We start from the raw sequence: 115,343 nt of genomic DNA on the forward strand, positions 1-115,343 counted from the left end.
ACGACGTTTTGGATGCATACCTATTCGGGTCTATAATGGAGGTAAATGCAATGGCTTATGAGTGGCAAATCGATTACAACAGTAATCATCCGCACACATCTTTAAATGGACTTAGTCCTTGGCTATATGCTAAAGAATCTTTAGTCAATTAGAAGGGATTTTATATTTATTAACTGTTTGAAAAAAGGTAAGTCTTCAAAAAAGGTAAGTCTTCAAAAAAGGTAAGTCTTCAAAAACAGGGAAGTTTACCATTCGTTTCATATCTAAGTTTATATTATTTGGTTTTTTCTAATTTCTAAGCTTTTCGGATGCCGCTCATCTAAAATTAGCATTTATTCATTTAACAATCAAACATTTAAACCAAAACAACTACTCAAAGTAATGCTTTCTTAATATTTTTAAATATTTTTTATTTTTCACACAACCATTGTATTTATTTAAAAATATTTTAATTAATTTTGATTTACTATCAAATTTTTAATTGAATCTATATGAAAAATCTAAAAAAACTAAGAAAAGACCAATTGAAAGGGATTTCAGGAGGTGCTAATGTTCCTGTTATTGAATATTGTATGTATTATTGTAGTGGTACTATTATTTGTGCAGCTTGCACAGAGGATTTTAAGTGCCCGGTTACCTCTGAGGAAATGTAAGATCTATCACCAAAATGTAATGATACCGTTTCTCAGGAAACGGTATTTTTATTGCCAGGCATCCAGCCCTAAGACTGAAATAAAAAACTCAAAAACAAACACTTAACTAATTTTTCATATCTTTATTGAAACCAAATTCAAACGATATGAAAAATTTACAAAAATTAAGCAAAGGCAAATTGAAAACCATTTCCGGAGGGATAAGCTTTCCTTATAATGGAGAATGTTTTTATGTCTGTAGTGACGGAATACAGTATAAAGCATTATGCAGACTAGAATTCATCTGCCCAGATGGAGAACAGCCTATTATTTACTAAAACAAAAAACGCTTCTTTAGGAGCGTTTTTTACTCTATTTAATCAAACAATCTCAGTTGCTGATCCTTAGCTCCCGTAAAGTTGGCTGTTGATAATTTGGGAAACTCTTTGCCTTCAAAAAACTTCTTTCTGCCTATTTTAAAGGTGGTATGAATCATTTCAGCGATATTCCCCTCTCCCCTCTGTCTTTCAAAATATCTTTTATCACCCAGCTTTCCGCCTCGCATAGATCGGATAAGATTCAATACCTTTTGAGCCCTGTCTGGGAAATGAGATTCAATCCAATTAACAAAAACAGGTTCTACCGTATCATTTAAACGGACTAAAGTATACCCAAATCCCAATGCGCCTGCATCAGAAATCGATTTTAGAATATTTAAAGGTTCATCACTGTTCAGCCCAGGAATAATAGGTGCCACCATAACATGAACAGGAATCTTATTTTCGGACAGGATTTCGATGGCTTTTAATTTATTGGGCGCAGAACTTGTTCTTGGCTCCATTTTCCGCCTCAGCTCTTCATTAATGGTAGGAATACTCAGAGAAACAGAAACAAGATTCTGTTCTGCCATCGGTTTAAGAATATCCAAATCCCTCAATACCAATGCATTTTTTGTCAGAATATTGACAGGATGTCTGTAATCAAGACAAACTTGCAGGAGTTTTCTGGTTATCTCAAATTGTCTTTCAGCAGGCTGGTAGCAATCGGTGTTTCCAGAGAGCAAAATAGGAGCAGCTTTATAGCCTCTTTTCTGAAAAAACTTCTCCAGCAATTCAGGAGCATTTTTTTTCACCATGATCTTCCTTTCAAAATCAATTCCGGCACTATATCCCCAATATTCATGGGTAGGTCTTGCGAAGCAATAGGAGCAGCCATGCTCACAACCCTGATAAGGATTCATAGAATATTCCATCGGAAGATCTTCGCTTTTCACCTGATTTACAATTGTTTTCGGAAAAACTTCGGTAAATGACGTTTTTATCGTTTCGAAATCTTCATCCTCAGGTTCATAGGTATACCTGTCGAAACGGTTGATAACGTTTCGCTGAGCTCCCTGACCTTTTATGAAATTTTCGTTTGACATTCTGATGTAAAATTAGAATGGTTTTTTTATAAAATAATGAACTTTAACATTTAAGTTTTCCACAAAAAAATCCAACACTTTCAAAAGCGTTGGATTTAAACATAATTTAATATATTTTTTTACTACTTCAGCGCGTAAAATTCCACTCCGTGTGTTTCGTCGTCGTGGCTCTTTTCATCAAAGTGTCTGTGATAATCTGAATAACTATCACTATATTTTTTATCTTTTTTAGTCAATATTTTTTTGATACTTATTAAACTTAATACTGCCAAAAGACCAACTCCCCCTGCCAGTAAAACTCCAACTTCTTTTTTCATATTTTCTTTGATTTATTGTGATGACTATTGCAAAAAGTGTACCTATTTTATTTTTCTGAATTATAAATTTTGTTAACATTAAACTATATTTTTAAGAAAATTATAATCAGCTATTTTTCTTACCTTTAGAAAAGCAATGGTTTAATTATTGTACTTAAAAACAAAAATATTATTATGGAAAATCCTGAAAACATCGACCAAATGACCACTTTAAGCCAAGTCATGAAAAAACTCTCTGAGAGAGGTATTCAAAGGGAATTCAGAATGAATGAGAGCTGTGAAATGAAGTTTGAAAACTCCGAAAAAGTGTATCAGCCTTCCGAGCTTATCATTATAAAAACCTATCGTTTTGAAGGAGACAGCAATCCGGATGACAATGCGGTCTTATATGTTGTAAAAGATGATGCAGGAAACCGTGGAATGATCATCGACTCTTATGGAGCAGACAGCAATTATCCTGGTGAAAAATTTGATGCATTTCTGAGAGACATTCCTATCCTGGAAAGTGATGAATTCAATTTTTAAGACTTACCACCAAATATTAATTTTTTAAACCATTAAGGTTATTTTGATTAAAATAAAATTAGTTTCAAGATCAACGTATTTTCGCCCCTCAATGGTTTAAAAAATTACTTCTCTTCGGTATTCTTATCTTTCTTTTTAAAGATATTATTTAGAAATCCCTTCTTTTCTTTTTTCTCTTCCTGAGGTGAAGAGCTTTCTTTTTTATTTCTGATCTCCTGCTTGATTTCCTTTACCGATTGTTTCATTTCTTTCACATTCGAAACAGCTTTTTTAACTGTTTTCTCAGTCTTCTCTACGTTTTTACCAATCAAAGTTTTCTTCAATCCCTGCTCAATTCCCTTCCAGAAAAGATTAAAGAACGATTTGGTAGGATCACGTTCTACATTTTCTACCGTTACAGATTCCGGATAACTCCCAGAGTTTGATTTCAGAAAAACATTCGCTACAGCCGTTAAAAAGCCTTTCTTTTCATGGTTTTCTTTATTTAAAACGGCTATCTTTAAATCTTTATGCTTTAAATTAAATGTTCCGTGCAACCCCGCCGGATTTCCTTTAAAATTAAATAACATTTCCTGAATCGTTCCGCCAGTTGCTGTCACATGTAGATAAGGTCTTATAAAAGGATTAATTCCATTGGCCGGAAGGTTGGACGTTTTTCCTGAAATGGCAAAATTATCATGCTGATCAGCAACATCGAAACTCCAATTCACCGAAAGTGGTGATAAATTCATGAATGAACAATGAATAGCAATATCAACCTTGGTAGGCTTTCCTTTTGCCTTCGCTGAGTTCAGGTTTTTGACATTCATCGTAAAGTTACTGAATGTAAGTTTTCCCGGCCCCATACTTTCAGGTGTATCCTCTTCATAGACCAAAATGGAATTCTTCAGATCCAGATTACTGACATTCATTGGAATTTTGATCGAACGAAGCATCTTGGAATACAAGGCTTTTATCTTCGGATCATCTTTAGGAATTTTACTTCTGAAAATATTGGCATCTGCAGACTGAATCACTACATGAGACGCATTGATGAACTTATGATCAGAAAATAATTCCCACTCCCCTTCCGCAGTGATCTGACCAGCCTTCAGGTCGTAGAGATCCCTCTCCACAGGAATCATTTTGATAAACTGGCTTCTCGAAACGAGAGGTTTCATTGCAAAATTGTTGACCTGTATTTTATTTTTATTCAACTTTAAAAGCCCAAGACTGAGATTGTAAAATTGAGTTTTATAAGCAAAATTTCGGGTGGTAAGGAAATAATCTTTTATCTTAAAAGAAAGTCCTTGAGAATTCTCTTTTTGTCCTATTTCAATACCATTTACTGTAGCATTCAAATCGTGGAATTCCAGAGGCTGTTTTCCTTTATCATACATAAGATTAGAATTCTTTAAAGAAACTTTTCTTACGATGACAGATTGTATAATTCCTGAACTGGTATTTTTCTTGGCTTTATTTTCGCCTGCTCTTATTATTCCGTTTGCATTTTCCACAAGAATATCTTTGACATCCAGATTCAGCTTTTTGTTGAGAAATTCCAGCTTATTAATAGTAAAAGCTATGTGATTGGATTTTAAATCCATTGTTGTTTTCTCATGAGTCTGAGTACCTGGCGTTAATGAAAGATTACGTATTTCTCCGTTGGTAGGCTTTAATGCAATACTTCCAATAGCAATATTCTGATGATCAGTATACACGATGTTTTTCCCTGAAAACGTAAAATCCTTGTAAGCCACTGGAATTATCTGTTCAGAAGTTTCTTTATTGAATACTAGCTTATTGATATTCAAGTTCAGATTTCCAGCAGATAAAAGTCTGTTTCCATCGGGTTTATTAATTTGAGCAACAGCATTTTTAAGCTTTATATTCTCCAAATTAACTTCAAAATCGGATATTTTCTTTTCTTTCTTAGTCTTTTTTACGCCCGTATTATAAACCGTAAGAATTGGATTTTGGAGCTCAGTGTCTGCAAGAGAAATTTTATTTTTACTTAAAAGAATATCCTTGAATTCCATTTTAGGAACGGTAAATTCTAACAGCTGAGCTTTTTGAGGATAAAACTTTCTAAACTGTGTAAACGATAATAACGGAATAAGTTTGAAGTTCTCAACAGACATCTGCCCGTCCATTGTATTGATAGAACGAATGGTCATGGCATAAACATTATCCGGTCTGAAAAAAAAATTCTGCCCTTTAATACTGTATCTATCAAAAACAACAGGGAGTTTATCTTCTACCGATTCTTCTGTCAGCTGCAGATTTTCAACAAACAGATCGAGTTGCTGTACAGATACAAACTTCTGTTTGGTAGATTTGAAAACGGCAATCTTTCCTTTATTGATTCTAATGTTTTCAAATAAAAAAGGGCTTCCTTTCTTTCCTGTTTTCTGATCAACAGGCTTTGCCAGAATGACGTTCAGATTAGGTTTTGCCAGCAACAAATCGGAAGAGCTGATTCTTTTATTAAAAATGGCATCATAAATTCCGAAACGACTAATTTTTAAAGTATCAACAGTTCCCTGAAGTCCTATAACATTGATATTTTGAGGATCTTTACTGTTGACAGAAATTCCTGTCACCAGAATATTTCCGGTACCAAGATCTACATTTAAACTTTTATAGGAGACTTTATAATCGGTATTCTTTTTTATATATTCTGGAAGCTGGGTTTTAAGCCAAAAATTTAGTCCAAAATTAGCAGCAAGAAGAAGTCCTGCCAGGATTCCGAAACTGATTAATAGTCTTTTAACCCATTTATTCATACTTACATATTTTGGTGTTCAGTATTCTTTTTATATTCTTTCTGAGAAATTTCTTTTATAATTTTCCCTGTTAAGGTTATTTTATAAAACTTATTATCTTTTTTAGAGTAAATCCTGTCATTATCTTTACTATATCCAATCCCAAAAAAGTACCCAGGCCTAATCTCATCAAAAATAAAAGGGCAAATTTCCTTATTATTAATATCTAAAATACCTGACTTTCCATTTCTGTGAGCAAAAATCACATCTCTTCTTTGAATAAACTTATCATAAACTGGTGGAATTACAATCCTGAATGTTTCATTTTCTATTAATCCATGTTTACCCTTTTTAACGATAAAATGTCTTTTTTCCGGCCCATATTCTACCCAATTTGATATTTCATCATATTCTAAAGGCAGTAATATTTTATTTTTAACATCAACAATTCCGTACTTTTTATTTTTAGATACAATAAACCTCTGACTATTATAATAAATTGGTGTAATACGGTCATATCCAAATAGTATTGGTTTGTTATCCAAATCTATAATTTTATTATCTGCAATAAATAACTGGTCATTATCATCCAACCCATATAGACTTTTATATTCAAAAGGGATTCTTAGTCTTCCGTTTTTATCAAGAATTCCAACTTTCCCATTCTTTTTTCCCAGAAAGAGATCTTGATTCAGTTTTTCAAGCTCATTATATTCAAAAGGAATTACAATACTTCCGGTCGAATTCACCATTCCATATTGCCCTTTCAAGTTTTTAAATATTAAATTCTGTGTAGAAACTGAAAAATCATTTGAAACCGGTTCATATGATTCTCCTATTTTTTTCAGATCCTTATTATAAATATGGAATATCTTTCCTTTTTTTGCATTATAATATTCTGACGAATTGTGATTTGTATCAAAATAACCTACCCAATCATACTCTATAGGAACTTTGGCAACCCCATCCGGTTTTATAATTCCATATTTACCATTTCTTTTAACAATAGCATTTTTATAAGTATCAAATACAGAAGCAGAATCAAATTTATTTTCATGAAAAGCAGGTCTTATTTTTTCATTAAGAAATTCATATTTCTTCTCTTTTAATGTTAAAACAGCACCATTTTGAAAATAAGTGGTAACTTCACTGATATTCGAGGGAGGGGGTATATTTGCATTATAACCACTAAAAACCTTATCATATATAAAGTCTGATAATTGTTTTCCTTTAGAATCAAAAAAGGCCCATTTTCTATTTTCAGAAACAACCACAATAGAATCTGCATGTGTTTTATCTGCCGCATCATATACTATAGGAATAATGACCTTTCCTTTCCGATCAATAAACCCATATTTTTTATTTTTTGAAACAATGCATAAGCCTTGACTGAAAAAACCAGCACCATCATATATCATTGGAATTATTAAATCACCTTGAATATTTAGAAAACCACACTTCCCTTTTCTTTTGGCACTGAGCATACCTTCAGAAAACAGACCCAATTCATCATAATCAGAAGGAATAATAACTTTTCCTTCTTTATTTATATAAAATTCCTTGCCCTTATCTTTCACATAAGCTAATCCATTTTCATCAAATGGGTTTATAAAATCATATATAAAAGGAATTATGGTAGCGGTATCTTTATCAACGAATCCCCATTTCCCGTTTTTATGATGTATTCTAAACAAGTTTGCGTGTTTATCTTTTTCAAAATAATCAATATCTTTTCTTGTTATTTTGGAGTTATTTTGAATACATGATATAAAAAAAATTAGTGATAAATATTTGAGCATTTCTTAGTTTTTAATCTCCAATTCTATCACATATCCTTCATGCCCTCTTACATTAATAAAATTTCCGCCTTCAAATCCAAGATACTGTCCTTTGATCCCTGTAAGTTTCCCTGTAAATTCTGGCTTCTTATCTAGAGTAAATGAAGTTACTTTTTCAGGTTTTTCAAACGGATAATCGAATGCCCAAAGTTCTTCTCCTTCACTGTAGAACTTCTGGAAATCCTCTGGAAAATATTCTTTGATCTTTTGTCTGAAATCTGCAAGATCAACTTCTCCTTCAAAGTCGTCCTGAAGCATCTTTCTCCAGTTTGTTTTATCTGCTAAATGCTCTTTTAAGGCAACTTCTATCATTCCCGCTTCATAACGGTTTTCAGTTCTTGCAATAGGCAGTGCAAAAGTGGCTCCCTGATCAATCCATCTTGTAGGAATCTGAGTATTTCTCGTCACTCCAACTTTTACATCTCCGGTATAAGCCAGATATACGGTGTGAGGCTGAAGCTGAATTTCCTTTTCTACTTCAAGATCACGTTCTGCCACCCCTAAATGGGCTGTTGAAAGCTCCGGACGAATGATTGTATCACTCGCATAAGGACTTTCAAAAAAGCAGCTTTTACAGAAACCCATTCTATAAATAGGCTTATTTTCACCACAGTTTACACACTGAAACCCTACATGCTTAATGCTTAATTCCCTTCCAAACAATTCATTAAGGTGGATCAGATCCCCTGAAAGATTGAGATAATATTGGATGGGTTTAGCATCATAGCTTATCATTTTTAAAATTTGCCCTTGAAACTGCATATTATATTTATATTACTTTTTTAAGTAAATTTAATGATTATATTTTTCAAAAAGTAAAATTTATATTTTTGTATTCATAAAAAACCACTGATGATTTATCTTGTAACAGGCGGTAGCGGCTTTATTGGTTCCCATTTAATTGAACAATTATTAAGAAATGGACATTCTGTCATAAACGTTGACAATTTTGATGATTTTTACAGCTATCAGATAAAAATTAAAAATACTTTAGAGTCTATTGATACAATTTCGGATTTTGAATTCTCTGATAAAGAGAGTGATATTCAACATCTGGTTTCTCTCTCTCATTCTGATCAATATTCCCTTTACTATCAGGATATCAGAGATAAAGAGGGGCTTGAAGAAATTTTCAAAAAACACTCCATCGATATGGTTATCCATTTGGCTGCATTAGCTGGTGTTCGTCCTTCTATTGAAAGGCCATTGGAGTATGAAGAAGTAAATGTTCGCGGAACAATGAACCTTTGGGAGTTGTGTAAAGATTTCAATATTAAAAAGTTCATTTGCGCCTCTTCATCAAGCGTTTATGGAAATAATGAAAAAGTTCCTTTTGCAGAAACTGATAATGTAGACAACCCTATTTCACCTTATGCAGCAACAAAAAAATGCGGAGAAATTCTAGGACACGTATACCACAATCTTTACCATATTGATATGATTCAATTAAGGTTCTTCACCGTATATGGCCCAAGACAGCGTCCTGATCTTGCCATCCATAAGTTTACAAAGCTTATTTCAGAGGGTGTAGAAATTCCTTTTTATGGAGATGGCACAACTGCCAGAGATTATACGTATATTGATGACATCATTGATGGAATAATCAAGTCTATTTCTTACCTGGAAAATAATTCCAAAGTGTATGAAATCCTTAATTTAGGGGAAAATCAGGTAGTCACTTTAACAGAGATGGTAGCCACCATAGAAGATGCCCTGAAAATGACAGCCGAGAGAAAAATTCTGCCAATGCAGCCTGGAGATGTCACAAAAACGAATGCCGATATTACCAAAGCAAAGACTTTAATAGGGTATAAACCTGACACAGACTTCCAAAATGGCATAAAAAAATTTGTGGAATGGTTTTTGAGAAAACGACAATAGTAAATTGCTGACACGGCTGCCATGCAGTTGATGACAGACATTTACAAGAAAATATTATAAAAAGAATTGAAAATCAAGTATAAAAAAGTTTATTATACAACCTATTTTTATACTTTTGCAAAAAATTAGAAAATTATGTACTGGACATTAGAATTAGCTTCATATCTAAGTGACGCACCTTGGCCAATGACAAAAGCAGAGCTTATTGACTACGCAATCAGAACTGGTGCACCTATGGAAGTAGTTGAAAACCTTCAGGCCATTGAGGATGAAGGAGAAATTTATGAATCTATCGAGGAGGTTTGGAGCGATTATCCAACAGACGAAGATTTCCTTTGGAACGAGGACGAATATTAATAAAGCGATAAGCTTTAGGCTACAAGCTTAGAGCTTTTTTGCCCTTTTTTATATATTAACTTACACGATAAGCGTGTCATTAAAACGCTTAAAGCATCTTGCATTAAGCATAAAGCAAAAAATTTATGAGTTTTTTAAACAAAGTTCTTAAAGGGTTTTTGGGAGACAAAAAAGCGCAGGACCTAAAAGAAGTAAAAAAAGTTGTAACAAAAATCAAGGCTGTAGAACCTAACATCCAACAATTGTCGGATGATGGACTGAGACAAAAAACTGCTGAGTTTAAAGCAAATATTAAAGATGCTACCAGCAAGATCACAGCTCAAATAGAACAGATTAAAGAGCAGATAAAAAATTCAACAAACGTTGATGAGAAAGAAGCTCTTTTCTCAAAAATTGAGTCTTTAAAGAAAGAATCATACGAAATTGAAGAAAAAGTTCTAGTTCAGGTTCTTCCGGAAGCTTTTGCATTGATCAAAGAGACCGCAAGAAGATGGGCTCAGAATGGAGAAATCCGTGTAACAGCAAGTGACTGGGATAGAGAACTGGCTGCTGCAGGGAAGGATTTCGTTTCGATCCAAGGAGACCAAGCTGTTTGGAAAAACTCATGGGACGCTGCCGGAACTCCTGTAGTTTGGGATATGGTCCATTATGATGTTCAGTTTATCGGAGGTATTATTCTTCATAGTGGTAAAATTGCCGAAATGGCAACCGGTGAAGGTAAAACTTTAGTAGGAACATTACCTATTTACTTAAATTCACTTCCGGAAAGAGGGGTTCACGTTGTAACGGTGAACGACTATCTTGCGAAAAGAGACTCGGCTTGGATGGGTCCATTGTATCAGTTCCACGGAATGTCTATCGATTGTATCGATAACCACCAACCGAACTCAGACGGAAGAAGAAAAGCATACAACTCAGATATTACTTACGGAACGAATAACGAATTCGGTTTCGATTATCTAAGAGACAACATGGTAACTTCACCTTCAGAATTGGTGCAAAGAGAATTGAACTTTGCGATCGTGGATGAGGTGGATTCAGTATTGGTAGATGATGCAAGAACACCATTGATTATTTCAGGTCCGGTTCCTCAGGGAGACAGACAGGAATTTGACGTTCTTAAACCTTCTATCGACAGAATCGTTGAAGTTCAGAAAAAAACAGTTTCTGCCATTTTCAATGAAGCGAAAAAACTAATCGCAGCAGGAAACACTAAAGAAGGAGGATTCAAATTGCTTCAGGCATACAGAGGTCTTCCTAAAAACAGACAATTAATCAAATTCTTATCGGAAAGCGGAAACAGAGCATTGCTTCAGAAAGTTGAGGCTCAATACATGCAAGACAACAACCGTGATATGCCGATCGTAGATAAAGATCTTTACTTCGTAATCGAGGAGAAAAATAATCAGGTAGACCTTACAGACAAAGGTGTTGAATACATGTCTCAGGGGAACTCTGATGCCAATTTCTTCGTACTTCCTGATATTGGAACTGAGATTGCCGAAGTAGAAGCTAAAAACCTTTCTAAAGAGGAAGAGTTTGAAGCAAAAGAAAGACTTTTTGCTGATTTTGCTGAAAAATCTGAAAGAGTTCACACGATGAGCCAGCTATTGAAAGCCTACACATTATTTGAAAAAGATGATGAGTATGTAGTTATTGATGGTGAAGTAAAAATCGTTGATGAGCAGACAGGTCGTATCATGGAAGGAAGACGTTATTCTGACGGTCTTCACCAGGCGATCGAAGCGAAGGAAAATGTAAAAATTGAGGCTGCTACTCAAACTTTTGCAACCATTACGCTTCAGAACTATTTCCGTATGTACAACAAGCTTGCGGGGATGACTGGTACTGCTGAAACAGAGGCCGGTGAGCTTTGGGAAATCTACAAATTAGATGTTGTAGTAATTCCAACCAACCGTCCTATCTTAAGACATGACAGACAAGATTTAGTTTTCAAAACTAACAGAGAAAAATATAACGCTGTAATTGAAGAAATTGAAAGATTAACAGCAGAAAAGAGACCTGTACTTGTAGGTACAACTTCTGTTGAGATTTCTCAGTTGCTTTCAAAAGCGCTTCAATTAAGAAAGATTCCACACCAGGTATTGAACGCGAAGCTTCACAAAAAAGAAGCAGAAATTGTTGCAGGAGCTGGGCAACCAGGAGTTGTAACGATTGCAACAAACATGGCAGGACGTGGTACCGACATTAAGCTTTCGAAAGAAGTAAAAGATGCTGGAGGTTTAGCTATTATTGGTACTGAAAGACACGATTCTAGACGTGTTGACAGACAGCTAAGAGGTAGAGCTGGTCGTCAGGGAGATCCGGGAAGTTCTCAGTTCTATGTGTCTCTTGAAGATAACTTAATGCGTTTATTCGGTTCTGAAAGAATCGCTAAGATGATGGACAGAATGGGTCATAAAGAGGGTGAAGTTATTCAGCACTCTATGATCAGTAAGTCTATTGAAAGAGCTCAGAAAAAAGTAGAAGAGAACAACTTCGGAACAAGAAAGAGACTTCTTGAGTATGATGACGTAATGAACAAACAACGTGACGTAATCTACAAGAGAAGAAAGAATGCTCTATTCGGAGATCACTTGAAATATGACATCACGAATATGATTTTCGATGTTGCTAATTCTATCGTTGCGAAAGGAAAAGCTACAGGAAACTTTAAAGATTTCGAATTTGATATCATTAAAACATTTACAATGGAATCTCCGGTTTCACAAAATGATTTTAATAATAAAAACATTCAGGATCTTACGAATATCTTATTCAAAGCTGCTCAGGAAGATTATCAGATGAAATTGAACCTATTGAAGGAAAAATCATTCCCAATCATTGAGAATGTATACCAAAACCAAGGTTCAATGTTTAAAATGATTCAGGTTCCTTTCACAGACGGACATAAAACGATGACTATTGTGGCTGACCTTAAGGAAGCTTATGATACTCAGTGTGAAAGCTTAATCAACGATTTTGAAAAGAATATCACTTTATCTATCATTGATGAAAACTGGAAGCTTCACCTTCGTGAAATGGACGACTTAAGAAGATCTTCTCAAGGAGCTGTTTATGAGCAGAAAGATCCACTTGTAATCTACAAACAGGAATCTTTCCACTTATTCAGTGAAATGATCGAGAAATTGAACAAAGAGATTATTTCTTTCTTATACAAAGGAGAAATTCCTGCATAAGAAATCATTAATGATATTATAAAAAAACCGCTCTGGCATTGACCTGAGCGGTTTTTTGTTATTAATTGTATAATAATTTTATGACAAATATCAATATTATTGTTTATTTAGAATAGTTAAAAACAATATATTTGCATAAAATTTGACTTTCATGAAAAATGTACTGATTTGTGCTTCTGCACTGGGAACAATGCTGGTTTCTGCCCAAAAAAAAGATTCATTAACCACAAAAAGCATTGACGAAGTAGTTATCAGTACATATGTAAAGAAAGACAGCGATTACTCCAACAAAATGCCTTTAAAAGCCATAGAAGATCCACAAGTTTATTCTTCTATTGGCAAAGGAGTCTTAGAAAATCAATTATTATTCACCGTAGATGATGCTTTCAGAAACGTAGCTGGAGCGCAGAAAATGTGGAGTGCAACCAACAGAGCAGGAGATGGTGGAATTTTCCTTAATTTAAGAGGATTTGTAGCCGGAAATTCTATAAGAAACGGAATGGTAGCCCCAATTACCACTTCAATGGATGCAATTAATATCGAAAGAATTGAAATTCTAAAAGGCCCTTCTGCAACCCTATTCGGAAGTAATGTAACTTCTTATGGAGGAGTGGTCAACAGAATCACTAAAAAACCATATGAAACATTTGGGGGAGCTGTATCTTTAGCGGGCGGAAGCTATAATTATTACAGAGTACAGGCAGATGTAAATGCCCCTGTTACCAATGACAAAAAATTATTGTTTAGGTTAAATACAGCCTATACCAATCAGGGAACATTCCAGAAAACCAATGCTAAAAATTCTTTTTATGCATTTACTCCTTCCCTTACCTATCGTCCTACAGAAAACCTAGAGATTAATGCAGAATTAGAAATGTTTGAAACCAATGCCTATCCAGAACCGGCATTTTTCTTCTATTCATCAACTGCAGCTCTTGGAGCAGATAACATGAATAAAATGAAGGATCTTGGTTACGATTACAAACAGACTTATGCTGGTGATGGTCTTAAAACAACGGCCAAAGCAAGGAATTTTTTCGGACAGGTTAATTATAAAATAAACGATTTTATTAAATCATCAACAAATGTAAGTACTTCATATTCTTATTCTGATGGTTTCAATCCATACTATTACTTTTCACCCAACCCAACCAATCCATCAGAAATTGGGGTTTCAAGAGCTGACCAGTCTACCAAGGACAGCAAAAGAACTTATTTCCAGTTACAACAGAATTTCAATGCTGATTTTAAAATCGGAAATGTAAGAAACAGAACAGTTGCAGGATTCGATTATATGAGGATGAATGATAATCAGTTCTTCATGTTCACTGATTTTGACTGGGTTCCATTTAATGCTGCCAATTATGCTAACATGAACGGTGAAACTTTGGCTGCAAAGTATAAAAGTTTGCAAAGTGATCCGAACTTTGACCGCAATAACACCTATATAAGCACAGGAAAAAAAGATGTCTACAGCGGATATATTTCCAATGTTATTACCCCTGTAACAGGCCTTAATATCCTTACCTCTTTACGATACGAGAGTGTTGATTTTAAAGGTGGACAAACCGGACAAAATCCAACTCCTGCCTATACTCAGGGGGCCTGGTCTCCCAAATTAGGAATTGTGTATCAGATTATTCAGGATAAAGTATCTGTTTTCGGAAATTATCAAAATAGTTTCACAAGCAATGGATACTATATTTCAGATGCAAATTCTAATGTAACGCTTTCCGATCCTGAAAGAGCTAATCAATTTGAGGGAGGTTTCAAAGCAAGCCTTGTCAAAGGAAGAATTAGCACAACATTAAGTTATTATAATATCAAAGTAAAGAATACTCTTCTTAATGTTGGGTATACGGCCCAGGGAAGAGCCATTCAAAGACAGGCTGGTTCTTTAACAAGCCACGGTGTTGAATTGGAAGCAAATGCTTACTTAATCAAAGGATTCTCTGTAATTGCCGGAGTAAGCTATAATGATATGAAATACACTGAAGCTGATGAAACGGTTATGGGAAGAAGACCTGCAACAGCTTCATCTCCATGGTTGGTTAACTTTAATGCAAGCTATCAATTCCTGGATGGAAACTTAAAAGGTTTAGGATTCGGTGTTGGAGGAAATTATGCCAGTGATAACAAAATCGTTAATTCCACAACAATGGGGACATTTATCCTTCCAAAATATCTTGTTATGAATGCCAATGTATTCTATGATACGGCAAAATTCAGAATCGGAGTAAAAGTAGACAACTTCACCAATGAATATTACTGGAACGGATATACTACTGCCAATGCACAGCCACTTGCTAATGTCGTAGGAAGCTTTACTTATAAATTCTAAACTGTTACAATAAATTACTACCCCTTATAAACAATGAAAAAACTGACGATAGGAGCAGCATTATTAACTTCCATGTTAACATTTGCTCAGGAAAAAAAAGACACCATCAAATCCAATAATATTGAAGAAGTAGTTGTTAACGGAAGGTATTATCAGAAATACAAACTGAACGAAGTCTCAGGTTCATTAAGAATCCAGACTCCTATTCTTGAACTTCCCCAGAATGTACAATCGGTAAGCTCTCAGGTTTTGTCGGATCAACTTACCCTAAACATGTCTGAAGGAATTGTCCGAAACGTAAGTGGGGCAAGAAAAGTAGAACACTGGGATAATGTATATTCTAATGTTTATATGAGAGGAGCGAGTATTGCCACTTTCATGAACGGAATGAATGTGTCTTCCACATGGGGCCCGATCAATCCTGATGCCTCTATTATAGACAGAATAGAGTTTGTAAAAGGCCCTGCCGGATTTATGGGTTCTATGGGAGATCCTGCGGGATTCTATAATGTTGTTACTAAAAAACCAACAGGAAAATTCGCCAATAGTGTACGTTTCACTACAGGAAGCTACAATCTTTTCAGAGGTGAAGCAGACCTGGATGGAGTTCTTGTGAAAAACGGAGTTTTAGATTACAGAATTAACCTAATGGGTAGTTCGAATAAATCATGGGTGGAAAATGATAAAACAAGCAAAATTATTGTTGCTCCCTCTATTACTTTCAGACCTACAAAGACGACTACCTTTACAGCACAGTACAATTATCAGTATTTAAAATTCAATCAGCCCGGAGCTTATCTGATGTCTAATGACGGATATGCTTCACTAAATGTACATACCAACTTTAATGATCCCAACTTCAAACAAACCGAAGTAAAAGATCAGAGTTTATTCTTAAGCTTAGACCAGAAACTTTTCAAAGATTGGGTTTGGAGCACACAATATGCTTATATGGACTTGAACTATGATGGAGGCTCATGGTGGGGATCCTTTGACCCCGCTAATAAAAATGTGTTAAACAGGACATTAAGCAACTGGCAGGCAATAGGAAAAAACCACATTTTTCAGACTTATGTAAGAGGTACACTTAATACAGGAAATATTGTTCATAAAATTATTGCAGGATTCGATTATGGAGACAGAAAATATCAGGCAGACTTTTCTTCCTATTCAAAAATTGTGGACGGTAAAGAAACCTTACAATTCCCCGTTGATATTTACAATGTAAACTATGGAGTAGATCCTTCAAGACTACCTTCTTCTGATTTTTATACATTAAATACTTCTGCCCTTTTCTATAATGATCAAGGCGTAAAATATACTTCTTATTATGCTCAGGATCAGATTGAAATGTTTGATAATAAATTAAGATTAACATTAGCAGGAAGATATACAAGCGGTAAAACCTACTCTGGTTATCCCAATATTATCCCGGGAGTCAAAACCCCTATAGTAGAAGATAAAGCTGGTGAATTTACACCAAGAGTAGGAGTAAGTTATTCTATTAACGAAAACTTTTCCGCTTACGGGATTTATGATAAAACCTTTGTGCCACAATCCGCAACAGGAATCAATAAAACATTGATTACAGACCCTTTCAAGGGACAAAACATTGAGTTTGGATTGAAGAAAGACTGGTTTGGAGGAAGATGGAATACAACCTTAGCGGTATATGAAATCAGAAGAAAAAATATTCTTGTAGGAGGAAATTCAAACGAAAACGGTGGAGTTCCTTTTCAGGTTGCGACTGGTGAACAAAGAGCTAGAGGTTTTGAAACCGATATCAAAGGGGAAATCATCAAGGGATTGAACATTATCATCAATTATGCTTATACAGATGCAAAGACCATCAAAGACTCAGATGTAACAAGAATTGGAATGCAGTCACCCGGAAATGCTAAAAATGTGCAAAATACCTGGGTAAACTATAGGTTTGGACATGGCCTTATGAAAGGTTTTGGAATTTCCGCAGGGTATCAATATCAAGGGGGAAGACAATCCTGGTACGGAGTAAATGCTAAAAAAGATCAAAGATTACCGGATTATTTCGATACCAATTTCGGAGTTTCCTATGTTGCTAAGAAATTCGATGTCAATCTGATGCTGAATAATGTTCTTAACAAAAAACTTTATAGCGGCTACAGAGGAGATGCAGGAGAATATGCATGGATCTACAATGCACCACGTAACTGGAGATTATCAATCGGATATAAATTCTAAAAATTAAAGGTTAACCCCTCGAGGGTTAGCTTTTTTCTATGAAAAAAAAGCATCATCATAAAAAGAAAATTTCTCCAACGAAGAAATGGTCTGCCAAACTGCATTTGTGGTTTGGTTTATCTGTTGGTATCATTGTATTTATAGTCTCTCTTACAGGGACTTTGTACGTTTTTAAGGACGAAGTACAGAATATAATCCGCAAAGAAGCCATCTATGTAAAAAAGGAAGATCGTAGTAAAAAACCTCTATCTATTCATACACTTCGTGAGAAAGTAAACCTGGAGCTCAATGAAAAGTATCCGATAAATTCTGTTGAAGTATCACTAGATAAAGGAAAATCTTACCGATTCTTATATTACGAAAAAAATAAGAAGGGCTGGAATTATTTCCAGGAAGTGCTTATCAATAAACAGGTCTATGTCAATCAATATACAGGGGAAATTCTTGCGGTCTACAACGAGAAGTACGATTTCTTCAATATTTTAAAATACATCCATTGGGGTCTTCTTCTCAACTCTGAGTGGGGAAAATATGTCGTAGGAATTCCAACTGTCCTTTTTATTTTTATGCTTATTACAGGAATCATTCTTTGGTGGCCTAAAAATAAAAATGCAAGAAAAGGACGTTTCTGGTTCAGCTGGGAAAATGTAAAAACCTGGAAACGTAAAAACTACGACCTCCACAATGTATTGGGCTTTTATGCCTCGTTCATTGCTTTATTGATGAGCATCACGGGGATCTATTTTGCATATCCTTATGTAAAAAACGCTTTCAATTATACTTTATCCGGTTCTCTGGAACTTCCCAAAGAAAAACAGATTAAATCTCCGGACTCATTGATGGCAAAAAGAACTGATATTTTTGATATCACCGCCCAGCAAGCCGAAAAATTGTATGCAGGATCATCCAGCTACAGAATTAGCTTCAACGGAAAAAATAAGAAAGGAAAGGAACTGAAGAATCTTCCCATCACCATCTATGGACAGGAAGGACAATTCAGTGAAAGAAGCATTCTGACCTTTGATAAATACTCTGGAAAACTACTAACCAACAAACCTCATCAACAACTGAGTAACGCCGAAAAATATGCCAATGCCAACTATGATATCCATACAGGATCTTGTTTTGGATTATTTGGAAAAATAATCTGGTTTATGGCCGGCCTTATATGCACCTCACTTCCTGTTACCGGCTTCTTGATCTGGTGGGGAAAAAGAAAGAAACAAGGAAAGAAAATATAATGAAAAAAGCGCTTTTATCAGCTGCATGCCTGGGAACAATTACAACTTTTGCTCAGGTCAAAGATTCTTTAAAAACTCAAAAAGTTGAAGAAGTTGTCATGACTGCTTCCAGGAAGAAGGAAAATATTAAGGAAGTTCCAAGCTCCATTACGGTTGTCGGGGAAAAACAGATCCAGTCTCAATTGACGGTCAATTCTGATATTACAAGTATCCTCCAATACACTGTTCCCAGTTTAGGAACCAACTCCGGGCAGACTTCCAATACCGGACAAACTTTAAGAGGCCGTCAGGTACTGGTTTTAATAGACGGTATTCCACAATCTACTCCACTCAGAAATGGAGCAAGAGATTTAAGAGTGATAGATCCGTCAGCTATTGAAAGAATTGAGGTCATCAAAGGAGCCTCATCCATCTATGGAAATGGAGCAGATGGGGGGATCATCAATTATATTACAAAAAGAAACAAAACCAATAAAACCATTTCCGGAATTTCTCAAATTGGTCTTACCGGACAGTTTTCCGGAGGAACTTTAGGAGTAAGAGCAAGTCAGCTTTTATCTGGAAAGATCAATAAATTCGATTATACCCTTTCTTTAGCCTATGAAAGAACAGGTTATATGAAAGATGCCGATAAAGTTTATTTAAGCCCAACATACAGTACAGCAAAAATGGATAATTACAACGGTATGTTGAAATTAGGCTATGACATCAACGAAAACCAAAGAATTGAAGCTTCATATATTGGGTATTCATCAAAATCAAACTTGAACCTTGGATTACATACAGGAACCTATGGTATCGATCCTACCATTGGTGAAGGATTAGGAAAAGGATTAGAAACTACTCCTCAGGGAACGCCAAGAAATCATAATATCAGAATAAGTTATGATAATAAAAACTTATTTAAAGGAACATCCTTGAATGTGAATCTTTATTATCAGGACTTTAAAACCGTATACGGATATAGCGATACTTTCTTCAATGGCGGCCAGTCTAATGTTCTTTCTAAAAAAGCAGGGGCAAGATTCAATTTTGATACCCAGCTTTGGAATTCTCAAAATTCACAGGGAGAAATTATCTATGGAGCTGACATATTGAATGATGAAACAGTACAGAAGTTAGAAGACGGCCGTTTCTGGACTCCCAATATGAATATGACCAATATTGCCCCTTTTTTATTGGCAAAAATTGATCTGTTTAAAAAATTAACCATCAAAGGAGGTCTTCGATATGAAAACATCAAGGTAAATGTAGATGATTTCACCACCCTTTCTGTTCTTAATAATAAAGGAACATTTACACAAAGCATTCCTGTAACAGGAGGAAAATTAAGCTATAATGCATTGGTTGGAAATATTGGGGTACGGTACAATATTGAGCCATTCATTAACCTTTTCGGAAGCTTTTCACAAGCCTACTCGATCAATGAACTGGGACGAATACTGAGAACCTCAACTTCCGAAACTATTAAACAACTTGAAACAAAGCCTATCATTGTTAACAATTACGAATTGGGTGCTACAGGACAAGTTTCCAGCTGGATGAATTATGAGCTAACCTCTTATGTAAGTACTTCTAAATTAGGTGCAACATTTGTTCAGGGAGCAGACAGAGCTTTAACCATTAAAAGAGCACCTGAAATTATCTATGGGGTAGAAGGATTCTTACATTTCACTCCTGTGAAATGGCTTCAGTTCGGTGGTAGCTATAGCTGGATGGAAGGCATCACTTCGCCGGATGATAACGGAAATTACTCAGCAAAAATCAATAACAGCAGAATTTCTGCACCAAAGGTTCTTGCCTATGTACAGGTGAAACCAATTCCACAAGCCTTCATTGGTATTGACATGCTTCATTCTTTTCAACAAAACAGATTTCAACCCGATGCTAAAAAACAATTTACATATGGGGAGGGATTCGTTCCTGACTACACCGTATTTAATGTAAAATTAGGGGGTGACATCAACAAGAACTGGAAAGTATCATTAGGAGTTGAAAACCTTTTTAACAGGCTATATCAACCTTCTATTGCATGGTGGTCTGCCAGAGACAATGAATTCGTCAACTCATTGGGAACGAGAGGAACATTCATTCTTGAATATAAATTTTAATTAATCTAAATAAAAAGTAAAGTTTATCTTTGCAAAACTTTAACTGTTTATATGAAGAAAAATCATCATCACAAGAAGAAACCGGGATTCTTTAAGAAATGGTCTGCAAAACTCCATTTATGGTTTGGGCTGGTTATTGGATTTTTAATCTTTATTATCTCTATTACCGGAGCATTGTATGTCTTTAAAGATGAAGTGGAAAATTATACCCGAAAGGATGTTATCTATCATCATGAACAGAATATAGAGCAAAAGCAGGTACTACCCATCAGGGTTATGGAAAAAGCTGTTGCTGATCAGGTAAAAGAAAAATATCCCATCCATTGGGTGAATATCCCAATCGACAAAAAGATGTCCTATATGTTCTTCTGGTATGAGCATAACACGGATGCCTGGAATTATTTTGATGAATTTCCTATCTATAAACAAGCCTACGTAAACCCTTACACCGGAAAGGTTCTGCGAGTATATGATGAGAAAAATGGTTTTTTCAATATTGTAAAAATGATTCACTGGAGTTATTTGTTGAAACAGGATTGGGGAACTTATGTGGTGGGAATACCGGTTATCATTTTCATCATTATGCTCATTACCGGAATTGTTTTATGGTGGCCTAAAAATAAAGCAGCAAGAAAACAGCGTTTCTCTTTTAAATGGAAAAACATTAAAAGCTGGAAAAGGAAGAACTATGACCTTCATAATGTTCTCGGCTTTTATGCCTCAATCTTTGCTCTTATCTTTTCAATTACAGGATTATTTTATGCCTTCTTTATAGTTCAGGCGATGATCTATGTAGTATTTTCCGGTGGAGAAACTCAATATCCGGATTTCTCCCACATCAAGACAAAAGCTCCAATAGAGATGAGAACCGAGACCACTCTGGATAAGATCATCAGTACTGTTGAGAAAAAATACCCTGATTCCAATGGTTTTGCCATAGATCTTGGACATGAGCACATGGATGATCATGAGCACCCTAACTTTGAAGTATATGTAAAGCACCTTTCTTATTCTTATCACAAAAGCAGCAGTCTTATTTTTGATGAAAATTCAGGAGAATTATTGCATACCCATGATCCCAAGGATAAAAATTTTGGTGAAAAGGTGGTAAGCGCCAATTACGACATTCACGTAGGAGCTATTTTAGGGCTTCCTACAAAGATAATCGCGTTTATTGTAAGTCTTATCTGTGCTTCACTTCCGGTAACAGGTTTTATGATCTGGTGGGGACGAAGAAAGAAAAAAACAGTAAAAACAGCTTAATCTTTTAAATAATACCAGGTTAATAATCCATTAATACAATCTTTTTTATAATTTTAGCCCTTAGAATTTAATAATAGAAATGTCATTAATAGATTTATCAAAACAGGTTGCCCTTGGAGTTGACATCGGCGGAACCAATACCAAATTCGGAATTGTAAACCACCGTGGAGAAGTTCTGGATAAAGGAAACCTTAAAACCGATGCCTATGATAAAGTAGAAGATTTCATCGATGCTTTATATGAACATGTATATCCTTTAATGGAAAAGCATGGTGCTGAAAAGCACTTCGACGGAATTGGTGTAGGAGCACCTAACGCCAACTATTATAAAGGAACAATAGAATTAGCCCCCAACTTACCTTGGAAAGGTGTAATTCCTTTTGCTGAACTGATGACCGCAAAATTCAATTTACCGTGTACGGTAACCAATGATGCAAATGCTGCAGCTTTGGGTGAAATGCTTTTCGGAGCAGCGCGCGGAATGAAGGATTTTATCATGATTACTTTAGGAACAGGTGTAGGAAGCGGAATTATCGCCAATGGAAACCTCATCTACGGACATGATGGCTTTGCCGGAGAACTGGGACATACTATTGTAAAACCAGGGGGAAGAAAGCACTGGAGTACAGGATCTGAAGGAAGTTTAGAAGCCTATGCTTCTGCTACAGGAATCACTATTACAGCTAAGAAAATGAGAGCCGAGTTCCCAGAATCTATGCTGAACCAATATCCTGAAGATGAGATCAATTCTAAAACCGTATATGAATGTGCGATGAAAGAAGATCCAATTGCTATTGAAGTTTTCAGATATACAGGACAAAAGCTGGGTGAAGCACTGGCAAATTTTGTGATGTTTTCTTCACCACAAGCAATTCTTTTATTTGGAGGAGTAATCAAGGCCGGAGATTTTATCTTAAAGCCTGCCAAACTCCACATGGAAAGGAATCTATTGCCGATCTTTAGAAATAAAGTAAAACTGGTATTCAGTGAGCTGGACGAAGCCGATGCTGCTATTTTAGGAGCCAGTGCTTTGGTTTGGGAAAAATAACTGATACACATCAAATATATAAAGCGATCTCAATGAGAGATCGCTTTTTTGTTTTGCTACCGATGTACCCATGATTTTATAAATGCATTCGTGACAAAAAATAAATCTTCTATACAGACCGGCAATTCTCTTTTATCATTAGCATTATCTATGAAAACAATTCATGAGATCCGTATCAAAATCCATGAAGTTTTTCTTACTTTTGATTAGCATTTTCTGCACCTTTCTAGGATGAGTGGAAATGCTTTAAAAACAATATAATTACCAACAAATGGATAACAATAATTTAGAAACCATCGTTTTCGGTGGCGGATGTTTCTGGTGTGTAGAAAGCTGTTTTAATCTCTTGAAAGGTGTTGAATCTGCCATTTCAGGATATTCAGGAGGACATAAAGAAAACCCAACCTATCAGGAAGTATGTACAGGCGAAACAGGCCATGCGGAAGTAGTACAAATTACTTATAATCCTTCCATAACTTCTTATGAGCAATTAATGGATGTTTTCTTCTTCCTTCACGATCCTACTCAGCTTAATAGACAAGGAAATGATATCGGAACTCAATACCGTTCTGTCATTTATTATAAAGATGATGCGGAAAAAGCAAAAGCTGAAGAAGCCATCAAAGTATCTCAGGAATCAGGAAGATGGACAGGAACTTATGTGACAGAATTAACAAAATTCGACACATTCTGGCCTGCTGAACAATATCACCAAGGATATTATAATGAAAATCCTACACAACCTTATTGCAGTGCTGTAGTAGGCCCTAAAATCCAAAAATTTAAAAAATATTTTGGAGAACTGGGAATGCTGAATGCAGAGTAAATACAATAATTTAACTAGTAAGGGCAATGCTACCAAGACAATAAAGTCTTATCATAACAAAAGCGGGATATTTTATCCCGCTTTTTTATTGATCAATAGCCTGCATATTTATCTATAATATACTCTGTAGAGGCTCTTAATTCTCGTCCTGTATCAGGATCTACTCCATCCATAGTAAAAAACTCAACATGCCCATTGTACTTTGAATACCAGGTCTTCCCCAAAGCATTATTTACAGTAAGGGTATCCTTTCTTGTAATCCTTTTAAAATACTTCAGCTGAATGGTATCTTTTGGTATAAGACTGCGTCGAGGATTTTTATCTTCACAATTGGCCAACTTATACTCATTGTCTTCCCAAAACATACAATTTCTATTATCAAATAAAGTTATTGGCATACTAATTTTACCTTTTGATGAATAATAATTCCCTATTAAAACACTTATAATAAGAAAGGCTCCTGCTATGCCTAATCCGTTCTGCTTTACAAATTCCGGCATATTGAAATAAGGAGTATTTGTATTACTAATAGTTATATTAATTATTCTAGCTAATTTTTCAGGAAATGACTCATCATCTTCGTCTACCTTTATCTTTACTGTTGTTTTACTGGCATCTTCATTCTTTTTGACAAATGTCTTACAAAAATCATCAAAATTTTCATATTCTAAATACCGACTAAGTTGGTCAAGTATCTCTCCATCTCTTATATCAGGTTCCTTGTTGTTTATTATACAAATATTATAATACCTCACGAAAGTTCTTTCATTAATGATGAAGTTCCATTTTTCCTCAAAATGGTTAGATAGCTCCAAAGCTAAACCACTTTTTGCAGTCTTTTTTGGAAAGTCTTCTCGAGCCTTATTAAATACCTCATGAATTAGTAGTTTTTTCTTGGACATATATAGTTTTTTGAGTCTTTACAAAATAGATGATTATCAATCATTCCACATTACGGATTCCCATAAAGCCTGCATTGTCCATTTCGTGTCCATCAATGTCCAAAACGTGACTTAGTAATGCGTCACGCATTGTCGCATCTTTGCTTCAGAAAATCAGTGAAAAACAAAACATTACAAAAACAAATTTACAAAACTGATTTCAAAATCACCAGATAAAACGGAGGAAAACTCCGGGTTGGGAAGCAGATGTTTCTCCTCCGTTTTTGAAGGTTCACTTCCCAAAAAATTTAGAAGCGCTTCGAAATTTTAACTGTGTACTGCCCGAGATAAAAATGTCTCGGGAGGAAGAAAAACAATTTCAAACGAAAAAAATTTTAAGGAAATGATCCAGTTTTTTATGATGCTACTTTTAGCATTTACTAATAATGTCAATACAACACACTATAATGACAATCAAAAGTCAAATATCACAACTCTAAGTGCCAAAGAAGACCCAGAAACGGAAACGGGTGATGGACATGGCGGTGGCGGCAATACCACAGGAAATACGGGACAGACTCCCCCTCCTTTTTCATTGCCATAATAAATAAACAAAGGATAGATTGTAAAAATCTATCCTTTTTGTTATTTTGCACTTTAAACTGCAACCATGAAAAGGAATCTTTTATTTATTGTTGTAATAACAACCCTTTTTTCCTGCTATAAAAAAAGGTCTGAAACAAAAATAGCTCATATCCAAAATGCTTTTTATCAAAAAGCAAGGGAGTTCAGAGACAAAAAAATCTCTGATTCTGCATTCTACTACTACAACCTTGCTAAAGACGAATATTTAAAAGGCAGTGATTCCATTGGAGCCGCAGAGTCATTGATAAATATGGCCATTATCCAGACTTACTATGGTGATTTTTACGGAAGTATAGAATCTTCGTTAGAAGCTAATAAATTTCTAAAAGATGAGAAAGATAGCATCACCAGAAGAGATCTGGCTTCCAGTTACAACAATATGGGAATTGCTTCTGCATTTTTATACAATCATGATCGTGCTATTACTTTTTACCAAAATGCATTGAAATATAATGATGACGATGATAAAAAGTATATCTACTATAACAACCTTGGAAATGCATTTATCAACCAGAAAAACTACAGGCTCGCTAAAAAATATCTTAGCTACGCTACTCAATCTAAAGATCATGAAAACCAGGCAAGAGCTATTAATAATCTGGCAAATGCAAAATACCTTTCAGATAAAAGCTACGACCCTTTACCAGAGTTTCAACGCGCACTGGATATCAGAGAAAAATATAATAATCTTGAAGGACTCAATTCCAGCTTTGCCACATTAGCGGATTATTTCGTTTTAAAAGATCAGGAAAAATCTCTTATGTATGCTAAAAAAATGCTACAAACAGCCACAACAATAAATAACCCGGAGGATAAGCTACAAGCATTACAAAAGATTATTATCATTGATAAAAATGACTATAAAAAATATTTTGACAAATTTCAGTCCATTAATGATAGTGTACAGATATCCAGAAATAAGGCTAAAAATCAGTTTGCATATTTCCGATATGGTCTTGAAAAGCAAAAAACGGAAAATCAAACTTTAAAATTTCAAAAAGCAAAAAAAGAAGTACAGCTGCTGCAACAAAATATTGGGCTGGGAGCTCTATCTCTACTCATTATAGGAGGTATCGTATGGTATAAAAAAAGAAAGAAAGAAGTACAACGCGAAAACGAATTAAAGATCAAAGAAAACGAACTTAGACTCTCCAAAAAAGTACATGATGTGGTGGCCAACGGAATCTATCAGGTAATGACCAAAATTGAAAATCAGGCAGACTTCGATAAGGATAAAGCCTTAGATGAATTGGAATTTGTCTACGAAAAATCCAGAGATATCTCCTATGAAAAACCAGAACTAGAAAGCATCATGGAGTTTCATGATAAAATATCTACTCTTGTTGGATCTTTTAAAAATGATACAGTGAATACCTTCCTTGCTGGAAACGGAGTAAATATCTGGGCAGGTCTTAGTTATTCCGTACAGGATGAGGTTTATCAAATCATCCGTGAACTTTTAGTTAATATGAAAAAACATAGTGAAGCCACTTTTGTAACTTTTAAATTTGAAAGAAATAATAACCTTATCCATATTCAGTATAAAGACAATGGTATCGGTATCCCAGGAAATATTATTCATGGAAATGGGTTAACGAATACGGTTTCCCGTATTGAAAAAATAAAGGGGTCAATTATTTTTGACAATAAAACAGAAAAGGGGCTGAAAATCTATATATCATTCCCCACTTCTTAAAATGAAAAAGAAATGTTCAAAAAAATTTTAATAGCCGAAGACCACGAAAGCAGTAGTATTTCTGTACAAAGAACCCTTGAAGATCTTAATATTACCAATACAGACTATGTGTATTATTGTGATGATGCAGTAGCCAAAGTACAAAAATCTATTAGAGAGAATGATTTATATGATTTACTAATTACGGATCTCTCTTTTGAAGAAGATCATCGTGAACAAAAAATTAAAGATGGGAAAGAACTTATTAAAACCGTAAAAGAATTACATCCTTCTCTGAAAACAATTGTTTTCTCTGCAGAACATAAATCCGGTATTATCAATTCTCTTTTTACAGAATATGGAGCTAATGGATTTGTTCGTAAAGCCAGAAATGATGCTAAAGAACTTAAAAAAGCCATTGCCTCAGTATTTGAAGGTAACAATTATCTATCCCTTGATCTTAAACAGGAAGTGAAGAAACTCAACAATTATGAGTTTTCAGAATATGATATCACCCTTGTCTCTCTTTTGTCACAAGGAGTGCTACAAAAGAATATTCCTGTGTATCTTCAAAACAACAACATTAAGCCCAATAGTCTGAGCAGCGTAGAAAAAAAGCTAAACAGCCTTAAAGAAGAACTTGGAATCACCAATAATGAACAACTTGTTGCTTTTTGTAAAGATCTAGGGATTATCTAGACTAGAACAAAACCTATCATTTTATACAACCTTTCAACTTTTTGAAAGGTTTTTTGTTTTTACGGTTTCCCGTAAGGATTGGAAATTAAACGATCTTACTTTTGGGATATAAAAAAAATAATCATGGATCTTAAGATTAAACTTGAGCAATTACAACAAAAAGTCACAGCATTAAAAGATCATATTGCGACCGAAGAAGCAACTAAAAATGCTTTTGTAATGCCTTTCATACAAATTCTGGGTTATGACATCTTCAATCCTACAGAAGTTATTCCTGAACATATTTGTGATATTGGAACTAAAAAAGGTGAAAAGGTAGACTATGTAATTAAAAACAATGACGAACCTATTTTCATAATTGAATGCAAGCATTGGAAAGAAAATGCTGATGCTCATAATTCTCAACTACATAGATATTATCACGTTTCCAAAACAAGGTTTGGAGTTCTTACTAACGGTATTATTTATAATTTTTATACTGACCTTGAAAAACCTAATATTATGGATGAAAAACCATTTTTCACTATCAATATTGAGGACTTAAAAGACAGTTCTATAAAAATTCTCGAAAGTTTTACCAAAAAAGACTATAATCTTGAAAGCATTTTAGATTCTGCTGAGGCTCTAAAGTACATTAAGGCTATCAGAAAGGAGTTTGAAAAGGAGATAGAATCCCCTTCTGATGAAATTGTTAAACTTTTAGTAAACAGATTTTTTGATAAACCCATTACAGCAAATAGATTAGTTTCTTTTAAAGAATATACTAAAAAGGCATTAACAACTTCTATCAATGAGTCCATTAGCTATAGGCTTAAGTCTGCTTTAAGCATTAATGAACAAATTGAAAAACAAGATGATGATATAAAACCACCCCCATCTATTGATGAAAATAATGATTCTAAAATTGTTACTACTGAAGAAGAACTTGAAGGGTTTCAAATTGTAAAAGCTATAATGAGAGAGAAGATTCCTTCTACACGTATAGCTTATAGAGATACATTATCCTATTTTGGAATCCTATTGGACGACAATAACAGAAAGCCACTTTGTAGACTCCATTTTAACACATCCAACAAGTATATCGAAACATTTCATAATGGGAAAGATTCTGGTGAAAAGGTCTTGCTAAACAGCCTTGACGAAATATACAATTTCAGAAATGAGCTTCATAAAACGCTTGAACATTATTAATCTATATCAAATAAAATACTTGCCATAACCATGAAAACATATATATAAAAACTAAAAAACAAATATTATGAAAAAACTACTTTTCACAGGTCTTCTGGGACTTGGTCTTTTATTACCCGCTAACATTTCCGCATCTACAGCCAGCACATCTTCATCCAAGGAATCTTTCGAAAAGCCAAGAAAGGGGAAAACTAAAACCAGCAGAAAAAGCAAATCAACAAGATCTAGCTATTCTTCACCAAGATCCTATTCAAGCTCAACCAGTAGAGGATGTACTTACAACGGAAATCAGTTGTACGTCGGATCACGAGGAGGCTGCTATTATTACTCCGGAAATACTAAGCAGTATGTAGATAGATCTTATTGTGCTGGCTGTAATTAAAATATAAAGCTAATAACCATGAATTTTAAGTAATTCAAAAAAAAACACTCAACATATAACCATCATTAAAAAGCGAAGATTCATCTTCGCTTTTTTGACGCATTCAGGCTTTAAAAACTGATAATTGCCATGATAGATGTTTATTATTATTTAAGCATTCCAACTTAATTCTAATATAGAGCTTTATTCGCAACACAAATCTAAAACCATGAAAATCAGATAGAAATAAATTACACATTTTTATATTTTTCAGCTAACTATTATAATTTTTTGTACTTTAGTATAACACCAAAAAACATTTAACTGATGAATAAAAAAATATTTTTTTTATTGCTCCCCTTCCTTGGATATGGACAATATAACTTAGTGAACGTTACGAATTACTGTGGGAATACCAATCCATCCCGTTCAAACAGATATACTCATATATTTGAAAAAACAGAAAATTTTCTGGTCTATAAATTCTATAAAGACTGCCAAGCATCAGGACAGGATAACACTTTTTCAGTTTGGGCTTATGACGGACAAAATCCTCCTTATAAACTAAAATATGATAATGGCAATGAGGTAAATGATACCTCAAACCTTTGGGCGGGGGAACTAGTAAATAGTAATAATAAAATCTTTTATACTAAACCTCAAATTCCAAATAGCAATAATGTAGACACTCATAAAGAACTTTGGTATTTTGATGAAACCATTTCAAAGACCTTGGTTCATCAAGTAAATACAGGCTCTTTTCCCTCTGGCTGCAAAACTTTTGAAAACCTTACCCCATTTTTGGGTGGATTCTACTATACTGGTGATATCAACAATACTTGTTATATAGACCAAAATATAAATACAACATATCAATTTACAGCTAATAGATATAAAAATTACTGGAACCCTCCATTCATTTTTAGCAACATAGAGCACAATGGAAGTTTATTCTATAAAACATGGAAGGATAATACAACAATAAGCAATACTATTAAAAAATACAATCCCACAAACAATCAGATAACAAGCATCGTTTCATCTGAAAATGATCAATTTGGTGCTTATCCAAACTATTTAACAAAATTCAAAAACAAACTGTTTTTTATCAATCGAACAACTCAATATGGAATTGAAATTTATTATTACGATGATACATCCAATAGTATAACCTGCTTAGATGTAACACCAGGAAACAGCTCTTCAAATCCTTCTTTCTTAACAGTCTATAATGATAATTTATACTTTTATAATATAGCAAATAACAAATATTATATCTATAAATATGACGGAATCAACTCTCCTACCATAATTCATCAAGAAAATATTACCACGCCGGGAGGAAATTATGATTATACTGGTATATGTGGATATAATGGGAAGATATATTTTGTAAGAACAACCTCATTATTAGGAGGAGATCAGAATAACTTCACAACAGAATTGTTTGAATATGCAGGTTCCGGTAATGCTCAATTAGTCGCATCTTTTCCCGAATTCAGAGTTCTTCCTTATGGCCCTATAAATAACACCCTCGTTAATTACCTTCCTCAGTTTAACAGTTCCGGAAGAAGTTCTATATTCTCTTTTAAAAATAGCTTGTACATTGTAGGATTTCAAAAATATGGCAGCAATTTTACTGGGGAAGACCTATGGAAGATCTCACCAAACACTACCTTATCTGCCAGAGACACTGATACACAGCAAAGAATAGATGTTATAGTATACCCTAACCCCACCAATGATGAGGTTAGTCTAAAGTTCACAAAGAGCCCTACAACTGTAAAAGTTGAGATTTATAATGCAGCATCACAATTGATGAAAACAATAGATTTTAATGATAAAGACGAACTCAGGTTTAAGATGCCTGACTCTAAAGGAACATATTTGCTAAGAATCATTAGCGATCAAAAAAGTATAGTTACTAAAGTGACAAAAAAATAACATTGTACTACTACAAAATTCAGAATCTATAAAATAAAAAAGCGAAGATTGTCTTCGCTTTTTTATTTTATCATCATTTCCGTATGCGGAATATCGTCTTCTAAATATTTCTTTCCGGTATCCTCAAAACCAAAATCTCCGTAGAATTTCAACAGATAATCTTGCGCTGAAATCCTGATTTCTGAAGTGTGAAAACGATTTTCTATCGTATCAACTGCATACTTAATCAAAAGCTGTACAAATAAAGGATGCTAATGCAGGTACAAGGAAGATATTCCCAAACATATTTTAAAAAACAGGCTGCATGTTTTTTAGCAGCCTATTTTTATAGATTCTAAAGCATTATCTTAAGTTCAAAGAATATTAAACAATATTTCCTGATGCATCTACCCAACTATTTCCATTAAACCAGATCGGCTTTAATAAATCTGTATCAAAAATCATCGAGCCGACGGAATTATTCTGAGGTCTTTGTGATGAACTTAAATGTATAGTTGAATTATATTTATTAGGAATATATGCACCAAGGTTCTTATCCCTCACATTTTGGATTGTGGTCATTTTTCCATTATCAATAATACCTGCACTTGGTAATCCAAAATATTTAATGGTTACATTTTCTATTTTTGTAGCTTCAGCAGAATTATCAATCTGTAATTCCTGCCAAAATCCTCCTAAAACGGTTGCTCCCTGACCTTGAAACCAGGCTTTTTTGGATGCATAGCAATTAATATAAACCGTATGAATTCCGTCATCAAGAATATCTGCAATCGAATGATCATTTTCAAAAGCACTTCCAATAAACGTATTGTATCGGCTTTCTCTGCTTACCATTACACCATATTTTGTACAGGACTCCGGAGTTCCACTATAAAAAGTATTTTGATCACCTTGAAAAATATTGACTCCAAAAGGCATTCCCTCCATTTTAATATCATAAAAAGAATTGTTACTACAATTTCCAATTCCCTTTAATACCTCTACTATTACTTCTTTTCCGTCTTTTATCTTTTTTTCTTTTTCTATTCTATGCCCATGATCCAGTTTTAATCCCTGATAAGGAATATTTTTATTACCTGTTTTCATAACAGTATCAACATCAGAACTACATTGTAAATTTTTGAAACCGGAAAGCATAACTCCCTTAAAATGAAAACCAATTCCTAAGTCTTTATCAGCTTCCCGTACAGCAACATTCTCCCAATTACAATGAGCTATTCCTTGGGCTAAGATCAATACTTCTGTATTATACTGCCCTTCTACAACAATATTGTTAAGGTTTAAGTTTTTACAAAACGGTGGCGAATCATTATTATCCTTAAAGGCATTCATCTCCAATGCAATACCTCCCTTCATGCATTTCAAAACAACACCTCTAAAAGTTTCTCCTTTAATAGTCAGGTTCTCTATTTTTATATTCCCAATATCAGTATATCGATAAATACCATTAGGAAAATAAATAGTGATCGCTTTGTCAAATTGATGGTACATTGCACCATTTTCAGGTATTATTCTCTCTTTTCTGTAATTTTCACAAAACGCCAAAGCCTTTTTAATCGCAGCACTATTATCTGTAAAATCATCTCCCTTAGCTCCAAATCTTTGGATATTTAATTGTCCACTGGTCAAAAAGTTAATATCCACATAAAAATCATTTCCTTTTTTTCTGTAAACGACTCCATCATCAGTTACTGCTGCAGAACCTGTATATTTTTGATAGTTCACATTTTCCTTGGTAAAACTATCCACTAACTGAACTACATCATCTGAAGGATATGCACTCGTTGGGCTAAAAAAATCTTCTGTAAAAATCATAATAATCTATTGTTTAAGGTTAACATGACGAAGATATCAAGAGACAGCGCCAAAACTTGACATATCATAAAAAAGAATCAAGGTAAAAAAAGCATCCCATTATTGAGATGCTTTCTATTTTATTTTCTAATCATTTCCGTATGCGGAATATCGTCTTCTAAATATTTCTTTCCTGTATCCTCAAAACCAAAATCTCCGTAGAATTTCAACAGATAATCTTGCGCTGAAATCCTGATTTCTGAAGTGTGAAAACGATTTTCTATCGTATCAACAGCATACTTGATCAATACCTTTCCTAAGCTCTTTCCCCTAGCCTGTTCTGTGGTGAGAACCCTACCAATAGAAGTTTCATCATATTTTATTCCTTTATCGAAAATACGGCAATACGCAAGTACTTCCCCTTTTTCTTCCGCCCAGATATGAACCGCTTTCTGGTCATAATTATCCAGGTCAGGGTAAGGACAATTTTGTTCAATCACAAAAACATCAATACGAGCCTTTAAAACAGCATATAATTCAGAAACTGTAAACTCTTCAAAAGTCTTAATTTTCCAAATAATATTATTCATCGAAGCTTACACCATTTTGAGTTAAAAAATCATTTGTCTTAGATATAAAATCTAAAATAGCATCTCCTCCTTCTTTCTTTTCAGCTGAGGTAATATATAACTCTGGAAGATCTTCCCATGTTTTATGCAGTTCTAATTTATAGTCTTCAACATTCTTGATCACAGCATTAGGTTTTAGCTTGTCTGCTTTTGTAAATACAATTGAAAACGGAACACCACTTTCTCCACACCATTGCATAAAATCAAGATCAATGGCCTGAGGTTTATGTCTTATATCTACCAATACAAAAAGGTTCACCAGGTTTCTTCGGTTCAGGATATAATTAGTAATCAGCTTTTCAAAATCCTTTCTCTGAACCTTTGAAACTTTTGCATATCCATATCCCGGTAAATCGGTAAGATACCAGTCCTCATTAACTAAGAAATGATTGATCAGCTGAGTTTTTCCCGGAGTCTGTGACGTTTTAGCAAGATCCTTATGATTCATCATGGCATTAATCAATGATGATTTTCCTACATTAGATCTTCCGATAAAAGCATACTCAGGAATATTCGGTTCAGGACATTCCTGCCATTTTCCACTACTTTTTACAAACGTTGCTGTCTTAATAATCATTTTTGAATATATTTTAGAAAAATAAACCATTAAGAAAAGCTCTTAATGGTCATTTATTATGTTTTAAACTTTATCTTTTATCCAGCTATACAGGATTTCACAAAACTCATCCGGTTTTTCCATCATGGCGGCGTGGCCACAATGATCGATCCAGAATAGTTCTGAATTAGGAATAAACTTATGCATATCTTCAGCCACTTCAGGCGGAGTTACATTGTCCTGTTTTCCCCAGATCAGACAAGTAGGTGTTTGAATCTTTGGAAGATCATTCAACATATTGTGTTTGATGGCACTTCTTGCCAACATTACCGTTTTTATTCCTTTCATTCTGTCATTCACCACTGAGAAAACTTCGTCAACAAGATCTTCAGTGGCGATCTTAGGATCGTAGAATACCTCTTCTGTTTTCTTTCTGATATATGATCGGTCATTCTTTCTTGGAAAACTATCCCCGAAAGTTCTCTCATACAAACCTGAGCTCCCAGTTAGAACCAAGTTCTTTACCAGATCAGGTCTCGCCAAGGTCAAAATAAGCCCTACATGCCCGCCCATAGAGTTTCCCACAATGGTAACAGGCCCTGAAATATGACTTTCAATAAACTTGATGATATATTTTGCTATAGTGGTAAGATTCGTATTGAGTACCGGCAAATCATAGATCGGCAGCTGAGGAACATATACTTTGAATCCTCTGTCTGAAAAAAAATCTACCATTTTATCGAAATTGCTCAAACCACCCATTAATCCGTGCAACAGCACTAATGGATGTCCTTCCCCCGCCTCTACATAGGAATATTTCTTTTCTTTTTTCGTACTAAATATCATATAATGCCTTAATAAAGCCCTGCAAAAATACAAATTAAACCTCAAAAATATTTTGATTATCCTAATTTAAGATAAAAATAATACAATATTCTGCTTTTTAACTTTTTTTTTCAAAACCCCTTTATTATGGCTTAAATAACAGTTTTAACAACCATCTACATATCAATGAATTACATTCTTGGAACTCAATCTTTAATAAAACTTATTAACATTGAGTCAAAAAGTGGGAAAAAGTGGGAAATTTTGGAAATTATTATATAAATTTGTCCCAAATGAAAAATTTCATTGGAACATATGAGTGTAAAATTGACGACAAAGGCCGCTTAAAAGTTCCTTCATCTTTAATCAAACAGATGGAAAACTTCGAAGACAAGGCATTTGTAGTCAAAAGATCTGTGTTCCAACCTTGTCTGGAGGTCTATCCAATGAATGCATGGGATAAACTGATGGGCAAAATTAATAAACTGAACAGATTCATAAAAAAGAATGCTGATTTCATACGAATGTTTACGGCAGGAGTAAAAACAGTAGAATTGGATAACGCAGGCAGACTACAGATTTCAAAAGACCTGATGAGTTTCGCAAATCTTCAGAAAGATATTGTGATTACCAGTGCAGGAGAGCTCTTCGAAATTTGGGACAAAGATGCTTACGAACAGGTAATTTCCACCAATGAAATTGATTTTGCCAGCCTAGCCGAAGATGTAATGGGCTCTTTTGACGAAGAATAACTGTAGTTATTAAGGATTTTATTAATAAAAAACACAATTAAGCATGTATCATAACCCCGTTTTGTTGAAGCAGAGTGTAGATGATTTGGTGACGAATCCTGACGGAATCTACGTGGACTGCACCTTTGGAGGTGGAGGCCACTCGAGGGAGATTTTGAGCAGACTTTCTGATAAAGGAAAACTGTTCAGCTTTGACCAGGATCTGGATGCGCTTAAAAATACAATTGATGACCCTAGATTTACATTGGTAAATCAGAATTTCAGATTTCTGGAAAACTCATTACTAATGTATGGAATATCACAAATTGATGGGGTGTTGGCAGACTTAGGTGTTTCATCTCACCAGTTTGATGAAGCAGACCGTGGGTTCTCTACAAGAAGCAATGCTCCTTTGGATATGAGAATGAACGTAATGCAAAACCTTGATGCCAAAAGAGTGATTAATGAATATGGAGAAGAAGAGTTGGCAGATATCTTCTATCACTATGGAGAATTAAGAGAAGCAAGAAAACTGGCTAGAGATATTGTTCACCATAGAAAAACAAAAAGTATAGAAACCACTGAGGATTTGAAAAAGCTTTTCAGCTACCTTCCACCTCATAAAGTGAATAAATTCTATGCACAACTTTTCCAGGCCGTAAGAATAGAAGTTAATCAAGAGCTTGAAGTATTAAAGGAAATGCTGGTTCAGGCTTTCAATGTTTTAAAACCGGAAGGAAGATTAGTCGTTATTTCTTACCATTCTTTAGAAGACCGTTTGGTAAAAAGATTCCTGAAAAACGGAATGTTCGAAGGAGAACCGGAAAGAGATATCTACGGAAATTATAAAAAAGCATTTGAGCTAGTAAAGAGCAAAGCAATCATCCCGGATGATAAGGAGATTGAAGAAAACTCAAGAGCAAGAAGTGCTAAAATGAGAACAGGAATAAAAGTTTAAAAGTGAATGAATAAACCGTCAATAGTAAATTTTAAAAAATTAGATTGACCATTGACAACCAAGTGAATTCACGACAAAACAAATTGATTGAATTAAAGTGGCAAAAAGAACAACAAATCGCCCCCAGAAAAGACTCACTTTTATAGATATTATAAAAGGAAACTTTCTGAATCGTGATGAGATCAAAATACATTACAAGTATTTTCTCTTGTTGTTTGTCCTGATGATGGCTATGATTTACAGTAACCATCTCGTCAATAAAAAAATAAAAATTGTAAACGCCTTAAAGGAAGAAACAGAAGAATATAAATCGAGAAACGCTTACGCCCAGAGTAAGCTGATCAAGGTAAAAATGGAATCAGAGCTGGGGAAAGAGGTTGCAAGGGACTCATTGATGACCCTCGAAAACCACCCTCATAAATTGCTAATAAAACTGGACAGTACAGATGCAAAAGCAAAATGAATACGATAATAAACGTAAAAAAACGTTACGATGGGGCTACCTCTTTGCAGTGGTAGCTTTGTGCGTGTTTGTAATGTTCTTGGCAAGGATTGTAATCCTTCAGAATACCAATGTTCAGGAAATTAAGGATGATTACATTAATAAAAATTATCGTGAAGCCACTTTAAAAGCTGCCCGCGGTAATCTATTTGCCTCCGATGGATCTATTTTGGCAACAACAGTGATGCGCTACGACATCTATCTTGACTTCAAAACGATGAAAGATACGATCTACAGCAACAATATCGGGGCATTAACGGATTCTCTGAGCAAAATGTTCGGAAAATCCAGAGGAGAGTTCAGACAAAAATTTGACGAACAAAAGAAAAAGAAAAACCAATATTATACTCTGGTAAAAGGTCTTGATTTTGACCAATACGACAGAATCAGACAGTTTCCGATTTTCAAAAGAGGTAAAAACAAAGGCGGTTTTATCGTAGACAGAAACTACAAAAGAGAGCTTGCTACTTCAGAAATTGGTGCAGGAACCATCGGTATAGATAATGGTGAGCTTAAATCCGGATTAGAAGGAGCTTTCTCTAAACACTTAACCGGTACTGACGGAAAAAGATTAGAGCAAAGAATCAATTCATCCCAATGGAAACCAATTGACTTCTGGAAAGTTCAGGAACCGGTAGATGGAGAAGATGTATACACCACTTTAGACCTTAGAATTCAAGACATTGCACATTCCGCGTTAGAGAAGCAGCTGATGCACTACGAAGCAAAACACGGAACTGTAATTGTCATGGAAGTGGAAACCGGAAAAGTACGTGCATTAGTTAATTTAAGAAAAACAGAATCAGGAGATTATGAAGACTCTTACAACTATGCACTAAAAGATAATATCGAACCCGGTTCAACCTTCAAAACCATTTCGCTTTTAGCAGCAATGGATGATGGATTCATCGATGAAAACACAACGGTAAATGTAGGAAACGGAGTTTGGACGTATGCAAAACAAAGAATTTCTGACGGTCATGGAGGAGGAACATACGATATTAGTGATGTTTTAGCCAAATCCAGTAACGTAGGAACAGCTAAACTGATCACAAAATATTACGCTGAAAAACCTCAGATCTTCCTTGACCACTTAAAACGTTGGAAATTATTTGACAAAATGGACATCGAGCTTCCGGGAATCACAAAACCAAAGATCGTAACTCCGGAAAATAAAAGATGGAATGCAGCTACACTAGCTTCTATTTCATTCGGATACTCTTCCAATGTTAACCTGCTTCAGCTGGCAACCTTCTACAACGGAGTCGCTAACGGTGGTAAAATGCTTAAACCATTATTCATTGATAAGATCATGAAAGATGGAAAAGTAATGTACAAGGCGAAACCCGAAGTAATGGTAAACAAAATGGCATCTGAGAAGGCCATCAAAATGATGACCAATGCATTAACCAAAGCCGTAGAAAAAGGAACAGGGCGAAGCATCTTTACCCCTAACCTGAAAATGGCAGGGAAAACAGGAACGGCAAGGTTTGAATACTGGCTTCCTGGCCCGATGAAATACCGTGCATCATTCGCAGGGTTCTATCCGGCAGATGCACCCAAATATACATGCTACGTAATGGTAAGTGAGCCCAATACTTCAATTGGATTTTATGGAGGCCCTGTAGCAGCACCGGTGTTTAAAGAAATTGCAGGAAAAACATTCCTGAAAACACCACAAAATATTGAAAAAGAAATGCTCGTAGACAAAAAGGTAAACCTTAACAAAATGGTGGAACCTAATGTGAAAGTAGCAGTCAATGATAAGCAAATGCCCAATGTAGTAGGACTGATTGGTAAAAACGTCATCCCACAATTGGAAAACTTAGGATATCGTGTCGATTTTAAAGGCGTTGGAAGAATCAAAGAACAATTCCCATTAGAAGGCACAACGATCAGTAAGAATCAGAGAATATATTTATCTCTGCAGAATTAAAAAGAAACAGAGTCCCGAAGGGACGACTTAACAAAAAATAGGATAAAGTCCTATTGATAAAAGATGATAATAACAGAATTAGTAAACAGAATCCCAGTAATAGAAATCCACGGTGACAACAACCGTGAGGTATCAGAACTGGTGTTCGACAGCAGAAAGGTTACAGAAAACTCTCTTTACATTGCAATGAGAGGAACAGTGGTGGATGGACACTCATTCATTGCATCTTCTATTGAAAAAGGAGCAACAACAATCGTTTGTGAAGAATTCCCTGAAACACTGGCAGAAAATGTAACTTATATTAAAGTGAAAGATTCTGCTAAAGCTTTAGGTCATCTTGCTTCAAACTTCTATGGAAACCCGTCTAAAAAGCTAAAACTGATCGGAGTTACCGGAACCAACGGAAAAACCTCTGTTTCTACCCTGCTTTTTGATGTTTTCAAGAATTTAGGATATGATTCTGCTTTATTATCAACTGTTGAAATAAGAATTGGAGAAGAAATTATTCCAGCTACTCATACCACTCCGGATGTTATTACCATTAATAAAATCTTAGCTGAAGCAGTGGAAAAGGGATGTGAATTCGCTTTCATGGAAGTAAGTTCTCACGGAATTGCTCAAAACAGAATTGAGGGGTTACACTTCAAAGTAGCAGGATTTACCAACCTTACTCACGATCATTTAGATTATCATAAAACCTTCGAAGAATATTTAAAAACCAAAAAAAGATTCTTTGATGAATTAGAAGATACAGCCATTGCCATCACCAATATAGATGACAAAAACGGTAGTGTAATGCTTCAAAATACAAAGGCTACAAAGAAGTCTTACGCTCTGAAAACAATGGCAGACTACCACGGAAAACTACTGGAAGTTGATTTCAATGGAATGCTGCTGAACTTCAATGGGAAAGAATTCTGGACTACATTAACAGGAAAGTTCAATGTATACAACCTATTACTGGTTTTCGGAATTGCAGAAGAACTTGGATTTGCACAGGATGAAATTCTTCAGGCCATCAGTAAGCTAAAAAGAGTTTCCGGAAGATTTGAAACCATGAAATCAGACGGTGGAATTTTCTTTATCGTAGACTATGCACACACGCCGGATGCCTTAGAAAACATTCTGGACAGCATCAATGATATCAGAACCAAAAACGAAAGATTAATCACCGTTTTCGGTTGCGGAGGAGACAGAGATCACTCGAAAAGACCTGAAATGGGAAATATTGCCACTAAAAAATCAACATTGGCAATCATCACTTCAGATAATCCGAGAACAGAAGATCCGGGACAGATTATCAAGGAAATTGAAGCAGGCGTTGAACCTCAGAACTTCAGCAAATACACTTCAATTCCGGACAGAAAAGAAGCCATCAAAATGGCGATAAAGTTTGCAGAACCTAAAGATATTATTCTCGTAGCCGGAAAAGGACACGAAAATTATCAGGAGATAAATGGCGTAAAACACCATTTTGATGACAAAGAAGTAATTAATGAGCTTTGGAAATTAATGTCCAAGTAAATTGAAAGATTGAATTCATTTAAATGATTTAAAAATTTGATTATGACGAAGAATTTTGAAAATTTTCCAGTATATATCAAAAGTTTAGATCTTATTGAAAAAGTTTATTCATTTCTTCAAAGTCAAAGTTTTGAAAAAGAATTTGAATTTAATAACCAGATAAAAAGAGCGAGTTTTTCAATTAGCAACAATATTGCAGAAGGCTCAGAATATAATAATAACAGACAATTTATTAAATATTTAAAAATTGCAAAAGGCAGCTGCGCTGAAGTAAGAAGTATGCTAATTGTAAGTAAAAGATTAAAATTAGGTGATCAAAATAAAGCAGAAGAAATCATTACCCTTTCGAGAGAAGTTTCTTCAAACATATCAAACTTTATTAAGTATTTAAGTGAAAATATTGAAAAACCCAATCTTTAAATCTTTAAATAAATTAAATTTTTAAATAATAAAAAACAGAAACATGCTATACTATCTATACGAATATCTAACCGACCATGGAATTCACGTTCCGGGATTAGGAATGTTGAAATACATCTCCTTCCGTGCCGGAATGGCTGTGCTATTCTCTTTAATTATTGCTCTTGTCTACGGAAAAAGAGTGATCAATTACCTGAGAACAAAACAAATGGGTGAATTAGTCCGTGATCTTGGATTGGACGGCCAAAAGCAAAAAGAAGGAACTCCTACCATGGGAGGTCTTATCATCATTTTGGCTACCATTATTCCTGTATTGTTGTTTACAAGAATAACAAACGTATACATTGTCTTACTGCTGGTTTCAATGTTTTGGATGGGAGCTATCGGGTTCCTTGATGATTATTTAAAGAAAATCAAGAAAAATAAAGACGGATTAAGCGGTAAATTCAAAATTGTAGGACAAGTTGGTTTAGGCTTAATTGTCGGAATCACAATGTATTTCCACCCAGACATTACCGTTAAAAGAAAATATGCTGATGCAAAAGTGGTTAATAGAAACAACGTAGAGCAAAACTTCATGCCTACAGAAAAAATCACAGTTTCTACAGTACCATTCGCGAAAAACAATGAGTTTGATTACAGCGGAATCCTGTTTTGGATGAATGAAAAAGATGCCCATGAGTGGGCATGGATTGTCTTTATCCCTATCGTGATCTTCATTGTAACAGCCGTTTCCAATGGAGCCAATATCACAGACGGAATAGACGGTCTCGCCGCAGGAACCAGTGCCATCATACTGCTCACCCTTGCGCTTTTCGCCTACCTTTCAGGGAACATCATCTTCGCAGACTATCTGAATATCATGTTCCTGCCGAATATGGGAGAAACCACCATTTTCGCAGTCGCAATGGTAGGTGCCGTCATTGGATTCTTCTGGTATAACACCTATCCTGCCCAGGTTTTCATGGGAGATACAGGAAGTTTGATGCTGGGCGGAGTAATTGCCGTTTTAGCCATTATTTTAAGAAAAGAATTACTGATTCCTGTTTTATGCGGAATCTTCCTGATTGAGAATCTATCTGTAATGCTTCAGGTAATCGTTTTCAAATACAGAAAGAAAAAATACGGGCTGGAATATGCTCAAAACAATAGACTATTCAAAATGTCACCATTACACCACCATTATCAGAAAGAAGGATTTCACGAAAGTAAAATCGTAAACAGAATGATTATCATTGGAGTAATACTGGCAATTGTTTGTCTGATCACCTTAAAAATGAGATAAAATTAAAAGCTGTAAGCAATAAGCTTAAAGCTTAAAGCCTATAGCATAAAGCTTTTATAATATGAAAATAGTTGTTTTAGGAGGAGGAGAAAGCGGATGTGGAGCTGCTTATTTGGCCAAAAAGAAAGGTCTGGAAGTATTTCTTTCAGATAAAGGAGCCATTAAAGATAACTATAAGCAGTTTCTTACCGAAAATGGAATTGAATTTGAAGAAGGAAACCACGATGAAGAAAGGATTTTAAATGCCGATTGGATCGTAAAAAGCCCGGGAATCCCGAAAAAAGCAGAGATCATCCACAAAATTCATGAAAAAGGAATAAGACTTTCCTCTGAAATTGAATTCGCTTCTGAATTTACAGATGCTAAGATCATTGCCATTACAGGAAGCAACGGAAAAACAACCACCACTTCATTGATCTATTATATCCTGAAAAACGATGGATTAAACGTAGGCTTAGGAGGAAACATTGGATATAGCTTTGCAAAACAGGTTGCAGATGAAAACCATGAATATTATGTACTGGAAGTAAGTTCTTTTCAGTTAGATGATATTCAGAATTTCAGACCTTATATTTCTTTATTGTTGAATCTGTCTCAGGATCACCTGGATCAGTATAACTACAACTATGAAGAATATGCATTGGCAAAATTCAGAATCACTGAAAACCAGGAAAATGATAACTTCTTCATCTACAATAAAGATGACGAAATGAGCAAAAACCTGCTTGAAAAGTTAGAAATAAAAGCGAAGATGATTCCTTTCTCCACAAAGGAACAGCTTCCTGAAGGAGGTTTTGTAAGTGACGATCAGATTGTGGTAAAATTGAAGGATGAATTCTCCATGAAAGTTGAAGAATTATCCCTACTTGGGAACCATAATGTTGCCAATAGCTTAGCAGCATCAATTGCTGGTAAGATATTGAAGATCAATAATGAAAGTATCAGACATTCATTAATGACATTTCAGGCAGTAGAACACAGATTGGAATTCGTAACTGAAACAGATGGTGTAAAATACATCAACGACAGTAAGGCAACCAATGTGAATGCAACTTACTACGCCTTAGAAAGTATGAAAACTCCAACCGTATGGATCGTTGGAGGATTAGATAAAGGAAATGACTATACTGAAATTGAAGATTTAGTCAAAAGAAAAGTAAAGGCAATTGTTTGTCTTGGAGTTGATAATAAGAAGATTATAGATTTCTTCAAAGATAAAAAGGAGTTTATTTATGATACTTCAAGCATGGAAGAAGCCGTGAAAATATCAAAATCACTGGCCAAAAAAGGAGACACCGTTCTACTTTCTCCATGTTGTGCAAGCTTTGATTTATTCAAAAGCTATGAAGACAGAGGTCGTCAGTTTAAAGAGCAGGTATTAAAAGCCAATAGCCATTAGCCAAAAGCAAATAGCATTAATTATGGACGAGCAGAATACAGAAAACAGATTTGAATTTCTAAAGGGCGATAAAGTACTTTGGATGGTCATTCTTGTGATCTCCATTTTCTCTATTTTCCCTGTTTACTCTGCAAGTTCAAACCTGGAATATATTGTGAATAACGGAACCACTACAGGCCACGTTATCAAACACATGTTCTTCGTTCTCTTAGGATTAGCCATTATGCGCCTTGTAGGAACGATAAAATATGAATACATCGGAAAGCTCAGCAGTATTCTGTTGGGACTGATGATTGTCTTATTGATTGTTACGATGTTTACCGGACAAACCATTGACGGAGCCAGTGCCTCAAGATGGTTAAAAATTCCGGGAACACCAATATCATTCCAGCCGTCATCATTTGCCTTCCTGATGCTGATTATCTATTTATGCAGATATCTCACCAAGAAGATCACAAGAGAAAGACTCCCTATAGAGAATATCATGTATATTTTCGGGCCTATTCTTCTTGTTTTTGTATTAGTGGCAAAAGACAACGGTTCCACGGCATTAATGATTCTGATGGTTTCAGTAATTGTTTTGATTGTCGGGCAGCTTCACTGGAAATACATTGCAGGTTTTATTTCAGCCTCATTTGTAGCCATTGTCTTTTTCCTATTGATTGCATTGAATACCAATATGATTGGAGGAAACCGTGTTCACACATGGATGAGCCGTATTGAAACATTTACATCAAGCAAAGCAAAATCAGCAGATACCGATGATGAAAGTGTAAAAGCCAAAAATTATCAGGTAATGCAGGCTAAAGCTGCTATTGTACATGGTGGAATTACCGGAATGGGGCCAGGAAAAAGTGCATTAAAACAAATGCTTCCACAATCTGCCTCCGACTTTATCTTCGCTGTTATTGTAGAAGAATATGGAGTTATTGGAGCAGCATTCCTGATCAGTCTCTATCTGATTATGATGATAAGGATTGTGATGATTGCCAGTAAAATGCCAGCCTTCTTCGGATCGTTGCTGGTGCTCAGTCTCGGAGTAATGATTTTTATACAGCTATCGGTAAACATTGCCGTTGCTGTCAATCTGATCCCGGTAACAGGACAACCATTACCATTGATTAGTTATGGGGGAACCTCAATGTTGGTAACCTATTTACAGTTAGGAATTATCTTAAATATAAGCTCAAGAATTCAGATCTATGATGAAGAAGGAATGGGCAAAAAACAAAGCATAGCGGAAATAAACGATATCGCATAAACCCAAAGAGTCCCAAGGGACGATTTAACAAAAAATCGGACACAGTCCTATTAATTAAAATGAACAAAAAATTAAAAGTAATACTATCAGGTGGAGGAACAGGAGGACACATCTTCCCTGCCATCGCTATCGCTGACGAAATCAAAAAAAGATTTCCGGATGCAGAATTTTTGTTCATTGGTGCCAACGGAAAAATGGAAATGGAAAAAGTTCCACAAGCAGGCTACAAAATTGAAGGAATTGATATCGCCGGATTCAACAGAGGAAACTTATTATCCAACTTAGGACTTCCTTTTAAGATTCTGAAAAGCTTATCCAGATCTAAAGACATCATCAAAGACTTCAAACCGGATGTTGCTATAGGAACAGGAGGATTTGCAAGTGGCCCTGCTTTATATGAAGCTACCAAATTGGGAGTTCCTGTTTTTATTCAAGAACAGAATGCCTATGCTGGAGTAACCAACAAAATTTTAAGTAAAGCAGCTAAAGCCATATTTACAGCCTATCCGAAAGTCGCAGGATTTCCTGCAGAAAAAATAAAATTCCTGGGAAATCCGATTCGTTCCACAATTATTACGGGAATGCAGGACACCACTCAGGCAAAACAAAAAATGGGATTACATAAAGATAAACTTACCATTCTTTCGGTAGGTGGATCTTTAGGCTCCAGAACATTAAACAATGCCTGGGAAGCTCATTTAAAAGAAATTGTAGACAAAGACTATCAGCTCATCTGGCAGACAGGAAAGCTTGATTATAAAGATATTATTGAAAAAACAAAAGATACTGTAACCAGAAATATTCTGATCCGTGAATTTATCAAAGACATGGAACTTGCATATTCTGCAGCAGATATCATCGTTTCAAGAGCGGGAGCCATTGCCATTTCAGAGTTGGCAGTAGCACAAAAACCGGTCTTATTGGTACCATTCCCTTTTGCAGCAGAAGACCACCAAACCAAAAATGCCATGAACCTGGTGGAAAAAAATGCAGCAAGAATGGTAAAAGACTCTGAAATGCAGGAAAAATTCTGGAATACATTATCAGAAATCTGCGAAAATGAAAATGTTAGAAAAGAAATGTCCGACAATCTAAAGTATTTTGCTAAACCTGATGCTACCAAAGAGATTGTAGATGAGATATTTAAAGTGATTAATAGATAAAGGAAGAAATGAAGAACTTAGAAACATATCAAAACTTTTACTTCGTTGGAATCGGAGGGATAGGAATGAGTGCCTTGGCGCGTTATTTCCATGCGTCCGGAAAAAAAGTATTAGGCTATGATAAAACCAACACCAAACTTACTCAAAATCTGATGCAAGAAGGTATTGATATTGTTTTCGAAGATCTTATTGATAAAAGAATAACTTCTCTTCAAAAAGAAGATACACTGATCATCTACACTCCAGCCATCAAAACGCTTGGAATTTTAGATTACTTCAATCACAATCAGTTTGAAGTTTTAAAACGTGCTAAAGTTTTAGGATTAATCACTGAGAACACAGATTGTATCGCTGTAGCAGGAACTCATGGGAAGACGACAACTTCTACCCTTGTTTCTCACTTATGTAAAGAAGCAAATCTTCCTTTTTCATGCTTTTTAGGCGGTATTTCTGAAAACTTTAAGTCAAACTTTCTTTATAACGGTTCTACCTATTCTGTAGTGGAAGCAGATGAGTATGACAGAAGCTTCCTAAACCTTTCTCCGGATTGGGCTGTGGTAACTTCTACAGATGCAGACCATTTGGATATTTATGGAGATAAAAGCCATATTGAAGAAGGTTTCAGACAGTTTGCAGCCTTAGTTCCTGAAGACAAACAACTATTCGTAAGAAAAGGTGTTGAAATCGGAAGAGGACATCAAACTTACGCTGTTAATGAAAAGGCAGATTATTACTCAGACAACCTGAGAATGGATCATGATAAGATTTATTTTGACTTCCACACCCCAACAGAAACTATAAAAGATTTCGTTTGGGAGATCCCAGGAATCCATAATGTAGAAAATGCTACTGTAGCATTAGCTATTTTGCACAATTTGGGCGCAGATTTTGATACGCTGAAAAAGGCAATTGCCAATTTTAAGGGAATTAAAAGAAGATATACCAAACATTTTTACGAAAATGGTAAAATTTATATAGATGATTATGCTCACCACCCAACAGAAATCAATGCGGTAATGAGCTCTATCAAAACATTTTATCCTAATAAAAAGCTATTGGTAGCCTTCCAGCCTCACCTGTTCAGCAGAACAAGAGATTTTGCAGACGGATTTGCAGAAAGCCTGAGCAATGCGGATGAACTGATCTTATTGGATATCTATCCAGCTAGAGAACTTCAGGAGAATTTTGAAGGAATCACTTCAAGCTGGCTGCTGGAAAAAGTAACATTAGACAAAAAAGAAGTATCAACTTTATCCGATGCTTTTGAAAAAATAAAAGAAAAAGATTTTGATATCCTTCTCACCGTAGGAGCCGGAAATATAGACACCCTATATGACCCGATCTGCGAATGGCTAAATAAATTGTAAACAGTAATAATGTATTTACGTATTCATGAATACATTTTACATAAATACATGAATACAAAAAATGTATGAAAAATAAGTACAGAATATTAAAAATTGTTATCACGGTAATCATCCTAGGGTTGTTACTGAGTTTCTCGTTGAAGAGATTCGGTGGCCAGAAGATTACGGATAATAAGATTTCTGTAAAAATGAATGAAAGAACTCCCGTTTACTTTGTTGATGAAAAAGATATCAGAGAAATTGTAAGAAAGGAGAATCCGTCAGGAAAAGTAGGAGATCTTAATATTCCGGTATTAGAAAAAAAGATCAACTCCCTTCCAGCTGTTGACAGTGCCAATGTATATCTGAATCTAAACGGAAAACTTAATCTGGATATCAAACAGAGAGTTCCTGTTTTCAGACTCAATAAAGATGGGAAAGACTTTTATGTGGATGAAAAAGGTATTGAGTTTCCTATTTCAAGAACCTATTCACACCCTTGTATGTTGGTCACAGGAAATGTACAACCAGATGAGTATGAAAAACTGGCAGAATTGGTTGGAAAAATTGATAATGATGACTTCAGTAAGAAGTTTTTTATCGGAATTTCAAAAACTAAAGACAATTACAGTCTTCTGACCAGTGAAGGAAACTATAAAGTGGAAATTGGAGATCTTGACAATATTGATTTTAAAGTAAAAGGATTTAAAACATTTGTGGAAAAATATCTGGTATATCAGGATCCTCAGAAATATAATATGGTTTCTGTAAAATATCAGAATCAGATTGTAACCACTCTCAATCCGCACTTCAAGGAAAACGACAGTATCCTGAAGGCTGGTAAATTAGAAATGGCAAAAGCTCCGGCACTCACAGCTGCAGCCAAAAAAACAGAGGCAAAGCCCAAAATAGCCGAAACAAAAAAAACAAACTCAACTTCAGTAAAACCGAAAGAGAGCACAAAACCGAAAACACAGGCAAAAGAAGCTAAGAAAACAGAGAAAAAAACAGCGGCCCCGGTACAGTCCAAACCAAAGCCGAAACCAAAGGTGAAAATAGAATAAAAAAGAGTCTTAAAAGGGCTATGTAACACAAAGCAGGATGTAGTCCTGTATGGAAAAAGTAGAAAAAATCAAATCGATATAAAAATGGAAAATCAAGAGTATTCAGTAGGTCTGGACATCGGGACAACAAAGATAGTCGCGATTGTCGGAAGAAGGAATGCACACGGGAAAATAGAAGTTCTCGGTGTAGGAAAAGCTAAAAGTCTTGGTGTTCATAAAGGTATTGTGAATAATATTTCACAAACAATTAATTCAATCAAGGCTGCAGTATCCGAGGCACAATCCAGTGCCGGGGTTCCTATCCGCAAAGTTACGGTAGGTATTGCAGGAAAACACATTCGTTCTCTGCAGCACTCCGATTATATTATGCGTGAACATCCGGATAAATTCATCACAGATGATGATATTGAAGCATTAAAAGATCAGGTCAAGAAACTGGTTATGCTTCCTGGAGAAGAAATTATCCATGTACTTCCACAAGAATATAAAGTGGATTCCGAAGGTGAAATTCAAGAGCCGGTAGGAATGCACGGAAAACGTTTAGAAGCTAACTTCCACGTTGTAGTTGGGCAAATGGGAAGCATCCGTAATATTGCAAGATGCGTTCGTGAAGCCGGTCTAGAAATGGAAGCCCTCACTTTAGAACCATTAGCCTCTTCAGAAGCTGTTCTTACCAAAGAAGAGAAAGAAGCCGGAGTAGCCATTGTAGACATTGGAGGGGGAACCACAGATATTGCTATCTTCAAAGACAATATCATCCGTCATACCTGCGTAATCCCTTACGGAGGCGGAATTATTACGGAAGATATCAAAGAAGGATGCTCCATTATTGAAAAACATGCTGAACAATTGAAAGTAAAATTCGGTTCGGCTGTGCCTGAATTAGAAAAAGACAGTACTTTTGTAACAATTCCGGGGCTTCATGGGCGACCAGATAAAGAAATCTCTTTAAAAACCCTTGCACAAATCATCAATGCAAGAGTAGAAGAAATTTTAGAAATGGTAAACACCGAATTAAAAGCATACGGAGCCTTTGAACAAAAGAAAAAGCTGATTGCCGGAATCGTTCTTACAGGGGGTGGATCAAACTTGAAGCATCTTAGACAGCTGGCCAACTATACAACAGGTTTTGACAGCAGAATCGGTTTTGCGAATGAATATATCGCCAACGATAAAAATCAGTACCTGAAAGGCCCTGAATTTGCTACTTCTATTGGGTTACTGATGGAGAGTTTGAAGATCAGGGATAAAAAACAGACTGTTGATGATATAGAAGAAATCATCAAAGAGCAGACTAAGCCTGAAGTGGCTCCTGTACAAGCAGAAACTGTTCAACCCGTTCAGCCGACCGCTACTCCTGTTCAGGAACAACCGGTTGCCAATGAAAAGCAGGAAAACAGAAAAGCGAGATTGACCTTTGGCCAATCGCTTATGGAAAAAGTAAAAAAATTCTTTGAAGAAGTAGAGTAAATTATAAATGGTGAATGATAAGCGATAAACGATCTTTTCCTTATCAATTATCATCAATCAATTATCAATTATAATTATTAAAAGTATAGTTATGGAAAATATAGGTACACAAGGATTTTCATTTGACCTACCAAAAGGAAATTCATCCATCATAAAAGTAATCGGTGTAGGAGGCGGAGGAAACAACGCATTAAAACATATGTACGAAAAAGGGATCCACGGAGTTGATTTCGTAATCTGTAATACAGACGCGCAAACCCTGGATAATAACCCTGTTGCCAATAAAGTTCAATTAGGAACTTCCATCACGGAAGGTCTTGGAGCTGGTGCAGATCCTGAAGTAGGAGAAAAATCTGCAATTGAAAGTATTGAAGATATTAAAGCTGCTATGGGTCAGAACACGAAAATGGTGTTCATCACTGCCGGAATGGGTGGTGGTACAGGTACCGGAGCTGCCCCTGTCATTGCTAAAGTAGCAAAAGATATGGGAATCTTAACCGTAGGTATTGTGACCGTGCCTTTCAGTTTTGAAGGAAAAAGAAGACTAGAACAAGCCGAAAACGGACTTGATAAATTAAAAAATAATGTTGACTCCTTAATTGTGATCAACAATGATAAACTAAGACAGCAATTTGGAAACCTTGGATTCAAACAAGGGTTTTCTAAAGCCGATGAAGTATTAGCTAATGCCGCTAAAGGAATGGCAGAAGTTATTACAGGTTACTTTGATGTAAACATCGACTTTAGAGATGCTAAATCTGTGCTTCAAAACTCTGGTACTGCTCTAATGTCTACCGGTACTGCTTCAGGTGAAAATAAAGCTGAAGAAGCCGTAAGAAAAGCATTAGATTCTCCGTTATTGAATGACAACAAAATTACAGGTGCTAAAAATGTACTATTGTTGATCAGAAGTGGCGCGGAAGAAGTTACCATGGATGAAATCGGAATCATTATGGATCACATCCAGAAAGAAGCTGGAAATACAGCCGATATTATTTTTGGAGTAGGTGCTGATGAAGAATTAGGAGATGCAGTAAGCGTTCTTGTTATCGCAACAGGATTTTCTAATGACAATAAGAAGTTTTCAGGCCCAACAGAAAAGATTAGAATCAGTCTTAATGACAATTTAGAGACCCCAAAATCCTCTCCTTTTAAAACAAGAGAAGAAAGAGAGTCTTCGCCAGAAATAACGCATGATTTCGGCGGAAAAAGCCTGTTCAGACTGGATGATGAAGATCATGATACCCCGTTCAATGTGACTTCTACCGAAAAAAAAATGATTATTGAGGAAGAAGAGATCAGAACAGAGATCAAATTCTTTGATAAAGAAGAAAATACAATCAATACTCCTGAACAAGGGTGGAGAAACGAAGATGAGCAAGAAGAATACAGCTTACTTTCTATTGAAGAAGAGGAAGATCCAAATGATTTGGAAATTCAGTCTTTCTCTTTTGATTTTGACAATAAAAAGGAAGACCCTCAATCTGGAAATGTATTCAACAACAGCGCTTCACAAGAAAAACCTGTTGAATTCAATTTCTTCGTTAATGAACCTATCAGAAATGAGCCAAAAACAGATTACGGACAGCCTAAGGCGGAATTTAATACGCCAACAAATGCTGCTGTAGCAGAGCCTGCTCAAAAAATTGAGACGTTCTACCAAAAAGAAGAACCAAAAGTTGAAACAAGACCAGCTTTTGAAAACAAAACAGAAATCGAAACTCCTAAAACTGAAGAATCAGAATTCACTTTCGTGAACAAAACGATTGATCAGGACAGAGTAATCGAAAGAAGAAATAAATTAAAAGAATTCAATTCACGTTATCAAAGCTTTGATAGCACAAGCGAATTCGAATCTATTCCTGCGTTCAAGAGAAAAAATATCTCTATTGACGGAACCAACGCATCAGACCAAAACATCAACACGTATATGTCTGATAACAATGGCTCTATGCAGATCAGAGAAAACAGATTTTTAAATAAAGACGTAGACTAAAATAATGTAACAATGTACCAATCTAATAATGTAACAATTCTGTGCATTTTATAATTGGTACATTGGTACACTGTTACATTGGTAAATTAATTAAAATGAGTTTAGAAAATATAATAAGCGAAGCCATAAAAACAGCGATGAGAGAGAAGGACAGAGTTGCCCTTGATTCTCTTCGTGCTGTAAAATCTCAAATTCTTCTTTTGCAAACAGAGGCCAGAGGTGCTGAAGTTTCTGCAGAACAAGAAATTGCCATTCTTCAGAGAATGATCAAACAGCGTAAAGATTCTTTTGAGCAGTTTTCGGCTCAGGGAAGACAAGATCTTGCAGAAGTAGAAGAAGCTCAAATGAAGGTAATTGAAAAGTTTTTACCGAAACAGCTTTCTGCAGAAGAATTAGAAACAGAAATTAAAAATATAATTTCAGAAACCGGAGCTGAATCTATGAAAGATTTAGGAAAGGTAATGGGAGTCGCTTCAAAAGCATTAGCCGGAAAATCAGACGGAAAAAGCATTTCCGAGATGGTTAAAAAGCTCCTTTCATAATGTGATACAAGTTCAGGATTCGGATTTCCGGATTCAAAACATCTATCTCATTCCATAACTAAGGATATACAACCTTTGCATATCGATTTGATTAAGAAGCCCGGGACTTTTTTGAGTCTCGGGCTTCATTTTTTTGGATATTAAAGTCAATTGATTCAAAAAACTTTAAAAAAAGAGTTTAGATACGATCATATTTCAGACAGTATTAAGTGATTGATTGCTTGAGGGAAAGCCTTAAATGTTTTTTTCATGGTCGTCTGTTTTTCAGAATCATTTCAAATTTAATAAAAATATTTCATTATTCCTGATTTTAATTCACATTTTTATGAATATTATTGCAATATTAACATTTGATTAATTTTATATACCTAATCCACTCATAGTTATTATATATTGACCAAAACTAAAGAATTGTTTAACTTTGTAGTGATAAAAAACAAAATTTATGTATCCAACAGATTTAGTAATGCCTATGAAGGCTGAACTTACAGATAAAGGTTTCCAGGATTTAACAACTCCTGCTCAGGTAGAAGATGCTTTAAAGCAATCCGGAACAACTCTTTTAGTAATCAACTCCGTATGCGGATGTGCAGCTGGTGCTGCAAGACCTGGGGTAGTTTACTCTTTAACAGGAGATAAAAAACCTGATCACTTAACTACCGTATTTGCAGGGTTTGACACTGAAGCTGTAGTAGAAGCAAGAAAACACCTTGCTCCATTTCCTCCAAGTTCTCCTTGTGTAGCACTTTTCAAGGATGGAGAATTGGTTCACATGCTGGAAAGACATCATATTGAAGGAAATCCTGCAGGAGCAATTGCTGCAAACCTTCAGGCTGCTTATGATGAGTACTGCTAAGAAACAATAAACTAGATACTAAACCGTTACAAATTTTGTAACGGTTTTTTTATTTATGCCTATAAAAAATTCTCTAAACATTCAAATATTATTATATTTGTTGGAATGGCAACCAAAGCACTTTTTAATACCGTAGTCAACTGGTTTATCCGTCAAAGGATAGATCAGATTCAGAATTTCATGGATCATCCCATTGAGACTCAGAAGGGTATACTATTTTCCCAACTGTTTCATGCGGAGGATACTGAATATGGTAAATTGCATGGATTCAACTCCATTTCAAGCTATCAGGACTTTAAAAATAAAGTTCCGATTGTTACCTATGAAGAAATGGAACCTTATATTGAAAAAGCAAGGCAGGGACAAAGAGATGTAAGCTGGCCAGGACTGATTAAACATTTTGCTAAATCTTCCGGGACTACTAATGCTAAGAGTAAATTTATCCCCATTTCTGCAGAAAGCCTTGAATACTGCCATATGAAGGCCGGAAAAGACATGGTGTCTATTTACGCCAATAATCATCCTGAAAATCAATTGTTTAATTATAAAAACTTACGTTTAGGTGGAAGTTCAGAATTATACGCAGATTTTAACACCAAATTTGGGGATCTTTCCGCTATTTTAATTGATAACCTTCCGTTCTGGGTAGAAATTACGACCACACCAAGCAAAAAGGTTTCTTTGATGGGCGAATGGGAGAGCAAGCTTAGAGCAATCACTTCAGAAGTAAAAAATGAAGATGTAGGAAGCATCCTTGGTGTACCAAGCTGGATGATGGTTCTCTTGCAAAGAGTACTGAACGAAACCAATGTAGGAAGTATTTCAGAACTATGGCCTAATTTGGAGGTGTTTTTCCACGGTGGAATAAGTTTTAAGCCCTACAGGGAACAATTCCGTCAGATCATCGGAAAAAACATCAATTACTACGAAATTTACAATGCATCGGAGGGCTTCTTCGGAATACAAGATAGATCTAATAGTGACGAAATGCTTTTGATGCTTGATTATGGAATATTCTACGAGTTTATCCCAATGGATCAATTCCATTTTTCTAATCCTAAAGTGGTAAGCTTAGAAGATGTGGAAATTGGAAAAAATTATGCCATGGTCATCACCACCAATGGTGGATTATGGAGATATCTGATTGGTGATACGGTTGTATTTACTTCTATCAATCCTTTCAGAATAAAAATTACAGGAAGAACGAAACATTATATCAATGCTTTTGGAGAGGAATTAATGATTACTAATGTAGAATCTGCATTGTCTAAAGCCTGCGAACTAACAGGTGCTCAAATTACAGATTTTACAGGCGCTCCTGTCTTTATGAAAGAAAATGAGGGCGGTGCTCATGAATGGATCTTTGAATTCAGCCAACGTCCGGATAATTTGGATAGCTTTATTGATGCTTTTGATCAGCATTTAAAGAAAATCAATTCGGATTACGAAGCCAAAAGGTATAATAATATGACCCTAAGAAGACCTATTGTTCATATTGCCAAAGACAATCTGTTTTATCACTGGCTGGAATCCAAAGGTAAACTTGGTGGCCAGAATAAAGTCCCTAGATTGAGTAATGATAGAGAATACATAGAACCTTTACTGGAACTTAATAAATAGAAGAAAGGATGGAAGATGGAGGATCCTTTAGACAACTGATATTTTTCTTTTGAAGTAAAGTAGAAGGATTTTCACTTACAATGACTATAGTTAGAGGGAGAAGGCACTTCCAGCTTCCCTCTTCTGACTTCCAGCCATAAAAATAAACCCGCAGCTGAATTCAGTTGCGGGTTTATTTTTTATTTGCTTAAATCTTCTTTTAATTTTTTAGCAGCATCTTCTACTTTCGAAGCCCCTTTTCTCGCAGCTTCTTTAGCATCTTTTCCTGCTTCCTGAGCTCCGGTTTTAATATCCTTCCCTACTTTGTTGGCTTCTGTTTTGATATCTTGCCCTGCCTTGTTAAGGTCTTGCTTTGTTTTATCTGCAGTAGCATCAATTTTATCTTTAGCTTTTTGAGCAGCGTTATCTATTTTATTTCCTGCCTGATCCAACTTGGCATCCACTTTTTCCTTAGCTTCGTTTACTTTCGCCGAATCAACTATATGAGGAGAAGTTTCAGTAACGGTTGTAGTTGTAGTCGTAACAGATCCATCTGCATTTTCTACCTGCTCAGTCTTTGATGTTGATTTTGTGCAGGCTACTGCGAATACTGAGATCGCAATTGCTGCAAGAATTTGCTTTTTCATATTGTATATTTTTAAAAATGTTGTTAGTTTATTCTGTTTTGGTTTCAGTGGAAGAAGGAGTTTCAGCAGTTTTCTTCTTCTTTTCAGCGTCTGCTTTTTTCTTTTCCTCCTCTGCTTTTGCTTTATTTTCTTTTTCAAGCTCAGCTTTCAGTTTCTTCTCTTCTTCCAAAGCTTTTTTAGCCTGTTTTACCGAGTCCAGATACTGAGGTGAAGACATCTTAATCTTACGGGCAATATCTACGGTAACAGCACCATTTGAAAATGAATCTACAGCAACTGTATCATAATGAATTTTCACATCCTGTTCAGCTAAAAATCCCGGAGAATCTTTCTTGGAACAAGCTGTACAAAGAAGAGTAAAAACAAAAATAGCAAACAGTAAATTTTTCATGGAACTAATTTAGCAGAAATTCTGCAATTACTGGATAATGATCCGATAATTCTACAGAGTGATCTACTTTATAGCTTAATGGGATAATTGATTTTGAACTGAAAATATAATCAATTCTTAAAGGAACTTTATAATCATGAAAGCTTGAAGCACTCCCTTTTCCTGCCGTTAAAAATGCATCCTGAAGGTTTTTTCCCAGATTATAATATTCATACGAATTCGGAACAGAATTAAAGTCTCCAGCTAAGATTACCGGATAAGGAGAAAAATCAATCGCTTTTCTGATCTTTTTAATCTGATCCTCATGAGCCTGAAAAGTAGGAATCATGTGAGAAAGAAGATTAGATACATTTCCTATTCCCATCGCATCTAACTTGGTAAACATTGTTTTCTGAAGTCTGAAAGGCTCCAGATAAACATTTACAATTCTTATGATCTTTCCGTTAATGTCGACATCCGCATAGAAAGAATTTCCTCTTGATTTATCTTCTATGATCTCTGCTTGTCTTACAATTTTATGTTTTGTCTTTAGAATAACTGAAGGATATTTTACAAGATCCTGTCTTAAAGCACGGTTCGTATCTTTCTCCTGAACCAAAATAATATCCGGATCCTGCTCTTTAATATAATTCTTTACCTTATCCCATCCATAATCACCATATTTTACATTAAAAGTAAGAACTTTAATATCTCGTATTGTTTTGACTTTATCTGTTTGAGGAGAAAAATTGACCCATCTTCGTATCGGATTATAAAAAAGCAATGTTCCTAATGCAAAAGCAATCGCTATTTTATTCTTTTTGATCATCCATACCAGGGTAAGAATAATGTGTACCGATATCAGATAAGGAAAACCAAGAGACAACAAATTCAGGTTCCCCAAAAGATTTGGCGGAACCCAAGCATTTCCCAGGGTACATAACAGCAAAACAGCAACAGCGATATGTATAAATAGTAATATCTGATTCGACTTCATGAAAAAACGGTCTTGGTACTCTTTTTTTAAGCAAAAACCCTACCAAGCGATCAAATTTTAACTATTTTTATGATTATTCCCCGTTCAAAGAAAGCTCAGAAATTACCGGATAATGATCTGAAATACTGACAGAACGGTCAACGACATAGGAAACAGCCTTTAATGATTTTGATGAAAAAACATAGTCTATCCTAATTGGAAACTTATAATCATGAAAGCTGGTTGCACTTCCTCTTCCTGTAGCCATAAATGCATCTTCAAGCCCGTCTGACAAGTGATAATACTCATAAGAATTGGGAACAGAATTAAAATCTCCGGCTACAACAACAGGATATGGAGAGTTTTCTATAGCTTGGCTGATATTCTTTACCTGATCCTGATGTTTTTTGAAAGTCGGAATTAATTTTCTTACAACATTCTTTACTTTTTTCTCATTAGCATCAGAATTACCATTAAGCTTAACCATCTCTTTTTCAAATTGAAATGGATAAAGATATACATCAACAAATCTATAGGTCTTACCTTTTATTTCAATATCTGCCTGAAGGCCACCCGGCAAGCTTGTACTTTCGTCTTCGGAATAGATTACTTTTTCGTTGGAGAGTTTATATTTCGTCAGGATTGTTAAAAACCCATTTGATTTGGTTCTATTATAGTCTTTTAGGGTTGGATATTCCATTCCTCCATCTTCCTGTAAAAGAATAACATCCGCATTTTGAGCTTTCAGATAATTGAGAAGCTCTTCCTTTCCCATAAGTCCTGCTTTTATATTAAAGGACACAATTTTTATAGAACTTGAATTTACTTTATTTTCAGAAGAAAAATTAACCCATCGTTTTATAGGATTAATAAACGCTAATCCCACAAACATGAATACAAAGGCTCTTTTTTTCCAGCTAAAGACCCAAAATATGGTTAAAATAATATACAGGCTGATAAGAATCGGAAATCCCAAAGACAGCAGATTAAACCACGGAAATATTTTAGGCGGGATATAAGCATTCAATAACGAACCCAGCAACAGAAATAGGATTCCTACATGCAGGATCAATAGTATAAGTCGGAAAATCTTCACAGAAAATGATTAATTGAATCTATATAAATATTTTTTCCAGTTTCTTGCCAGCAACCAGCCTACCAGAGCCCCACCTACGTGAGCAAGGTGAGCAATTCCGCCTCCATTCCCCGAAATTCCAAGATATACAGAGATCACAATAACAATTGGTAAAAGGTATTTTACTTTTATTGGAACCGGAATAAACATAATTCCAATTTTTGAATCCGGATATAATGTTGCAAAGGCAGCTACTACTCCAAAAATAGCACCTGAAGCACCTACCATCGGAGTTGCAACAATGCCTTTTAAACTCTCTAATAATTCTTTCTGTTTCATGACAGCCGTTGCATCTCCGGAAAATTGTACACTTGCTCCGGACATATAGGCATTTACATTAAATCCTAATTGTTGTAATTCATTGGAAAGTTGCTGAGCTTCCACAAAATTCCACAAATTAAACAGGAAGAAAGCACCTAAACCACTTAAAAAGTACAGAATAAGGTATTTTTTTTCACCCAAAGTTTGTTCCAGAATAGGCCCAAAACTAAAGAGTGTCATCATATTAAACAAAATATGCATAATACTTCCATGCATAAACATGTGGGTAATCACCTGCCAAGAATGGAAGAAAGGAGAAAAGGGATAAAATCCGGCAAGATAACCGATTACCTGATTTCCCATTAAAGAAGTAACAATAAATACGATCACATTGATAATGATGATATTCCTTGTAATTGGTGGTATATTGTTAAACATATTTTTTAAAATTTGTTTTTAAAATCATTAAACGGAACTTCATAGAAACATCTTTTTCCATCTGGTAAAAACTCTGGAAATCCTAATGCTGTAAAATCTTTGATGACTTGTTCCGCATCTTTTTTATAAATAAAATCAAACCTTGACTTGGATTGCATTTTACTCCATTGGTTATGATAATACTGCATGAATTCATCTTCTGTTTTATAATCCAGTATTTCGAAAAGATTCTCCAGAAACTTCATGGCCTGTGTTTCTTTCAGCCCTTCAGGAAGTGAATCTATTCTCAGTACGCTTTCATGAGCAATTTTCATGTCAAACCCAAGCTCAGGAAGATATTTTTTGATGGATTCGTATTTACTTTTCTCAATTTCATTCATGTGATACTCCAGAGAAAATAAAAGTGCATGACTGTTTGTGTTTGAATGTGCTTTTCTGGTTGACTTATTGTTTTCTGAAACCAGTAATCTGTGCATTCTTCCCAAATCAAGCATCAAAGTAACATCTCCCTTATTGAACAACCAATATCCGTTCGGAAGTCTCATTAAGTCCTCATCAAAATCTTCATCCTCAAACAGGTTGATCTTTGATGGTTCTGCTGTAATATTTTGGTGGTACATTTCCGTAAGATTCTGAATCTCTTCAGGATGCACTACATTTTTTTCTTCTAAAAACGGGTTATAATCTCTGTCTACAATAATCTCCGGCATTTTGATAACACCGCTTCCGCCACCGTTACCCTTACTTGGGATAGGTTTATTCATCATTTCATCCAATTCCGGATCTCTATCAAAATCAAGACTCGGGGAAACATTATAAATTCCCAATGACCTTTTGATCGTAGAACGAAGAAGAGCAAAAATAAGGTGCTCATCTTCAAATTTTACTTCTGTTTTCTGCGGATGGATATTAACATCAATTTTCTCCGGATCCAGCTCCAGATAAAGGAAAAATGACGGAACATATCCTGGCTGAAGAAGGCCCTCAAAGGCTTCTTGTACCGCTTTATTGAAATAAGGGCTCTTGAAATATCTTCCATTGACAAAAAGGAATTGCTCCCCTCTTGCTTTTTTAGCACCTTCAGGTTTAGCAACAAACCCGTGAAGTTTACACCAGATGATATCTTCTTTGATAGGAATCAAAAGGGGCTGTAATTTTCTTCCAAACACATCTACAATACGTTGCATGTGGCTTCCTTTTCTTAGTCTGAAAACCGCCTCATCATCATGAAACAGAGAAAACTCCAAGCCTTCGTGCGCTAATGCAACACGTTGAAATTCGTCTATAACATGTCTGAATTCAATATTGTTGTTTTTCAGGAATTTCCTTCTGGCAGGAACATTATAAAAAAGATTCTTCACCAGAAAGTTAGATCCTTCTGCAGTCTGTACAGGATCTTGAAATTGGAAAACTCCACCTTCAATATATATGTTGGTTCCAATAGAAGCGTCCTTTTGCTTTGTTCTCAGCTCAACTTGCGAAACAGCTGCGATAGAAGCTAATGCTTCCCCACGGAACCCTTTTGTTGCGATCTTAAAGATATCTTCCGTTCCTCTGATTTTGGACGTAGCGTGTCTTTCAAATGCTAATCTGGCATCTGTTTCGGACATTCCTTTTCCGTCGTCTACCACTTGGATAAGGTTTTTGCCGGCATCTCTGATGATCAGTTCAATCTTCGTTGCATCTGCATCTATAGCGTTTTCCAAAAGTTCCTTCACGATGGATGCAGGTCTCTGCACCACCTCTCCTGCCGCAATTTGGTTGGCTACATGATCCGGTAAAAGCTGAATAATATCTGACATAAAAACGTAAATCAACTTACAAAAATAGTCAATGAAAATGGGAATTAAAACATTAAAAACGGGAATTAATATTTAATTATCAACATTTCAACAATACAGCTTTCTGCAAATTCTGCTCCAAACTCTCAGAGATTTCAACTTTCAAAGAGAACAATCCCCTATTGTTTTTACATCAATAGAGGATTGAACCAGCTAGTTTATACAAAAAATTAATAGTGATATTTACCCTGCACCAGGTATCTAATCCTAGTCTTCAAAGACCAGTTTTCTATTCTTTTTACTTTTAGGAATCCCATGGATCTTTTCATACAGATAAGCCAAAAGATTTGGTTTCTTATAAATCCTGTTATATCTGTACTTCGTATTGAAGTGTCTTACATGAATTTTATAAGCATCATATCCGATCACAATCATAAGACACACACTGATCACATAGAATACTCTAAATTCCAGGTAGTAATACGTTAATCCTGAGAATACAGCTCCTAATACATAAGCCACCATGATACTCATGAGCAACTTTGCTCTTCCAATTAATTCCCCATTTTTTCTATACTTCTTCTGGGTAAACATGGAAACCAGGATTCCTAAATCGGTGGTTGTTCCCGTAAGGTGGGTGGTTTTAACAGAGAAATTGGAGATACTGGCCGTCAAGCCGTTTTGTAATCCTGTGGCAAAAAGCATCACGGCTACCAAAACTTCTGTTTCCTCTAATGTTTTCTGATAATACAACTGACCATACACTCCTACTCCAAACAAACATAATATTTCCAGGACAAGAGGCATTGCATGAGCAAAATATTTACTCTTTTTATTGAAATTAATTACAATAAAGTTGGATAAAAAGCTTCCGAAGAAAAACAAGAAGATCCAACTTCCCATTACCGCTACTTGCGTCCAGTTTCCTTTACTGATTTCCGCAGCTAAAATAGCATAGTGGCCGGTGACGTTCGATGTAAAAGAGAGAAATATAAGTAGGGATGCTATATTTATAGTACCTGCCGTAAAGGCAGTCAGCGTCCCCAACCTGATATTGTCTCCCAATGTTCTGCTGTTACTATAATTTCTTAACATTTTTAATCTTTTTTAATGATGTTGATAATGATTTAGACCTCTACAAAGATCTCTGCCAACCTTCCTCTTTCCGGAAGTCTTTCTTTGATTTCAAGGGTAATTTCCCCTGCCTGCAGTTCTTTGCATTTTTTGATATAAGGAACAAGATCAAATTTTCCTTTGCCTTTACTTTTAATGGAGTTAGAATAATAAGCTTCTTCAATCGTATTCGCTGCCACATATTGGTTAAAGGTTCTCTGAAAACTTCCTGTAAAGATGTCACAGACAATCTTATTGACTAAATGAGGATACTTATTCTTGATGATCTCATAAGCATCACAGAATTCTCCAGGTCTGATTTTGTTGAAAATCGTGGTCTTGGTATTGAATAAAAGATCTCTGATAGAATCTCCGGAATCATATCCTGAAACTAAAAGAATATTATATTGATTCTGATCTTCAGCAGCATCTTTTTCTCTTAATACTTTTTTCAATATGTTCAATGACTCAAGAGAGTAATCTGTTGCAATTAAAATTGTTTTAGCCATGTTCTTTATTATTTTGTATTGTGTTTATCTTTTTCGATGATACAAAACTAGAACGATGAGATTAGAAGTTCTTTGGAACGGAATTAAAATGTCATTAAAGAGATTAAAATGAGATTAGAAAATTGTTAAGAGGTATTAATATAAGGAACAAAAAAAGCTTAAAAAAACTTTGAAAAACAACGATAACACATTGAAAACTTAACAATTAAGCTTCTTTCTGTGTGTTGTAAAAATTAGGAAAACGCATCTGTACCGTAGTTCCTTGGTTCTCATTTGAAGTAACGATCAGTTCACCATGGTGCATTCTTACGATATTTCTTGCCAAAGGAAGTCCAATTCCATACCCTTCATAATTATTGGTATTAGAAGCTCTGAAAAACGGATCATAGATTTTGTTCATTTCCTGTTGTGGAATTCCGATCCCGTTATCTTTTACAATGATGTAAACATCTGCATCTGTGGCTCCCAAGGAAACTTTAACCTGTTGGAAATTAGAATACTTGCAGCCATTACTGATAATATTAGCAACAGCGAGATGTAAAAGTTGTTCGTTCCCTTGTACTTTAAGCTTTTTAGGGTTGTCAGGAAGCATACTGATATCCAGATAGATATTATTTCTGGAATCAATTTTTCTCAAGGTTTCAATAACATCCCAAAGCAATTGATCCATTCTTACCTTATCCATTTTCTGGATCTTGCCATCAAACCCGGTTTGGGCGATCATTAATAAGGCTTTAATCTTTCTGTCTAGTTTTTCAGCTTCATCCAGAATGATTTCAAGGGTTTCTTTATACTCTTCCGGTGTTCTGCTTATAGAAAGAGCAACATCAGCTTCACCCATAATCGAGGTAAGCGGAGTTCTCAATTCATGGGAAACATTTCCGATCAGATGATTCTGAGTTTCAAAAGACGTTTCAATACGGTTAAGCATTCCGTTGAAGGTGTCTACTAGTTCATTCAATTCTTTATTATCCGGTTGTGGCTCAAGTCTCAGGTGAAGGTTCTCCGAACTGATCTCTTTTACTTTCCCTGTAATTTTAAGGATAGGTTTAAAGAGTGTTTTCGAAAGATAAAATGAAAATATCATACTGAAGAACAGCGATAGTACAATACATGTAAGCAGGGTTCTTTTAAGAAAACCAAGGTAATAAATTACATAATGGTTTTTGGCTGAAGCAATAGCGATATAATCTTTATCCTCATATCTGAAACTCTGGCCAATGTAATAGAATTCTTTATCATTATAGTTGTCTTCTCCTTTTTTGAGAACATTTTTAAAGAAATAATCGGGGATATGAACTTCCTGAGAAATTTTCTTGAAATTAGAATCTGTAGGAACTGCAAAAACGTAGTCTTTTTCCATCGGAAGCTCTTCATCATTCAGATTACTGAGAATATAATTTTCAGGAAGATCCAGATGATCCTTGCTTTTTTCTATCTGAACAATAGTGGCAGTACGGATTTTTAAAAGCTCATAAAACCTTTGATGAGAAAAATTAACAATTGAAAAGTAAACCAATCCACTGAACAGTAAAATAATGACGGTAAAAACCAACATTAAAAGTACCATTGTTTTGGTCTGATTTGTAATCACTTTGTTAAACATTCTTTTATGCTTTTTTCAGAACATACCCCATTCCTATTACGGTATGAATCAATTTATTATCATCCCTGTCATCCAGCTTCTTTCTTAAATAATTTACATAAACATCCACCACATTGGTTCCCAGTTCATAATTTACACCCCAAACTGCATCTAAGATCTCTGCTCTGGAAATTACTTTTTCAGGGTTATTAAGGAAGTAAAGCAATAATTTATATTCTGTAGAAGTAAGCGTAATTTCCTCTCCGGCACGGGTTACTTTTTTCGTATAATCATTTACCGTTAAATCAGAGAATTGGTATACATGCTCGTTATCCGGTTCCGGCTCTGCGATTTCCTGTGGGCCATTGTTATGACTTCTTCTCAGCAGAGATTTTACACGGGCAACCAGCTCAATGAATTTAAAAGGTTTTACTAAGTAATCATCACCCCCACTTTCCAGCCCAAGAACAATATTTTCAGAAGTACCCAAAGCAGTTAAGAACAAAATAGGAACACTCTGATTCGTTTTTCTGATCTCCTTACAAACATCCAACCCATTCATCTCCGGTAACATAATATCTAAAATCACCAAATCGAAATCATTGGCCTGTACCAACTGCACACCAGTACGCCCGTCAAAAGCCACGGAAATTTCATATCCGTTTTCCTGAAGCCCCTTTTTGATAAAAGATACTACACTGGTTTCGTCTTCGATGAGAATTATTTTTTTCATAAATGAAATAAGGAGTTTTACAAAAATAGGGAATTTTTATTGGGATGGGCAACCCCGAAATATATTGAAAGGAAAAGAGAGATTTAAAGAAAGGAGCCCATGGCAAACGATTTCTGAAACTAGTTTAAATGGATTAGATTTTAACGTAAAAGGCGCAAAGAGTTTTTTAATATAACCTATATAGAAAGAACACAAAGACGTTTCACTCAGCTATGATCACGTTCTTAACTGAGCGAAGTGCCTTTGCGAGCGAAAAATAAAGCGGCACACTTAATCAACTTGCGAACCTCACGTTTCTATTTTTTACACTTCTTATCATTTTACCTTTTCGTGAATTCCTCTTTTTGCCATACAACCTATATAGAATAATACTACCTTTGCTTTTCATTGACTACAACATGAATGACTTTTTAATAGGGATCGGAAAGAGATTAAAGGATATCAGAAAAAAAAACAATCTAACCATTAACGAACTGGCTTTCAGAGCCAATGTAAGTAACGGTCTTGTTTCCCGTATCGAAAATGGAAGAACAATTCCTTCGCTTCCTGTTTTATTAGATCTGATTCAATCACTGGATATTGATGCAAGCTTCTTTTTTGAAGGTGTAGAAAAAAAATCCAATGCAAAATTCATTTATGTTCCTAAAGAAAGCCAACAGGTTATAGAAAAAGAGGTTGAGGCTGAAGGATTCAAATACATGCACATTTTCAGCAAAAGTCTACATTCTTTAGGTTTTGAAGCCGTTTTACTTACGCTTGAACCCAATTCTAAAAGGGAAAAAGTAATTACCGATGCCTGGGAATTCAAATATATTCTGAAGGGAGAAGTAAAATACATTATTGATAATGAGGAAGTCATCATGAAAGAAGGAGACTCCTTATATTTCAACGGAAAGTTTCCACACGTTCCGGTAAGTATTAGCAACGAAAGCTGTGTAATGCTTGTTCTTTATTTTTACACCGCATAACTCCTATCTTACACAGAGTTTTTTAGCTACGAATGCACAAATAATTTTATTCTATATGCCCTTTAGTTTTTAGAGCTATGCATTATTAATTGTAATCAAGTATTTATAGCCAAAAAAATATTTTCTCCGCAGATACATCATTATCTTTCACTAAAAAGTTTACTATTTGTAAACTTTTGATTTTCTTATTTTGGATTAAAATGAACGGTATGTTAATCCAAAACTCCTTTTCAGCAGAAAATACCTATTCATAAAACTGGGTCTCAACAGATTCATAACAGCCTACAAATAAAACATTTATTAAAAATATAGTTTATTTCCTTTTCTTCCTGATAAATGTTTGGAAAGTAAAATTTGGGTAATAAACCGACTTGATTTGTTAATCAATACTTAATATAAAATATTTATATATATTAAAATTATTGGCGTGATTTGCATAAAAAATTTAATATATGTAAAAATGAAAACAAATTTAGAGAAAATACTTACCCTTGCTTCTGTCTGTTTCATCACTTTTGTTTCAGCACAAAAGCAGTTAATTATAGGAACTGTTCTTGACGACAGTCAGCCGCTTCCCGGTGCCACCGTCAAAATAAAAGGTTCATCCAAAAGTATCACCACCGATGTAGACGGAAAGTTTACCATCAATGATATCAAAGAAGGCGAATACAGCCTGCAAATCAGCTATATTGGTTATACAACTTCTGATATTACGGTTAATTTAAAATCTGACGAAACAACAGATCTTGGGATCATAAAGCTTTCTCAACCCAGAAAGAATCTTGACGAAGTAATCGTTACCGGAACTTTAAAAAATACAGAGGCAAGAGCCTTGAATTTGCAGAAAAATGCAATTAACATCACCAATGTCATCGCTTCTGACGGAATCGGAAAACTTCCGGATAGAAATGCAGCTGAAACCGTACAGCGTGTACAGGGAGTTTCTATTGAAAGAGATCAGGGCGAGGGAAGATTTGTTTCTCTAAGAGGTCTTCCACCATTCTGGGCATCTACAACGATCAATGGAAACAGACTTCCAACTGCAGAAGAGGAAACAACTTCCAGAGCAACCGCTTTCGATTTCTTTCCAACAGAACTGATCTCTTATGTGCATGTCAACAAATCTTTTACACCTGATATTGAAGCTGACGGAATTGGGGGTGGAGTGAATTTCATTACCAAAACTCCTCCTATGAAAACGGAGTTTAAAGCCACATTAGGAAGTGGTTACAATGCCAAAGCGGACAAAGGAGTGTACAATATTGGTTTATTATATGGCGGAAGAACAAAAGATAAAAAATTCGGGTACTTATTTAATTTTGCCCATTTCATCAGAAACTGGTCAACGGATAATTTTGAAGCAAGAAGAAGTGGTGATGAAGGGGTTTTCAGAATGGAACTTCGTGATTATAACGGAGTAAGAAAAACAACCGGTATCAATGCTGCGTTTGAATATGTACTTTCTCCTAAAAATACTTTGTACCTGAAAGGAATGTACGGAACTCTGTCTGATGACGAAACCCATTACAAGCACAGAGTACGATTTGACAAGTTTAGCTCTGCCAATAATACAGCAAGAGTAGAACTTCAGAATATCCATAACTTATTGATTACCGAACTTACCTCTGTTTCATTAGGTGGAGTCCATAATTTGAATAAAGGAAAAATTGATTGGGATTTATCTTATTATGACAACCAGTTTAAATATGGAAATATTCCTGATAAACAGAACAATTCGTATTATGTCATTAAATACACCCAATCCGGAGTAGGCATCAATCCTGATTATATTTCTGATCGTGGAAACGGGCCAAGAGCTTACTGGAAAGCCGATGGTGGAAAGTTAGATTACAAAAACCCGGATGCTTTATTTGGCTTCTACAGCAATCCTGATTTTAAAATGGATGCTACCCAGATGAAATTTACCGACCTCGAATTTTACAAGGTTTTTGTAGAAGAAAAAGATAAAATTGTAGCAGCTTTCAATCATGAAATTAATGCTTCTGATAACCTAACAATAAAGTATGGTTTTAAATACAGAGATAAGGAACGTAATGCTAAATTCTCTGATATTTTCTACAACTGGAGCAACGGAACTGCACCTCTGTTATCTGATTATGCACAATATATTACAACTCAGCCAAATGGAAGAAAGTATTTAAGTGAAATGAATGCTCATATCGGAAATACATTCGGGCCAGTACTTTCTACGGGAGGAATGAATCAGTTCTGGTATGATAATCAGGGAAATTTAAAAATCAATACGACTGATTCCGAAGCCTTGGAATACAATAAAGCGTTAGGAAGAAACTTTGATGTTTTTGAAAAACATGCGGATGCTTACGGAATGGCAACTTACAAACTGAATGATAAGATTACGCTTTTAGGAGGAATCAGATTATCCAATACTAATACAAAGGTAAAAGGATATAACGTGATTGATGATGTACTAACACCGGTTGAACATACTAAAAATTACCTTGCTGTTCTCCCAATGATTCATCTGAAATACGCCTTAAACGATAAGACCAATCTTCGTTTTGCTGCAACAAGAACTTTTTCAAGACCCAATTTCGGAGACTTGACACCTGGGGGAACTTATATCGAAGCTGACAATGAGTTTAAAGGAGGAAACCCAGACCTTAATCCAACCTATTCTTTGAATTTTGACCTGATGGGAGAATATTACTTCTCGAATGTGGGGATTCTGAGTGGTGGTATTTTCTATAAATCGATTACAGATCCGATCTTCCAGGATTCTTTCATCGGAACTTATAATGGAATGAACGGAGTTCAATTCTCTGCTCCTAATAACGGAAGTGCAGCATGGCTGGGCGGTCTTGAATTAGAAATTACCAAGAGATTTGATTTCCTTCCGGGTTTCCTTAAGTACTTCGGCGCTCAGGTAAACGCAACCTTTATGACTTCTGAAATGGAGAAACCAAGCGGAAGAAAAGTAGCTCTTCCTTACCAGGCTAAAGAGTTGTACAACTTCCAGCTGTTTTATGAGCAAAAAGGATTCAATGCACGACTTGCCTACAATTATAAAGGTAAATATGCAGTAGAATATGCGGAAGATGATATTAATGATTCTTACTATGGAAAATACAGCAGCTTAGATTTTGGTGGTTCTTATCAGTTTACCAAAAACATCGGGTTGTATATGGACATCAACAACATTCTGAATAAGCCTTTGATCTACCATTTCGGAAAAAATGAAGACCGTCCTGAGCAGGTAGAATATTATGGAGTAAGATGTAACCTGGGTATAAAACTGAACTTCTAAACCATTACCATGGCCAGAACGATCAATAAAAAAACATTAGTAACACTGAAGGCTGCCTTTGCCGCCTTTGGTGTCTACTTCTGCATGTACGGTTTCAGGAAACCTTTTACCGTAGCCTCTTTTGAGGGACTCTCCTATTTCGGGGTTGATTATAAGATCCTGATTATCATCGCACAGGCTGTAGGATATTTTATTTCCAAGTTTATCGGAATTAAATTTATTTCTGAATTAAAACCTGCGAAAAGACTTACTTATCTATTTTCTTTTATTGCCATAGCAGAGCTTTCTTTATTAGGATTTGCTGTTACCCCTGCTCCTTACAATATTCTTTTTATGTTTTTAAATGGAATTCCACTGGGAATGATCTGGGGAATTGTTTTTTCTTATATCGAAGGGCGTAAAACCACCGAAATCATCGGGCTTTTTCTTTGTTCAAGCTTTGTGGTTTCTTCAGGATTTACCAAATCGGTAGGAAAATTTCTGATGGATACTTTTTCTGTTTCAGAATTCTGGATGCCATTTTCGGCAGGGTTGATTTTTATTATTCCTTTGCTTCTTTTTGGGGTTCTTTTAGAAAGAATTCCCAAGCCCAATGAAGAAGATGTTATGCTTAAAAGTAAAAGACAGCCACTGAACGGAAGGGAGAGAAAAGCACTTGTTCAGCAGTTCTTTATCCCAATTGTCTGCATTATTTTTCTTTATATCTGTTTGACTGTTTTAAGAGATTTCAGGGATAATTTCAACCGTGAGATCTGGGATGGATTACATTTTAGTTTTGACAGTTCTATTTTTACCCTTACTGAAATTCCCATTGCGATCATGGTATTATTGATATTAAGCTTCATGGTCAAAGTAAAAAACAATAAAAAAGCCTTTGCCTACTATCATTACATCCTTTTTGCAGGAATTCTTACGGTGGGACTTTCAACTTATTTATTTCAGCAGGATGCATTATCTCCGTTTTTATGGATGACCATTTCTGGTTTTGGAATGTATATCTGCTATATTCCGTTCAATGGAATCTACTTTGACAGAATGATCGCCGCCTTTGATATTAAAGGAAATGTAGGCTTCCTGATCTATATTGTAGATTCTTTCGGATATCTGGGAAGTGTTTTGATCCTGTTGTATAAAAACTTCGGATCGGCCCAGACTTCATGGCTTACTTTTTATATCAGCCTGAATTATATTATCACCATCAGTGTTTTAATTCTTTCAATCATTGCTTTTCTGGCTTTCAAAAAAAAGGCAAAGCCTAATTCAAATTCTAATCAATACATCAATTTCGATACGTCGAAAATCTTATAAATTATAGTACAATGACAACAAAATTTGATTTACTCGTTGTGGGCGGTGGGATTTTAGGAACATTCCATGCTTATCATGCTCTGAAGAAAAATCTTAAAGTAGCTTTACTGGAAAGAAATTCTCTGCCTCAAGGTGCCACAGTAAGAAATTTCGGACAGGTAGTTCCTTCAGGAATGGATCTTAAATGGCAAAACTATGGAAGAGAAAGCCTTACAATATATAATGAACTTCATGCCCAGGCAGATCTTACGATCAGACAAAACGGTTCTGTTTACATCGCTTCCAATGATGAGGAACTTCAGCTTATTGAAGAGTTGTATGAAATTAACAGAAATAATGACTATGAATCTGTTTTATTATCCAAAAATGACTGTATCAAGAAATATGACGGCCTTCGTTCTGATTATTGTAAAGGTGGGTTGTTCTTTCCACAGGAGCTTTCTGTAGATTCTGCAGATATGATTGTAAAGCTTCACAAGCTTTTACAGGAAAAGATGGGATTACAGATCATTTATAATACTACGGTTGTTGAAACCCATGAAGACGATCAAAAATGTACTGCCATCACTGCTGATGGAGCGGAGTATACAGCCTCAAAAATCATTATCTGCGGCGGACATGAGTTCAAAACCCTGTACCCTAATGTCTTCAATGAAAGCGATTTGGAAGTAAGTAAACTTCAGATGCTTCAAACTAAACCTCAGGGCATTTATTCTCTTCAGGGAAATATTCTGACAGGACTTTCCATCAGAAGATATGAATCGTTTAGCGAATGTGCTTCTTTCCAGAAAATCAAATCGCTAGAAGACCAAAATTCGTTTGAGAAGAAATTTGGGGTTCATATCCTTTTCAAACAGGCATTAGACGGCTCCATCATTCTTGGAGACTCTCACGAATATGCGGATGCTAAAAATGCAGATGACCTTGGTTTTGATTTAAATATGGAAATTGATGAATTCATGATTCATGAAGCTAAGAAAATCATTGATCTTCCAACTTATGAAATCCAGAGAAGATGGTTTGGAGTGTATTCTCAGTGCAAAACAAAGGATATTTTTGAACACAGCCCATCTCCGAACATTCATATTGTAACAGGTATCGGTGGAAAAGGAATGACAGGAAGCGGTGGCTTCTCTAAATTTAATATAGACAAAATTTACGCATAAATTTCAATGAAAAATATAGAATTATTGGTTCTGGATATGGCCGGAACTACAGTGGATGAAGATAATGTAGTATACAAAACGGTAACAGAAGCCGTTAATGAACATGGCTATGAAGTTACTTTAGAACAAGTACTTATCACTTGTGCCGGAATGGAAAAGCTGGAAGCCATCACCAGTTTATTAAAGGAAATCAATGGAAATGAAGCAGATGCTCCTACTATTTTTGAAAATTTCTCCCGAAAATTAAAGAATGCTTATCAGAATCTTGAGGTAAAACCCATCAACGGAACGGAGGACTTTCTCCTTAAAATGAAGGCTCAGCATAAAAAAGTGGTTCTAAACACCGGCTATACTTCTGAGATTGCCCAACAACTTCTGGACAAGCTTCAATGGAAAGAAAATGTACATTTCGATGCCTTAATTACGGCTGATGATGTTTCAGAAAGCAGACCAAGCCCGGAAATGATTCATCTCGCCATGAAAAAATTTAATATTCAGGAGCCGGAAAAGGTATTAAAAGCCGGAGATTCCGTAATTGATATTGAGGAAGGGAAAAATGCAGGATGTGGATTGACGATTGCTGTACTTTCCGGAGCGCAGAACAGGACAGAGCTGGAAAAGGCTGAACCTGATTATATTTTCAATACCATTTCTGAGGCTGAAAATATCCTTTAGATACTTCTTTTTTTAAATACTTGGGCATAAATGTTTTTATAGATAACATTTGTGCCTTTTTAAAACCACCCCGTTTACCACCCCGTCAAATCTTCGATTTGCCACCCCTCCGAGGGAGGGGAATTATCACTCTCCCGACTGGATTTTTGCCTTCATTGAAACTTTGCTTACTGTCATTCTGAATGGAGTGAAACGTAATGAAGAATCTCAGAATACCAAATACCAAATTTTTAATATTTGTCAACTCTTAAATTTTAAGCAATCCTTAGGATTGAGCCAATACTCGGGCTTCCTTTAAACCAATTAAAATACTAATATTATTATAGTTACAAGACTAAACCTATTCCTTACACTTCATTCTCAAAGCATCTTTTTAATTATCAATTAATTAATTTACTGTTCATATATATTTACAAATAGTAAATTAATTTTACAATTATTAAAAAATAAATTACTATTTGTAAACATTTACTATTCAAAACCATTTTCCCATGAAAACAAAACTATTCTCAATGGCTGTTGTAATGAGCTGTTTCCTTGGAGCTCAGACTAAAAAAGTCCTTTTTATCGGTATCGACGGATGTCGTGCAGATGTTATGATGTCTACCAACACCCCTAACATCCAGAACCTCATCAGTAAATCCATTTATTCTCTTGATGGCCTGTGTGCTGCCACAACCTGGAGTGGAAACGGCTGGAGCACCATGCTTACAGGAGTATGGCATACGAAACATAATGTCCAGGACAATAATTTTACCAGTCCTAATTACATCAATTATCCTGACTTTATTTCAAGAGCAGAAGCCTATAACCCTACTCTGAAAACAATGTCTTTAGTCAATTGGGCTCCCATTAATGACAAAATTGTACAAAATGCAGATGTAAAGTCTAATTTAGGGACAGATCTTGCCGTTAAAAATGCAGCTGTAAATGCTTTACAGAATGATAATCCTGATATTTTATTCGTTGATTTTGATGATGTGGATCATGCAGGGCATTCTTATGGGTTCTCTTCTGCTATCCCGCAGTACGTATCTTCTATTCAGACGACTGATGCTTATATTGGGGAAATTGTTAATGCTATGAAAAACAGAGCGACTTACAACAATGAAGACTGGCTAATTGTTTTAACAACAGATCATGGGGCAACAGACTCTTCTCACGGTGGCGGAAATCTTTCTGAACGAAATATCTTTACGATTTATTCCAGTCCGGGATTTACCCCTAAGCAAATCAGTAAAACCGTTCTGGAGTCTAATAAAACGTTTAATCAGCTTAATCTTCCTTCAGGAGCTTACGCAAAACCTGCCAATCAAACATCTTTCAACTTTGGAGCTAGTCAGGATTTCACTATTGAATTTTGGGTAAAACCTAACGCAGCCTATACCAGTGATCCTGTATTTATCGGAAATAAAAACTGGGCGAATGGAAAAAACAAAGGAATTATCTTTTCGGGATTCTCCGGACAGACTTTTAAAATGAATATTGGAGATGGTACCAACCGAATTGATCTTGTAGGCGGAAAAGCAGAAACCAATAAATGGAAACATATTGCAGCAAGTTTCGATAGAGATGGTCTTGTAACTTTATATGAAGACGGAGTTCCCGTATCTTTTGCTAAAATGAATACAATCGGAAATATTGATTCTGCTCTTCCTTTCACCTTAAATCAGGATGGAACCAATACTTACGGAGTTAATCTTGCCGCTTCTTACAAAGATGTCAGAATCTGGAAATCTGCCCTTCCGAATGATGTGATTGCAAACTGGGCCAATCAGGATATTACCTCTTCACATCCTTTTTATTCCCAGCTTTTGGCCAATTGGAAATGTAATGAGTCTTCAGGAAGTACTTTAACTGATTCAAGTCTTAATGCGAATCACATGAGTATCACAGGCTCTCCAACGTATACTGCCAATGCTTCCAATACTTTTAAAATTTATGATTATTCCTCAACCACAAGGGAAACAGATCATTTTCCAACGGTACTGAACTGGCTTTGTATTCCGGTACAGTCTTCTTGGGGAATTGATGGAATAAACAGAATTCCTGCCTGTTCTAAAGAAACTTTGAGCACTCAAGAAGTAAGGGGTACAACAGACCATTTTACAATATATCCTAATCCTGCATCTACTCAAATTACGATCAGTTATCAGTCAGGCGATAAGGAAATCAGAGCTGAAATCATTGACACTAAAGGATCGCTTATTTTCACAAAAAATTTAAAGTCTTCTAATGGAAATTATAATGAGAAAATCAATATTGAAGGGCTTCCGTACGGAATGTATTTTATTAAACTTAATGGCAGTAAAAAGTCTATGACAAAGGCTTTTATCAAGAAATAAAACAGGAAAACAATTAGATTTAAATTTTGATATTGGAACAAGGATATGAGCATCCGAGTTCCAATATTTTTTTGCCTTAGGATTTAAAATCCAATTCCATCTGTACATCTACACGATCATAGCCCGGATTGGTAATTTCAATATGCTTAAACCCTAGTTTTTCATATAACTTTATAGCCGGAACCAATATGGAATTGGTCTCCAGAAATACTTTTTCTGCTTTCAATGCTCTGGCTTTTTCAACAAGAGCACTGCCTAGCAAATAGCCAATTTTCTTTCCCTGTGCTTTAGGGCTTACCGCCATTTTTGACAGTTCAAACGCAAGAGGCTCATCCTGGGCTTTTACTAAGGCACATGTTCCTACAGCTTCTCCATTCAACAAAGCAAAGGCAATATATCCGCCTTTATCTAAAATGTATTCTTCAGGATTATCCAAGAGTTTATAATCGCTGGTTTCCATCACAAAAAATGTTTTGATCCATTCTTCATTTAAGGCTTTAAAAGCTTCCTTATATTGAGGTTCGTAAGCTATAATTTTTACTTCATTATTAATATCATTCATCGCTTAAGTTTATTATATTCTGTTTTTTATCATTTTACCCAGCTTTTCGAGATCGCTTTCTACACGGTCTGTCCATTCTAAGGCATAATTGAGTCGCATACAGTTTTGATACTGATTGTATTGTGAAAACATTCTTCCCGGAGCAAAGTTCACTTTCTGACTGACTGCTTCATCATATAAATCTTCAGTACATATTCTTTTATCCAGTTCCAGCCATAACATAAACCCTCCTTTTGGTTCTGAAATCTTTGTATTATCAGGAAAATACTGAGTCACGGACTTTTGAATCTGCAAATAGTTGGCATACAGCTTCTTCCTAAACATTCTCAAATGGTGATCGTAACGGCCATGTTCCAGGAAATCAGCAATTACATCTGAAAATAGAGACGGACTGGAAACAGTCTGCACTAGTTTTTGTCTGATAATCTTCTCTTTAAATTTTCCCGGAGCTACCCAGCCGACACGATATCCAGGCGCTAAAGTCTTAGATACTGAACCCACCCACATTACAATTCCTGCTTCATCGTAAAATTTACATGGCTTTAGTCTTCCTGCTCCAAAATAAATATTTCCATACACATCATCTTCAACCAAAGGAACATTGTGCTCAGTAAGCATTCTTACCAGTTCTTTCTTATTTTCATCCGGCATCTGGAAACCTAACGGATTATTGTAATTCACCACAAAACAACAGGCTGAGAGCTTCGGCATTACCTTTTTTAAAGCATCCAGATCTACTCCTGTAATAGGATGAGTAGGAATTTCTACCGCCTTTAACCCTAAAAGCTGAATAGCCTGAAGAATTCCAAAATAAACAGGACTTTCTACTGCTACATAATCTCCCGGCTGGGTAACGGCCATAAGGCAGTTATAAACCCCGTTCATAGCACCGGAAGTTATCACCAGATCATCTTCAGTAATTTTCCCTTCCATCACAATAGACCACTTGGCAATTTCTCTCCGAAGACCAACACTTCCCTGTACCGGCTCATAATTGGTTCCGCTGTCGCTCTTCCGCTTTATTACGTCAATCATACATTTCTTCATCTTGGCAACAGGAAGAAGACTTTTTCCGGGAATTCCCAGCGCAAACTGTGTCATATCTGTACCTGCAATAGATCCAAATACTTTCCCGATAAGATCTTCCGGGCTGTTTTTTTCTTCCGAAACTTTCATTTTGGCTACGGAAGGTAATGCCAGCTTTCTTTGAGAAGTCTGACTCACATAATATCCATATTTAGGACGTGATTCTACAAGAGAGCGGCTCTCAAGCTCCATATAAGCCTGTTTTACAGTATTTAAACTAACATTATATAGTTTTTGAGCACTTCTGAGGGAGGGCAGCCTGTCTCCAAACTGCAGAGTATCACTTTTGATCTGTTCCGTGACAGAATTGGCTATTTTAAGATAAAGAACATCTTTAGGCATTGATCACAGTTTTAAGTAAATGTACAACTTTATCTCTTCCTTATTATTGATTTAACCAGCTAATCATCCTGCAAATGCTGTTTTTCAACTGTTCAGGATTTCGAAAATTAGGAGTATTATTTTTTTTAAAAAAGCTTTCTACCCGCGAGATGAAGCTCTTCTTTTCGGAAACCTCAGTTCCTGATTTATCATATACTTTAAAGTCAATTCCTCCTTTTTCATTGATCACCAAGCTGGCAAATGCAATCACCTCATCTTTCTTTTTGGCCAGCAGAAAAGGTAACCCAAACTCCGAATTTACTTTTCCGGTATTTTGAACTTGCTGGAATATATTTTTTAGTCCTAACATGTCTGAAATATAGACTTCTGCATATTGAAGCTGATCCTGATATTGAATGTTGGTTTCCATAGTATTCTTCTTAACAAAACAAAATTATGGAGTCTTTAAGCTTGGATACAGATACAGAAGTATAGAATATTGTGGGTACAGATTTTTATACCCGAGAGAATATGTTGGAAAACGTGAAGGCGCAAAAGGATTTACCCAGCCTACCTCTTTTAAAGTGTAAAGATTTTATTTGCGATAAGCTAAAGCTATGTTTAGATGGCCACGAATTCACGAATAAAATGATTTTACACAGCCTATAAGCCTATGTTATGGGGTAAAATATACGCTTGCTGAAAATCTTCGATTTTATTGCACCTTAAAAGCAGGTTATTATTTAAAACCTTTGCGCCTTGGCGTTTTCCAACAGAATTATTTTTATTTCTCGCGGATAAAGTACATGCTCATGTAAAAACCGCGTAATCTGCATGATCTGCGAGAGTATAAAAAACGGCTGCTTCAAAGAAACAACCGTTTTTATTTTTAGAAATAGAAGATCTGAAGGACTACTCTATTTTTTTCAAAGCTTCTTTAATTCCTTCCAGTCCGTCTCCGAATTGAGCAAGTAAAGCAACAATCTGAGACATTCTATCATTTTCCCCTAAGCCTTTTAAAGTTTTATTTTTAACAAAAGTCTTTTTGATCTCTTCCCAGCGCTCTTTTTCATCTTCCGAGATGACTCCTATCAGTTCTTTCAGTTTCAGCATATTGGCTTCTGCACCTGTTGTTAAAGTCTGAGATTCATTCTGATAATGGCTCAATACGATCTGAATGACTTCATTTTCCTTTAAAATAGGCTGAATCTGAGTAATAAGCTTATTCATATTACGATAAGATCCCTGAAGCTTAAAAGGAGGTTCATTTCTGTAGTCATCGGACATGGCCGCCGAGGCAATGTATTCTTTGTTGACTTTCAGAATCATATTTCTGACCATAATGGTATTTTTCAATACAGCCCTAAAGTCTGAGATTTCATTGGAACTGAAATTTCCTTTAAGATTGTCTGCAGGATTATCTGTTATCACACAGTCATACAGATCATAAAGATTTTCCATTCCTGGCTGAGTCAGTCTCGTCAGATATTCATTGGACATTAGTGAGTTTTCAATCAGACTCAGATCAAAAAGGTCTGTTTTTGAACCTGATATTTCGCCTAAATTGTAAGTATCTGAACGGTTGGCTAGCATATCCGGAATTTTAAACTTCTCTCCGCTTTCTGTATAAGGGTTTCCTGCCATTACCAAGCAAAATCTTTTCGAGCGCAGGTCATAGGTTTTACTTTCTCCATTGTAGATTCCTTCAATTTTTCTCTGACCATCGGCAAGGGAAATGAACTTTTGCAGAAACTCCGGATTGCAGTGCTGAATATCATCCAGATATAACATCACATTATCTCCCATTTCCAAAGCAAGATTCAGTTTCTCCAATTCCTGTCTGGCACCAGCATTTCTGGCTTCTGCCGGGTCTGTGGAAACAATATCATATCCTAATGAAGGCCCATTAATCTTCATAAATACCAGTCCCATACGTTCTGCCATGTATTCCATCAAAGTGGTTTTACCGTATCCGGGAGGAGATACCAGAAGAAGCATTCCCATTCGGTCTGTTCTCTTATCTGAACCTGCTGTCCCTAATTGTTTTGCCAGGTTGGCTCCGATCAAAGGAAAGTAGACATCGTTGATTAGTTTATTTCTGACAAATGAGCTTAATATCTGTGGCTGGAAAGTATCCAGTTTCAAGGCTTTTTTCTTCTCATCGACCCAGCTGTATTTTAATTCCTGAAGTCTTTTGTATTTTGGAACGGTAACTGTATTGAAATGATTTAACCTGGATACAAATTCAAAATAATTCAGAGGATATTCTGCATCTTTTTCAAGGGATTTTAAATCTTTAATTACGGCTTCATAGGAAATATGTCTGATATTTTTCGGATCAAACTTCTGGGTTATGATACAGCCAAGAACCTCATCTATGATATTTTTCTCTGCATTAGGATCAAAAGCTTTTAATGCTCCTTCCGCAATATAATAACATGCTGAAGGATACTGATACATAGCCTGTATTTGCACAAAAAACTCAAGATCTTTACCTTTTTCTTTAAGTTCTTTTAAAAATAATTCATACAAAGCCCCTGCTTTTTCTGAGATCAGGAAATTTTCTTTGTCTTCTTGTTTCAGATATACTGCAGCATTGGTATAATCTGTCTCTTTAAAAATGTCATTTGCTGATGCAAATGATTTCATTTCTTCTGCCAATTCCCTGCTTAGGTACTCAAACCCTTGTTTTCCGGCAAAAGATTGAGCAATGATAGCTGCTGCTTCAAACTGTTTACTGTAATATTCTTTTCTTTCAGGATTCAGGAAAAACCAAAAAAGCTGTGCGAGTGCTCTTTCCTGAGCTGTAAACCGCATTAATCCCAGCTCATTGTACATCTGCTGAAGTCTGGTTACAATAATCTGTGCATCTTTATCATGGATTCCCTTTACCAAGCCTTCGCCAAAATGTTCTGCCGTAAATTGCTGAACCTCTCGTTCATTCTGTGATTCTGCAGCAAGTTCTTTATGATTTGAAAAGACATTCCAGGCAAGGTATTCAAATCGTTTTACTTTGGTATTTTCTGAAACAAATTCCTGGTTCCAGACTTCTTTGAACTCATCAGCTGTAGTGAAGTTTAAAGGTTCATAGAAGCTTGTTCCCGTAAGATGGTAGTAATACTGTGCATTTCTCAGCACAAGAGTAAGATCCAGCTTCTGCTGATTGACCGCAAATTTATAATCTCCTAATGCAATAATGCTTTCACCATCTACGTAGATCTCTTTTTTATCTTTAAGCCTTCTTACGGATTCCTGCTGACAGGTTTTTAAAAGGGTTTGAATTTCTTCACTCTTTGCCGAATCTTCCAGCTCTGCCAATTGTCTTGCAAGATCTCTCACTTTTTCAACCATCAGGTCTGAAGCGAAATAACCATTAATCTCGTTTTCAGAGTCAAAGGATTCTGCCTTGGTTTGAACAGATTTCAGGATTCTTTGGGCTGCATCAAAGAGACTTTGGGTTCTTTTATTTCTTGATTCTGTAAGCTGTACTCTTTTATTTTGGAAATGTCCGTAGACTTCTTCTCTTTTGGTTCCTATCTGCTGAATAAATTCATCAAAATCAATGAATTTGGTTTCCATTTCTTCCAGCTGAATGGAAAGTTTAGTCAGGTATTCATCACATTTCTCAGGGGTCTGGGAAAGTTCCAGAAAGTTAATTACAGACTGATCAAATAAGGTAATCTGTGCCTGGAAATCTGAAGCCAATTCTTTACCTGAAATCTCTCTTTTTCTTTTGCTGAGTTCAAGTCTTTCCTGGTTTAGTCTCGCAAAAATCAAAGAAATGTTTTCAATGATCTGGGTAGATTGGGAAGTATCTTCAATTTTAAGGTTATTAACAATATCTACCAGCAATTCCAACTGTCCGGATAATGTACTTATGTTTTCATCGATGGTTTTAGCATCAATAGCCTTTTGTAACGCAATAATATCCTCTGAAATTGTTTGTGCTTTCTCTTCATAAGGTAATAATGCCCCTTCCTGCAACAGAAAATCTACGCAGGCATTAGAAAGTTCAGTATAACGGTCTGAAAGAGCTTTTTCAAGAGAATCCAACAGATTTACATCTGCATATTTCAGTTCTCTTGCTCCTGTAACTTCTCCTCTTAATGCTCTAATTTGTGAAAGGGCATCAATATATTCAGTAAGTTGGGAATAATGAAGTCTTTTGGTATCGTCAAGGATCTTATGACATGCCAGCTTTATCTTTTCTAAAGCTTCTTCTGTGTTTTTCCGTTGTTCAACTACTTTTTCATATTCATTGATTGCCGAATGGGCAATTTTCCGAATTTCTTTAAGTGGCTGATCCAGTTTCTGAACTTCATTTTCACCTAAAAAGTAATAGGTATCGAGAATAAAGGTGGAAAGCTTTACAATATCATCGTATAATCCGCTGTAAGAATCTTTTTTATTCAGAAGAGTGATAAGCTCCTGACTTTCGGCCATTACTCTTACGATATCTTTGTTTCCGATCTTGTAAATCAGACTGTCTGCTTTTTCAGCATTGGGTTGTAATTCTTTTGAGAAAGGGGTCTGCCAGATCTGAGCGAGATGATGCTTGGTGGTCTCAATACTCTCCCTAAGGTAAATGAGTTTTCCATCATTGAGAAGTGAGAAACCGCTGCAACGAATAGGTGTTTCTATCGTTTGAGTGATAATATTATAGGAGATCAGCTGATAATTATTCGTTTTATCATCATAGAAAACATATAAAAAATTCTCTCCGTTGGGTTCTGTAACCGTTTTCAGGTAATACAGCCGATTCTGATCCTGTGAAATCACCTTTAAACCTCCGGTCTGGAGAGCATATCCGTTTGAAAACAGCACTCCCTGATTTTCCGGGAGTAATAATCCTGAATATTTGAGCGCATCAGCTCTTGAAACGGTCTTTTCTTTATGATTATAAATAAAATAGCGCTCTGTTTCCTGGTAGGGCTTTATTTTAAATAAAACAAGGTTATCCAGGTCACAGAAATGGATCTCAGCATCATCGAGATTCTGATCTTTATGGATCACATCTTCGGAATAGATCCCTTTTCCGGTATCGGTATTATCTTCAACCTTAATGGTGATATCTCCACCGATACTTTCCACAAAAACCTTATCGGCAAGGGAAATATGCGGATGTTTTCCGGATCGCTGCATATCTCTTGTTGCTTTTGTCCACGCAAAACCATGCTGCGGCGGATATGCCGTTTCTGAAGCACTTCTTGAATCTACATAAATAAGCTGATTGTCTTTGATCAGCCATTTGAAGGCTTTAATATCGGTAGTGCTTTCCGAAAGCTGGAAAACCATATAAAGGTAGTTCTCTGTAAAAGTAAATCTTGCAAAGAATGTATTTCTGTAATATTTGTAAAGGTTTTTAAACTCATCAATAAAAACCTCATCATTGATAAGGTCATAATCCTGAGGTTCAAACCTATTTTTATTGATTCTATAAATGGAAAAAACGTCTGAAATATTAATTTCAGTCTGTAAGCCTAAATGGGCATTGGAACCAAATATCAAATAATCTCCTAATGAATAGATATCCTTGGCTATACAGTTATGATCTGTGGAAACCCTTTCATTGGCAATCAACGAAAAATCTATTCCACCGAAGATATTTTTACGGTCTTCATTAAGCTGATTCAACCTTTGTATAAGGTCATTTTTCTGCTCATTCAGACGGTTCTGAATAATTTCGTAGGTTCCGGAATTAAGTTGTTCTGACATAGTGTTGGATTAGATGGTCATGGCTGTTGTTCAACAGCATATCTTGGTGTAGAACTTATTATACTTTCATCTTCATGTAAACCTTATAGGTTTTGAAAACCTATAAGGTTTGTCATGCAAACAGCTAATCTATTTTACGAATTGATTATCAGTAAATTAAATGTTTTTCATATATTAAACATGGTTATTGTTTACCGGTTTATTGTCTACACCCATGTGTCTGGCCATATCAAGGGCTCTTTCCAGAATTCCTTTTTCCTGTTGATTGGCTACACCGTTCAGTTTAAAGATCAGGGATGCGATACTCATGTTTTTGATATCGTCTGATGAAATATTATATTTATCTACCATTCCCATTACTTTGCCAATGATATTTTCACCATCTCCCAACAGGTTTTCTCTCACCATCTGTGCATTTTCACTGTGGCTTACAAATTTGTCTAATCCTTTTCCTGCAGAAACCTGGCGGATTACATTATCAAAGAATGTGTTGTCACCTCCTACGATATCAATTTTCGCTGTTTTGAAGGCTTCTGCCAATACCAGAGACTGAGCTTCTGCAATATCTTTCTGAATAGCGATTTCAGCCAGCTCCACTTCTTTTTCTTTATTCAGTTTCAGACGGAATTCTTCGTGATCTTTTCCGGCATCATTCAGTTTCTTCATAGCTTCTGCTTTTTCGTTGATTCCAGCAGCTTCTGCCAATGCTTTTTCTTTAATTACTTCTGCCTGTGCAATTCCTTCTTTCTTCACTGCTTCAGCCTTTTTCTCAATGACCACGGCTTCTACAATTCCTTGTCTTTCTGCTGCGTCTGCTTTTGCGTGCAACACTTGAGCTTCAGATAATCCTACAGTAGCTTCTTCTTTTGCCTTAGCATCTGCAATGATCTTACGTGCTTCAGCTTCTTTCTCTGCAGCGTCTCGCTTCGCCTGTGCTTCGATCACATATTTCTGAGCATCTTTTTCTGCGGCCAGCTTACGTGCTTCTGCGGCTCTTGTTTCTTCAATTAACCTTTTCTCTGCTTCCTGAGTAGCGACTGTAATTTCAACCTGTTTGTTTCTTTCAGCGGTTTTGAAAGCTTCCAGATCTTTAATTCCCTGCTGCTCTTCCACTACCGTTTTCTCCATTGTCAAACGTTCGCGAATTGCATCCTGAATGCTTTTCTTTTCTATTTCTATCGCTTTCTCTTTTTCAATCTGAGCAAGGGAAACAATTCTTTCTCTTTCTGTAGCCTCTAAAGCTTTGTCTTTTAATACTCTTTCTGTTTCTACCAGATCTGCACGTTCTTTATTTTTAGCAGCAATCACTACCTGGCGAAGTTTATTTTCTTCTGCAATCTGTAATTTCTCTTCTGTCGCAATACGAACGGTCTCATATCTCAGGCGTTCTTCTTCTTCTACTTTTAAGATTTCAGCATTTTCACGAGCTTTGATATTGGCTACTTCTCTTTTTTGAGACTCCTGCTTTTCTGCCAACTGTTTTTCAAGCTCAAGAATAGCTTCTCTGGCTTCTACATTTTGTTTCGTAATGGTTTTTTCTTCATCACGACGAACCTGATTGGCTTTAATATTTTGCGTTGCAGTAAGTTCTGTAATTTTTTTAATCCCTTCAGAATCAAGGATATTGTCTTTATCTAGCTTATCAATAGACGTTTGTTCAAGGTAATCGATTGCGCAATCATCTAAAACATAACCATTTAAGTCTGTTCCGATGATATCAAGGATCTCCTGACGAAATTCGCTTCTTGCTTCATATAATTCAGTAAAATCAAATTTCTTTCCTACTGTTTTTAGGGCTTCTGAAAATTTAGCTTCAAAAAGCTCTCTTAAAGTTTGAGCATCAGATGCTCTCTGACAGCCAATTGTTTGAGCTACATTCACAATATCATCTACTGATTTGTTCACACGGATAAAGAATGCCACCTGGATATCTGCTCTCATATTATCTTTACAGATCAATCCGGCTTTTCCTTCTCTTGATATCTCTAGTTTTTTCACAGAAATATCCATAGATTCCATACGGTGAATGATAGGGATTACGATTCCTGCATTAAAGAAAACTTTTGTGCCACCATAACCGGTTCTTAAAATAACAATTCCCTGAACGGTCTTTTTATACATGGATAAAATCCAGAAAATCAGTCCGATTGATGCTACTGCAACAATGATAATTCCAGCAATTAATGGTAAGTTCATAGTTTTATAAGTTTAATAGTTTATATATAAATGTGTTTTTTTAAAAGGTGTTGAGAAAGATCTCCAACATAGCGTTCAACATGATTAAAAATAAGCTGAGCATGGTTATTGTTTTTTAGTATCTCATGGATTTCTGCACATAGTAGATTCGCTTATCAAGGTCTTCGTCTACAATCATCACTTTAGTCCCGTGTTCCAGCTTTGTTCCATCCTGACTTCTGACCATCAGCGTCATAGGATCGCTTCCGATAAAGACTTCCATCATTCCTATTTTATCATCCTGAATACTTGATTTCAAACGTCCTTCTCTTCCCAAAAACGCATAGGATACTTCTCCTTTGTGATTAATTTCCTTGAAAAAGGGATTTAAAGGTTTCAGAATGACCTTAGTGATCAGCATTCCTGCAATAAACAAGGGAAAAAGGATCAGTATTCCTGCCCATGTTGGCAGTGGAACGAAGTAACTAAGGTAAAATGAGCCGAGCCATGTAATCAATAATGATAATGTAAGGAAATAGGTAACCGGGACAATATCCAGGTTCAGAAACTTCAGGAAATGCATCCACGCGGAGGGATCGTGATCCGGAGCATGAAAGTGACCATCCGGGACATGAGTATCCGCCCCTACATCAAGATCTGAATGCAGCCCCACATCGATATCCAGCCCAGTAATGATGGTAAATAACCAATAGACCACTGAAAGTCCCAGCAATACACTCAAAACAGTATTTACCGGTGAAAATGCTATGTTTAAAAATTCCTGAAAGGTCATATTAGCCTTTTTTAAGTGTTTCCTTTAATCTGTTCAAAGCTTCTTCTGCTTCATTATCTTTGTTGTTTACCATAGCATCAATCTCTTCATCAATTGTCTTTCCTGATTTTGACAGATCAGAATAGGCTTCTGCCAGCGTTTCCTGCTGTACAACTCTTTCTTTCAGTTTCTCCAGCATACTTACGGTACTTCCGGTATCCATCTGGGTCATTTTCTGATTAATATCTTTCGTAGCTTCACTTACCTGAACTCTTGCTTTAAGGGTTTTCAACTCATTTTCCCATTTGCTAATACTAGATTTCAGGTGATTGATTGTCGCCTGCATTTTCTCACATTCTGTGTGAAGTTTTTCATGTTCTTTATGAAGTTGATCTGCATTTTCCTGGGAAGAGGCCTGTCTTTTTAAAGCTTCCTTGGCCAGACGATCTGCTTCTGAAGCTTCCACTTCTCCTTTTTCCGCTTTCTGAACAATCACTATGGCCTTGTTATAATAGTCCTTTGAAGTCTGTTCTTCTGTTTCCGCTTCATTTTTCTTGCGAATGGTAAGCGCCTTCAATTGTGCCAGAGATTCGATGCTTTTCCCCAGTTCTTCTTTCATCTCACGGATTCCCTGTTCCGTTACATTGATAGGATCCTCAAAGTTGTCGATCACAGAATGGATCTCTGCTTTTCCTATTGTTAATAATCTTTTGAAAATGTTCATTTTAAATATCTTTTGTGAATTACTTACTCATTTCAAGCATCTCGTTGGTAAACTCTCCTACCAGAATTCCTAATGAATTGATGGAAGCCATTACTTCATTCTGTGCCATGTGGTCTGTAGGAAGGGTATCTCTGAAAATCACCCGTTTTCCTGTACTGTCTAAAACAAAAGCTCCATGCACAATATCTCTGTTTTTCTGAAGCAGTCTTCTAAAGGTTTGTTCTGTAGGATTTTTTATTTCGAAAAGGAACTGTTCCATAATAAGGATAGAATCTGATATAATAAGGATCATATTTTTGATTCCGTTGGACTCTTTTTCAATGATTAAGATTCTCTGAGCCTCATCTTCAAGAATAATGTTAAACTCATAATCTAACAACCACTCTTTGACCGTTCTAAATATTTGATTTTTCATGCAGGTTGGTTTAGTGTTTTGCTTTTTCGCTCTACACAAATATACCATAAAATTTTCAAATTGCAAATATTTTTAGCAATTATTTATTTAGGATTCTCTATCTTTGCAAAAAAGATTAGACAAACAATGAGCTTCTTTGGAACTAATATTAAGAAAATAAGACAGGTTAGAGGTTTGAGCCAGAAGGCTTTTGCTGATTTATTTGACTTAAACAGAGGGGTAATAAGCTCTTATGAAGAAGGCCGTGCAGAACCGAAGATTGAAACCATATTAAAGGTTGCCAGTCATTTTAATCTTGATCTTGATAAATTACTCACAGAAACGCTACAGGTGAATCAGTTAGCCAGTGTTTCAGACATTGACCAACTGATGCTATTCCCTGAATTGGCGATCAGTGGAAGAAATGAAGCCGTAAATCCAAGGACAAATAATTCTGAAAACAGCTCGATCCTGCAAAAAATATTAGCATCTGTAGATCTTGTATATGAATTTACAACAGAAAAACAGCTTCTTTCTCCTTACCATTATGGAGATATTTTATTTCTGAATAAGGCAGACCTTAAAAAAGACGCTGCCAGCCAACTATTAGAAAACACCAATGGTAATTTGCAGTATGTAACAAATACAAGCGAAAAGGATCTTTATAAAATTGTAGGACATGTCTCTACTACTGAAAAGAATATTTTCACAACTATTTTTGAAAGATTAGAAAGGCTGGAAAGAAAATAATTAGTCTCTTTCTATTTTATTTTTTTTCTTTTTCTTGAACCACCATACTAAAAATCCTGTAACAGGAAGTGAAGCCCCTATCAGCGTAATAAAGAAATACAAAACTCTTCCCCATATACCTCCAAAAGCAGATCCTACGTGCAGGTCATAATTCAGTTTTTGTACTTTGGTAGCAAAATCTGCTCTGTCAAAGGGAGCTGCATACGCTGAAGCATTAGCCAATCGAATCCCTGTATTCCTATCATAACTGAAACTTTGAAGATCATAAAACTGGCGATGCGAGGAATATAAAAAGATCCCTATTGTCTCGGTAGAATCTTTGGGAACAGATAGGTAATACCCTTTTGCATTTACTTGATCTACAGCATCCTCCCAGGCCATAAGCATAGATTCAGCCAACTTTTCGGGTTGATATGAAGAGATATTATTGATTTCCTTACGTTCAGTTTCAGGGGATTGCCCAAGAGAGGTTGTGAAGTATAAAAATTTATTAAACCATGGCAATCCATAATACATACCAGTCATAGAAATGACCAAAAGGAAAACCATGGCATAGAAACCAAAAACATTATGTAAGTCATAATTAAGTCTTTTGATCTTTGCATCCCATTTCACTGAGAAACTTTGCTTTCTCATGGCTTTCGTCCATTTTTTAGGCCACCACAACACCAATCCTGAGAGTAAAGTAATTAAGAAAACAAAAGTAGAGTAATTGATAACAGGTCTTCCTATTTCTGATGGCAGCCATAGAAAGCGGTGCCCTTTCAATGTCCATTCAAAAAAATCAAATTCTTCTTTGAATGATGGCTTACGAATCACTTCCCCAGTATAAGGATTTATATGCAGAACAAAACCAGGATTTCTTTTTCCAAAACCTACCATCGCTGCTTTTCCGGTAGGTCTCCATACAAAAGATATTTCCTCTGAAGGATATAAAGCTCTTGCTTTTGTGTAAAGCTCTGCAGGATTGGCCATTTCTTTTCCCGGAACAGAATCAATTCTTAGTTCAGGATTCAGCCAATCTTTAATTTCATCACGAAAAGACCAGGTAACACCGGTAATACAGATGATCACAATGACAATCCCGGAAACAAGGCCCAGCCACAAATGCAGCCAGGCAGATATCCTGTAAAACAGACTTCTATTGTTTTTCTTTTGGGGTTTTCCGGTGTTCATTTAGAAATTATATGAAAGATTTAGTCTGAAATTGATTGGATTTAAAGCTCTCCATCCGTAATGAGTATATCCCCAGGCTCCGGGATAAAACCCTACATAATTATAGCGGTCTGTTAAATTGTTCACCAAAAATGACAACTGATAATTATCTCGTTTATAAGAGACCCCCACATCTAATGTGAAATAATCATCCGGAAGATAAGGATGATCTAAAACCACAGGCCATGCTGCTCTTTTAGCCTGATACTCATAACCAAGCGAGAAACCTAGTCCTTCCAAGTCTCCTTCTGCAATGGTATATTTCAACCAGGCATTGGTAATATGCTTGGCTGTTCCATACAGCATTCCACCGATTTTTTTAGGATCATTATCCTCTGTTACTTTTGCATCTGTATAAGCATAGTTTAAGAGAATACTCCAGTTTTTACTGATGTTTCCATTCAAATCAAACTCAATTCCTTTGGATACGCTTTTCCCGGATTGTTCAAAGAGTCCCGGATGTTCAATTCCGGCAGCGGTTAACATATTTGTTTTGGTAAGATGGTAAAAGGTAAGATTTGTCATCAATTGCCCATTGAACCATGTTTTCTTTATTCCAAATTCTGTATTCTTTCCATACGAAGGATCGGCTGTATTGCCATTAAGAAGCTTTCCGGTCTGCTCTTGAAAAGATTCATCATACAATCCGTATACAGTAAATGTCTGAGTCAATAATCCGGTAATGCTGAATCTTGGAGTCACAGCTGTATTTTTAACCTCATTTCCTTTATCCGCAGCACTGGTTTTTACTGTTGAAGTATAACGGAATCCAGCAGCTATTCTCAACTTATCATCCAGAAAACGAGCTTCATCCTGCACATGAAATGAAGTATAAGAATAGTCTGTAAGATAATTTGCACCTCGTTCTCTTAGAGATCTTGAACGGTCATATTCCGGAATATCAGATTTTTTTAGGTTGCCATAAACAGGGTTATAAATATTAAATGCAGCACCTACTTTCTGAGGAAGTACAGACCAATCGGCAACATAAGATTTCTTTCCCATATCAATTCCCGCAAGAATATTGTGATTGATGTTACCTGTCTCAAATTTTCCTCTCGTAAATACCTGTCCTATTGTGGAAGTATTCAAAGCATCATTGATACTGATCCCACGGTCTACATCCCCTTTTTTTCTTCCCTTCAGAGGGTCATCTGCTAGAGCAATATTATTATAACTAGCATATAATGATTCTCCCTGCATCTGGGATCGTATGTACCCAAATTGGCCGGTAATCAACCAATTATCATTAAAATTATGATTAATCGTTCCATAGACATTATGTTCCCATGAACGCGTTGGATCTATAATTGGATCAGAAAAGTTAAACGATCTCTTTACCTCTTTAAATCCATCAATCCCGTAAGCATATTTGGAAAATCCTCCCTGAAAATTATTTTGCGAAAGAATATATTCTAGTGTAATATTCGTGTTATCTGATGCTATATATTTGAAAGACGGATTGATGACATACTGCTCGTGCTCTACATACTGCTGAAAAGAACCTGATTTTGTTCCCATCAAATTAAGCCTTCCCCAGAGCTTGCCATCTTTACTTAATCTTTTTTCAATATCCGTAGAAGCTCTATACAGATTAAAACTTCCTAATGTAAGCTGAACATTTCCTTTCTCTCTTCCTACAGGCTTTTTAGTAACAATATTATAGAAACCTCCGGGCTGGGTATTCCCCATCATAAAACCTGCAGGCCCCTTTACAAATTCAACACGATCTACAAAAGACATATCTTCACGAAGCGGGCCAAAACTTCCGCTCACATCCATTCCGTTTCTAAGATTAGAAGCAGAAAATCCACGTACGGCAATCCCTACGCTTCCTTCTTCCTGATGGGTAATAGTACGCACTCCGCTTACATTTCGGCTCAATCCTTCAGCTGTAGTCAGAATCTGCTGGTCATTCAGTAAACGCTGATCTATCACCTGAATATTTTGAGGAGTAACCAAAAGATTCTCCCCTAATCTTAAAGTTGAAGAAGGGATTGTTTTACGGTTTGCACTAACGTTGACTGCAACAATCTGGTAAGTATCTGTATTTTGTATAAAATCATGAGTAATACTATCATTTTCCTTTAATGTAAAAGAGTACGTTTTAGCAACATCCGGATCGTCTACTTTAAGAAGATAATTTCCTGCGGGTATATTATTGAACTTATAAATCCCATTTTCATCAGTATAAGTTTCTGATTCTCCATTATTAAGAATTACTTTTACAGCCGGAACAGGCTTCTTTTGAGCATTCACAACCTTTCCTGTAATCTGTGCAGTGCTTTGTGCCCACATAACAGCCGGAAAAAACAATGCGGAAAAAAGGAATTTGTTCTTATTCATAGATCATTATTTAGAATTAGTTTAATTAAATTTACACGAGCAAAATTAGGAGTTGCTAATAGGAAACACTTTTGAGCTTGGGATAAAGACTTTAGATTTTGGGAGAGATTGTACCAAACCATACTATTGTAAAACAGATTTTAGATTTTTATAATGAAAATCATTGTGGGAGTGTGCCCGAAATTTTCATCAATGAACTTGGAAAATTTGAAACACTGACTTTATACGAGGGGGATGAATTTCTGGTAAAAGAATATCAGTTTTCGTATATTGAAGATTATACGATGAAATTCCGTACTGAAGCAGTAAAATACATAGAGTTGTCTTTCTTTTTGGATGGAGCAGATGCTATTAAGGATTTAGTTGATGGAAAAAGCAGAGAATACAAACTGTTTCACCATTATATTTATTATACTCCGGAAAATGCGGATGTAGAAATTTATTTTCATAAAGAATTCCTATACAAAAATCTGGATATTTATGTTTCCAAAGATTACTTTCACCAATTGGCAGAAAGCAGTGATGCATTGCAGGATTTTATTTTAAAAATAGATCAAAACCAGCCAGCCAGTTTATTTCCGAAAGGGCTTCCTATCACCCCACAAATGATGAGTATCTTACTGGAAATCAAAAAATGTAATCTGGAGGGTTTCTACAAAGATTATTTTATTAAAAGTAAAATCCTAAGCCTTTTACTGCTCATCTTTGAATTTGCAAAAAATCAGGAAAACGAAACTGAAACAAAAAGCAAATCTTCCATCAATACTTCTGAAATTCATAAACTGATGGCCATAAAAGAATTTATAGAAGGGAATCTGAAGTCGTTTTATACCATTGAACAGCTTTCAATAAAATTTGGTATCAATGAATTTAAATTAAAAAATGGCTTTAAAGAACTGTTTGGGGACGGAGTTTTTCATTATGCTTCAAAGCTTAGAATGAAAGAAGCACTTTATTTACTTAAAAACTCTGATTTTTCCATTAAAGAGATCGCTTATCATTTGGGATATGCCTCGCCTTCGTCATTTAGTGTAGCATTTAAGAACGAAGTGGGAGTAGGCCCTAGTTATTATCGAAAAAATTAAAAAGAATAAAATAAAGAGCTTTTCTTGTGCAATCTAGATTCAATTGTATTGAGTTTGTTGGTATTTTCTAAACAAATGTATAACAATATGATATCAACAATCGCGTCTAGTATAAAAACAAAAAACCCTCCGTATTAAAAATACAGAGGGTTTTGTACCCCAGACGGGACTTGAACCCGTACGTCCTTGCGGACACAGGATTTTAAGTCCTGCGTGTCTACCAGTTCCACCACCAGGGCTGGTGTGTGGTATAAAAAAAGGACTTGAAACCAAATCCTACTTTTTATATGGTGCGGATGAAGGGACTCGAACCCCCACGCCTCACGGCACCAGATCCTAAGTCTGGCGTGGCTACCAATTACACCACATCCGCTGGTTATATTGATCTGTTTTCACAGATTCAAAATCAATTCTCTTACAAATATAAGAAATTCTATTAAAGAACACTCTCTATAAAAACAAAAAACCCTCCGTAGCAAAATACAGAAGGCTTTGTACCCCAGACGGGACTTGAACCCGTACGTCCTTGCGGACACAGGATTTTAAGTCCTGCGTGTCTACCAGTTCCACCACCAGGGCATGGTGTGGAGCGAAAAACGGGATTCGAACCCGCGACCCCAACCTTGGCAAGGTTGTGCTCTACCAGCTGAGCTATTTTCGCATAGTGCGGATGAAGGGACTCGAACCCCCACGCCTCACGGCACCAGATCCTAAGTCTGGCGTGGCTACCAATTACACCACATCCGCTGGTTTTTTATATTGTAAGTTTTAAAGAGCTTGCTTCGTTTTTGTGAGTGCAAATATAGGACAATTTCCTTTATCTGCAAACTTTTTCAGAAAAAAAATTAAAATTTCCAGATTTTTTTTCAGCAGCACCTATTATTACATTTCATTTTCTTACTTTTACAACGTTAATAATTACGATATGGAATTACAAGGAACGGTAAAGAAACTTTTTGAAACTCAAACATTTGCAAGTGGATTTCAAAAAAGAGAATTGGTTATTTTAACCCAGGAACAGTATCCACAGCCGATAAACATAGAATTTTTATCTGATAAAATTAGTTTGTTAGATAACCTTAAAGAAGGTGAAAACGTAAAGATAGGAATCAACATCAGAGGTAGAGAATGGGTTTCTCCACAAGGTGAAACTAAATACTTCAACTCAATTACAGGATGGAGAGTAGAGAAAGTTTTTGATAATGGATCAGAACCTACTCAGGCTATGCCTCAGCAATCAGCTTCTCCTGTTTCTAACGAGAATCCGTTTGCCGGAGATGACGATGATGATTTACCTTTCTAATTAAAGAATTAAAATCAAATATAAATCCTGCTTTCTTAAAAGTGGGATTTTTTTGCTAAAAAATGGTTCGATTAGACGAAAATGAGATTTCATTTCCAGATCCGGAAGTATATGATGGCCACGACGGGCTGATTGCCTTTGGGGGAGATCTGTCTGTAGAGCGCATTTGGTTCGCTTATCAATTGGGTATCTTTCCCTGGTTCAACCCGGGGGAGGAAATTTTGTGGTGGTGTCCGGATCCAAGATTCGTTTTAATCCCTAGCGAGATAAAGGTTTCCAAATCGATGAAAAAGATATTAAATAAGAATATTTTTACTTTTTCAGAGAATAAAAACTTCAGAGAAGTCATTAAAAATTGTCAGCAAACTGAGCGCACGGGGCAATCCGGCACATGGCTTTCTGATGAGTTGATGAATTCTTTCATCAAACTTCATGAATATGGTCTCGCAAAGAGTATTGAAGTATGGAAAGACGGAGAACTTGTAGGAGGTTTTTATGGTTTGCAGATCGGAAATGTTTTCTGTGGTGAAAGTATGTTTGCTAAAGTAAGCAACGCTTCAAAGGCTGGGTTTATTCACTTTGTGGAAAGCAACAAAAACGACATTGAATTAATTGATTGTCAGTCTCATACTGAACATTTGGAAAGCTTAGGTGCCAAAATGATACCCAAGAGAGAATTTTTAAAAATCCTACACGAAAACAATGAACGCAGATAAAGAAAAATGGCTTCTTTTGGCTACCCTGAGCATTATCTGGGGGTCTTCTTTTATTTTGATCAAAAAATCACTGGATCATTTCAGTCCTTATCAGGTAGGCTCATTGAGAGTGCTTATTGCCGGAATTATTCTTCTTCCCATTGCCATTTCTAATTATAAGCTTTTTCCGAAGAAACATATAAAGTGGCTTATTTTGGCTGCGTTTACCGGAAATTTTATTCCCATGTTTCTCTTTCCAATTGCAGAAAAGGAGGTTAGCAGCAGTATAGCTGGAATCATCAATTCTATGATGCCTATTTTTGTCATTATTGTAGGTGCATTGGTATGGAAATTTGAAACGACAAAGAAACAGATTACAGGAGTTCTGATAAGCTTTACAGGAGTCTGTATCCTTGCTTTTGGTGGGGGAGATAGTGCAGAACTTAAAATGATCCCTATTTTACTGCTCTTACTCGCTACATTATGCTATGCGATGAGTACAACCACTGTGAAATCGAAGCTTATGGAAGTTTCTTCTGTTGTTTTATCTTCCTTTATATTTTCTTTTGTTTTAATTTTCCCTTCTCTTATTGCGTTAACAAGTACAGGATTTTTTTCTGAGTTTAGTTTTTCAAAAGACAATATGCTGGGACTTATGTTCGTAAGCTTACTTTCCATTTTTGGAACCGGACTTGCCATGACGATGAACTATAGGCTGCTAAAGGTATCTACTCCTCTTTTTGCTTCAACGGTTACCCTTATTATGCCTATTGTAGCTATTATTTGGGGGCTCATTGATGGTGAAAAGCTTACTGTTATGCAATTTATCGGAGCCGGAGTTATTATTGCCGGGTTGATCTTTTTAAGAAGCAATCCGAAAAAATAAGTATAAAAGCTGGGAGCTGGAAGAAGGAGGCAGGAAGTTTATTTTGGTTTATAATTCACTGATTATTTTCTAATCAATATTCTAGTATTATTTTAATGCAGAGTTCGCAGAGAATCTAAAAAATGCGGTTTATAAAATGTTCGCAAAAGCGTTTCACTTAGCGATATTCGCATTCCTTGTTTAACGGAGTGTTTTTGTGCACGAAAAAATATCATAGAGTTTTTACTCCTTTGCGTATTCCATGCGTTTAAAAAAGCATTTTATCAATAAAAAAAGCCTGCATTTCTGCAAGCTTTTCTGTTATTTGGAGTACGTTTAATTCTTTTTCTTCACTCTACTCACCTTCACCTTTTTTACCTCTTCTTTGATAAACGGATATTTTTTCTGCATATCCTTTACCAGAGACGGATCCAGCTCTAAAGCTTTCTGAAGTGATTCTATTCCTTTCTCCTGATCTTTCAGATTGAAAAAACAGTTGCTTAGCTGATAAAACAATTCTGCTCTGTTGTGATGTCTTATTGCTGCATTTAAAACAGTAATGGCTTCTTCGTATTCCCCTACAAGCATCAGCACTTCTGAGTACGCATACCAGTTATAGAATCTTGATGGCTCAGCATCTACCAGCTTTTTAAGACATGAAAGACTTTCTTCAAATTTTCCGGAATCAATGAACAGGAATGCTAATCTCTTTTGATAATCAAGATTATTTTCATTCAGCTGTGTTGCTTCTTTAGCAAAATGAAGCGCTTCCGACATACCGCCCATTTCTTCATATAAATAAGATTGCTCCATCATCGCCAGATAAAACTGAGGGTCTTCTCTCAATGATTTCTGAAATGAGTTTAAAGCTAAGATAGGTTGCTTTAAAGCTTTATTACACAATCCGATTTTATAAAAAGTAAATGCTTTGGTATATTCAAGTTCAAGCATTTCCTCATAGGTTTCAATCGCTTTCTGGTACTGCCCCTGAGCTTCATAACAAGCTGCTTTATTGGCATATACTCCTACAGAGTTTGAATTGATGGCTAATAAATAGTCATATCCTTTTATCGCTTCATCGTAATTCTTTCTGTTGAAGTAGAATTGTCCGTATTCAAACCATGCAGTTTCGGAATAAGAGAATTCATCTAAATATTCATTAAGAAAGGCAATCGCCTCCTCACTCTTATTCAGGTCACTGAAACACACCATTGCATTTTCCAGCGAATATTCATCTGCAGGATCTTCTTTAAGTGCTTTTCTGTAATGTTTAAGAGCGTTAAAGGGATCTCCCAGGTTTACATATTCATCTGCAATAAAGTTGTGAAGGAAATTTTCTTCTTCCTCCAACGTAAGGGCTTTTTTACAGATTTCAATGGATTTTCTAGGGTTACCCAGGTTCGAATAATACTTGGCGTAGCAAACCAAAAAGTCTGTATTCTCCATAGAAGAACCTTTCAGCTCGTCGATAAGATCTTTCGCCGCATTGTATTCTTCCCATTCCAGAAGAATTTCAAGTCTTTTGATCTTGATATCTAATGAATTGGGGTGAAGCTTCAGTCCATAATTAACCGCCATATCAGCGTAATTAAAATCACCCAGCTCCAAATAATAAACAATGATATCTTCCAACTCCTCGGTATCGAAGTAGAATTCGTCATTGTTTTCCATCATTTCTTCGAACTTTTTTACAAGTTCATTTCCAAAATACTCTTCCAATAGTGTCCTCTCCGTCGGCCCAATGCCTGAATTTACTTGCAGACCTCGGCAAACTTTATTAATTAATAATATATCTGAAACTGATATTCAAATATTTATGCAAAGTTGCAACTTTTTTTTGAAATATCCATTTCATAAATTTCTATTATAAAAATAGTAAAAAAAGAAAACCGAAAAAAGGATTGTGGATAAAAAAACGGAAATTGGGGTTAAATTTTTATTACGAGCCTTTTTCCGGTTTGTATCTCAGCATTCCAGGCAGCTTCGATATTTTTTATATCAACTTCTTCTGTTTCTATTTTAATTTTTCCTTCCACAGCAGCCTGAAACATTTCGGGGATAATTTCTGTAAATAATAATGCGGATTCTTCCTTCGTCCAGCTTCCTAAGCCTGATCCTGAAATCTGAATATCGGTAGCTCTGAGAATCTGTGAGGACAATTGAATGGTATCACCACTCATCCCGCCTATCGTGATCAGCTTGGTTTTGTGGGAAAATGTACCATCTCCTTTAAAAGCCGATAAAATCATCTCTACGGAATGTCCCCAGATATAATCAATAACAATATCAATAGGACTTTCGTTGTGAATTTCTTTAATTTTCTTTTTAAAATCTTCGTCACTTAAATGCAGGGAAACCACCTCATCCGCACCCAGTTCACGAAGAGCCTGCAAAGATTCTTCATTTCTTCCGGTAACAATAATTTTTTTAGCTCCATACACCTTCGCAATCTGAACCGCTATTCTGCCTGTAATTCCTGTTGCTCCGTTTACCAATACTATGCTTCCCGGTTGTATCCCCGCTTTGAATTTTAATGCCATTGCAGATCCCATTACCGCATTGGGAAGGGCTGCTGCTATAGAAAAATCCAATTCATCAGGAATTGCCACCATCATCTGAGTATTGCCCACTGCTTTTTCGGCAACGGTGCCTTTTTTACTGAAAAAATAAACTTTTGACCCGTCTTCAAGATACCCTACTCCATCTGATCCGATGATTGTTGGTTGATGGGCATCGTTTTCCGTAGAATAATGCTTTCCATTGGCTCTTGCTTTATCAAGGTTTTTAATAGATGCTGCCTTTACAGTTACTAAGACTTCATTTTCATTTGATATTTCCGGTTCCGGAAAATCTGCATATTGAGGAGTGCTTCCTTTTTCAAATACTACTGCGCCTTTCATTGTTTTAAATTTTTATACAAAATTATGGCGGAGAAAATGTAGGGACGATAACATTTGTTATCAGTTTAGAGGAAGAAAGGCTGGAAGCTGGAAGAGGGAGGATGGAAGTTATATGAGTCTTTAGTATCAATAAAAGGTTAAAAAGATAAAGCCTATGTACAAACAAAAAAGTTACAAAGCGCTAAGCTCGCAAAGTTATTTAGACTACTGTTTTATTTTTCGTTCACAAGGGCGCTTCGCTCAGCTAAGGATACCCACATCGTTGAGTGAAATGCCTTTGCAAACATTTTATAAACCGCATTTTTTAAATTCTTTGCGTACGCTGGGTTAGAAAAACCAATCAATAAGCTTCTCTTCTAAATGGTCTGCAAGAAATTTCCAACTCCCAACATTCCTCTTCCAACCTAAGAACTAACTCTTCTCTTTCAATATTTTAGCTTTTATTCGACTAAGGTGTACTGTTGTAATCCCTAAGTAAGATGCGATATAATGTTGAGGAACTCTTTTAATGATTTCCGGCTTTTTTTCTGCAAGATTTATGTATCGCTGTTGGGGAGTGTCTTTTATGAATGAAAAAAAGTGTTTCATATAGTCGAAAATTCGCTCAAAAAGGGCATCCATAAAAAATGTTCTCATTTCAGGATTCTCATACAACTCTTCCAGGAATGCATCGACATCTGGTTTTTTAATTTTATACAAAACACAGGGTTCCACGGTCTCGAAAGAAACCATGCTGGGAAGACCTTTTTTAAAGCTTTCCAGGGAAGAAAACATGGTATTTTCCAGAAAAAACTGAAAGGTCACATCTTTGCCGTCATTATTATACCAGGCTCTTACAATTCCTTTTTCCAAATAAAAGGCATTAGTAGAAACTTCACCTTCGTTTAAAAGCAACGTTTTAGCAGGAACTTCCATTCTTTCAAAGTTGCCTAAAAATTTCCTCCATGTCTCTTTGGAGAAGGGAAATCTGTTTTTGATATGTTCAAACATCAGGGTATAAAAAAAGAACGGAACAAGTCCGTTCTTATCTATTATTTTAAATTAAAGTTTTAATCTTAGCGATGATATCATCTCCCAATTGATCGGCTTCTTCCTGAGATTTAGCTTCTGTATAAATTCTGATAATCGGCTCTGTATTGGATTTTCTAAGGTGAACCCAATTGTTTTCAAAGTCTATTTTCACACCATCTACAGTAGAAACTTCTTCATTTTCATATTCTTTCTCCATTTTGCTTAGGATAGCATCTACATCAATTTCTGGAGTCAGTTCTATTTTCTTCTTACCCATAAAATAAGCTGGATATCCTGCTCTTAGCTCAGAAACGGTTTTATTTTCTTTTGCTAAATGAGTAAGGAATAGAGCGACTCCTACTAAAGAGTCTCTTCCGTAGTGAAGATCAGGATAGATAATTCCTCCGTTTCCTTCACCACCAATTACAGCGTTTTTCTCTTTCATTAAAGTTACCACATTTACTTCTCCTACAGCACTTGCAAAGTATTCTGAATTGTGAGACTGAGCAACATCTCTCAAAGCACGGCTTGAAGAAAGGTTAGAAATTGCGGCTCCTTTTTTATGCTTTAGTAGATAATCCGCAACAGCTACCAAGGTATATTCTTCACCGAACATTTCTCCTTTTTCATCAATTAAGGCTAATCTATCTACGTCTGGATCTACTACAACTCCCAGGTCTGCATTTTCTTTTTTAACCAATTCACAGATGTCTCCCAAATGCTCTTTTAAAGGTTCAGGATTGTGTGGAAAATGGCCTGTTGGTTCACAGTATAATTTAACGGTTTCACAACCTAATTTATCCAGTAACATTGGAATAGCGATTCCTCCTGTAGAGTTTACGGCATCCAACACGACTTTAAAGTTTTTAGCTTTAATAGCTTCCACATCTACCATTGGTAAATCCAGGATCTGCTGAATATGAATATCAAAAGCATCATCTCTTGTTTCGTATTTTCCAAGATCATCTACTTCTGCATAGCTGAAGTCTTCACTTTCTGCCAACGCAAGAACATCTGCTCCGTTTTCACCAGTAATGAATTCTCCTTTTTCGTTTAAAAGTTTCAGGGCATTCCATTGTTTTGGGTTGTGAGATGCAGTAAGAATAATACCTCCATCTGCTTTTAACTCAGGAACCATTATCTCAACGGTAGGAGTTGTAGAAAGGCCTAAATCAATTACATTGATTCCCAATCCCTGTAATGTTGCTGTTACCAATGAAGAAACCATCTGCCCTGAGATTCTGGCATCTCTTCCTATAACAAGGGTTAAGTCTTTTTTATTTTTATTGTTTTGAAGCCATGTTCCGAATGCGGAAGCGAATTTTACCACATCTAATGGTGTTAAGTTATCATTCACTTTTCCACCTATGGTTCCTCGGATTCCCGAAATAGATTTTATTAACGACATTCTGTTTTATTTCTTTTGATTAGTGTAATAATTTATACGAAACAAAGATACTTAAAAAGACATTTACCTTATAGAATGGGAATCTTTTTTTGAACTTTATCATAAGTATCCTTCACAACTCTCGGAGGAGCAAAACGATAGCCTATATACAACAATCCATACATGCTGTTGTTCTCTACTGCCTGATTTCTTGTTTGTTGATAGGTGTAAGCACTGAAATTCATTTTTCCACCAAATAAAAAGCGGTCTGTGTTGTATCCTATGTGGAGTCCGCCTTCCATTCTTAAAGTAAGATATTGAGCATTATCCCGAGAACCATCTCCTTTAACATTCCAGAAATTTGAAAACTTTCCACCGAGTCCGAGGGCTAAATAAGGTGAAATATTTACGTTCTTTCCAAGCACCCAATTGTAAAAATATCCAATATTAGCTCCTATTTTATACTGCATTTCTTTAGCACTCTGATCGTCTATTGTATTTCTGAAAATGGTAAGATCATAATCAAGGAACGGAACCCAGCTTCCACTGCTTTTCTTTTGCCATTCTCCTTGGGTATAGATAGTTCTTGCGGAAAAGTTTTTATTAAGAATATAAGATGTAGAACCTCCAAAACTCTGTACTCTTAAGTTCGGATATTGCAAATAAGGATCTCCTTCCCTCCAAGCCGGAAAGAGTTCTTTCATATTTTCAATATGAAACCTTTTACGTTTTTGTAATAGAGATTCTGGATCAATCTGTTGGGAAAAAACCTGACACTGAAGTCTGTATAAGAGCTGCTTCCTTTCAGATTATTGTCATTATTATCTGCAAAGAAACGGGGTGCAAAGGATATGGTAGCACTTATAATTCTGTAATCTATAGAAAAAGAAACCTTTGTTTTGTTGTTGATCGAAAAAATCTGTTTTGTTTCATTTTCCTTTTCTCCCTGTTTGAAAACATAGCTTTCAATATTGGTATCGAGATTGGCACGAATCATTACCTGATCTGCATAAGACTTGATATCTGTGGTATCTCTTTGCGCATCAACCTGAAGGGCTAACAGCAAAAACAATAAAACACATACTCCTCTTGTTAGATTCAACCTGGATATTTTAAATTAAAAAACTGAAATTACTACATTTTTTTCAATTATCCAGTTAAATTCACATTAAGAACACCCGCAGTCTTTATCGCAACTTGATCTTTTGGAACTGAACTTCTTAGGGGCAAAATTCTTTTTGAATATTTTAAATAAAGAATAACAAGCAAATGCTACTAATAAAGCAATCAGTACGTACTGAAAAATTAATGAAGAGTCCATTACTTTAAAATTTGATATACTATCATCGACACAAAATATGCCAAACCTGTCATCATAGTCACCTGAAAGCCTGTCCATTTCCAGCTTTTGGTTTCTCTATAGACTACTGCCAGTGTAGACACACACTGCATTGCAAACGCGTAGAACAGAAGCACGGAAATTCCTGTTGCAAAACTGAAGACTTTCTCTCCGTTTGGTTTTACATCTCTTCTCATCTTATCAATCACTTTTACTTCCGGTGCATCATCTTCAAGGCTATACAGCGTTGACATGGTTCCTACGAATACTTCTCTTGCGACAAAGCTGGTCAGAATTCCTACTCCCATTTTCCAATCGTATCCCAGTGGAGCGATCAACGGCTCAATTCCTTTTCCCATTTTGGCTAGGTAAGAATGATCTAAGTGAACATCTGAAGCAACAAACTCATTGGGCTGTTGTTTTGGCCCAAAATAACTTAAAACCCAGATAATAATACTTACAATGAAGATTATTTTCCCTGCTCCAGTAATGAAATCCCAAACTTTCCCCAAGACCATTTTGAAGTCATAGCCAAAGAGTGGTTTCTTATAAGCAGGAAGATCCATTACCAAATAGGTTTTTCCTTTTTCTTTAATAAATCTTTTCAGAATGGCTGCGGAAAATAAGGCAACTAAGAATCCTAACAGATACATTCCCATTAGCACCAGAGCTTTATATTTTATTCCTAAAAATGACCCTTCTGAAATAATCAATCCAATAATAATACTATATACCGGAAGTCTCGCTGAACACGTCATAAATGGGGTTACCAAAATCGTCAGCAATCTTTCTTTAACATTCTCAATGTTTCTAGTAGAGATAACGGCTGGAATCGCACATGCTGTTCCTGATACCAGAGGAACAATACTTTTCCCGTTCAGTCCAAAAGGACGAAGAAGCCTATCCATCAGGAAAACAACTCTTGCCATATACCCTGAATCTTCCAGCAAGTAAAGGAAATAGAGTAAAATTCCGATTTGTGGTGCGAAAACGACAATCCCTCCAATTCCCGGAACAATTCCATTGGAAATTAAAGAGTTGACCGGGCCATCTGGAAGATGCTCTTTTGTAAAGGTTGAAAGCCATGAGAAGAAACTCTCGATCCAATTCATCGGGTATTCTGCCAAAAAGAAAACACTTTGGAAAATGATCAATAGAATCAGCATAAAAACAACATATCCCCAGAATTTATGAACTAAAACTTTATCCAGTTTCTCTGTCAACAATTCTTTGAACTGAGGTTGCTTAGAGATTACATTCTCCAGTATTTTATCTACATTTTGATATCTTCGGACAGTTTCCTGAACTTGCAATCTTTTAGGTACCAGACTTTTAGATTCAGAATCACCGATCTGATCCATTACCGATTCCAGTTTTCCAAGATCAGTTCCCATTGAAATGCTCATCCAAGCTTTATATTCATTCTCAAAACCTTTGTGAGATATCAATTTCTGAATAAAATCTTTGTGTTCGTTAGGGGTTTCAAATGAAGCTTTATCTGTTTTCACAAATTCGCTGCTGAAAACAGCTTCTTTCACCTCATTGATTCCGATCTGTTCTTTAGCATTGGTTTGAATGATCTTAATGCCTAATGCTTCTGAAAATTTTTGAATATCTATGGTAATTCCTCTTCTTTCTGCTTGGTCAATCTGATTGACGATCAAAATCATAGGAATCCCAAGATCCTGAATCTGCTGAAATAAAAGAAGACCTCTTTTTAAACTTAATGCTTCAAGAATATAAACAACTCCTGCGTAGTTCTTCTGTTCATCAATAAGATATTTTGAAAAAATAGCTTCATCCTCTGAACTGGGATATACACTGTAAGAACCCGGAAGGTCAATAACTTCAACATCTTCATTTTTATAGGTATAGTTTCCCGAATGACTTGCAACGGTAACACCAGCATAATTTCCGGTTTTTTGCTTTTTATTACAAAGTGCATTAAAAACCGTTGATTTTCCTACATTCGGATTCCCAACTAAAAGTATCTGTTTTTTCTTGTTTGCCTGCATTAATTCAATTCTTCAACAATGATATAATCTCCTTCTTCCTCACGAAGAGCAATCCGGCTTTTCTCAGCTCCAAATTCCACATACATCGGCCCATTGAACGGAGCCTGGTACAAAATCCTGAAAACAGTCTCCGGAAGAAGCCCCATTTCAATGATTTTATTGGGCATTTTTAGATGGTCATTATCATATCCCAATATCTTTCCCATTTTGTTTTTGGGAAATCCACTTAATTTATGTAATTCTTTCTCTTTCAAAGCCCTGATTTTTTGGTAGTGCAAATATACGCTATTTAAATTTAATCTAAATAACGTTTTGCTTATAAAAAAATCAACCCAAACACATTGCTGTACCTGGGTTGATTCGGAATATAATTTAGTTGATATGAATGCTTATTTTTTCTTTTGAGCTGAAGAAGCTTGTACTTTTTCGATAGGGTTATCATTGGAGTTATAAAACTCTTTGTAATGCTTTTCCTGTTTTTTCATCATGTCTCCAATTGTTCCATCCATACCTGGAATTGATTTAGACATCATTTCCTGTGTCATCATCGGGCGTACGGAAGCAAACGGATCTTTCTTGAAATCACTGAATGTTTTTTCAAATTTTTCTCTTGACAGTTCGTTTACTTTTGCTGAGACATTCATAAGATTGTCAGCATAAGAAAGTTCTGTATAATCTTTCACTTTTTTATTTCCTTGTAATATCCAGGAATAGTTTTTGTCGGCATCTTCAATCTTCACAATAAGCCCCGGTAGTCCATAGAACTTATAAGGGCCATCCTGAAAAGGAATATCTGTACTAAACCAAGCTGTCCAAGTTCTTCCGCCAAATTCAGTAGTTGCTTTTTGAGCATTATACTCCCCAATTTTTTGCTTATCACCGAGAATATTCCAATTGAACTTTAGGTCTTCGCTATATCCAATAGTGGTAGGAGTAAAACCATTGGCCACTTTATCTACATATTGAATTTTCATCCCAGGATAAAACTTATATACTTTTGAGGTAATCTTTGGGGCCTTTAAAGACTTTGAAAGGTCTTTCATGATCCCTGCTTTTTTCATTGCCTCTATTTCCACTTTCATGATAGAATCTTGCGAAATAATGGTATAATCCTGATAAATAGATCTATTTTTATCCGTAATATCTAGAATAGTAATGACCTTATCCAACTTCGCAGAATCTTTCTTTGGTTTAAAAGTCAATTCATAAAAGAATCGGTTAGCCGTTTCTTTACCATCCTGAGCGTTGGCAAAGGCAAAAAGTGCGATAAGAAATACTGAAAATAGCTTTTTCATTTCTCGATTTTATTAATTAGTAATCACAATTGATGATTTGTTACAGTTTTTTTCAATTTATTTTTCTGGAAAAACAGAAAGAGGAGGATTAGAATGAAAGCTAATATTGAATGAATAGTAATTTGTACAAAAAAATGAAGACAATGGCAAAAATTATGATTCTCTTAAAACATTTTCAGCTGTAAAAGTTTTACCTTTAAGTTTCTCAAAAACAAAATATTATGGATACTTTATCATAATTTAAAAATGAGCTGGAAGCTGAATATCAGACGACCAGGAAATTCTTTGAAACTTATCCTGACGAAAAAAACGACTATGCTCCCCATGAAAAAAGTATGAAAATGCTACCACTCGCCACTCATATCGCGGAGATATTTGAATGGCCGAATACAATGCTTAATACATCGGAGCTTGATTTTGCGAATGGTGATTATCAACCTAAACAAATTTTTACCCGTGAGGATCTTCTCCAAACTCTTGATCAGAATTTTAGATCTGGAAAAGAGGCTCTTGAAAAGGCTCAAGAAAATGATCTTAATGCCAGTTGGGCATTAAAAAATAATGGTCAGGAATTAGCAAAATGGTCTAAATATGAGTCTATTCGTCATGCATTAAACCAAATCACTCACCACAGGGCACAATTGGGTGTTTATTACAGAATCAATGACATTCCTTTACCGGGAAGCTATGGCCCTTCTGCTGATCACCAAGCTTTTTAAAGCTCTATATATCTCAATAAAAAACCAATCCGATCGGATTGGTTTTTTATTTTATTTAAAATTGAATTTTACGGTAAGCATGACCTGACTTGGACGAAGCTGAATCTTGGTGTAAGAAGAACTATTCGTTGACTGATTGATAGTATACGTTTCAAAGTACTTTCTATTAGCAATATTTAACCATTTAATTTCAAAATCTATTTTCTTTTTTGACCATGAAAACTGGTATGAAACATCATAGAACGCATTGTTGTATTTATTAATTCCATCACTTGTATTCACCTGATCCCAATTGAATCCTATTGTGTGGTTTTCTATTGGATAGAAATAAACGGCCAAATTGTGATTAAATCCTGTATTTACTCCAAGTCTGCTTTGGCTCAGTCCAATATTATCCTGCTTATTTCTTGAGAAATTAAGTGTATAATCTATACTTGCCCAGCTGAAATAAGTATTATTAAACTTCAATCCATATGTCTGTGTATTGTTTTTGCTCAAATATTGTGTTCCATCCAGGAATGCATCAGCTTTTGACAATGTATTTCCATAGCTCACAGAAGCATTGGTTTTAAATTTTGGAAAATACTTACCCACTTCAACACTGAATTTATTACTTTTTGAGTGATTCTCTCTTTCAATGTATTGAATTAATGTAGAACCCGTAGCTGCATCCAAAATTGGAGAAGAAAGCAGATTTCTTTTACTATCACTCAATAAATAATTTATATTAAAGAATAGATTGTTTAATGGGTTTCTGTATTCAATTCTTGACCCTGCACTTTTTGATGTTGTTTGTGGAATTGGATTGTTTGGATCCATCACATTAAATCCTCTTGGACTTAGTAACATATATCCTGCATAAGCCGTCTGGATATCTCCAAAGTTGTTGCTGATATTCCCATTCAAGCTTGCTTTCCAAAATGAAGCGAATGTATACTGAATAAATGCATTTGGAGTAAATGTTGTCTTATTTAATGATTTTGAAACTCCTCTTAAATCATCTTCAGCTTTAATGCTGTTGAAATTTGCCGGAAAATTAGCAAAAACACTCCAATTCTCGGATTTATAATTGATCCCTACTGAAGCATAAGGAACAATTTCTGTAAATTTCAGATTGTTTTTATATATCCCATCGTTAAAATTGGGTGGAACATCATTCGGAATAGATGGATTGGGAATCGCCTGCCCTTCAAAGTTTGAATTTAATTTATCCGTAGAGAAATCAAAACCTACCTGAGGAGTAAATGTCCATCCTTTTGTAGAAAAACTAATATTGGCAGAGTGTGAAGTATCTAATGTTTTCAGTCTGAATTGTTGTATTGCTGAAGTTCCCGGGTTAAAATATACGATTCCGTATTTATCTTTTTCACTTGGATCATTCGGATTCGTTTTTGGAAGTTTGTATGGCAATTGTAGATAGCTTGCTGGATCTACTTTCAATGTCTGCTGATCATCCTGATAATTAATGTAGGACTTAAAATTCACCATCTTTTCTCCCCATGGAATAATGGTACTCAATGAATTTTGGAAAGATGATGTAGGAGATTCTACGGCTTGATTTCCTAATCTTCCTGCTCGATCTGCAAAAGCTCGGTCTGCATTCCAGAATTGACTGAAACTTGTAGTATTTTTGAAAAACCCTTTCTTGGCATTCTTCGTGAAGATCAATTCTCCTTTTAGTTTATCTGTATAAAAATTATTTTTTGTACTCATGACCACTGTAGATTGTTGTGGCCTTTCATTGGTTGGAAAATAGGTAGTTTCATTATAGTCTTCTCTTTCTACCGCATTGTTGGTGTAATTGGCATTTACTTTTAATTCCCATTCTTTCTTTTTATCAATATTTGTTAAATAGTTTACAGACAAATAATGCACATTATTCATCAAATATCTTTTAACGGGTAGATTCGGAGAACCTGCTTTTTCAACATTCAGCCAGCTGTTTTGTGATGCATTGGCTCTCTTTCCTTCCCAGCTATTTCCAAAGGCAAGAATATTTCCTTCATTTTCCACCTGCTCACCCATATTATTGGTTTTGTAATTGACTACCCACTGGCTTTTCTGTCCGAAAAACATTGGAGTAAGTTTTACATTCCAAAGCCATGGCTCACCAAAGCCTGTCCCTACTTCACCACGACCAGTCATCGTTACGGAATTCTTCAATTTGATATTGATCGCCGCCTGGTCTGAAGGTACTTTATCCTGAAGGATTTTGACCGGTTGGTGGTTTTCAAGAACTTCTACTTTTTGTACAGCGTCTTTGGGTAAAGAATTGTTGATCGTCCCATAACCGCCTTCCATAAGGTCTTTTCCGTTCACGTAGAATTTATTGATTGCATTTCCCTGATAAAGAATTGTTCCGTCTGTATTCACTTCAATTCCGGGAATTTTCTTCATTACGTCAGCCAAAGTCCTGTCGTTCTTACTATTGAATGCTTTAAGATCATAGGAAATAGTATCCCCTCTTGCGGTGATCATTTTGGTTTTTAGTTGTACTTCCTTAATTTCTGTAGCTTCAGACTGCATTTTAAAATTCAGGGTCTGATCGCTGTTGCTGATCTGCTTGGTAAGAGGTTTTTGATTGAAAGCTTTTACTTTAAGATCTACATTAGATTCCGGAGAGGTAAAGGTAACTTTATATTCTCCTTTGGAATTGGTGATTCCGTAGGCAAGAATGGCATCTTTACCGGGTTCTTCGATGGTGACACTCGCACTTGGTATTCCTACCCCATCGTCATCTGTAATTTTTCCGGAAATTGTTTTCTGAGCAAAGGTGAACACAGTCACGAAGAGCATCAGAAATAAGGAAATATTTTTTTTCATATTCACTATTTGATTAATTAGTTAATCATTGTAGTTTTTCGTTACACTTTCTTTAAAGATATATTTTCGCTACAAAGGTTAAATCCTAATCACTACAAAGGGCATTACGCTCTATCTCTTCCAAAAAAACCAGATTTGCGATTTCAATATTTAAAATCACGACACCCTGAATAATTAATTAAAATTTAATACACTAGTTTTCAACAACTTGAAATAAATATAAAAAAAGTTCATTTTTTTGAAAAAATAAAAATTATTCTCGGGGCATTAGTTTTTAAAATTTAAATTTAAAAATATATCCCTATTTATTGAATTGAAATCATGTAAGTATCTTTTATTCTTTAATTTATCCTCTTTTTACAAAAAGTGCTAATGAAATAAAAAGAATATATTCGTATCAGAATGGATTTTTATTCATCTATTTTGTGTTTTTGCCCTGTAATTCTGTTGCAGGGTATTTTCTATGTGTTTTGGCAAGAAAATCCATCGTTTTAATAACAAATTCAAAATATTTGTATTCTTATTTAGACTAAATAGTTAATTTAGATTTGAAACATAGTTAAAAAAAAAATTAAACACTGGTTCATAAATATTTATTTAATAATTTTGTAACATAAAATTTACAAAATGGGAATTATTTTAAAGCCTATAGATGTTGTAGATGATATTTCTAAAGAGGAATTCTTCGAAAAATATCTAAAGCCAAGAAGGCCCGTTGTCATCAAAAATATGGCAAAAAAGTGGCCTGCTTACCAAAAATGGACGATGGAATATATGAAGGAGGTTGTAGGAGATGTGGAGGTCCCTTTATATGACAGCTCAAAAGCAGATCCCTCTGCTCCCATCAATTCTTCTGCAGCTAAAATGAAATTCGGAGATTATATAGATCTTATTCAAAGAGAGCCTACTGATCTTAGAATTTTCCTTTTTGATCCTATAAAATATGCCCCTAAACTTCTGGAAGATTACATTTCCCCTAAAGAACTCATGGGAGGTTTCCTTGATAAGTATCCCAATATGTTCTTCGGTGGAAAAGGTTCTGTAACCTTCTTACATTTCGATATAGACATGGCGCACATTTTCCATACTCACTTCAATGGAAGAAAGCATATTCTTCTTTTTGATTATAAATGGAAAGAAAGATTGTATCAGATTCCTTATGCAACTTATGCTTTGGAAGATTATGATATCGAAAATCCTGATTTCACGAAGTTCCCGGCACTGGATGGTGTAGAAGGTATTGAATGTTTCCTTGAGCATGGAGATACCCTATTTATGCCGACAGGATGGTGGCACTGGATGAAGTATTTGGACGGCTCATTCTCTATCTCACTAAGAGCATGGGATAAGTCATGGGCTGTGAAAGCACATTCATTATGGAATCTAACTGTACAGCGAAAGTTTGATGACATTATGAAGTCTAATTTCAAAAATAAATACATGGACTGGAAAGAGAAAGTAGCTATCAAGAGGGCAGAAATTGCTTTGAAAAGAGGTTTACCAAAATAAAAAAACGCTTCGTTTGAAGCGTTTTTTTTATTTTGGTATAATTATTTTTTAATGATTTTGTAGCTTTTTACAGCCTCCCGGTCTTTCACTTTCAGAAGATAATTTCCAGGAGATAATTCACTTACATTTACCGTTCCATTCTCTGAGTTCATATTTTCTTTTTTGAGCAATTTACCCGTAAGATCATAGATGCTTATCTCGGATATTTGACTCTTGTTTTTGATATTCAGAATATCTTCAACAGGGTTAGGATAGATGGATGCATTACGTTTATCTTTATCTACCTCTGAAACCGAAAGGTTATTTCCTGAAATTACGAAATCATCTATTCCAATAAACCAGATATCTGTTGTGCTTGAATAGAAAGCAATATAAATGGTCTGCCCAACAAAAGGAGTCAAATCGTAGGTATACTCTTTCCACGTATTGGGAGGTGTTACAGCGGCAGCTAATGTATTGGTAAAGGCTGCAGCCGTAGGAGTAGTTGTGGATATTTTAACATCAATATCTTCTGCAATGCTAACACCTCTGTTTCTAGCCCAGAAAGTCAGCTTATCCGAAACCCCTGTCGTCACTACAATAGCGGGACTTATGGCATAATCATCATGAGCCACATCACTGTCATATTCCAATCCCAGAAAATGAGATCCGGAATGAGGGGTGCTAATAGATCCATAGGAAGTCCATGTTTTCCATGTTCCCGAATCTCCCCCGTTAATTATTGTCCAATCTGCCGGCATTGTATCCGAATCAAAACTTTGAGAATACTGTGCAGACATACTTAAGGGCATCAATAAGCCCATCATAAAAAATTGATAAATCTTTTTCATAACAATTGTTTTATTTCTAATTTAATAAAAAAATAACAAAAATCAATGAAAACCAACATGAATTAACCACAAAATATAAATACGTGTTAATTATTCTATTAAATCAAAATTCTGAAAAATCTTGTTAATAATAATGTTCTGAAAAAAGAATAGTATCTGAACCTTTTCCCAGGAAGAAAAAGAGATTTACCAAGATCTATTAACCAAAACGTTCCTTCTGAAACGTATTTTTAATTTACAATCTATTTATCAATCATTTACAACACCCTATACACAGGATACTGTCTGAAGGTTTTATCTTCGAAATAAGGTGAATGTCTGTAGATCCAATCCAACTGAGTCTCTCCGCTCTCTGACAGTTTTTTATCCGATGCCTTAGCTGCTTCGAAGGCTTCTTTCAGCTTTTTATCGTTTTTCAGAAGCTCTGCTGCTGTATCTTCAAAGATATAAGCGGAATAATATTCTTTTTGCGCTAAGATTCCATCGAAAAAATTCCAGTTAAAAAAAGAGTCTAATGCCTCAGGTTCAAGAGTTTCTATAATATACTTTACCCCAGGTTGGTCTGTGGAAACCACATAATCTCCGGCTGAGAAGGTCAGATTTTTGCGGGAAGTATCTACTGTGGTTTCAAAATGTACATAATGTCCTTCGTAAGGATTCTTTACGGTTTTAAAGTCTTTGATCTTATAAGATTCTACAGCAATGGTACTATCTTTCAGAATCGGCTTTATTTGAATTTGGTTTCTTTTAAATTCTTCAATTACTCTGTATTGTGACTGAGGAATTATATAGTATTTAGGAATCGTGATATATCCCGTGGGAACTGCTGTTGTAAAAAGTTTTATATTCTTGGTAAAAGGCTTATTTCGATCATAATACAATCTTGGTTTCCCGGAAATTTCACTTGGTTTATATTTGCCTTCATAGCCTTTAAAATCCATGGTTGTGTATTGGGTAGAGTCTATTTTCCAGCGGATTCCGTATTGTTTTCCTGCCTGATATTGTTTAAGATTTTCGAGGCGAAGCTGTTTTATTTTCTGATAGTCTTTATCTAGATTCTGTAGATTTACCAACATGTATTTGTAAGTAGCATCTACTCTTTTATCATAAGGTTTCAGCATATGGGTTTCAGGAACTGTTCCCAAAGAATTGAACAAGGTAGTGTACCCAGTGGAATATCTTGGGGAATCTTCAAAAGAAGCAAAACCAACTTCGGGAATATCACCATGAATGTTAACATAAGGAGTACTTTCATATCCTAATTTCTTCATGTCCTCAAGGTTTTTAGTCTGATAGTCATTATAAAAATAAGCTCCTAATGTATTTCCTAAACGCTCTTTAAAAGTTGAGATATAGGTAAAAGTATATTGATAATCTGCTCCATTACTGACATGGTTATCTATGAAAACATCTGGTTTCAGCCATTGATAGATCTCTTGAAAACTTCTTGCATTTTTAGAATCGGCTTTGATAAAATCCCTGTTTAGATCGTAATTTCTTGCATTTCCTCTGAACCCGTATTGTTCAGGCCCATTCTGATTGGCTCTGGAATGGGATCCTCTGTTCAGCATACCACTGATATTATAAGCAGAAATAGCAGCAATAATGAAATTCTGAGGTGTTTTAATTTTCTTTGTTGCCAAATCTCTCATCAGCATCATCGTAGCATCAATACCATCGGGCTCTCCTGGATGAATTCCGTTGTTGACAAAGAGAATGGCTTTATCTTTTCTCAGTTTTTCAACATTTTTTTCAGGAAAAGGATTGTAAACCACTACATAAATGGGCTTTCCATTGTCATCTTCTCCTTTTTTAAGGTACTGAATGGTATTAAAATTTTTGGCTAAATCCTGATAATAGGCATTCATTTCGTCATAAGTAACGGTTTGGTTACCATTTCCTTTTTCAAAAGGAGTCTGAAATGTTTTTTGGCCAAATAGCAATGAAGAGCTTAGAGTAAGCAGCAGGTATTTCAGTTTCATTATTGACATAATTTTCGGATTTAAAATTAGTCAATATGATCCTGCCAAAAAAACAAAAAATGAATCAATACCTTATTTTTCCTGCTTTCTGTTCAAGAATAAGGTGATTTTTAAAGATTCCTTGCCTTGATTTCTTTATTCACCATTTTCAAATTTGTCAGTAAAGGTCTCATTGTTATTGGCATTGCTAAAAATGGAATGCAGGTTGCGTAAGGAAACCCTTTACTTCCTTTCATCGTAATAATGGTAACAAATGCTACTATTGCTAACAAAAACATAATTCCAAAGCCAATAGCAAGCCCTTTTAGTGTATTTCTTTTTTTAAGCAGCTGCTCATTGGTTAATTCCTGGAACATATTATCTTTCATGAAATTTAATTTCCACAAATATAACTGGTTTCAGGGATATTAAATACTATAAAGAAGAGTGGAAAATTCACTAAGTTTGAAAAGTGAGTACAATGCAATAGAATGAGTACTTACTCCTAAAATTATACAGCCTTATTCATGAAGACAGAGCTTATCAATGCGTTACAAATATTGAAAGAATGGATTTCAAAAAACGAAGCTATTCTTGAAACATCTCAATGGAAAGATGGCCAGCAGATTGTAGAATCAGAACTATTAAAGTTTACTATTCAAACTCTTTCCCGCGAAGAAATAGAAGAAATAAAAGCTTTTACCCAATATTTACTCCCTGAATCCTATTATCACTTTTTATCTGAAATCGGAAGCGGTCAGTTTTTAATAGGTGAATATTTACCCTGTTTTGAACTTTACAATTTAGCGGAACTAAAAGAATATAACGCTCATGTACAACAGGAAATTGAAGATGCAGAAATAAACGATCAATTTATCATGATCGGTTTACATTGCTCTATGGGCGACTGGATGGGATTCTGCACAACGAGAAAGGATGAGAGAAACTATGATGTCTTTTGTCATGAATATCCTATTGATGAATATACAGAGGTTTCGGATGAATTGAATTCATGGCGAACTTTTGAAGAATGGGTTATCAAAGCTGTTGAAACGAAAGGAAAAGAAACGTTGTAGAATGTATATAGGAACTACCATAAAAGGAAGACCGGATCAATTTATTATCTTGGAAAAAGGAGATTTGGCAGAAGACTGTTCTTCGTTAATGAAAGAGAAGAATATTTACAATCTTATTGTTTCAGGGAAACAAATTGATGAAAACATACTGACTAACAGCACATTCTATGAGGTATTCAGCGAAATTAAAATATTGCATATAAAAGATACAGCATTCAATACAAGCGAGGAACTTTATCAATTTAAAAATGTTACACGACTAGAAATCAAAAACTGTAAATTCAAAGGAAAGGAAACAATAGATTGGGCTCAATTGAAGCATCTGGAGGAACTCTTTACAGGTTATTCCAAACGTTTTCAGAATTTATTTAATCATCCTTCACTCAAAACGCTGTTTATTGAAAAGTTTGAAGAAGCAGGATTTGAGTTTCCTGTTAATCATCAGCTGGAAACGCTTTCGATTGAAAAAAGTAAGGAATGCGTTTGGGCTTCATTACCTAATTTAAAAGGGATAAAAGCACTCTATTTAGTGGATATTCCTTCGGTTGTGGATATTAGCTGGATTACTGAGTTTTCACATTTAACGGATATTGATTTTACTTCCTGTAAAAACATGGAAAATGTAGTGGAAAATATATCTGAAGTCCTCACTTTAGAAACGATTTTCTTAGCGTATTTGGGAGATTTTAATTCATTATCCTCTTTGAAAAACCTTTTACATTTGCGGGAGTTGACCATAGAAAACTGTGGTAAGCTGATGGATAAAAAGAATGTAGCATTTTTAAATAAGATACCTGATTTGGAGTTCAGTATTGACATGAAAAACTGTGTAATGAGTAATGACAATTAAAGTAGTCATACAATCCTGTATATCACCTGCTTAACATATCTCCATTTCTTCCTTTTTCATCAGGATATAATGAGGGAAGCAGATCGCTCTGCCAGAATTCATTGGTATTAATATCCATGATGGATAGAGCTCCTGTAAAGGCTGCCCCGGTATCCATATTCCAGATATTGGCTTTATTGGTTGGGACTTTACTTCCAATATACAGTGTTGGAGTATGCCCGATAAATATTTCCTTGTAAAGAAGCAGTCTTTTAGGATAAAGTACAGAGTGTTTTTCCAGTTTTTTATCCATAGCCACAGCAGTTTCCCACAGGGTTCTGTCCCAACGGTAATTGCTGGAATATACTTCTTTTTCCGGGCCATGCATGGAAGAATATTCGGCATGAATGAACAAACGATTCTGATCATCAACGTGATAGCTTTTCATACGCTGGAAAAACTCAAGATGTACTTCCTGATCTTCCGGAGAATAACTCTCATAACTGTCTACCGTACTTTTTCCGCCATTAGAAAGCCAGACACCCGGCCCTTGTCCGCGGGCTAGCCAGTCTTCACACCAAACATCATGATTTCCTTTGATAAAAATACATTCGTTTTTTTCGGAAAGTTCTATTAAAGACTGAATAACCTGAGAAGACTCGCTCCAGCCATCTACATAATCTCCAAGAAAAATTAATCTGTCATTCGGGGTAACCTCAGCTCTTTCCAGTATCTGCTGCAATGCCTTAGCTCCGCCGTGAATATCTCCTATTACTAATGTTCTGTTCATTTCATGCTTTAGTTGGTGAAAAGATAAGCCATTATCTTTACATAATGGCTCTGTTTTACTTCAATACTGTTGTTTTTTTTATTACTTTGAAATGTATTTCGGATCTACAAACTCTGTAAGCCATACTCCGTTGGCAGATTGATAAAATTCAATGCCATCTTCAAACATTTTTCCTGTTCTGATGGTTAGAATTATAGGTTTTCCGTGTCTCATTCCTACTTTTGTAGCGGTCTCTTTATCAGCACTTAAATGTACATGCTGACGGGTTCTTCTTTCAATTCCTTTTTCTAGAATGGAAGAAATATTGGCTTCTGCCGTACCATGATACAAGAAATC

The 115,343-nt window shown here is 35.6% G+C and carries 98 protein-coding genes and 5 tRNA genes (1 of these 103 running past the window's edge); 52 read left to right on the forward strand and 51 right to left on the reverse strand.

The features are described from left to right. The first annotated feature begins 8 nt into the window (after nt 1-8). The 3 genes from GTR01_RS24920 (at nt 9) to GTR01_RS17045 (ending at nt 970) form a co-directional block, all read left to right on the forward strand. Complete coding sequence (locus GTR01_RS24920; protein WP_262885741.1) at nt 9-152, forward strand: transposase; 144 nt, start codon at nt 9-11, stop codon at nt 150-152. Between the two features lie 339 nt (nt 153-491). Continuing rightward, nucleotides 492-653 (forward strand): bacteriocin-like protein, encoded by a 162-nt coding sequence (locus GTR01_RS24530; protein ID WP_185155145.1) that lies wholly within the window; start codon nt 492-494, stop codon nt 651-653. A gap of 146 nt (nt 654-799) precedes the next feature. Next, nucleotides 800-970, forward strand: coding sequence for a bacteriocin-like protein (locus tag GTR01_RS17045; protein ID WP_160138986.1), 171 nt, complete (start codon nt 800-802; stop codon nt 968-970). Nucleotides 971-1,008: 38 nt separating this feature from the next. Here the strand turns inward: GTR01_RS17045 and GTR01_RS17050 are convergent, their stop codons facing one another. Further along, nucleotides 1,009-2,055, reverse strand: coding sequence for a PA0069 family radical SAM protein (locus GTR01_RS17050; RefSeq protein WP_160138987.1), 1,047 nt, complete (start codon nt 2,053-2,055; stop codon nt 1,009-1,011). A gap of 122 nt (nt 2,056-2,177) precedes the next feature. Continuing rightward, on the reverse strand, nt 2,178-2,372 hold the full coding sequence (locus tag GTR01_RS17055) for a hypothetical protein (RefSeq protein WP_123869127.1): 195 nt from the start codon (nt 2,370-2,372) through the stop codon (nt 2,178-2,180). A gap of 174 nt (nt 2,373-2,546) precedes the next feature. Here GTR01_RS17055 and GTR01_RS17060 point away from each other — a divergent pair, with 174 nt between their 5' ends. Further along, nucleotides 2,547-2,897, forward strand: coding sequence for a hypothetical protein (locus tag GTR01_RS17060; RefSeq protein ID WP_160138988.1), 351 nt, complete (start codon nt 2,547-2,549; stop codon nt 2,895-2,897). Nucleotides 2,898-3,001: 104 nt separating this feature from the next. Here GTR01_RS17060 and GTR01_RS17065 read toward each other — a convergent pair whose 3' ends face one another. Genes GTR01_RS17065 through GTR01_RS17075 form a run of 3 tightly spaced genes read right to left on the reverse strand, consistent with a single transcriptional unit; the run spans nt 3,002 to nt 8,241 of the window. Beyond that, the gene (locus GTR01_RS17065; protein ID WP_160138989.1) at nt 3,002-5,662 is read right to left on the reverse strand and encodes a hypothetical protein; all 2,661 of its coding nucleotides are present in this window, start codon (nt 5,660-5,662) and stop codon (nt 3,002-3,004) included. Between the two features lie 2 nt (nt 5,663-5,664). Then, a complete protein-coding gene (locus tag GTR01_RS17070) occupies nt 5,665-7,440 on the reverse strand; it encodes a WG repeat-containing protein (protein ID WP_160138990.1) in 1,776 nt (591 codons plus the stop codon). A gap of 3 nt (nt 7,441-7,443) precedes the next feature. Continuing rightward, a complete protein-coding gene (locus tag GTR01_RS17075) occupies nt 7,444-8,241 on the reverse strand; it encodes a DUF2797 domain-containing protein (RefSeq protein ID WP_160138991.1) in 798 nt (265 codons plus the stop codon). 90 nt (nt 8,242-8,331) lie between these two features. Between GTR01_RS17075 and GTR01_RS17080 the strand changes: the two genes are divergently transcribed. The 10 genes from GTR01_RS17080 to msrA all read left to right on the forward strand — a co-directional run bounded on the left by GTR01_RS17080 (nt 8,332) and on the right by msrA (nt 23,967). After that, on the forward strand, nt 8,332-9,360 hold the full coding sequence (locus GTR01_RS17080) for a GDP-mannose 4,6-dehydratase (protein ID WP_160138992.1): 1,029 nt from the start codon (nt 8,332-8,334) through the stop codon (nt 9,358-9,360). 135 nt (nt 9,361-9,495) lie between these two features. Continuing rightward, a complete protein-coding gene (locus GTR01_RS17085; RefSeq protein ID WP_002662059.1) occupies nt 9,496-9,717 on the forward strand; it encodes a DUF2795 domain-containing protein in 222 nt (73 codons plus the stop codon). A 125-nt stretch (nt 9,718-9,842) separates the two neighbouring features. Next, nucleotides 9,843-12,917, forward strand: coding sequence for a preprotein translocase subunit SecA (gene secA, locus GTR01_RS17090; RefSeq protein ID WP_160138993.1), 3,075 nt, complete (start codon nt 9,843-9,845; stop codon nt 12,915-12,917). A 151-nt stretch (nt 12,918-13,068) separates the two neighbouring features. Beyond that, entirely contained in the window at nt 13,069-15,258 is a 2,190-nt protein-coding gene (locus GTR01_RS17095) for a TonB-dependent siderophore receptor (protein WP_160138994.1), read from the forward strand. A gap of 33 nt (nt 15,259-15,291) precedes the next feature. Next, nucleotides 15,292-17,478: a TonB-dependent siderophore receptor gene (locus tag GTR01_RS17100; RefSeq protein WP_160138995.1), complete on the forward strand. Its 2,187-nt coding sequence runs from the start codon at nt 15,292-15,294 to the stop codon at nt 17,476-17,478. 38 nt (nt 17,479-17,516) lie between these two features. Continuing rightward, nucleotides 17,517-18,719, forward strand: coding sequence for a PepSY-associated TM helix domain-containing protein (locus GTR01_RS17105; protein WP_160138996.1), 1,203 nt, complete (start codon nt 17,517-17,519; stop codon nt 18,717-18,719). Next, nucleotides 18,719-20,830: a TonB-dependent receptor gene (locus tag GTR01_RS17110; RefSeq protein ID WP_160138997.1), complete on the forward strand. Its 2,112-nt coding sequence runs from the start codon at nt 18,719-18,721 to the stop codon at nt 20,828-20,830. The genes GTR01_RS17105 and GTR01_RS17110 overlap by 1 nt, the downstream gene beginning before the upstream one ends. 51 nt (nt 20,831-20,881) lie before the next feature. Further along, the gene (locus GTR01_RS17115; RefSeq protein WP_160138998.1) at nt 20,882-22,093 is read left to right on the forward strand and encodes a PepSY-associated TM helix domain-containing protein; all 1,212 of its coding nucleotides are present in this window, start codon (nt 20,882-20,884) and stop codon (nt 22,091-22,093) included. Nucleotides 22,094-22,172: 79 nt separating this feature from the next. Next, nucleotides 22,173-23,141, forward strand: coding sequence for an ROK family protein (locus GTR01_RS17120; RefSeq protein ID WP_068941419.1), 969 nt, complete (start codon nt 22,173-22,175; stop codon nt 23,139-23,141). Nucleotides 23,142-23,412: 271 nt separating this feature from the next. Beyond that, on the forward strand, nt 23,413-23,967 hold the full coding sequence (gene msrA / locus GTR01_RS17125) for a peptide-methionine (S)-S-oxide reductase MsrA (protein ID WP_160138999.1): 555 nt from the start codon (nt 23,413-23,415) through the stop codon (nt 23,965-23,967). A gap of 92 nt (nt 23,968-24,059) precedes the next feature. On the opposite strand, the gene GTR01_RS17130 is transcribed toward msrA, so the two are convergent. After that, nucleotides 24,060-24,869, reverse strand: coding sequence for a hypothetical protein (locus GTR01_RS17130; RefSeq protein WP_160139000.1), 810 nt, complete (start codon nt 24,867-24,869; stop codon nt 24,060-24,062). A 382-nt stretch (nt 24,870-25,251) separates the two neighbouring features. Here GTR01_RS17130 and GTR01_RS17135 point away from each other — a divergent pair, with 382 nt between their 5' ends. The 6 genes from GTR01_RS17135 (at nt 25,252) to GTR01_RS17160 (ending at nt 31,363) form a co-directional block, all read left to right on the forward strand. Further along, nucleotides 25,252-25,452, forward strand: coding sequence for a hypothetical protein (locus GTR01_RS17135; RefSeq protein ID WP_160139001.1), 201 nt, complete (start codon nt 25,252-25,254; stop codon nt 25,450-25,452). A 66-nt stretch (nt 25,453-25,518) separates the two neighbouring features. Then, nucleotides 25,519-27,189, forward strand: a complete 1,671-nt coding sequence (locus tag GTR01_RS17140; protein WP_160139002.1) for a tetratricopeptide repeat-containing sensor histidine kinase — start codon at nt 25,519-25,521, stop codon at nt 27,187-27,189. A 12-nt stretch (nt 27,190-27,201) separates the two neighbouring features. Beyond that, the gene (locus GTR01_RS17145; protein WP_160139003.1) at nt 27,202-27,867 is read left to right on the forward strand and encodes a response regulator; all 666 of its coding nucleotides are present in this window, start codon (nt 27,202-27,204) and stop codon (nt 27,865-27,867) included. Between the two features lie 123 nt (nt 27,868-27,990). Next, a complete protein-coding gene (locus tag GTR01_RS17150) occupies nt 27,991-29,058 on the forward strand; it encodes a type I restriction endonuclease (RefSeq protein WP_160139004.1) in 1,068 nt (355 codons plus the stop codon). 67 nt (nt 29,059-29,125) lie between these two features. Continuing rightward, entirely contained in the window at nt 29,126-29,440 is a 315-nt protein-coding gene (locus tag GTR01_RS17155) for a hypothetical protein (RefSeq protein ID WP_160139005.1), read from the forward strand. Between the two features lie 306 nt (nt 29,441-29,746). Further along, a complete protein-coding gene (locus tag GTR01_RS17160; RefSeq protein WP_160139006.1) occupies nt 29,747-31,363 on the forward strand; it encodes a T9SS type A sorting domain-containing protein in 1,617 nt (538 codons plus the stop codon). Between the two features lie 62 nt (nt 31,364-31,425). Here GTR01_RS17160 and GTR01_RS17165 read toward each other — a convergent pair whose 3' ends face one another. The 5 genes from GTR01_RS17165 to GTR01_RS17185 all read right to left on the reverse strand — a co-directional run bounded on the left by GTR01_RS17165 (nt 31,426) and on the right by GTR01_RS17185 (nt 35,188). Further along, nucleotides 31,426-31,593: a GNAT family N-acetyltransferase gene (locus GTR01_RS17165; protein WP_228452270.1), complete on the reverse strand. Its 168-nt coding sequence runs from the start codon at nt 31,591-31,593 to the stop codon at nt 31,426-31,428. Nucleotides 31,594-31,726: 133 nt separating this feature from the next. After that, nucleotides 31,727-33,178, reverse strand: coding sequence for a glycosyl hydrolase family 28-related protein (locus GTR01_RS17170; protein ID WP_160139007.1), 1,452 nt, complete (start codon nt 33,176-33,178; stop codon nt 31,727-31,729). Nucleotides 33,179-33,297: 119 nt separating this feature from the next. Continuing rightward, entirely contained in the window at nt 33,298-33,747 is a 450-nt protein-coding gene (locus tag GTR01_RS17175; protein ID WP_160139008.1) for a GNAT family N-acetyltransferase, read from the reverse strand. Beyond that, on the reverse strand, nt 33,740-34,363 hold the full coding sequence (gene yihA / locus GTR01_RS17180) for a ribosome biogenesis GTP-binding protein YihA/YsxC (RefSeq protein WP_160139009.1): 624 nt from the start codon (nt 34,361-34,363) through the stop codon (nt 33,740-33,742). Before yihA ends, GTR01_RS17175 begins: the two co-directional genes overlap by 8 nt. A 63-nt stretch (nt 34,364-34,426) precedes the next feature. Continuing rightward, the gene (locus GTR01_RS17185) at nt 34,427-35,188 is read right to left on the reverse strand and encodes an alpha/beta fold hydrolase (RefSeq protein ID WP_160139010.1); all 762 of its coding nucleotides are present in this window, start codon (nt 35,186-35,188) and stop codon (nt 34,427-34,429) included. Nucleotides 35,189-35,460: 272 nt separating this feature from the next. Between GTR01_RS17185 and mraZ the strand changes: the two genes are divergently transcribed. From mraZ to GTR01_RS17270, 17 genes are all read left to right on the forward strand, one after another. Continuing rightward, nucleotides 35,461-35,919, forward strand: a complete 459-nt coding sequence (mraZ, locus tag GTR01_RS17190; RefSeq protein WP_160139011.1) for a division/cell wall cluster transcriptional repressor MraZ — start codon at nt 35,461-35,463, stop codon at nt 35,917-35,919. A 43-nt stretch (nt 35,920-35,962) separates the two neighbouring features. Next, nucleotides 35,963-36,856: a 16S rRNA (cytosine(1402)-N(4))-methyltransferase RsmH gene (rsmH, locus tag GTR01_RS17195; RefSeq protein ID WP_160139012.1), complete on the forward strand. Its 894-nt coding sequence runs from the start codon at nt 35,963-35,965 to the stop codon at nt 36,854-36,856. 97 nt (nt 36,857-36,953) lie between these two features. Further along, nucleotides 36,954-37,319 (forward strand): FtsL-like putative cell division protein, encoded by a 366-nt coding sequence (locus tag GTR01_RS17200; protein WP_053327577.1) that lies wholly within the window; start codon nt 36,954-36,956, stop codon nt 37,317-37,319. Further along, on the forward strand, nt 37,303-39,294 hold the full coding sequence (locus tag GTR01_RS17205) for a penicillin-binding transpeptidase domain-containing protein (RefSeq protein ID WP_160139013.1): 1,992 nt from the start codon (nt 37,303-37,305) through the stop codon (nt 39,292-39,294). Before GTR01_RS17200 ends, GTR01_RS17205 begins: the two co-directional genes overlap by 17 nt. 63 nt (nt 39,295-39,357) lie before the next feature. Further along, the gene (locus tag GTR01_RS17210; RefSeq protein ID WP_160139014.1) at nt 39,358-40,818 is read left to right on the forward strand and encodes a UDP-N-acetylmuramoyl-L-alanyl-D-glutamate--2,6-diaminopimelate ligase; all 1,461 of its coding nucleotides are present in this window, start codon (nt 39,358-39,360) and stop codon (nt 40,816-40,818) included. Nucleotides 40,819-40,860: 42 nt separating this feature from the next. Then, nucleotides 40,861-41,238, forward strand: coding sequence for a four helix bundle protein (locus GTR01_RS17215; protein ID WP_160139015.1), 378 nt, complete (start codon nt 40,861-40,863; stop codon nt 41,236-41,238). Nucleotides 41,239-41,281: 43 nt separating this feature from the next. After that, a complete protein-coding gene (gene mraY / locus GTR01_RS17220; protein ID WP_160139016.1) occupies nt 41,282-42,523 on the forward strand; it encodes a phospho-N-acetylmuramoyl-pentapeptide-transferase in 1,242 nt (413 codons plus the stop codon). Between the two features lie 61 nt (nt 42,524-42,584). Continuing rightward, complete coding sequence (gene murD / locus GTR01_RS17225) at nt 42,585-43,922, forward strand: UDP-N-acetylmuramoyl-L-alanine--D-glutamate ligase (RefSeq protein ID WP_160139017.1); 1,338 nt, start codon at nt 42,585-42,587, stop codon at nt 43,920-43,922. 22 nt (nt 43,923-43,944) lie between these two features. Further along, complete coding sequence (locus GTR01_RS17230; protein WP_160139018.1) at nt 43,945-45,183, forward strand: FtsW/RodA/SpoVE family cell cycle protein; 1,239 nt, start codon at nt 43,945-43,947, stop codon at nt 45,181-45,183. Nucleotides 45,184-45,242: 59 nt separating this feature from the next. Further along, nucleotides 45,243-46,346, forward strand: a complete 1,104-nt coding sequence (murG, locus tag GTR01_RS17235) for an undecaprenyldiphospho-muramoylpentapeptide beta-N-acetylglucosaminyltransferase (protein WP_160139019.1) — start codon at nt 45,243-45,245, stop codon at nt 46,344-46,346. A gap of 8 nt (nt 46,347-46,354) precedes the next feature. Further along, nucleotides 46,355-47,713 (forward strand): UDP-N-acetylmuramate--L-alanine ligase, encoded by a 1,359-nt coding sequence (gene murC, locus GTR01_RS17240; protein WP_160139020.1) that lies wholly within the window; start codon nt 46,355-46,357, stop codon nt 47,711-47,713. A gap of 65 nt (nt 47,714-47,778) precedes the next feature. After that, nucleotides 47,779-48,756 carry a cell division protein FtsQ/DivIB gene (locus GTR01_RS17245; protein ID WP_160139021.1) on the forward strand — a complete coding sequence of 326 codons (978 nt, stop codon included), beginning with the start codon at nt 47,779-47,781 and terminating at the stop codon, nt 48,754-48,756. 84 nt (nt 48,757-48,840) lie between these two features. Next, nucleotides 48,841-50,226 (forward strand): cell division protein FtsA, encoded by a 1,386-nt coding sequence (gene ftsA / locus GTR01_RS17250; RefSeq protein WP_160139022.1) that lies wholly within the window; start codon nt 48,841-48,843, stop codon nt 50,224-50,226. Between the two features lie 91 nt (nt 50,227-50,317). Further along, on the forward strand, nt 50,318-52,222 hold the full coding sequence (ftsZ, locus tag GTR01_RS17255) for a cell division protein FtsZ (protein ID WP_160139023.1): 1,905 nt from the start codon (nt 50,318-50,320) through the stop codon (nt 52,220-52,222). Nucleotides 52,223-52,317: 95 nt separating this feature from the next. Beyond that, nucleotides 52,318-52,764: a GatB/YqeY domain-containing protein gene (locus GTR01_RS17260; RefSeq protein ID WP_045492289.1), complete on the forward strand. Its 447-nt coding sequence runs from the start codon at nt 52,318-52,320 to the stop codon at nt 52,762-52,764. A 445-nt stretch (nt 52,765-53,209) separates the two neighbouring features. Next, nucleotides 53,210-53,620, forward strand: coding sequence for a BrxA/BrxB family bacilliredoxin (locus GTR01_RS17265; protein ID WP_027372869.1), 411 nt, complete (start codon nt 53,210-53,212; stop codon nt 53,618-53,620). 105 nt (nt 53,621-53,725) lie between these two features. After that, complete coding sequence (locus GTR01_RS17270) at nt 53,726-55,240, forward strand: GH3 auxin-responsive promoter family protein (RefSeq protein WP_160139024.1); 1,515 nt, start codon at nt 53,726-53,728, stop codon at nt 55,238-55,240. Nucleotides 55,241-55,419: 179 nt separating this feature from the next. Here the strand turns inward: GTR01_RS17270 and GTR01_RS17275 are convergent, their stop codons facing one another. From GTR01_RS17275 to GTR01_RS17320, 10 genes are all read right to left on the reverse strand, one after another. Beyond that, nucleotides 55,420-55,866 carry a hypothetical protein gene (locus GTR01_RS17275; RefSeq protein WP_160139025.1) on the reverse strand — a complete coding sequence of 149 codons (447 nt, stop codon included), beginning with the start codon at nt 55,864-55,866 and terminating at the stop codon, nt 55,420-55,422. 28 nt (nt 55,867-55,894) lie between these two features. Then, a complete protein-coding gene (locus GTR01_RS17280) occupies nt 55,895-56,257 on the reverse strand; it encodes a hypothetical protein (protein WP_160139026.1) in 363 nt (120 codons plus the stop codon). Nucleotides 56,258-56,261: 4 nt separating this feature from the next. Further along, nucleotides 56,262-57,233, reverse strand: coding sequence for an endonuclease/exonuclease/phosphatase family protein (locus GTR01_RS17285; RefSeq protein WP_160139027.1), 972 nt, complete (start codon nt 57,231-57,233; stop codon nt 56,262-56,264). Between the two features lie 73 nt (nt 57,234-57,306). Next, on the reverse strand, nt 57,307-58,308 hold the full coding sequence (locus GTR01_RS17290) for an endonuclease/exonuclease/phosphatase family protein (protein WP_228452271.1): 1,002 nt from the start codon (nt 58,306-58,308) through the stop codon (nt 57,307-57,309). Between the two features lie 9 nt (nt 58,309-58,317). Further along, the gene (locus GTR01_RS17295) at nt 58,318-59,046 is read right to left on the reverse strand and encodes a rhomboid family intramembrane serine protease (protein ID WP_160139028.1); all 729 of its coding nucleotides are present in this window, start codon (nt 59,044-59,046) and stop codon (nt 58,318-58,320) included. Nucleotides 59,047-59,051: 5 nt separating this feature from the next. Continuing rightward, nucleotides 59,052-60,848: a DNA mismatch repair endonuclease MutL gene (gene mutL / locus GTR01_RS17300; protein ID WP_160139029.1), complete on the reverse strand. Its 1,797-nt coding sequence runs from the start codon at nt 60,846-60,848 to the stop codon at nt 59,052-59,054. A 246-nt stretch (nt 60,849-61,094) separates the two neighbouring features. Further along, the gene (locus GTR01_RS17305) at nt 61,095-61,922 is read right to left on the reverse strand and encodes a YoaK family protein (protein ID WP_160139030.1); all 828 of its coding nucleotides are present in this window, start codon (nt 61,920-61,922) and stop codon (nt 61,095-61,097) included. Between the two features lie 32 nt (nt 61,923-61,954). Continuing rightward, on the reverse strand, nt 61,955-62,449 hold the full coding sequence (locus GTR01_RS17310; protein ID WP_160139031.1) for a hypothetical protein: 495 nt from the start codon (nt 62,447-62,449) through the stop codon (nt 61,955-61,957). A gap of 205 nt (nt 62,450-62,654) precedes the next feature. Beyond that, nucleotides 62,655-64,055 carry a sensor histidine kinase gene (locus tag GTR01_RS17315; protein ID WP_160139032.1) on the reverse strand — a complete coding sequence of 467 codons (1,401 nt, stop codon included), beginning with the start codon at nt 64,053-64,055 and terminating at the stop codon, nt 62,655-62,657. Nucleotides 64,056-64,059: 4 nt separating this feature from the next. Beyond that, nucleotides 64,060-64,767, reverse strand: a complete 708-nt coding sequence (locus GTR01_RS17320) for a response regulator transcription factor (RefSeq protein ID WP_160139033.1) — start codon at nt 64,765-64,767, stop codon at nt 64,060-64,062. Nucleotides 64,768-65,165: 398 nt separating this feature from the next. Between GTR01_RS17320 and GTR01_RS17325 the strand changes: the two genes are divergently transcribed. From GTR01_RS17325 to GTR01_RS17350, 6 genes are all read left to right on the forward strand, one after another. Continuing rightward, on the forward strand, nt 65,166-65,735 hold the full coding sequence (locus GTR01_RS17325) for a helix-turn-helix domain-containing protein (protein ID WP_160139034.1): 570 nt from the start codon (nt 65,166-65,168) through the stop codon (nt 65,733-65,735). 460 nt (nt 65,736-66,195) lie between these two features. Then, nucleotides 66,196-69,021, forward strand: coding sequence for a TonB-dependent receptor (locus GTR01_RS17330; RefSeq protein WP_160139035.1), 2,826 nt, complete (start codon nt 66,196-66,198; stop codon nt 69,019-69,021). 9 nt (nt 69,022-69,030) lie between these two features. After that, on the forward strand, nt 69,031-70,329 hold the full coding sequence (locus tag GTR01_RS17335) for a DUF5690 family protein (protein ID WP_160139036.1): 1,299 nt from the start codon (nt 69,031-69,033) through the stop codon (nt 70,327-70,329). Nucleotides 70,330-70,340: 11 nt separating this feature from the next. Continuing rightward, complete coding sequence (locus GTR01_RS17340; RefSeq protein WP_160139037.1) at nt 70,341-71,495, forward strand: TIGR03364 family FAD-dependent oxidoreductase; 1,155 nt, start codon at nt 70,341-70,343, stop codon at nt 71,493-71,495. A 6-nt stretch (nt 71,496-71,501) separates the two neighbouring features. After that, complete coding sequence (locus tag GTR01_RS17345) at nt 71,502-72,170, forward strand: HAD-IA family hydrolase (RefSeq protein WP_160139038.1); 669 nt, start codon at nt 71,502-71,504, stop codon at nt 72,168-72,170. A gap of 491 nt (nt 72,171-72,661) precedes the next feature. After that, the gene (locus GTR01_RS17350) at nt 72,662-74,515 is read left to right on the forward strand and encodes an alkaline phosphatase family protein (RefSeq protein WP_160139039.1); all 1,854 of its coding nucleotides are present in this window, start codon (nt 72,662-72,664) and stop codon (nt 74,513-74,515) included. A gap of 76 nt (nt 74,516-74,591) precedes the next feature. Here the strand turns inward: GTR01_RS17350 and GTR01_RS17355 are convergent, their stop codons facing one another. The 8 genes from GTR01_RS17355 to GTR01_RS17390 form a co-directional block, all read right to left on the reverse strand. After that, a complete protein-coding gene (locus GTR01_RS17355; RefSeq protein WP_160139040.1) occupies nt 74,592-75,077 on the reverse strand; it encodes a GNAT family N-acetyltransferase in 486 nt (161 codons plus the stop codon). Between the two features lie 12 nt (nt 75,078-75,089). After that, entirely contained in the window at nt 75,090-76,505 is a 1,416-nt protein-coding gene (locus GTR01_RS17360) for a PLP-dependent aminotransferase family protein (RefSeq protein WP_160139041.1), read from the reverse strand. A gap of 43 nt (nt 76,506-76,548) precedes the next feature. After that, nucleotides 76,549-76,914 (reverse strand): hypothetical protein, encoded by a 366-nt coding sequence (locus tag GTR01_RS17365; RefSeq protein WP_160139042.1) that lies wholly within the window; start codon nt 76,912-76,914, stop codon nt 76,549-76,551. A gap of 482 nt (nt 76,915-77,396) precedes the next feature. Next, the gene (locus tag GTR01_RS17370) at nt 77,397-82,199 is read right to left on the reverse strand and encodes a DNA repair ATPase (RefSeq protein ID WP_160139043.1); all 4,803 of its coding nucleotides are present in this window, start codon (nt 82,197-82,199) and stop codon (nt 77,397-77,399) included. Between the two features lie 174 nt (nt 82,200-82,373). Beyond that, a complete protein-coding gene (locus tag GTR01_RS17375) occupies nt 82,374-84,395 on the reverse strand; it encodes a flotillin family protein (RefSeq protein ID WP_160139044.1) in 2,022 nt (673 codons plus the stop codon). 115 nt (nt 84,396-84,510) lie between these two features. Beyond that, complete coding sequence (locus GTR01_RS17380; protein ID WP_160139045.1) at nt 84,511-85,167, reverse strand: hypothetical protein; 657 nt, start codon at nt 85,165-85,167, stop codon at nt 84,511-84,513. A 1-nt stretch (nt 85,168) separates the two neighbouring features. Next, complete coding sequence (locus GTR01_RS17385; protein ID WP_160139046.1) at nt 85,169-85,870, reverse strand: PspA/IM30 family protein; 702 nt, start codon at nt 85,868-85,870, stop codon at nt 85,169-85,171. A gap of 19 nt (nt 85,871-85,889) precedes the next feature. Further along, on the reverse strand, nt 85,890-86,285 hold the full coding sequence (locus tag GTR01_RS17390; RefSeq protein ID WP_160139047.1) for a YbjN domain-containing protein: 396 nt from the start codon (nt 86,283-86,285) through the stop codon (nt 85,890-85,892). Nucleotides 86,286-86,411: 126 nt separating this feature from the next. Between GTR01_RS17390 and GTR01_RS17395 the strand changes: the two genes are divergently transcribed. Then, complete coding sequence (locus tag GTR01_RS17395; RefSeq protein WP_160139048.1) at nt 86,412-87,014, forward strand: helix-turn-helix domain-containing protein; 603 nt, start codon at nt 86,412-86,414, stop codon at nt 87,012-87,014. On the opposite strand, the gene GTR01_RS17400 is transcribed toward GTR01_RS17395, so the two are convergent. Both GTR01_RS17400 and GTR01_RS17405 read right to left on the reverse strand, forming a co-directional pair. Next, nucleotides 87,015-88,190 (reverse strand): PepSY-associated TM helix domain-containing protein, encoded by a 1,176-nt coding sequence (locus GTR01_RS17400; RefSeq protein WP_160139049.1) that lies wholly within the window; start codon nt 88,188-88,190, stop codon nt 87,015-87,017. After that, nucleotides 88,191-90,575: a TonB-dependent receptor gene (locus GTR01_RS17405; protein ID WP_160139050.1), complete on the reverse strand. Its 2,385-nt coding sequence runs from the start codon at nt 90,573-90,575 to the stop codon at nt 88,191-88,193. Between the two features lie 98 nt (nt 90,576-90,673). Between GTR01_RS17405 and GTR01_RS17410 the strand changes: the two genes are divergently transcribed. Continuing rightward, on the forward strand, nt 90,674-91,660 hold the full coding sequence (locus tag GTR01_RS17410) for a helix-turn-helix domain-containing protein (protein WP_228452272.1): 987 nt from the start codon (nt 90,674-90,676) through the stop codon (nt 91,658-91,660). A 155-nt stretch (nt 91,661-91,815) separates the two neighbouring features. On the opposite strand, the gene GTR01_RS17415 is transcribed toward GTR01_RS17410, so the two are convergent. From GTR01_RS17415 to GTR01_RS17435, 5 genes are all read right to left on the reverse strand, one after another. Further along, nucleotides 91,816-91,899: transfer RNA gene (locus GTR01_RS17415), tRNA-Leu, on the reverse strand. Between the two features lie 49 nt (nt 91,900-91,948). After that, nucleotides 91,949-92,033: transfer RNA gene (locus tag GTR01_RS17420), tRNA-Leu, on the reverse strand. Nucleotides 92,034-92,155: 122 nt separating this feature from the next. Then, a tRNA-Leu gene (locus GTR01_RS17425) sits at nt 92,156-92,239 on the reverse strand. A 6-nt stretch (nt 92,240-92,245) separates the two neighbouring features. Further along, a tRNA-Gly gene (locus GTR01_RS17430) sits at nt 92,246-92,321 on the reverse strand. Between the two features lie 4 nt (nt 92,322-92,325). Then, nucleotides 92,326-92,407: transfer RNA gene (locus tag GTR01_RS17435), tRNA-Leu, on the reverse strand. A gap of 178 nt (nt 92,408-92,585) precedes the next feature. On the opposite strand from GTR01_RS17435, the gene GTR01_RS17440 reads away from it, so the two are divergent. The 3 genes from GTR01_RS17440 (at nt 92,586) to GTR01_RS17450 (ending at nt 94,544) form a co-directional block, all read left to right on the forward strand. Next, complete coding sequence (locus GTR01_RS17440; protein WP_065395975.1) at nt 92,586-92,963, forward strand: DUF3127 domain-containing protein; 378 nt, start codon at nt 92,586-92,588, stop codon at nt 92,961-92,963. A 62-nt stretch (nt 92,964-93,025) separates the two neighbouring features. After that, the gene (aat, locus tag GTR01_RS17445) at nt 93,026-93,679 is read left to right on the forward strand and encodes a leucyl/phenylalanyl-tRNA--protein transferase (protein WP_160139051.1); all 654 of its coding nucleotides are present in this window, start codon (nt 93,026-93,028) and stop codon (nt 93,677-93,679) included. Further along, nucleotides 93,666-94,544 (forward strand): DMT family transporter, encoded by an 879-nt coding sequence (locus tag GTR01_RS17450; RefSeq protein WP_160139052.1) that lies wholly within the window; start codon nt 93,666-93,668, stop codon nt 94,542-94,544. Before aat ends, GTR01_RS17450 begins: the two co-directional genes overlap by 14 nt. Before the next feature lie 315 nt (nt 94,545-94,859). On the opposite strand, the gene GTR01_RS17455 is transcribed toward GTR01_RS17450, so the two are convergent. The 9 genes from GTR01_RS17455 to GTR01_RS17495 form a co-directional block, all read right to left on the reverse strand. Then, nucleotides 94,860-96,242 (reverse strand): tetratricopeptide repeat protein, encoded by a 1,383-nt coding sequence (locus GTR01_RS17455; protein ID WP_160139053.1) that lies wholly within the window; start codon nt 96,240-96,242, stop codon nt 94,860-94,862. Between the two features lie 209 nt (nt 96,243-96,451). Continuing rightward, a complete protein-coding gene (locus GTR01_RS17460; protein WP_160139054.1) occupies nt 96,452-97,423 on the reverse strand; it encodes a zinc-binding alcohol dehydrogenase family protein in 972 nt (323 codons plus the stop codon). Between the two features lie 411 nt (nt 97,424-97,834). Further along, nucleotides 97,835-98,413 carry a Crp/Fnr family transcriptional regulator gene (locus GTR01_RS17465; RefSeq protein ID WP_160139055.1) on the reverse strand — a complete coding sequence of 193 codons (579 nt, stop codon included), beginning with the start codon at nt 98,411-98,413 and terminating at the stop codon, nt 97,835-97,837. A 46-nt stretch (nt 98,414-98,459) separates the two neighbouring features. Then, nucleotides 98,460-99,842 (reverse strand): phosphoglucosamine mutase, encoded by a 1,383-nt coding sequence (gene glmM, locus GTR01_RS17470; protein WP_160139056.1) that lies wholly within the window; start codon nt 99,840-99,842, stop codon nt 98,460-98,462. 68 nt (nt 99,843-99,910) lie between these two features. Beyond that, nucleotides 99,911-100,525, reverse strand: a complete 615-nt coding sequence (locus GTR01_RS17475; protein ID WP_410492605.1) for a DUF4421 family protein — start codon at nt 100,523-100,525, stop codon at nt 99,911-99,913. Then, entirely contained in the window at nt 100,522-100,923 is a 402-nt protein-coding gene (locus tag GTR01_RS24800) for a DUF4421 family protein (protein ID WP_160139057.1), read from the reverse strand. The genes GTR01_RS17475 and GTR01_RS24800 overlap by 4 nt, the downstream gene beginning before the upstream one ends. A 218-nt stretch (nt 100,924-101,141) precedes the next feature. Continuing rightward, on the reverse strand, nt 101,142-103,175 hold the full coding sequence (gene feoB / locus GTR01_RS17485) for a ferrous iron transport protein B (protein WP_160139058.1): 2,034 nt from the start codon (nt 103,173-103,175) through the stop codon (nt 101,142-101,144). After that, complete coding sequence (locus GTR01_RS17490; RefSeq protein WP_076551839.1) at nt 103,175-103,429, reverse strand: ferrous iron transport protein A; 255 nt, start codon at nt 103,427-103,429, stop codon at nt 103,175-103,177. Before GTR01_RS17490 ends, feoB begins: the two co-directional genes overlap by 1 nt. Before the next feature lie 135 nt (nt 103,430-103,564). Next, on the reverse strand, nt 103,565-104,470 hold the full coding sequence (locus tag GTR01_RS17495) for a GLPGLI family protein (RefSeq protein WP_160139059.1): 906 nt from the start codon (nt 104,468-104,470) through the stop codon (nt 103,565-103,567). A 251-nt stretch (nt 104,471-104,721) separates the two neighbouring features. Here GTR01_RS17495 and GTR01_RS17500 point away from each other — a divergent pair, with 251 nt between their 5' ends. After that, complete coding sequence (locus tag GTR01_RS17500) at nt 104,722-105,189, forward strand: DinB family protein (protein WP_228452275.1); 468 nt, start codon at nt 104,722-104,724, stop codon at nt 105,187-105,189. 51 nt (nt 105,190-105,240) lie between these two features. On the opposite strand, the gene GTR01_RS17505 is transcribed toward GTR01_RS17500, so the two are convergent. Continuing rightward, complete coding sequence (locus GTR01_RS17505) at nt 105,241-108,012, reverse strand: carboxypeptidase-like regulatory domain-containing protein (protein ID WP_160139060.1); 2,772 nt, start codon at nt 108,010-108,012, stop codon at nt 105,241-105,243. Between the two features lie 627 nt (nt 108,013-108,639). On the opposite strand from GTR01_RS17505, the gene GTR01_RS17510 reads away from it, so the two are divergent. Next, the gene (locus tag GTR01_RS17510) at nt 108,640-109,521 is read left to right on the forward strand and encodes a cupin-like domain-containing protein (protein WP_160139061.1); all 882 of its coding nucleotides are present in this window, start codon (nt 108,640-108,642) and stop codon (nt 109,519-109,521) included. Between the two features lie 41 nt (nt 109,522-109,562). On the opposite strand, the gene GTR01_RS17515 is transcribed toward GTR01_RS17510, so the two are convergent. From GTR01_RS17515 to GTR01_RS17525, 3 genes are all read right to left on the reverse strand, one after another. Next, on the reverse strand, nt 109,563-110,351 hold the full coding sequence (locus GTR01_RS17515; protein WP_160139062.1) for a T9SS-dependent choice-of-anchor J family protein: 789 nt from the start codon (nt 110,349-110,351) through the stop codon (nt 109,563-109,565). 257 nt (nt 110,352-110,608) lie between these two features. Then, entirely contained in the window at nt 110,609-112,333 is a 1,725-nt protein-coding gene (locus GTR01_RS17520) for a hypothetical protein (RefSeq protein ID WP_160139110.1), read from the reverse strand. Between the two features lie 110 nt (nt 112,334-112,443). Continuing rightward, nucleotides 112,444-112,701, reverse strand: a complete 258-nt coding sequence (locus GTR01_RS17525; protein ID WP_160139063.1) for a hypothetical protein — start codon at nt 112,699-112,701, stop codon at nt 112,444-112,446. Nucleotides 112,702-112,839: 138 nt separating this feature from the next. Here GTR01_RS17525 and GTR01_RS17530 point away from each other — a divergent pair, with 138 nt between their 5' ends. Beyond that, nucleotides 112,840-113,388, forward strand: a complete 549-nt coding sequence (locus tag GTR01_RS17530) for an SMI1/KNR4 family protein (RefSeq protein WP_160139064.1) — start codon at nt 112,840-112,842, stop codon at nt 113,386-113,388. A gap of 1 nt (nt 113,389) precedes the next feature. Continuing rightward, nucleotides 113,390-114,238, forward strand: a complete 849-nt coding sequence (locus GTR01_RS17535; protein ID WP_160139065.1) for a hypothetical protein — start codon at nt 113,390-113,392, stop codon at nt 114,236-114,238. A gap of 22 nt (nt 114,239-114,260) precedes the next feature. Here the strand turns inward: GTR01_RS17535 and GTR01_RS17540 are convergent, their stop codons facing one another. Both GTR01_RS17540 and GTR01_RS17545 read right to left on the reverse strand, forming a co-directional pair. Then, the gene (locus GTR01_RS17540; protein WP_160139066.1) at nt 114,261-115,007 is read right to left on the reverse strand and encodes a metallophosphoesterase; all 747 of its coding nucleotides are present in this window, start codon (nt 115,005-115,007) and stop codon (nt 114,261-114,263) included. A gap of 81 nt (nt 115,008-115,088) precedes the next feature. Then, on the reverse strand, nt 115,089-115,343 hold the final stretch of the coding sequence (locus tag GTR01_RS17545; RefSeq protein ID WP_160139067.1) for an RNA 2'-phosphotransferase. 288 nt of this gene lie beyond the right edge of the window; 255 of the gene's 543 nt are visible here — the last part of the coding sequence; its start codon lies beyond the right edge, outside the window; it ends in the stop codon at nt 115,089-115,091.

The sequence above is a fragment of the Chryseobacterium sp. c4a genome (genome assembly GCF_009900745.1).
Lineage (GTDB): Bacteria > Bacteroidota > Bacteroidia > Flavobacteriales > Weeksellaceae > Chryseobacterium.

Coding starts and splice junctions, on each gene's coding strand:
- GTR01_RS17135 (WP_160139001.1), top strand. CDS start 25,252: ATGATCCAGTTTTTTATGATGCTACTTTTAGCATTTACTAATAATGTC.
- GTR01_RS17540 (WP_160139066.1), bottom strand. CDS start 115,007: ATGAACAGAACATTAGTAATAGGAGATATTCACGGCGGAGCTAAGGCA.
- GTR01_RS17450 (WP_160139052.1), top strand. CDS start 93,666: ATGAACGCAGATAAAGAAAAATGGCTTCTTTTGGCTACCCTGAGCATT.
- GTR01_RS17070 (WP_160138990.1), bottom strand. CDS start 7,440: ATGCTCAAATATTTATCACTAATTTTTTTTATATCATGTATTCAAAAT.
- GTR01_RS17065 (WP_160138989.1), bottom strand. CDS start 5,662: ATGAATAAATGGGTTAAAAGACTATTAATCAGTTTCGGAATCCTGGCA.
- GTR01_RS17355 (WP_160139040.1), bottom strand. CDS start 75,077: ATGAATGATATTAATAATGAAGTAAAAATTATAGCTTACGAACCTCAA.
- GTR01_RS17100 (WP_160138995.1), top strand. CDS start 15,292: ATGAAAAAACTGACGATAGGAGCAGCATTATTAACTTCCATGTTAACA.
- GTR01_RS17210 (WP_160139014.1), top strand. CDS start 39,358: ATGATAATAACAGAATTAGTAAACAGAATCCCAGTAATAGAAATCCAC.
- GTR01_RS17505 (WP_160139060.1), bottom strand. CDS start 108,012: ATGAAAAAAAATATTTCCTTATTTCTGATGCTCTTCGTGACTGTGTTC.
- GTR01_RS17345 (WP_160139038.1), top strand. CDS start 71,502: ATGAAAAATATAGAATTATTGGTTCTGGATATGGCCGGAACTACAGTG.
- mraZ (WP_160139011.1), top strand. CDS start 35,461: ATGAAAAATTTCATTGGAACATATGAGTGTAAAATTGACGACAAAGGC.
- GTR01_RS17525 (WP_160139063.1), bottom strand. CDS start 112,701: ATGAAAGATAATATGTTCCAGGAATTAACCAATGAGCAGCTGCTTAAA.
- GTR01_RS17285 (WP_160139027.1), bottom strand. CDS start 57,233: ATGAAGTCGAATCAGATATTACTATTTATACATATCGCTGTTGCTGTT.
- aat (WP_160139051.1), top strand. CDS start 93,026: ATGGTTCGATTAGACGAAAATGAGATTTCATTTCCAGATCCGGAAGTA.
- GTR01_RS17535 (WP_160139065.1), top strand. CDS start 113,390: ATGTATATAGGAACTACCATAAAAGGAAGACCGGATCAATTTATTATC.
- GTR01_RS17160 (WP_160139006.1), top strand. CDS start 29,747: ATGAATAAAAAAATATTTTTTTTATTGCTCCCCTTCCTTGGATATGGA.
- GTR01_RS17265 (WP_027372869.1), top strand. CDS start 53,210: ATGTATCCAACAGATTTAGTAATGCCTATGAAGGCTGAACTTACAGAT.
- rsmH (WP_160139012.1), top strand. CDS start 35,963: ATGTATCATAACCCCGTTTTGTTGAAGCAGAGTGTAGATGATTTGGTG.
- GTR01_RS17510 (WP_160139061.1), top strand. CDS start 108,640: ATGGGAATTATTTTAAAGCCTATAGATGTTGTAGATGATATTTCTAAA.
- GTR01_RS17310 (WP_160139031.1), bottom strand. CDS start 62,449: ATGGCTAAAACAATTTTAATTGCAACAGATTACTCTCTTGAGTCATTG.
- GTR01_RS17375 (WP_160139044.1), bottom strand. CDS start 84,395: ATGAACTTACCATTAATTGCTGGAATTATCATTGTTGCAGTAGCATCA.
- GTR01_RS24530 (WP_185155145.1), top strand. CDS start 492: ATGAAAAATCTAAAAAAACTAAGAAAAGACCAATTGAAAGGGATTTCA.
- murG (WP_160139019.1), top strand. CDS start 45,243: ATGAACAAAAAATTAAAAGTAATACTATCAGGTGGAGGAACAGGAGGA.
- GTR01_RS17465 (WP_160139055.1), bottom strand. CDS start 98,413: ATGTTTGAACATATCAAAAACAGATTTCCCTTCTCCAAAGAGACATGG.
- GTR01_RS17320 (WP_160139033.1), bottom strand. CDS start 64,767: ATGAAAAAAATAATTCTCATCGAAGACGAAACCAGTGTAGTATCTTTT.
- secA (WP_160138993.1), top strand. CDS start 9,843: ATGAGTTTTTTAAACAAAGTTCTTAAAGGGTTTTTGGGAGACAAAAAA.
- GTR01_RS17495 (WP_160139059.1), bottom strand. CDS start 104,470: ATGAAAAAGCTATTTTCAGTATTTCTTATCGCACTTTTTGCCTTTGCC.
- GTR01_RS17440 (WP_065395975.1), top strand. CDS start 92,586: ATGGAATTACAAGGAACGGTAAAGAAACTTTTTGAAACTCAAACATTT.
- GTR01_RS17295 (WP_160139028.1), bottom strand. CDS start 59,046: ATGTTTAACAATATACCACCAATTACAAGGAATATCATCATTATCAAT.
- feoB (WP_160139058.1), bottom strand. CDS start 103,175: ATGCAGGCAAACAAGAAAAAACAGATACTTTTAGTTGGGAATCCGAAT.
- GTR01_RS17055 (WP_123869127.1), bottom strand. CDS start 2,372: ATGAAAAAAGAAGTTGGAGTTTTACTGGCAGGGGGAGTTGGTCTTTTG.
- GTR01_RS17115 (WP_160138998.1), top strand. CDS start 20,882: ATGAAGAAAAATCATCATCACAAGAAGAAACCGGGATTCTTTAAGAAA.
- GTR01_RS17380 (WP_160139045.1), bottom strand. CDS start 85,167: ATGACCTTTCAGGAATTTTTAAACATAGCATTTTCACCGGTAAATACT.
- GTR01_RS17270 (WP_160139024.1), top strand. CDS start 53,726: ATGGCAACCAAAGCACTTTTTAATACCGTAGTCAACTGGTTTATCCGT.
- GTR01_RS17110 (WP_160138997.1), top strand. CDS start 18,719: ATGAAAAAAGCGCTTTTATCAGCTGCATGCCTGGGAACAATTACAACT.
- GTR01_RS17060 (WP_160138988.1), top strand. CDS start 2,547: ATGGAAAATCCTGAAAACATCGACCAAATGACCACTTTAAGCCAAGTC.
- murC (WP_160139020.1), top strand. CDS start 46,355: ATGAAGAACTTAGAAACATATCAAAACTTTTACTTCGTTGGAATCGGA.
- GTR01_RS17395 (WP_160139048.1), top strand. CDS start 86,412: ATGAGCTTCTTTGGAACTAATATTAAGAAAATAAGACAGGTTAGAGGT.
- GTR01_RS17205 (WP_160139013.1), top strand. CDS start 37,303: ATGCAAAAGCAAAATGAATACGATAATAAACGTAAAAAAACGTTACGA.
- GTR01_RS17475 (WP_410492605.1), bottom strand. CDS start 100,525: ATGAAAGAACTCTTTCCGGCTTGGAGGGAAGGAGATCCTTATTTGCAA.
- GTR01_RS17315 (WP_160139032.1), bottom strand. CDS start 64,055: ATGTTTAACAAAGTGATTACAAATCAGACCAAAACAATGGTACTTTTA.
- GTR01_RS17330 (WP_160139035.1), top strand. CDS start 66,196: ATGAAAACAAATTTAGAGAAAATACTTACCCTTGCTTCTGTCTGTTTC.
- GTR01_RS17085 (WP_002662059.1), top strand. CDS start 9,496: ATGTACTGGACATTAGAATTAGCTTCATATCTAAGTGACGCACCTTGG.
- GTR01_RS17390 (WP_160139047.1), bottom strand. CDS start 86,285: ATGAAAAATCAAATATTTAGAACGGTCAAAGAGTGGTTGTTAGATTAT.
- GTR01_RS17360 (WP_160139041.1), bottom strand. CDS start 76,505: ATGCCTAAAGATGTTCTTTATCTTAAAATAGCCAATTCTGTCACGGAA.
- GTR01_RS17400 (WP_160139049.1), bottom strand. CDS start 88,190: ATGAACACCGGAAAACCCCAAAAGAAAAACAATAGAAGTCTGTTTTAC.
- ftsZ (WP_160139023.1), top strand. CDS start 50,318: ATGGAAAATATAGGTACACAAGGATTTTCATTTGACCTACCAAAAGGA.
- msrA (WP_160138999.1), top strand. CDS start 23,413: ATGGATAACAATAATTTAGAAACCATCGTTTTCGGTGGCGGATGTTTC.
- GTR01_RS17370 (WP_160139043.1), bottom strand. CDS start 82,199: ATGTCAGAACAACTTAATTCCGGAACCTACGAAATTATTCAGAACCGT.
- GTR01_RS17260 (WP_045492289.1), top strand. CDS start 52,318: ATGAGTTTAGAAAATATAATAAGCGAAGCCATAAAAACAGCGATGAGA.
- GTR01_RS17105 (WP_160138996.1), top strand. CDS start 17,517: ATGAAAAAAAAGCATCATCATAAAAAGAAAATTTCTCCAACGAAGAAA.
- GTR01_RS17175 (WP_160139008.1), bottom strand. CDS start 33,747: ATGAATAATATTATTTGGAAAATTAAGACTTTTGAAGAGTTTACAGTT.
- GTR01_RS17150 (WP_160139004.1), top strand. CDS start 27,991: ATGGATCTTAAGATTAAACTTGAGCAATTACAACAAAAAGTCACAGCA.
- GTR01_RS17170 (WP_160139007.1), bottom strand. CDS start 33,178: ATGATTTTTACAGAAGATTTTTTTAGCCCAACGAGTGCATATCCTTCA.
- GTR01_RS17530 (WP_160139064.1), top strand. CDS start 112,840: ATGAAGACAGAGCTTATCAATGCGTTACAAATATTGAAAGAATGGATT.
- GTR01_RS17095 (WP_160138994.1), top strand. CDS start 13,069: ATGAAAAATGTACTGATTTGTGCTTCTGCACTGGGAACAATGCTGGTT.
- mutL (WP_160139029.1), bottom strand. CDS start 60,848: ATGTCAGATATTATTCAGCTTTTACCGGATCATGTAGCCAACCAAATT.
- murD (WP_160139017.1), top strand. CDS start 42,585: ATGAAAATAGTTGTTTTAGGAGGAGGAGAAAGCGGATGTGGAGCTGCT.
- GTR01_RS17245 (WP_160139021.1), top strand. CDS start 47,779: ATGAAAAATAAGTACAGAATATTAAAAATTGTTATCACGGTAATCATC.
- GTR01_RS17365 (WP_160139042.1), bottom strand. CDS start 76,914: ATGGAAACCAACATTCAATATCAGGATCAGCTTCAATATGCAGAAGTC.
- GTR01_RS17155 (WP_160139005.1), top strand. CDS start 29,126: ATGAAAAAACTACTTTTCACAGGTCTTCTGGGACTTGGTCTTTTATTA.
- glmM (WP_160139056.1), bottom strand. CDS start 99,842: ATGTCGTTAATAAAATCTATTTCGGGAATCCGAGGAACCATAGGTGGA.
- GTR01_RS17520 (WP_160139110.1), bottom strand. CDS start 112,333: ATGAAACTGAAATACCTGCTGCTTACTCTAAGCTCTTCATTGCTATTT.
- GTR01_RS17145 (WP_160139003.1), top strand. CDS start 27,202: ATGTTCAAAAAAATTTTAATAGCCGAAGACCACGAAAGCAGTAGTATT.
- GTR01_RS17515 (WP_160139062.1), bottom strand. CDS start 110,351: ATGAAAAAGATTTATCAATTTTTTATGATGGGCTTATTGATGCCCTTA.
- GTR01_RS17305 (WP_160139030.1), bottom strand. CDS start 61,922: ATGTTAAGAAATTATAGTAACAGCAGAACATTGGGAGACAATATCAGG.
- GTR01_RS17350 (WP_160139039.1), top strand. CDS start 72,662: ATGAAAACAAAACTATTCTCAATGGCTGTTGTAATGAGCTGTTTCCTT.
- yihA (WP_160139009.1), bottom strand. CDS start 34,363: ATGATTATTAAGACAGCAACGTTTGTAAAAAGTAGTGGAAAATGGCAG.
- GTR01_RS17335 (WP_160139036.1), top strand. CDS start 69,031: ATGGCCAGAACGATCAATAAAAAAACATTAGTAACACTGAAGGCTGCC.
- GTR01_RS17215 (WP_160139015.1), top strand. CDS start 40,861: ATGACGAAGAATTTTGAAAATTTTCCAGTATATATCAAAAGTTTAGAT.
- GTR01_RS17340 (WP_160139037.1), top strand. CDS start 70,341: ATGACAACAAAATTTGATTTACTCGTTGTGGGCGGTGGGATTTTAGGA.
- GTR01_RS17275 (WP_160139025.1), bottom strand. CDS start 55,866: ATGAAAAAGCAAATTCTTGCAGCAATTGCGATCTCAGTATTCGCAGTA.
- GTR01_RS17050 (WP_160138987.1), bottom strand. CDS start 2,055: ATGTCAAACGAAAATTTCATAAAAGGTCAGGGAGCTCAGCGAAACGTT.
- mraY (WP_160139016.1), top strand. CDS start 41,282: ATGCTATACTATCTATACGAATATCTAACCGACCATGGAATTCACGTT.
- GTR01_RS17460 (WP_160139054.1), bottom strand. CDS start 97,423: ATGAAAGGCGCAGTAGTATTTGAAAAAGGAAGCACTCCTCAATATGCA.
- GTR01_RS17080 (WP_160138992.1), top strand. CDS start 8,332: ATGATTTATCTTGTAACAGGCGGTAGCGGCTTTATTGGTTCCCATTTA.
- GTR01_RS17385 (WP_160139046.1), bottom strand. CDS start 85,870: ATGAACATTTTCAAAAGATTATTAACAATAGGAAAAGCAGAGATCCAT.
- GTR01_RS17230 (WP_160139018.1), top strand. CDS start 43,945: ATGGACGAGCAGAATACAGAAAACAGATTTGAATTTCTAAAGGGCGAT.
- GTR01_RS17280 (WP_160139026.1), bottom strand. CDS start 56,257: ATGAAAAATTTACTGTTTGCTATTTTTGTTTTTACTCTTCTTTGTACA.
- GTR01_RS17075 (WP_160138991.1), bottom strand. CDS start 8,241: ATGCAGTTTCAAGGGCAAATTTTAAAAATGATAAGCTATGATGCTAAA.
- GTR01_RS17140 (WP_160139002.1), top strand. CDS start 25,519: ATGAAAAGGAATCTTTTATTTATTGTTGTAATAACAACCCTTTTTTCC.
- ftsA (WP_160139022.1), top strand. CDS start 48,841: ATGGAAAATCAAGAGTATTCAGTAGGTCTGGACATCGGGACAACAAAG.
- GTR01_RS17130 (WP_160139000.1), bottom strand. CDS start 24,869: ATGTCCAAGAAAAAACTACTAATTCATGAGGTATTTAATAAGGCTCGA.
- GTR01_RS17405 (WP_160139050.1), bottom strand. CDS start 90,575: ATGAATAAGAACAAATTCCTTTTTTCCGCATTGTTTTTTCCGGCTGTT.
- GTR01_RS17045 (WP_160138986.1), top strand. CDS start 800: ATGAAAAATTTACAAAAATTAAGCAAAGGCAAATTGAAAACCATTTCC.
- GTR01_RS17185 (WP_160139010.1), bottom strand. CDS start 35,188: ATGATATTTAGTACGAAAAAAGAAAAGAAATATTCCTATGTAGAGGCG.
- GTR01_RS17325 (WP_160139034.1), top strand. CDS start 65,166: ATGAATGACTTTTTAATAGGGATCGGAAAGAGATTAAAGGATATCAGA.
- GTR01_RS17120 (WP_068941419.1), top strand. CDS start 22,173: ATGTCATTAATAGATTTATCAAAACAGGTTGCCCTTGGAGTTGACATC.